The following is a 114,176-nucleotide window of genomic DNA, read 5'->3' as shown; positions in this document are numbered from 1 at the left end:
TGGCCCTGATGCTGTTCGCTTCCTCGGCGCCGTCGCCGCTGTATCCCGTCTATCAGCAGCAGTGGCATTACTCCTCGCTGGTATCGACGGGCGTGTACGCGATCAATGTCCTTGCCCTGCTCGCCACTCTGCTGGTGGCCGGATCGCTGTCCGACCACATCGGACGCCGGCCCGTGCTGTTCGCCGCCGCGGTGACGGCGCTGGCCGGGACGCTGATCTTCGCCGAGGCGCAGTCGGTGGCATGGCTTTTCGTGGCGCGCGGGGTTCAGGGCATCGCGGCCGGGCTGTCCACCGGAGCGATCAGCGCGGCATTGATCGATCTGCAACCGCCGGGTTCACGGCTGGGTGTCCTGATGTCCAGTGTGGCCGCCGGAGCGGGATCGGCCTCGGGCGCGATGGCCTGCGGACTGCTGGTGACCTACGCGCCGGCACCCACCCACTTGGTGTTCTGGCTACTGGCGGCTGCCTATCTGGTGCTGATCGCGGGCGTCACGATGATGCCCGAGACGGCCGCGCCGGACGGTCGTGCGCTGGACTCGCTGATTCCGAAAGTCTCGGTGCCGCAATCGGTCCGGTCGGTCTTCCGGACGCTGCTGCCGTCCATCGTCGCCACCTGGGCGCTGGGCGGGCTGTATCTGTCGCTCGGTGGGGCGCTCATGCGCGCACAGTTCCATCTGAACAGCCCGCTGGCCGGGGGGCTGGTGATCGTCGCGCTGCAAGGCGCGTCGCTCACCGCCGCCGTCTCTACTCGCAACTGGACCATCGAGCGGGCACTGGGCCGAGGCCCGGCCTTTCTGGTCACGGGTGTTGTGATCGCCTTGACCGGCGTCGCGACGCATGAGGTGTGGCTGTTCCTCGTCGGCAGCAGTGTCGCCGGACTCGGTACCGGACCGACCTTCACCGGCATCCTGCGGATGCTCACCGGGCTGACCGAGGCCGATCGGCGAGCCGAGGTGATCACGGCGACCTATGTGGCGGCGTACCTCGCGTTCAGCCTGCCCGCCGTCCTCGCCGGACTCTGCCTGAGCCGATTCGACCTGTCCGCCACGGCCTTCGGCTACGGCGTGATCGTGCTCGCCCTCGAACTCATCGCCGTGCTCAGCAGCGCCCGGCACCGGGGCGTACTGAGCACCCTCACCGGCGCCCCGCCCTGTCCCGCGCCGTGCCCCGGCACCGTCGCGGCGAACCCGCGCGTCGTCGCCGCGCACGCCTGACCACGACCCATTACGAAAGGAACCTCGATGACCATGGCACAGCGATTCCTGCAGGCCGATCCCGCCCGGCGTGAACCGGTCCGATTCGCCAGTGGGACTGCGACCCTGGCCGGCCACCTGTACCGGCCGCCCGCCGCCGCGCCCGGCGAGCGCACGCCGGGTGTGGTGATGTGCGGGCCGATCAGCAGCGTCAAGGAACAGACGCTGCCGCACTACGCCGAGCGATTCAGCGACGCCGGATACACGGTGCTGACCTTCGATCCCCGCAATTTCGGTGAGAGCGAAGGGGAACCACGCCATCGCTACGACCCCAATCTGGTCATCGCCGACTACGCGAACGCCATCAGCTATCTCCTGACGCGGCCGGATATCGATCCGGAACGGATTGCGGCCGTGGGTGTCTGCATGGGCGGCGGCTATGCCGTCTCCGTCGGAGCCCGGGACAAGCGGCTGAGGGCCGTGGTGAGCATCGCCGGCGGGTACAACATCGGCGGGACCTTTCAGCAGGGCCTCGGCATCGAAGGCTTCGCGGCCTACTTCCGGCGGGTCAACGATCTGGTCCAGCACCAGTACGAGACCGGCGAAATCGCTTACATACCGACAATTGCCGAGGAGCTGACCGAGCAGATTCCGGTGGCGGTCATGCCGAACCCGGAGGCGTACGGCTACTACGACCGCACCAGCAGAACCGAAGCACCCAATTGGCCGCGCATGCTGACCGCGGATTCGCTCGAACCGTATTTCATCTACAACTCGATCGTGCACGCCCCGCTGGTCGCGCCCACCCCGCTGCAGATCATCCACGGCACCGGGGATACCGCACTGCTGCCGGAATATGCCCGCCAGGTCCACGATGCCGCCCGCGGGGTGAAGGAGCTGGTCTGGATCGAGACCAGCAACCACATCGAACTCTACGACCAGGACCCTTACGTTTCCGAGGCCGTCGGCCACGCCCTGCGGTGGCTCGACCGCCATCTGGCCTGAGACGAATCATCCACCACGACAGGAGAACTCGACATCATGAATGCTGTGCAGGATCGGCTCGACATCATCGGGACCTGCTCCCTCATGGCCTGGCTCGCCGATCACCGGGACTGGGACCGGCTGGGCGAGGTCTTCACCCAGGAGGCCGTCCTGGACTACACCAGCCTCAACGGCGGCGAGCCGGTGACGCTGACACCCACGCAGATCGGCGCCGCGTGGTCGCAGGTGCTGGGCAAGTTCGACGCGACCCAGCACGTGATCACCAACCATCTGGTGACCGTGGACGGTGACACCGCGGTCTGCACCGCCTACTTCCAGGCCACGCACATCCTCGCCGATCGATTCGGCGCGCCGACATGGACATTGGGCGGAACCTATCGCTTCGATCTGACGCGCGCGGCGGGCGACTGGCGGATCCGCGCGGTCGTGATGACCGCGACCTGGGGCCGGGGCAACCGGGGGCTCATCTCGTAGCTCCTCGAGCAGTCAGCGCGACATGTTCGACCTCGACGAGTAGAGCTTCCAGCGCGGTGTCGTCGGATTCCCCCGCGAGCGCCTCGAAAGCCGTGTCGCCGAGTGCGTTCCGGGCCAGCGCCAGCGCTCGCTCGCCGTCCGGTCCGAGCACCGTGCGGCCCTCGCGCCGGTACTCCCGTCGCAGGATGCCGATGATCCGCGCGGCCAGTTCGGGCAGGCCCGAGGCGAGAGCCGCCAGCGCATGCCCAAAAGCCATGTCCAACAGCATCAACGGAGACACGGAGATCGCATACTCGCGACAGATCCGCAGATGGTGCACGGCCGACTCCGTCCGGCCCGCCTCGAGCAATACGTTCGCGTACGTGACACGCCAGTAGACCGGCGCATACATGCGCACGACGTTGCGGTGGGCGGTGATCAGCGGTGTGACCGCGAATGCCTGCCCGAAGAGTTCCAGTGCGCGGTCGGTCCGCCCCTCCCGCCATGCCAGGTGGGCCAGGATCAGGCTGCGGTCGAACGCCAGGCGGTCGGTCAGCTCCGCGGGGTCGATGCGCTCGGCGCGGGCGAGATAGCCGGCGGCGCCCGCGACATCGCCGTCGGCGAGATGCAGGTTCGCGGCGCCGGCCAATGTCCGGTACAGGACGTCGGCACTGAGTTCGGCGGTCAGCAGTTCCGTCGCACGGCTGATCAACGGTGCGGCGCAGCCGACTCCGTGCCAGATGGCGCGCATTTGGGCCAGTGTGAGCAGCGCCGTGCTCAGCGTGCGCGGATCACCGGATTCGGTCAAGCAGTCCACGGCCGCTTCGAGATCCGTGAAGATGTGCGCGATCGGCTTGGCGTCGACATCCTCGAACGCCCGCAGTACCAGCGCATGGCCGCGTAGTCCGGCATCCTCGTCGGTCGCGCAGCGGTCGAGCAGGCTCGGATCGCCACGGTGATGCTCCCGCAAGGCCAGGATCAGCACGAAGAGCGGATGCACACCGCGTGGTTCGGTTATCGCCAAACGGATCAGTTGTTCGAATTCGACGGAGGTGTCGGCGATCGACTCGGATACGACAGTCGCTGTCGGTTCCGGGAATTCTTCGGCGTATCGGCACATCAGAAACGATCCCGTGCAGCCGGGCGGTATCCGCGCGCCCGCGACGCCGAGCACCTCGGATCGCCAGGCCGACACCTGGGTTCGCTGTCCGCGCAGCAACCAGTACAAGGCCAGATCACCGAACAGCCGCACCGCGAATTCCGGTGCCTGATGCCGCACCGCCCAGCCCAGAGCCGCTTCACAGTTGCCGGCTTCGGCGGCGAATCGGTGCAGCCATTCGTGCTGGGCGGGCCCACGCAATTCCCGCGCGCCGGCCTCGCTGAAGTCGACGAACCACGCGGCATGCGCGCGTTCCCACCGCTCGGTCTCGCCCACACGGGTCAGTTCCTCCGCCGCGTAGGCGCGAATGGTGTCGAGCATCCGATAACGCCGGCCGTCGAATTCCACCAGTGACATCGCGACCAGTCCGGCCAGCCGATCGGCGACGGCCTCGGCATCGTCGAAGTCTGTTCCGCACACCCCCACGACAGCCTCCAAGGTCGCGCCGCCGGCGAAAACCGAAACGCGGCGGGCCAACTCGGCATCGGCGGCGGGCAGCAGCTCCCAGCTCCAGGCGACCATTGCCCGCAGCGAGCGATGCCGAGGCGCCGCCCCGCGGGATCCGTTGGCCAGCAGGCCGAAACGATCGTCGAGCCGGTCGGCGAGCGCCTGTGGTGACAGGCCATGCAGCCGAGCGGCGGCGAGCTCGAGCGCCAGCGGCACCCCGTCGAGCCTGCGCACGACGGCCGCGACAGCACGGCAATTGTCCTCGGACAGTTCGAAATCAGGCCGCACCGCGATCGCGCGATCCAGGAACAGCCGGACGGCGGTACAGGTGGCGACCTCCTCGACGGTCGCTGCCACCGCGGGTACGGGCAGGGCCCGCACCGGGTACAGCTGTTCACAATCCACCGACAGCAGCCGACGACTGGTCGCGAGAACCGTCAGCAGCGGAAGCCGATCCAGCAGATCGGCCACCAGGTCGGCCGCCGCGGCGATCAGGTGCTCGCAATTGTCCAGAATGAGCAGCATCCGCCGTTGCCCCAGCGTACGGACCAGCAGATCGATCCAGTCCTGGCCGGGCTCATCGGTAATCACGCCCGGTGCGGCGGCGGCGAAAACCGCTGCCGCAACCGCATTCCGGACTCTGGCGCCCGGGCGTTCCGGCGTGACCGCCGACAGTTCGGCGAAAGCGACTCCGTCCGGCCACTGTTCGGGACGTGCGAGTACCAATTCGGTGGCCAGCCTGGTCTTGCCGATACCGCCGGGGCCGACCAGCGTCACCAGCCGGTGCCGCTCGAGCATCCCGGCAATCTCGGGGACCTCCGTGACGCGTCCGACGAAGCTGGTGAGCCGTCGAGGCGACACCGGCACGTCGCGGGCGAGGCGGGGCGGTTCGGGTGGCAGATCGAGGTCAGCTACCGCGCGGCACAGCACCGCCGACGGTTCGACGCCGCGTTCGGTGCGCAGCAACCGCTCGATGCGACGAAACTCCTGCAGCGCATCGGATGTGCGCCCGGCGGCGGCCAGCGCTGTCACCAGGCGAGCCGCCAGCGACTCCCGGAACGGGTGCGCGGCCGACTCGGCGGCCAGCCCGCGCACGACCTCCGCGGCCCGTCCGAGCGCGAGGAAGGCGTCGGCGTGCAATTCGATCGCCGTCAGCCGCCGTTCGGCGAGCACGTCGGCCGCAGCGCGCAGTGCCGCGGTCTCGACGATATCGCCGAGCGCCGGTCCGCGGCACAATCCCAGCGCCCGGTCCAACGCCACCACGGCATCGTCCGGCCTGCCCTCCGACAGCGCACCGCGCCCGGCGTCGAGCAATCGCGCGAACCGAATCGCGTCCACCGCTTCGGGTTCGACCGCCAGCATGTATCCCGGTTCCACCCACACCACGGCATCCTGCCCGGTGATCGCCCGCAGCCGTTTCACCAAGGTTTGCAGCGAATTCTCGGGGGAAGCAGGCATCTGCTCACCCCACACCGCATCGATCAGTCTCGATACCGGGACCACATTCCCGGCCTCGAGCGCCAGCATGGCCAGCAGCGCCGACAGCCGCGTCCCGCGCACCTCGGCAATCACCCCATCGCCGGAGATCACCTCCACCGCCCCCAGCAGCCTGATCCGAATCAACCTGTGCCACCTTCTGTTCCTGTTCGCCCGCCGTCCGCGTACAGGATGCGCTCCCCCGCTGGCAATCAGCCGTCAGCGCCGTATCAGCCGCAGATCGCAGCGATACACCGATGACATCCCTACAATCCGGTCGTTCGCTGGGAGCGCGACTTCCAGACCAGCAGTGCGGCTTGGGCTATGAAGAAGATGCCGCCGCCGGTGGCGTAGACGGACAGGACATCTAGGGTTGGGGAGGGGGCGGTGGCCTGGGCGACGTAGACGGCGCCGACCAGGAAGGACAGGCCGCCGGAGATGAGGGTGGGCCACTGCTTGCCCAGGGTGGGGCCGCGGCGGTAGAGGCCGACCGCGAGTTGAGCCGCGCCGGATATCGTTGCCCAGATACCGAATACGGCCAGGACGGCGGCCACGCCGCCGGCGGTTCCGGCGATGCCCAGGGCGATGGCGGCCAAGGTGCTCAGGGTGCCGTTGAGGGCGGTCACGCGGCGTTCGGAGCCCTCCGGTACCGCGAGCCAGTCGATGGCGGAGGACACCGCGTCGATGAGGGGGTAGGCGATCAGCAGGGTGAGCGCGACGGCGTTCAGGGGGTCGTGGGCCGCGGCGAAGGCGAGGGCCCACGCGATGGCCAGGAGGCCGCGGACCAGGGACAGGCGGATCAGCGACGAGCGCCCGGACATCGAAACAGGCTGTACCACAGTGGTGTTCATGGAAACTCTTCCATTCGATCGGGGTGAAGCAGGAAAGGCAGTGGGATCGCTAGCCGATGAGATCCCGTGCGGTGGGTCCCCGCCCGTGCAGTACCGCGAGCTCGGCCCAGCTCCAGAGCGTCGCCGGACCAGCGAAAACCATTGCCGCACTGACCTGCTCGCCCCAGCGGAACGCACGAAACGGGGACATATCGATCACTCCTTGGGTGAGAAGACGAATTCCCGGACCGCGTGGTCGAAGCGCTGGGGTTCTTCCAGATGCCCCAGGTGCCCGCTGTGTTCCAGGACGACCAGTCGCGAATTGGGGATCAGTTCGTGCAGTTCCAGTCCCCAGCGCGGTCCGCAGATGACATCGTGGCGGCCCACGATGACCAGGGCGGGAACGGTCAGGTTCGGCAGATCGGCGCGGTCGTCGACGAGATCGGGAGTCAGGTCCGCGTCCAGTCCCGAGATGTAGGTGGCCCGCAGCCCCTTCCGGAAGGCGGCCCACCGTTGTTCGTCGCCCCAGTAGTCGGCGAAATAGGACGGCAGGATGCCGCGCGCGACCGCGAGGGTCTGTTCGTCGCTCGAAATGGCCTGCATCGCTTCGAAGGCCGCGAGCACCTCGTGCAATTCGGGCCGGTCCGCGTGCGCGGCGGCGAACTCCTGGAGGCGGCGTCCGGCCTCGGCCCCGTGTTCGGGACCGGTGACCGGTGCGCCCTCGTACAGGACGACACCCGCGACCCCGTCCGGCCGGTGCAGCGCGTGATACGCGGCGACGAACGCCCCGTGCGAATGCCCGAGCAGATACACCTCGGGCACATCCAGGTGGTCGATCAGCCGTTGCAGCGCAAGGCTGTACCGCTCGCGGGTGTAGCCGTGCGGATGGGCGGGCAGGCGGCCGGATGCGCCGGTGCCGAGCGCCTCGACGTACACCATGGTCAGGTGTTCCTCGAGCGCGGGCATACGCAGGTACTCCCAGAAGATCCCGGGGCCGCCGGGGTGGGCGATGCAGACAGGCCCACTCCCGTAGACGTGATACCGCTGGAGAATGCCGTCGGAATCGACGGTGTGGACGCCCGGCGCGAGCCGCCCGGTGCCGCGGATCGAGTGCGGCGCGGACATCACACTGCCCGCAGCGGGCCGGCGAACGACTTGCGCAGCGAGGACGGTCCGACCAGGGGCAGCAGTGCCGCCAGCAGCTTGCCCTTGAAGTCCTGCGGAGTCCGGGTCAGTTCGACATCGACCCGGGTACCGCCCGCTTCCGGCGTGGCCCGGAAGACCCAGCCGCCGCCCGCGCCGAAGAGCTTGGAATCCAGGGTGGTGACGGTGACGGTGTCGCCGTCCGGATCCCACTGGTAGCGGGCGCGTTCCCAGGCGGCGGCCGTACCTTCGGTGACCTCGGCCCAGGTCTCGCCGCGGTCGTGGACGACGAAATGCTCGGCGTCGATGCTCGGCCACGCCTCGGTGCGGGTGGGGCCGAAGTCGGTGAGTACCCGCACGACCTCGGCGGGAGTCAGGGTGGACAGGAGATGAAAACGTACCGTAGCCATGGAAATACCTTCGCCGCCGCGGGTAGGCGGCCGAATCTGTCAGTTGACGTTGAGGTGACGTAATCCTGTTTCGGTAAGGTCGCCACCGGTCCCGTACGTCGTCACGGGTCCAGGAGGAGAGCACCACCCATGCCGATGGTCGGACGAGACACCGAGCTGAAAGTCCTGGCCGCACTCGTGGACGGCCCGGGCGACCGGAGCGGCATCCTGATCGAGGGGGAACCCGGAATCGGCAAGTCGTCACTCGTCGAGGTGACGGTCGCCATCGCGGCCGCCACGGGGCTGCGGGTGCTGCGGACCGCGGGTGCGGAAGCCGAACACGGCCTCGACTACGCCGGGCTGCAGCGGCTGCTGTACCCGCTGCGCCGCGCGTTCGATGCCCTGCCGGCGCGCCAGTTCGAGTCGCTGACAACCGCCCTGGGCATGTCGGACGCCGTCGGCGAGCCCAGCCCGCACCTGGTGGGGCTCGCCGCCCTGACGCTGCTGGCCGATCTGGCGGCCGAACAGCCCCTGCTGGTCGTCGCCGAGGATGTGCACTGGCTCGATCCCGCCAGCGCCGAGGTGCTCGCCTTCGTCGCGCGCCGCATCGACTCCGAACCCGTCGCCATGGTCGCTACCGTGCGCGACGGCACGAACTCGCCGCTGCGCGAGGCCGAGCTGACCGCCATGCGGCTCGGCCCACTGTCCGATGAGGACGCGAACGCCGTGCTCGACAGCACCGCACCGGAGCTGTCCGCCCAGGTCCGCCGCCGAGTGCTCGCCGAGGCGCACGGCAACCCGCTCGCCCTGACCGAACTGCCCACGGCCGTGGGGGATCTCGCCGAACCGGCGCCGACCCTCCCGTTGACCGAACGCCTCGAACGAGCGTTCTCGGCGCGCAGTGCTGCGTTGCCCGAGCGCACCCGGTCGGCATTGCTGGTCGCGGCGCTCGACGACGGCGATTCGGTCGCCGAAACACTCGCCGCCGCAGGGATTCTCCTGGGGTCCGAGGTGGGGACCGACATTCTCGCCCCCGCGGTGGCGGCCCGGTTGATCGATATCGGTTCCGGCACAGTGACTTTCCGCCATCCGCTGGTCCGCTCGGCCCTCGTGGCGGCGGCGACGGACGAGGAGCGCCGCCGCGCGCATCTGGCGCTCGCCGACCTGCTCACCGAGTCTCCGGATCGCCAGGTGTGGCATCGGGCGGCGGGTACCGCCGGAGCCGATGAGGAGGTGGCCGCGTCGCTCGAGGATGTCGCCGAACGGTCCCGGCACCGCGGCGGTGCGGTCGCGGCGCTGGAGCGGGCCGCCGCGCTCAGCGCTACCCCCGGCCGACGCGCGGATCGCCTGCTGCGTGCGGCCGAACTGGCCGTCGACTCCGGTCACCGCGACACGGCCGACCGACTGGTCGACACCGCGCGCACCCTCCCCCTCACCCCCGCGCAGGAGGCCACCGCGAAGTGGCTGCTCAGCGGATTCGAGGACGGCATGCGCGAAAGTCCGTCGCGCATCGGCGAACTGGCCGCGCTCGCGGCCTCCGTCGCCGCCGACGGGTATCCGGATCCCGCGCTGCGGATCATGTGGGGCGCGGCCATGCGGTGCTTCTGGTCCGAACCCGGGCCCGAGACCCGGCGCGCGGTCCTCGCGGTCGCCGACACCTTCGGCATTCCCGACGGTGACCCGCGCAAGCTGGCGATCGACTCGATCGTGGCCCCGTTCGAACGCGGCGAACAGGTGCTGCGCCACCTGCGGGCGCTGGCCGCGACCACGGGCCGCGATCCGGAGGTCGATCACTTTCTCAGCAGCGCGGCATACCAGGTCGGCGCCTTCGACCTCGCGGCGCAGTTCGCCGGCGCCGCCGCACCCGGATTCCGTTCCGCCGGACGGCTGGGGCTGCTGACCCGGGCCCTCGCGATCGAGGCCTGGAGCCTGGCCCGGCTCGGTGACCTCGCCGCCGCCGCGCCCATCGCGGCCGAGGCCGCGGCCTTCGCCCGCGAGACCGGGGCGCCGTTCATGCATGCAGTAGTCATCGCGGTTCAGGCCGAAATCGCTGCTCTGCGTGGGGATTACTTGCAGGCCGCCGAGCTCACGGCGGACGTCGAACGGACCGGACTGGCCGCCGGTGCGCGGCCCGTGCTGGCCACCGTGCAGCTCACCCGGGGGCTGATCGCGCTCGGTGAGGGCCGATTCGACGACGCCTTCACCGATCTGGCCCGCATCCACGATCCGCGCGACCCGTCGTATTCGCCGGCGCTGCGCGCGTGTTTCCTCACCGAACTCGCCGAGGCCGCGGTCCGCGCCGGGCAGACCGACGCCGCGGCGGAGCTGCTGCGCGGCCTGGAACCGGTGGCGGAGTCCACGTCGTCGCCCGCCCTGCACATCGGAATGCGGTATGCCCGAGCGGTGCTCGCCGGTGACTCGGCCGGCAAGCTGTTCACCGCCGCGCTGGAGGCGGATCTCACCGGGTGGCCCGCCGAACGCGGCCGCCTGCATCTCGCCTATGGCGAGTGGCTGCGGCGGCAGCGCCGGGTGGTGGAGTCCCGCACCCATTTGCGCACGGCCCGAGAGACTTTCGATGCCCTGGGCTTCACGGCGTGGAGCGAGCGGGCCCGCCTGGAACTGCGCAGTGCGGGCGAATCGAGCCCGAACCGCGATCCGGATGCCCGCGAGCGGCTCACCCCGCACGAGCTGAGCATCGCGCAGCTGGCGGCGCAGGGGCTGACCAATCGGGAGATCGGGCAGCGGCTGTACCTGTCGCACCGGACCGTCAGCACGCACCTGCACCGCATCTTCCCCAAGCTCGGGATCAGTTCGCGCGGTGACCTCGCGGCGCTGCTGCCGACCGAGGACGAGCCGGCGCGGTAGCCAAACCGACACCGAGTACGTCATCCGACGCTCGCGACACCGGTCGCCCGGTTCCTAGCGTCTGATGACATGAACATCAGCAGACGATTTTTCGGTGGTGCGCTCGCAGCGGGCGCGGCGAGCCTGGCCGCGGCCTCGCTGAGCGCCTGCGCCACGGATTCCGCGACCGCGCCGGCGACCACGACTCCGGTCGGCGCGGACCTGCGGAAGGGCTCGGGCGCGAATACGACACTGGGACCGATCAAGCAGATCGACGCCGGTGTCCTCAGCGTCGGCTACGCGGAATTCGGGCCCAGCACAGGGCAACCCGTGATCCTGCTGCACGGCTGGCCCTACGACGCCTACAGCTACGCCGATGTCGGGCCGCTGCTGGCGGCGGCCGGGTACCGGGTCCTCGTCCCGTTCCTGCGCGGCTACGGCCCGACCACCTTCCTGTCCGCGCAGACCGTCCGCAACGGCCAGCAGTCGGCGATCGCGCGCGACATCGTCGACTTCATGGACGCGCTGCACATCGACAAGGCCGTGCTCGGTGGATTCGATTGGGGCGCACGCACGGTCGACATCATCGCCGCGCTGTGGCCGCAGCGCGTCAAGGCGATGGTCGCGGTGAGCGGGTACATCGTCACGCAGCAGGCGGCCCAGCAGCAGCCACTGCCGCCGGAGGCCGAACTCGGCTGGTGGTACCAGTACTACTTCGCCACCGAACGCGGTCGCCTCGGCTACACCCGCAATCGGCACGACTTCAACAAGCTGATCTGGAAGCGCGCGTCCCCGGCATGGAATTTCGACGACGCGACCTATGACCGCACCGCAGCCGCCTTCGACAATCCCGACCACGTCGACATCGTCATCACCAATTATCGGTGGCGTTTGAGCCTGGCCCCGGGCGAGCCGCAATACGACGTCTACGAACAGCAGCTCGCCACCGGTCCGGCCATCACCGTGCCCGCGATCACCATCGGCAGCGACTTCGACGGCACGGCAAAGGATGGAAAGCCGTACGCCGCCAAGTACACCGGCAAGCATGAGCACCGCGTCCTCGACGGCATCGGGCACAACGTCCCGCAGGAGGCGCCGGGCCCGTTCGCGCAGGCGATCATCGACGCCGACCACCTCTGACATTCCGTGAACCGCCGGGCCCGGCAGCTGCCGCTGGGCCCGGCGGTTCGCCGTCCGGTCTCGCCGGACTCGATCGCCCGCACCGCCTTACAAGGGGCGTCAGACGGTGATCGTCTGATACTCGGTGTACTGGCCCAAACCGACCGCGCCGTACTCGCGGCCGATGCCGCTGGTCTTGAATCCGCCGAAAGGGCCGTCGAATCCGATCGGCGCACCGTTGATGGTGACCGTGCCGGTCCGGATGCGGCGGGCAACGGCCAGCGCCGCGGCCTCGTCCGCCGACCAGACGCCACCGGAGAGTCCGTAGTCGGAGTCATTGGCGATGCGCACCGCGTCGTCGATGTCGTCATAGGCGAGCACGACCAGGACCGGGCCGAAGATTTCCTCACGGGCGATGCGCATGTCCGGTGTGACGTCGGCGAAAACAGTTGGGGTGACATAGAAGCCGTCCCGCAGCCCGGGTGGGACCTGCGGACCGCCGCACACCAGCCGCGCGCCTTCGGCAATACCGGCCTCGATGTAGTCGCGGACCCGCTGTTGCTGATCGCCGCGCACCATGGGCCCGATGAAGGTTTCCGGGTCGCGCGGATCACCGACCGGCAAGGACTCGACCAGCGCCGCCAGCGCCGCGACCACCTCCTCGTAGCGGGAGCGCGGGGCGAGGATCCGTGTCTGGGCGATACAGGACTCCCCATTGTTCAAGAGCGAGCCGAATTTCAGGCCGTTCATCACCGCCGTCAGATCCGCATCGGGCAGGATCACCGCCGGCGATTTGCCGCCCAGTTCGAGACTCACCCGTTTGAGCTGGGCGCCGGCGATGGACGCGATCCGGCGACCGGCGCCGGTCGAGCCGGTGAACGCGATCTTGTCCACGCGCGGATGGGAGATCAGGTACTCGCTCGTTTCCCGATCCGCGGGCAGCACGCTGATCACGCCCTGCGGCAGGCCGATTCGATCCACCAGCTCCGCCAGCAGGCCCATGCTCAGCGAATTCTCCGGAGACACCTTCAGCACCACCGAATTTCCGGAGAGCAGGGCGGGCAGGATCTTCGACGTCGCCGAGGAGAAGGGCGAATTCCACGGGATCACCGCCGCCACCACGCCGACCGGTTCGCGCCGGACCACGCTGCGCACACCGGTATCCGGGTCCGACGGGGTGAGCGTGTACTCCCAGTCGCAATTCTCGGCGGCCGCGAGGTAGGCATTCGCCTGCCGGGTCAGACCGGCCTGGCCGGCCTTGGTGAACCATGCGGCGGAACCGTTTTCGTCGGTGATGAGCTCGGCGATCCGGTCGGCCTCCTCCTCGCGCAGCCTGTTGAACCGTCGCAGCGCCGCGATTCGCTCGGCGGGCGGGGTGTCACGCCAGACGCGGCCCTCGAAGGCCGCGTGCGCCGCCGCCACCGCGCGGTCCACATCGGCGGGTTGCGCCTGCGCCGCCCAACCGATGACCGATCGATCGTGCGGCGAGAGGATCTCCAGCAGTGCCGGTTCGCTGGGTTCGGTCCACGAACCACCGACGTAGAGCCGATCGTAGGTGATCATCTGGTTTCTCCTGCGGTCGGCGAATTCTGTTGGTCGCGATAGGTTTCCAGCAGCCGGAGCCAGACTTCGCTGATGGTGGGGAAGGACGGCACCGCATGCCAGAGCCGGTCGAGGGGGACCTCGCCGGCGATGGCGATGGTGGCCGAGTGCAGCAGTTCGGCGACGCCCGGTCCGGCGAAGGTCGCGCCGACGATGACCCGGCGGTCCGGGTCGATCAGGACTCTGGCCCGTCCCCGATAGCCGGGATCGTGCTGGATCGCGCCGGCGACCCGGCCGATGTCGTAGTCGACGACGTCCACGTCGCGCCCGGCCCGCGCGGCGTCGTCGGTGGTGAGACCCACCGCCGCGATCTCCGGGTCGGTGAACACGACCTGCGGCACTGCTTCGAGGTCGGCGGTCCCCGAGTGGCGGCCCCAGCGTCCGGTGTCCAGCGCCAGCCCGCGTGCGCGGGCGGCGATGACCGTCCCGGCGATGCGGGCCTGGTACTTGCCCTGATGGGTCAGCAGCGCACGGTGATTCACGTCCCCGACCGCGTACAACCACTCCCCGTCGACCGCGGTCACGGTGAACGTGTCGTCGGTGGTGAGCCACTCGCCGGGTGTCAGGCCGACCGTGTCGAGGCCGAGGTCGTCGGTCCGGGGTGCGCGTCCGGTCGCGAGCAAGAGTTCATCGGCGACCAGCCGGGTGCCGTCGGCGAGGGTGAGGTGGATGCTGTCGTCGGGTCCGCCCGCGCGTTCGGCGGCGGTGATGGTGGTACCGAACCGCAGGTCCACTCCGGCGTCCCGGAGCCGCTCGGCGACCAGGTCCGCGGCGAAGGCTTCGACACGGCCCAGCAGCCGGGATTCGCGGGCGATGAGGGTGACCCGCGCGCCCAATGCCTGCCAGGCGGCGGCCATCTCGGTGGCGACGACTCCGGCTCCCAGAATCGCGAGCCGGGCCGGTACCTCCCGGGCGCTGGTGGCTTCGCGACTCGTCCACGGCCGCACGGCATCCAGGCCCGGCAGCGGCGGCGGGGCGGCCGACGTGCCGGTGCATACGGCCACCGCGTACCGGGCGGCAAGCCGCACGGTCTCGCCTTCGGGCGTCTCGACCGTCACCCGCCGGGGTCCCGCGAGCCGGCCGTGGCCGCGAATGAGTTCGACATCGACCGAGGCGAGCCAGTCGAGCTGGTCCCGGTCGTCCCAGTCGGCCACCATCCGGTCGCGATGCTTCAGCACCGCGGCCGCGTCGAGGGGTCCGGTGACCGCCTCCCCGACACCGGGGAAGCGGGCGGCCTCGCGGTAGAGCAGCGCGGGGCGCAGCAGCGCCTTGCTGGGTTCGCATGCCCAGTACGAGCATTCGCCGCCCACCAGTTCGGATTCGACGATCACGGTGCTCAACCCGGCGGCGCGGGTGCGGTCGGCGACATTCTCACCGACCGGCCCGGCCCCGACGACCACGACGTCGTAGGTACGAACTTCCTTGTCGAACATGGGGTTCCCTTCGATGGCCGGGTCAGCGGCCGGGTGCGCGCTGCGTGATTTCCTGCAGGAACCAGTCGTTGCCGTCCGGATCGGTGAACGCGGCGAACGATCCGTAGCTGCGGCGCTGCGGATCCACTCCGGGGACGCGGCTTTCGGTTCCGGCGTGGTGGAACACGCCGGTGGCATCGCGGAACGGTCCGTCCACCGCGATTCCGCGTTCGGTCAACTCCGCGACGGCCTTCTCGATATCGGTGACGATCAGATGCAGGCCCCGCAGGGATCCGGGCTCGCCTGCGGTGACGCCGGTGCCGAAGATGATCGAGCACTCCGAGCCGGGCGGGGTGACCTGCACGACGCGATAACCGTCGTCCACGGGGAAATCGGCGTCGAGACGGAAGCCGAGGCACTCGGTGTAGAAGGCCTTGGCGCGGTCGACGTCGGCGACGGGCAGGACGACGACTTCCAGTTTCATATCCATGATTCGTGTTCTCCTCGAACGTCTTTCGCGATTGTCAGTGGGCGGAATTCTTGGCGGCCTGTTCGATCACCTCGGCCACCCGATCGGGGTGCGAGACGGCCACCGAGTGCGAGGCCGCGATCTCGGTGACCTGCGCGTGCGCCCGCTCGGCCATGAACCGTTGTGCCGCAACGGGGATGTTGAGGTCCTGGGTGGTGATCACGTCCCAGCTGGGCTTGTCGGTCCAGGCGGCGACGGTGGCCTTCTCCTCGAGCGCGGCCTGCAGGATCGGGCGCTGGGCGGCGGCGGCCAGGGCGGCGCGGTCGGCGGGGACGTCGGCGGCGAACTGGTCGTGGAACTTGGCCTGCTGGATGTACAGGTCGGTGCCGGTGCTGCCGTCGGGATTGGTGAACGGGACCGCGTCGAGCGTGCCCGGCAGGGTGGACCCGGGGAACTTGTTGGTCAGCTCCAGCGCGGTCTCGCCGGGTGCGGGCAGGAACGCCGCCACGTACACCAGGGCCTTGACCTGATCGCTGCCGGCCGCGGCGGCGCTGATGACCGATCCGCCGTAGGAGTGCCCGACCAGCACGACGGGTCCGTTGATGTGGCTGATCAGCCCCCGCAGGGTGGTGGCGTCGGCGGCGGGCCCGCGCAGCGGATCGGCTGCCGCGACAACCGGATAGTGGTCCTTGCGGAGTTGGTCGATGACATCGTTCCAGCTCGATCCGTCCGCGAACGCGCCGTGCACCAGCACGACGGTCGGCTTCGGCGCGTCCTCGGTCGGCCCGGCATGGGTGGTGGTGCTCGCGGTGCAGGCGACGGCGAGGCTACCGGCCGCGACGGCCGCCGTGAACGCCGCGATCGCCCGGCCCGCGCGCCGCATCCGGGGGTGTCGAATGTCGACCATGTCATTGTCCTTTCGAGGTGAAGCACGTTGTGCGGCTTCCACTCTGGTTTCCGCTCCCCCACCGCCACATCTGTCGGCTGACGCCGACCATGACGTACTCGTCACCCGGCGGTCGATGCAGCAGCCAGGCCAGCGAGACCTGTACGGGTGTGACGCCGACCTCGGCCGCCACCTGGGCCACGGGGCCGTCGGCGACGGCGTGCTGGAATGTGGCTGTCATCAGTGGATCTCTTCCTCTTCACGAGCCGTGAATCGCGGGCGCGAGCGTCCACGTCGAGGAAGATAGGTTTCGCGGGAAGGCTGCGGCGAGCGTCGGATGACGTAATTACTGTCGGTCGGGCCGAGTTCGGGTGACGTAGTCCGACGCCGTCCGACCCGGATGATCAGCCGATGGCGGTTCGGGTTCCGAGGGTGGTGAGCAGGGAAAGGCGTTCGGCGTCTGCGCTGCCTGGCTCGGCGGTGTCGATCATGATTCGCAGGTCGCAGCCCGCCACCGTGAGGACTGCGCAGTCCAGGGTCAGGGCGCCTGCTGTCGGGTGGTCGATGGTCTTGACCGTGATGTCGTAGCCGGCGACGGCGCCGGACTCCCAGAGTGCGGCGAAGCGGGGGCTGTGGGTGCGCAGGTCGGCGATGAGGTGGCGGAGGCGCTGGTCGGCGGGGTAGCGGGCCTCGGCGGCGCGCAGGTCGGATACCAGTGCGGTTTCGAGGGATTCGAGGGTGTCCGGTGCGTAGCGGCCGACGGAGCCGGGGCCGATGAAATGCCGCCACACCCGATTGCGTTCGTTGCCCTGCCAGGTCGTGGAATCGCCCAGCAGCGCCGTGCATGCCGGATTCGCTTGCAACAGTGTCCAGGACGCGTCGAAGACGGCGACCGGGATGCCGACCAGCCGATCCAGCATGCGTTGTACCGCGGGCGGGATGGCGGTCGGGACGGTTCCGGGCTCGGGCAGTACCAGTCCGGCCAGCCGATACAGGTGCGCGCGCTCGTCGGCCGACAAGCGCAAGGCCCGCGCCAGCGCCTCGACCACCTGGGGCGAGGGGTTGGATGCCCGGCCCTGTTCGAGCCGGGTGACGTAGTCGGCGGAAATACCGGCCAGCAGCGCCAGTTCCTCACGGCGCAGGCCCGGCGCACGGCGCGCGCCATTCGCCGACAGCCCTACGGCGTCGGGCGATACCTGATCGCGCCAGCGCCGCACCGCTACTCCGAATTCCGCTGTGGCCATGGGGTTCATTCTGCCCGTTCGCCGATCCGCTCACCGTCGGCGTATCGCGCGATATCGACCGTCCCAGGCTGGTATCGACAGTCCCAGGAAGATCAGGCGACTGGCTGATGCCGCCGGGCGGCGCGAATCTGAGGACATGACAACAACGCTCATTACCGGCGCCAACAAGGGGCTGGGTTTCGAAACCGCCCGTCAGCTCGTCGCGGCGGGGAACACGGTGTATGTCGGCAGCCGCGACGCCGAGCGTGGCCGGCTCGCCGCGGCGGAAATCGGGGCACGCTCCGTCCAGCTGGATGTCACCGACGACGCGTCCGTCGCCGCGGCCGCGAAGATCATCGAGGCGGACGGCGGACTCGACGTCCTGGTCAACAACGCGGGCATCGATATCGAGGGCAATGGCGCGGTCGACCTGGCTGAGGTCACAGCCGACATGATGCGAACGGTATTCGACACCAATGTTTTCGGCGTCGTGCGGGTCGTGCACGCGTTCCTGCCGCTGCTACGGCAATCCACCGCACCGGTCATCGTCAATGTCAGCAGTTCCCTGGCCTCGATGGCACGCGGCACCACCCCGGGCACCCAAACCTACGCCTATCCCGGACTGTCCTATCCCGCATCGAAAACCGCGCTGAACAGAATCACCGTGCAATACGCGAAGGCGTTCCCGGATATTCGAATCAACGCGGTGGAGCCCGGATACACCGCGACCGACCTCAACGAACACGCCGGCAGGCAGACCGTCGAGGAGGGTGCCGAGATCATCGTACGGATGGCCCGGATTCCCCAAAACGGGCCCACCGGAGGCTATTTCGAAGCCTCCGGAACACTGCCCTGGTAGCGACCGAGGACCAGCCATCACCGCCATCGAACTCAGAAGCAGTAGGGGAACTTGCACTTGGTTGGATCATCGGGCCCGAAGATGGCTGCGATCAGCCCATTGAGCACAGCGTCCGTGACTCCCGACCCCGTGCTGAACGCCACGTCCTGCGCCCCGCCGACAACCACGGGCTGCGGCACCTCGGCCGACGCCGTCGCCGGCGCGCCGATCAGCACCCCTGCCGCGGCCACCAGAATTGTCTTTCGAATCATCTTTCAACCCTTCGATTTACGCATCCAGCACCAACAGCTCGGTTTGACTCCGGCAACTCCAGCCATGCTGCCAGGCAACGCCTCACGGCACTATCGAACAGCTGCCCCCATTTTCTTGGTGATCGCCAGATCAACTACCTCGCGTGGGAGCCGGGACCGATCAGCGTGCGCCTCCACGGTGCCACTGCCTGGCTCCGCTACGAAGCCGACCTCGAAGTGGTGTTCGGCGGACACCCGCTACCGCGGGCACGCCACTGGCACACCGATAAACCACGAATTCCTCGACGGCCGGTGGCAGGTGGTGTGGTCACAAGCCGCACAGATCCGCTGAATTCGACACGGGCTCAGGCCAGGATGATCGAGGCGGCGTGTTCGCCGATCATCATGGTGGCCGCGTTGGTGTTGCCGCCGACGATGCTCGGCATGATCGACGCGTCGGCGACGCGTAGTCCGTCCACTCCGCGCACCCGGAGCGTCGGGTCTACGACTGCGCGGTCGTCTACACCCATGCGGCAGGTTCCGACGGGGTGATAGACGGTGGTTGCGCGGTTGGGGACTTCGGCGGCCAGCTCCGGGCGGGCGGGGTATTGCAGGCCCGGAGAGATCTCGGTGTCCACCGCGCTATTGATCGACTTCGCGGCCATGACCTCTCGGGTCAGCTCCATGCCGTACACGAGCGTGTCCACATCGCGCTGCTCGGCGAGATAGTTGGGGTCGATGGCGGGCGCCGCGGTGGGGTCGGCCGACGTCAGGCGCAGCGTGCCCCGGCTCTGCGGGTAGATCATCGTCACCAGGACGGTCAGTGACCGGCGCGGATCGGGGGTGTGGCGGATCGGGGCATCCTGATTGGGGCCGGGATAGCTCCACGGCAGCACGTGCAGTTGCAGATCGGGCGCCCCGGCCGCATGCGGGGTGCGCAGGAACGCTACGACTTCGAACACGCTGCGCGCCAGCCAGGTGCTGTTGTTGCGCAACGACTCCCGCAGAAACGCCCGGGCGAAATAACCCGCGGACGAACGGCGCACGGCGGTCGGCATGGCGAAGGTCATCGGCACGAACAGGTGGTCGTGCAGGTTGTCGCCCACCGGGAGGTCCGCGACGACGTCGATGCCGAAGGCGCGGAGATGGTCGGCCGGTCCGATGCCCGAGAGCATGAGCAGCTGCGGGGAGCCGAATGTGCCTGCGCTGACGATGATCTCGCGCTCGGCCCGCAGAACTTCGTTGCCCTGCTCGGTCCGGTATTCCACACCGGTGGCCCGGCCGTTCTCGATCACAATGCGCGTCACGTGCGTATTCGGTAGCACGGTGAGGTTTTTCGGGCGATCGTCGAGATAACCGACCGAGGTGCTGTAGCGCAACCCGTTGCTGTTGCTCTGTTGGAAGATCGAAACGCCTTCCTGCTCGGCGCCGTTGTAGTCGGGGTTGCGCGGCAGATCGGCGGTTTCGGCCAGCGCCGCCATGAACGACTCCGACGCGGGCGTCAGGTCGCGCGCCCGGATCACCTTGATCGGACCTGCGCCACCGCGGAACTCGCTCGCGCCGTCCTCGAACGACTCGAATTTCTTGAAGCTCGGCAGCACGTCCTCATACGACCAGCCGTTATTGCCCTCGCCGGCCCAGTCGTCGAAGTTCCGCCGGTTGCCGCGCACGAACACCATGCCGTTGACCGAGCTCGAACCGCCGACCACCTTGCCGTGCGTCTGCGGGATGGTTCGGCCCAGGGCATGCTTCTGTTCGACGGTGTAGTGGCCCCAGTCGATCCGCTTCTTCAGCTGCGGCACGCTGTGCATCGGGCCGATCATGCCGGGTTTGCGCACCAGCCGGCTGTTGTCACGACCGCCCGCCTCGAGCAGCGTGACAGCGGCGCCGGTATCGGCCAGCCTGCGAGCAATAATGGCCCCGGCGCTCCCGGAACCGATGATGATGTAGTCCGTCGCCGCCATGACCAGCCCTTCTGTCCGCACAGGTCTCGCCGCGAGTCACCGACGAAACTGGAACATGTTGCGAAAGTACTCGAAAGCGGCCGCCCAGGAACCCGTTTCAGAGCACGGATAGGCGGAGTTCGTTCGGTTGGTGTCCGGGCATCACCGCGAGTGCACGGCGCTCAGCACGAATTCGTTCACGCACCTGACGAACGCCTGGCAGGCGGCCGAGACCGGAGCTCGGGGCGCCACCAGGTTGACCTGCCGCCGCAGTGCGGCGTCGGATACTTGCCGCAGCACCAGGCTCGCGTCCCGGTCGGCATGCGACCGGGCGACGGACTCCGGCAGCAACGCCACACCCAGACCCTGACGGACGAACTGGGCCACCTGCTCGACTCGGGTCACCTCGAACGCGACATGCCTTGTCACACTGGTGAATCCGCGGTCGCTCTCATGGCGCAGGCCGTAGCCGGGCGGGAAGTCGATGAACGGGCAGGCCGCCAGGTCGTGCACGGAGACCGACGCACCCGCCGATGCCGGATGATCGACCGGCAGCACGGCGACCAACGGCTCGCTCAGCAGCGGGGTGAATTCCACGTGCGCCATGACCGATTCGACGGCCAGTCCCACGATCGCGACATCGAGTTTCCGGTCGCGCACCGCACCGACCAGCAGGTCACTGCCGCCGCTCCGCAGTGTCACGTTCACCTCCGGATAGCGGGCGTGGAAGGCCGCCATGAGCGCGGCGACATCCAGCAGCTCCGGCGGCACCTCCATCAGCCCCACGGTCAACCGGCCGCGCACGGCGCCGTGCAGCGCTTGCGCGTCGATGACGAGCCGATCCACTCCGGCGAGCACCTGCCGGATCTGCGGCAGCAGCGCCTCCCCCTCCGGGGTCGGAACGACCGACCGGGTGGTGCGCGCGAACAGCCGCACCCCGAGCTCGTCCTCGAGTTTGCGCACCTGCTGGCTCAGCGCCGACTGCACGACGAACAGCTCGGCGGCCGCCTTGGTGAAACTGCCGAGCTCGGCCACCGCGACCACATAGCGCAACTGCTGAAGGTTCATCCGATCAATCACTCTCGATGATGAATACGATCATATTTATACCTTGGACTGGATAGTTCCGGCGGCCCAGAATCATCGGCATGCCCGCGCACCCCGATCTCTACCCCTCCCCCACGGCCCCGGTGCCGCTGCGCCCGCACGGCGGCCCGCGAGTCAACGATTGCTCGGATCCCGCTGTGCGCGAGCGCATTACCGGCGAGATCACGGCCCTGCCGTTCCTGGGCACACTGACCTGCTCGACCCGCACCCTGACCGCGGGCGCGACGGAGGAACTGGTGCTGACCTACACCGTCGGCAGCTCCGGGATCGCCGACAGCGGATGGCTCAAGCTCTGCTTCCGGTACTACTCGGACTGGGACCTACAGGTCGTCGACCCCGCCGGACGCGACTACGCGACCGCGCGGCTGATACACCGCTCGCTGGTCGGCGGCGCGTCACCGGACAGCGCTGCCACCGCACAGCGCCTGGACGTGCGCTACGACGTGAAGGGCGGCGAGCGCCCCTTCCAGAAATCCGTCCTCGTCCATGTGGTGGACGGGTATCTGCGGCCCGGTGACGTGATCGAAATCCGGCTCGGAGACCGGCGTTTCGGTGGTCCCGGTACACGGGTGCAGACCTTCGTGGAGGATGCCTTCGCCTTCCATCTGTTCGTGGATCCGCTCGGCACCTCCCGCATGGCACACGCCGGGGCCTGCCATCTCGCTATCGTGCCCGGCCCGCCCGAACGCCTGGTCGTGCACGGCCCCCGGCTGGTGCGCGCCGATGCCGGGGCGGTCGACCTGCACGCGCATCTGCAGGACCGCTGGGGCAACGCCTGCCGCGACCTGCCCGTCCGGCTGCGCGCCACCCGCGCGGACCGCACCGTCGCCACCGCGACCACGCCTGCGACGGGCTGGGCACGCGCCACCCTCACCGTGCCGCCGGTCGGCGACACCGACGAGATCCTGGTGGCGGCCGAATTCGAGGGCGGCGCAGTCGCATCCGCGCGCTGCCACCTCGATACCATCGCCGACCTGCCGGCACCGCGCGCGTTCTTCGCCGACCTGCACGTGCACTCCGACGACACCGTCGGAACCCAGGACACGGCATGGAATCTCGCCTACGGACGCGAGATCGGCGCGCTGGATGTGCTCGGCTACACCGCCAACGACTTCCAGATCACCGACGAAACCTGGGACGAGGTGGTCGCCGCCTGCCGCCGGGCCGGGGAGGACGGCCGGTTCGTCTGCTATCCGGGTGTGGAATGGTGCGGCACCGCGGGCGTCGGCGGCGACCACAATGTCGTATTCCTCGGCGAGGACACCACTCTCGCCCGCTCGCTCAGCTGGCACGCGAACATGTCGAGCACCACCCCCGTACCCGAAACCTGGCCCATCACCGAGCTGTACGCGGCCTACGACAGGGACCCCGACTCCTACCTGCTCATCCCGCACGTCGGCGGCCGGCGCGCCGTCCTCGACTGGCATCACCCGGAATTGGAGCGGCTGATCGAGGTCCACTCCACCTGGGCCTCGAGCCCCTGGTTCCTCGAGGACGCCCTCGCCCGCGGGCTGCGCCTGGGCGCCAGCGCCGCCAGCGACGAGCACCGCGGACGGCCCGGCAGCGGTGCGCCCGGCGCCAATATCTTCGGGGCGGCCGGCGGCCTGACCGGCGTGCTCGCACCCGAGCTGACCGCCGCCGAGGTCGGCCGGACCCTGCGCGCCCGGCGCACCTGGGCCACCACCGGCGCCCGCGCCGTCGCCCTGCTGCGCTCGGGCGACCGGTGGATGGGTGACGATATCGTCCCCGCCGCAACCGAACTCGATGCCGAGTACGCCGTGTACGGCACCACCGGATGGGAGGAGATGCGGCTCTTCGACGCCGCCGGTGAGGTCTGGCGGCGCGACCTGCACGCCGAAACCGGCTTGTCGGACACGCTCGTTCGCGTGCGCTGGGGCGGGGCCCGCCATCGCGATCGGTATCGCTGGGCGAGCTGGACCGGACGAATGCGGATCACCGGCACCGACGTCACGGCCGCCGAGCCCTGGGCGGCCCTGCATCCCGAACAGCAGATCGCTGCTACCGGCAACGAGATTGCCTGGCGCACAACAACCTACGGCGCGGATATCGGAGTGGTTCTGACACTCGGAGCGCTTGCGGACGCCCGCTTCGAGCTGGAGACGACCGTGCGCGAGGACGATCGGCGCGGCACGCTCGAGGTGACCGGTGCCGAGCTGATCCGGTCGGGCCACCGGGAACTTGCCATGGGCGGGCTCGATCTCCGGCTCCGGATCGAACGCATCGCCGACCCGGCCGGGCTCCCGGTCAGCGTGCGCGGCGCCGTGAATCTCGCGGTACCACCGTGTGACAGTGCCGTCTACCTTCGCGCCCGCCAATTCGACGGCCACCAGGCGTGGACCAGTCCCCTGTTCCTCACGCGTACCGAAAACCACTGAACCCCATGACCATTCCCGCCCGCATCAGGCTGATCCGCCGCCTGCACATCGACCTGATGCGCATCACCACCGCATCGTGTGAGCCCTCCGGCATTCCTCCCCGATTCTCCGCACCGCGCGCCGAGACCGGCCGCGCGTCATCCTCAGAAGGCACACACACATGCATTCCCCCACCCTGGCCGCCGTCGGGCTCGTCATCGGGTTCTTCGTCGGCCTCACCGGCATGGGCGGCGGCGCCCTGCTGACCTCGGTGCTGGTCCTCGGCTTCGGCATCCCACCCCTGGCCGCCATCTCCAACGACCTGTTCGCCTCGCTCATCATGAAACCGTTCGCGGTCCCGGTTCACCTGCGCCGCAGAACAGTTCACTGGCGGCTGGCCGGACTGCTCGCCCTCGGATCGGTCCCTTCGGCCTTCCTCGGCGCGGTCCTGGTCGGAGTGCTCGGCCACGCCGCGGCCGTCCAGAGCAATCTCAAATTCGCCATCGGGGTCGGACTGACCCTGTCCGTCGTCTTCACCCTCGCGCGCCAAGCGATCGAACGCCGACGCCGAAGCCCGCTCGCCACCGACGACCTGCCGCTGACGATCCGTCCCGTCCCGACCGTCCTGATCGGAGTCCTCGGCGGCCTGCTCGTCGGACTCACCTCCGTCGGTGCGGGCGCGGTCATGATGGCCGCACTGGTGATCGTCTACCCCACCCTGCGCCCCAACCAGCTGGTGGGCACCGACATCGTGCAGGCCATCCCCCTCGTCGCCGCCGCCACCCTCGGGCACCTGCTGTTCGGCGATGTCCGCCTCGCCCTCACCGGATCCGTTGTCCTGGGCGCGATCCCGGGCGTGATACTCGGCGCCTTCCTCTCCTCCCGGTCCCCCGCCGCGATCATCCGCCCCGCCTTCACCGCCGTCCTCACCGCTTCGGCCCTGGCCCTCCTCCACGCGACCATCACCGTCATCTCCCTCGCCGCAGCCTTCGCGCTCACAGCGAGCGTCCTCCTCACCACCGCCAAGCCTCGAACAGCGGTGACGGCGTAGAGCATTCCGTCTCCGACTCAGGGTGTCGCGAGCGTCTTCCCGCCGCGGCAGTGCGGTGCGCAGCCACATCGATGTCAGCTGATGGAAAGTCCCGTGGTGGCATGTGTTCGGTGGCGTCGGAGGTGGTCGAGCAGGAAAGCGACCAGATAGCAGCAGGCCGCGACGGTCATGATGGTGAAACTGGCGGGTGCGGATGGTATTTCGTAGGAGAGCGTGATGCCCGCCCACACGGACAGGACGGCAAGAGCTGCGGACGACCAGAAGGCCGTCCACGGCCGATCGGCGAGCCGGGCGGCAGCGGCCGCCGGGCCGGCGAGCAGCCCGAGGACGACAACGGAACCGACCAGCGGGGTGGCCTCGGCGACAGTTGTGCCGACGACAGCCAGGAAAACAGCGCCCAGCAGGCGCGTGGGTACACCTGCTGCCCGGGCGACGGCGGGATCTATGGTGGCGAACAACAGTGGGCGCGAGACGATCAGCAGCAGCGCGATCGCGACCGCGCCGACGAGTGCGGCGGTCCCGGCCGCCGCGGCATTGATCCCGAAGATGCTGCCGAACAGCACGTTCACGTTCGCATTGCCGTTTCCGCCGCTGCGGTGAGTGGTGTAGTAGGTCAGGAGGGCAATCGAGACCCACAGCAGGGGCCTGCCGAGCACCGCCAGCAGCAGCAGGCACGGCACCGCGGCGACCAGCAACAGCACGACCTGCCCATCGGTGACGCCCGCGATCGTGCCGAACAGCAGGTTCGTCAGCCCGGACAGAAAGCCCTTGTACAGGCTGACGAACAGCATTCCGGTGGCCAAGGCGAACGCCTGCACGATGCCGATCACAGCCGACTGCTCACCGCCACCACGGGCCCGGACCGAGCGGGGCAAGGCGGCGATCACGATCGCCGCGCCGACGCAGGCTCCGAAATATCCATAACCGGAAGCGATTCCCAGCCACGCGGCCGCGGCTGCGCCCGGGAATCCGACCAGTGCCAGAGTATGGCCGGCGAAGCTCTCCCGGCGCAACACCATCACCCAGCCGGCCGCGCCCGCCACCACTGCGACGATGGTGCCCGCACGGACGGCGTTCACCATGAACGGATACGCGAGCATCTCACGCAGATCCTGCACCAGATTCCAGGACGCCGCCGGGTTCATCGGGATTGCCCCGCATCCGGATTCGTCACCGTGTGCCCGGCCGCGACATCGGGCTGCCCCACGACCACGAGCCGCCCGGTGCTGTCGCGCAGCACCTCGATCCGGATGCCGTAGAGCGCCGACAACCGCTCACCGGTGATCACTTCCTCGGGTGTACCCGTCAGAGCCGTACCGTGCGCTAGATAGATCAGCCGATCCAGGTACGGCAGAATCGGATTCACGTCGTGGGCGACCATCATGACCGCGACTCCCTCCTGCCGGCAGACGCCGCGGATGAGTGCGCTGATCCCGGCCTGACTCGGCACGTCGAGACTGTCGAGCGGCTCGTCGAGCAGCAGCAGTCGCGGGCGGCGGATCAGCGCCTGCGCGATCAGCAGTCGCTGCTGCTCGCCGCCCGAGCACTGCCCGATCGGCCGATGCGCGTACGCGCTCGCGCCGACCAGCTCGATCACCTCCCGCAATCGCCGTTGTGTCGTCTGGAACCGCTGCGGCGTGACGATTCTCGAGAGGAACGGGATGGGCGTACCCCAGCGTGCGCCGTCGAGGCCGAGCCGGACGATATCGACGCCGCGGATGCGCACACTCGCGTCGAACGCCCGACGCTGCGGCAAATACCCGATCCCGGCATTGTGCCGCCCCGGTCGGCTACCGAGCACTTCGAGTGTGCCCGTACCGGTCGGCACCAGGCCGAGAATCGCCTTCAGCAGTGTCGACTTCCCTGCGCCGTTCGGGCCGAGCACGGCGACGAAATTCCCCGGTTCCACATCGAGCGAAACCTCGGACCAAATCCGCTTACCGCCAACCGCCGCCGCGATCCCCCTCATATGGACCACGGCTTCCGCAGTGGACGGCAGCAGGTCCGCGACTGGGTCCGTCGCGGCCCGGGCCTTCACGGCGGTCATTTACTTGCCTGTCGCCTTGTGCAGTGCGTCTTCCAACGTCCGCAGCTGAGCGGACTGCCAGTCCTGGAAGGTCGCATCGGCCGGGGCGAGCGTCTCGGTGACGGCGCTGACCTCGATACCCTGCTTCTTCACCGCGTCCACCTGTGCCTGCACGTCCGGAGTGCTGTTCTGGCTGTTGTAGACATAGACCTTCACCGCCCTGGTGGTGATCTGCTGATCGATGGCCGCCTTGTCCGCGGGCGCGGGATCCGTGCCCTCACTGATCGCCTTCAGGAACGCGGCGGGCGTAATGAGATTGAGCCCCAACGCATCCGAGAGCGGCGAGAAGATCGATTCGCTGGCCCCGACCGAGGTGCCCGCGTACTTGGCCTTGATGTCGGCGATCAGGCCGTTGTACTTGGCCAGCGCGGTGCCGACGAACTTTGTGCGCAGATCGTCGAAGTACGCGGCGTCAGCCGGATCGGCCTTCTTGTAGTCGGCGGTGATCGCGTCCACGATCTTGGTGACCGACGCCGGCGAGTACCACTGGTGCGGGTTCCCGTCCTCGGCCACCCCGAGCTCCTTGCCCACGCTCAGCTCGACGCGGTCCTTGCCCGGGTTGGCCGCCAGCAGCTTGTCCGCCCAGGCGTCGTAGCCGATTCCATTGGAAATGAACACCTTCGCGCCCGCGACCGTGCGCGCGTCCGCAGGCGACGGCTCGTAGTCGTGCGGGTCGGTGTCGGGATTGCTGATGATGCTCGTCTCGTGCACCTTGTCACCGCCGAGCTGTGCCGCGATGCTCCCCCAGGCATTGATCGTCGCCACCACCTCGAGCTTGCCGCTCGACGACTCCGACGACTCCGACGACGTGCCGCACGCCGCCGTTACCCCCAACAGCGCCACCGCGCATGCGGCCGCCGCCATCGCGCGTTTGCTGAAAACCAGACCAGCCATCTTACAACCTTCACCAGATCTTGAAATCGAAAATCATTACCAACAACGTAACAGCGCTTCCACGCCTTTTCCAAGCCGAATCCGAACCGGGCATCCATGCAAATCAGCAAGCCGCCGGGCACATCGGACCGTCTGAGAAATAGCTACCTATCAGCACATACGCAAAAGGATGCGCACATTATGATGTGAAAATGACAGCGGAGGGGAAGCGCACGAAGAGAGGCACGAGAAAGGAACGAGGATCATGACCACACCCGAGCATGCAGCGCACACCGAGCACGACCACCATCACGGCGAAGGTTGCGGACATGTAGCTGTTCCACACAACGGCCACACCGACTACGTGCACGACGGTCACCTGCACCGCGCACACGGCGATCACTACGACGAGTGCGAACCGACCGCGCACACCGCGCACGAAAGCCACGATCACGTCCACGGCGAGGGCTGCGGCCACACCGCCGTGCCCCATGGCGACCACGTCGACTACATCCACGATGGGCACCGGCACGCACCTCACAACGGGCACTACGACGAACACTGATGATCGCGCTCGGCGGATGCGGTTCGAATGTCCGGACATCGACAGCCATAAGCGTTCGGCGGAAGTTCAGCCCTGAAAGCTGTTGTCGCGCAGGGGTGGCGGTGAGAGGCCGGATGCTGCGTGGCTTCAACACCCTGCCTCACGAACGCCAGCCCTGCGGGTAAAGCAGTGGCAACCACGGTGTGCACGGCCATACTCTGCGTTCGTTATGAACCAGTACGAGATCCGCGCAGACTTCGACCGCGACACGATCGTCGTCTACCAGGCCTTCAACGAGGCCATCGCCTCCGCCGCTGTCGCAGCGCAACGCTTGGTCGAGCCCTTCTCACTCAACCGCATGACGTGGATCAAGCCGTCTTTCCGATGGCTCATGCAACGCAGCAACTGGGCCCGCAAGCCCGGTCAGGAACGCATTCTCGCCGTCCGGATCACCCGGACGGGATGGGAGGAGGCCCTCACTCGCGCAGTCCTCACCAGTCCCGAGCGGCGTGTCTACGCTGATGCCACAGAGTGGCGGGCGATGTTCGAGCACGCGCTCGTCCATGTCCAATGGGATCCGGAATACTCGATCCAGGGGGCGAAGCTCGACCACCGCAGCATTCAGGTCGGCTTGTCTCGAAACATCGTCGAACGCTACGTCAGCGACTGGACCGTAGAGATACGCGATTGCACTCCTCTCGTGCACCGGATCTCCGCACATCTGCGCGAGGGGCGGGCCGACCGCGCCAAGCGCCTCATCCCTCCGGAGAAGCTCTATCCACTCGGCGAAGAACTAGCGAGAAGTCTTGGGGCCCTGTGACTTACATCCGAGCACAGGTGGGCGAACCCGGCGGCACCGCGACCGAGCTGATACAGCGACGATACGAGACCAGCGTTTGACAAGGAATTCAAGCGACTGCTTGACTTTCTTTATGCCGGAGCAGAAGACGGATTTGCGGCGGGAGGCCGGGCAACGGACGCGGGAGCGGTTGCTGGCGGCCGCGCTGGAGTTGCTCGCGCAGCGGGGGCAGGAGGGCGTGACACTGCGGGAGATCACCGACAATGCCGGGGCCAATGTGGCGGCGGTGAGTTATCACTTCGGGTCGCTGAAGGCGCTGTGCGATGCGGCCATCGAGCAGGCGTTGGAGCGGTATCTGGACGCACAGATTCAGGAGCTCGGCGCGGTGGAATCCACTGCGACGCTTCAGGACCTGGCCGCGGCGTTCGCGCGGCCGATGGTTCGCGCACTGGCCGCCGGTGGGCAGGATCTGGCGGTGATGCGAACGGTGGCGCGGATCGGCATCGACCCGCCGGAGGGGTGGGATCGATTGAACGAGAAGTTCGATCGGACCCGCGCCGAGAGCCTGCGGGTGCTGACCAACCATCTACCCGGGATCGACGAGCAGGAACTGACCTTCCGGACCCGTTGTGCGGCCGGGCTTTTGAACTGGCTCGCGCTGGCGCCCATCGGCGCGGAGCTCGCCGCGAAACCCACGGATGAGATCGAGCGGTTGCTCGTGCCCGTGGTGGCCGGAGCCTTCCACGGCCACGAGCACACCGCCTGATCCGGCCGAACAAGCCTCTCCACCAAACAATTCAAACGATCGCTTGACAAGACCCTCAGTGCGGCAGAATATTTAATCAAGCGTTTGATTTTACTGAGGAGAAGGCCATGACCACCACCGCCGAAGCCGTCGTCCGCGCCGCCTACCACGCGGCCGAGGGCAGTGTCATGGACGTGCAGGGATTCAAGGACCTGTTCACCGAGGACGGCGTGTTCAACAACATCGTCGCCGGGGAGACCTACCGCGGTGAACACCTCGGAGACCTGGTCGTATTCATGGGCCGGCTCGCACCCGACATCCACCGCAACCTGCACCGGGTCCACGTCATGGGCAATGTCGTCGCCGTCGAACTGACCATCGAGGGCACCTTCACCGGCCCGTTCGAGACGCCCGCCGGGACGATCCAGCCCACCGGCGCCAAACTGGCCATCCCCACCGCCGACTTCTGGTACATCGAGGACGGCAAGATCAAGGAATTCAACTGCTACGTAGGCGTGAGCGTCATGCTCGCCCAACTCGGCATCCGACCCGACTTCGCCGGTGCCGTCGCCGCCTCCGCCGCGGCGGTCGGCTGACCGCACCTGCCGTCGACACCAGGTGCGCGCCTTCCCCGAAGGCGCGCACCTGTCTGTCTGCCTCGAATGTTCCGATGGCGCGGCCAGTTCCGATCAGGACAGTTCAGCGAACGCGCCGGCGATAACGGCTACCCTGCAACTGCCCGACGCTCTCCCCCTCCTCGATCGCGTAGCCGGAGTCGTAGACCAGACCGATCACGGTGTCGACCACACCGGCGACGGTGATCACCACGCCGCCGTAGGAGTGACCGGCGTGAACCACCTCGGTAGCGACCCGCGTCAGGCATCGATCGCCGCGATTCTCGGCGCACAGGCCAAGCTCATTGCCGAGTCCAGGGGCAGGCTGAAACTGATCCCTGCCTCGGGTCACATGACGGTGCCCAGCGTCGGCGTCATGCCCACCCAGGCGCAGTCGAACGCCGAGATCGACTCCCGTGCACAGGATCTGGACGTGATCATCGGCACCACAGCGCAGGAGATGACCGCCTTCCATCGGCAGGTCCCATGGATGCAGCGACTGCGTGCGATTCCCGGCATCGGCCCGGCACTGGCCAACGCGATCGAACAGACGATCGGCGCCCTGATGTTCGGAATCCCGAGCTTCGTGAAATCGTCATGCAGATGTGGTGGTGCTTCGTATGTTCGTTCACCTGATGGTGGCCGCGGCGCGGCACGCTGGTGTCGGGTGCGCGGGCCCGCTGGCGGTGCCGTGCGCGGCCCCAGGCCGAATTCGGAATCCCGTGCGGCGGCGGGCGCTCGCGGAGCGATCGCTGGACACCACGACAGCAGGATGTGCAGAACCCTTGGTAATCGAGACGGTACGACACCGGCCGGCGGTGCAGGAGATCCCGCCACCGGTGATGGCCGAATCCGCGCCGACGCGTGGTAGTGAGTACGCGGCCTTGTTGCGGCAGGTACGGCAGGCGGGTCTGCTCGACCGGCGAATACGGTATTACGGGTGGAAAACCGCGTTCACCGCAACGGCTTTCGCGGCCGGATGGGCGGCACTGTGGGTGATCGGCGACTCGTGGTGGCAACTGGGCACCGCGGTCTTCCTGGCCGCTGTATTCGCGCAGCTCGCGTTCCTCGGACATGATGCCGGGCACAAACAGATCTTCCGAACCCGTCGGGCCAACCATCTGTACGGGCTCATCGTCGGCAATCTCGCCACCGGGGTGAGCATCGGCTGGTGGACCAGCAATCACAACCGCCATCATGCGCACCCCAACACCGAGGGCGCGGACCCCGACGTCGCGGGAATCCTGGCCCACTCCGGCGAACGAGCGCTCACCGGAAAAGGCTGGCGGCGCTTCGTCTTCCGCTACCAGGCCTGGCTCTTCTTCCCGATGCTGTTCCTCGAGGCGGGCAGTCTGCACAACTCGAGCGTGCGCGCCGTGTTGAAATGGCCCATCCCACACCGTATCCGGGAGGGAGCGTTGCTCTCCGCACACGCGATCGCCTACCCGACCGCGGTCTTCCTGGCGCTGTCACCGGTCAAGGCGCTGGCCTTCATCGCTGTCCAGCAGGGCCTGTTCGGCTTCTACATGGGCTGCACCTTCGCGCCCAATCACAAAGGCATGACCGTTCTCCCCGCCGACGACAACACCGACTTCCTCCGCCGGCAAGTCCTGACCTCCCGGAACGTACGCGGCGGGCCCCTGATCGACCTCGCGCTGGGTGGACTCAACTACCAGATCGAACACCACCTCTTCCCCTCCATGCCCCGACCCGCCCTCCGCAGCGCCCAACCCCTGGTCCGAGCCTTCTGCGCCGAACTCGCCATCCCCTATGCCGAGACCTCCCTCCTCACCTCCTACAGCCAAGCCCTCCGCCACCTGAACGCCGTCGCCCGCCACACCCGCTCCGAATAGCGCGGACCGATCTATATAGCGCGGACCGATCTATCCGGCCGCTTTTCGGACGAGGCCCTGGCACGGCGGCAGGTTCGCGACTGCCGGCGGACACCGCGGGGTGACCGTGGCAGCCAGCGCGCCTATCTCAGTGGTCGTGGTCGTCCTCGCCGTGCGGGTGGCCGTGGGCGAGTTCGTCCTCGCTGGCGTCGCGGATGTCGACGACCTTGACGGTGAAGTGCAAGCGCTGACCGGCGAGCGGATGGTTGGCGTCGATGGTCACCTCGTCGCCGTCGACCTGGCGGACGATGACGATCTGCGAATCGCCGTCCGGCGCCTCCGCGTGGAACTCCATTCCGGGCTCGAGCTCGTCCACGCCCTCGAACATGTCGCGGGGCACGGCGCTGACCAGTTCGGCCAGGTACTCACCGTAGGCGTCCTCGGGCTCCACCACGACGACCAGCTCGTCGCCGGTGCTCTTGCCCTCGAGGGCCTGCTCCAGGCCCGGCACGATGTTGTCCGCGCCGTGCAGGTACACCAGCGGCGCCTCGCCGACGGAAGTGTCCAGCACCTCGCCGTCATCGGCCTTCAGCGTGTATTCGATGGAGACAACCTTGTCAGCGGCGATCGACATGGCGGTAACCCTTTCACAGAGGAATCCGGACCGCGCAAATGTATCCCGTCAACTTTCCGGCGCCTGCTCGGCGTGTCCGCCGGGCGCTCGCGGGCCGCCACTGCTAAGAACCCCATCGTGCCCGATGCATTTTGGCATTTCGTTGCCGCACTGTCCGTTTCCGCCACCGCAGTGGTCGCGCCCGCGACCGCACTCGCCGCACCACCATCCACACCGGAATGCGCGACCACCCTGTCCGCCGCCGAGAACGACGAGATCGCCCGGCTCGCCGATACCGGCACGCTCGCCGGCGACGACGAACTCGCACGGCTCGAGGACGCCGTGTCCCGCGACCACCTGATCACGCAGATCCTCGAGCAGCACGCGGACCGCCGCGGCGGCTTCGCCACCGGTCTGGACATCGTCGAGCAGCAGGCGGTGCTGCCGCTGCAGCGCGATCCGCAAGCGTTCGCCGACCCGGAGTACGCGCACCGGGTCAGCTTCGATCTACTGCGCCGGTTCCTCGACAATGTGCACGCCGAGTTCGGCGGCGGCACGCCGGAACCGCACTGGGCCAACTACTTCGCGCTCGCCGCGGACTGCGCGGCCTCACCCGGCCGGGTCGCGCTCGCCGGCTACAACGCGCATCTGATCGTCGATCTGCCACGGGCGGTCGCCGAGGCCGAATCGACACCGGCCGACGCCGGGGACTACTTCAAGATCGTGGCCAGCATCGCCCAGACCGGCGATGTCATCACCGAGCGGACCGACCGGATCTACCAGGCGAACATGGGCCCGCTGTGGCGGTTCTACTTCTTCGGCGAAGGACTCGATCAGGTGCTCGGCCAGGGCGTCGCCACCAAGCCGCTGCTGGTCGCCGCCGACCTCGGGGCCAATGTGACGATCTTCGCCAACGGACTCGCCCTCGCGAATCCCGCACTCACGACGGCGACGGCCGCGGAGATCGAGCTGGAGCGACAGACCGCGGAACGCGCGTTCGACATCCTGGCCCGGCTCAACGGAATCTGAGATCGCATCGCGAGGCGAAAGCCACTGCCCGGCAGCGGCTTTCGCCTGGCTCGCGCTATCGGCTCACTTGGCCGAGAGGCTGCTGAGGAGTCCCGCGAGGGGGTTGGACGCGGAGGAGCCGGAGCCGCCACCCGACGGGGTGCAGTCGACGACGTTCACGGTGGTGGTCTTGGTGCTGACCACCTCCTGCGTCGCCTTGAGCGTGTGGGAACCGGTGGTGGTGGGCGTCCAGCTGAAGGTGGCCTGGCTGTTGGACACCTTGGAGTTGCCGACCTGGGTGTCATTGTCGGTCAGCGACACGTCGAACAGGAACGAGGTCGCGGTGACGGCGACGGTGACGGTGGTGGCCTGGTTGACGCAGACCTGACTGCCGCTGACGGTGATTCCGGTGACCAGCGCGCTCGCATCGGGAGCGGTCAGGGCCGCGACGGCGGCCGCGGCGCCGAACGCCGTCGCGCCGATTCCGGCTCGGCGGGAATTCTTCATGATGGTGCTCCTCACGTATCGCTCACGACAGCGTGAGCAATGAGAAACAATAACGCTTCACTGTTGCGATCGGAGTGGATTACCCGAGACCCACTTCGCCGTCGCCACTGCCGATTCGGCGTCGCTGGCAGAATCCGGGGCATGGCCCAATCTTCGGTTTCGACCACGTCGCCGGCGGTCGGTCGGGCGCTCGACATCCTCGTCCGATTGGCCCAGGGTCCGGGCCCGGTCCGAGCCGCGGCGCTCGCCCGCGATCTGGGGCTGCCGCGCTCGTCGGTCTACCACATCCTGTCGGTGCTGGTGGACCGCGGATTCGTGGTGTACGTGCCCGGCGAACAGGCCTACGGACTGGGCGTGACGTCCTTCGAGATCGGTTCGGCCTACCTGCGCCACGAACCGCTGGAACGGCTGGCTCAGCCGATTCTGCACCAGCTGGCCAGACAGCTCGGGCAGGCCGTGCATCTGGGCATCCTGCACGGCAACGAGACCGTCTACCTGCTCAAGGAACGCCCCGGCTCCGGGCCGGCCGCGGAGGTCTCGCTGATCACCGATATCGGGGTTCGGCTGCCGTCGCATCTAACCGCGAACGGGCGGGCGATTCTCGCCTCGCTGCCCGATGCCCAGGTAAAAGCGTTGTACGCCAAGCGTTCCGACTTCATCACCCGCACCGGGCGCGGACCCCGGACCTTGACCGAGCTGCGCCGAGACCTGGACCAGATCCGCGCCCGCGGCTGGGCCGAGGAGGTGGAACTGGTGACGGCGGGCCTGCGGTCGGTCGGCACGGCGGTGTTCGACCACAACAGCCGTCCGGTCGCGGCCCTCAGCACCACGTGGCGCACCCTGTCCTATCCCGAGCCGGAGGTGGTGGGCCAGGCCCTGCGGTGGGGTGCGGAGCGCCTGACCTCGCGAATCGCGGGTCAGGCACCGGCAGCGCGGTGACTCGGCACCCCTGCTTGTGAGGCCCCTCACAGCAGTTGTATGTTGTTGTATATACAACCGCCGCAACGGGGAGATTTCCGACAATGACGCAGGACTGGGACGACGACCTCTACGCACACATGGCAGACCACACCCTGGCGAAGGCGTACTCCCGGTCCCTGCCCGAGTGGTACAAACACGATTTCGACCCCGGCCGGGCCGCCGCCGACATCGCCCGCATCGAAACGCTGCACCCCGACTCGTGCGACGTGGCCCTGTACCCACCCACCGGGCGGGCGCGCGGACGGTTGCGGCTCACGCTCTACATCGCCGGCGCGGCCGTCTCGCTCAGCCGCATCCTGCCGGTCATCCAGTCCCTCGGCGTGGAAGTCCTGGACGAACGCACCTACCCGGTCGACGATTCGGCCGGAAACCAATGCTGGATATACGACTTCGGCCTGGCCTTCGACAGCGAACCGGCACCCGACGACGGCACGCACACCCGCTTCACCGAAGCCTTCGCCGCCGCCTGGCGGGGCGACGCCGAGAGCGACACCTTCAACCGCCTGGTGCTGGGCGCGGGATTGGCCTGGCGTCCGGTGTCGGTACTGCGGGCGTACGCGAAGTACCTGCGGCAGAGCGGATTCCCGTACAGCCCGGAACGGATCGCGGAAGTCCTTGCCGCACATCCCGAATCCGCGCGGCTGCTGACGGACCTGTTCCACGCGCGGTTCGCACCGGACGGGCACTCCGCAGCGGCCGAGGCCGACGTGACCGACCGGCTCAACGACGCCATCGGCCGGGTCGTCGGGCTCGAAGCGGACCGCATTCTGCGCGCCCTCACCACGCTGGTGCGAAACACGCTGCGCACCAACTACTTCGTGCGCGACGGCAAGGCGACGGCGCTGTCGATCAAGCTGGACCCGCAGCGAATCGACGAACTCCCCCATCCCAGGCCACGATTCGAGATCTTCGTCTACTCGCCCCGGGTCGAGGGCGTGCATCTGCGGTTCGGCGCGGTGGCGCGCGGCGGCCTGCGCTGGTCGGACCGCAAGGAGGACCTGCGCACCGAGGTCCTCGGACTGGTCAAGGCGCAGGCGGTGAAGAACGCCGTCATCGTGCCGGTCGGCGCCAAGGGCGGATTCGTCGTCAAACAACCCCCGCGGCCCACCGGCGACGACGCGGCCGACCGCGCCGCCCACCTGGCCGAGGGCATCACCTGCTACCGGCAGTTCATCGCCGGCCTGCTCGACGTCACCGACAATATCGACGCGGCCACGGGAGCCGTGCTCCCGGCCCGCGACGTCGTCCGCCACGACGGCGACGACACCTACCTGGTGGTGGCTGCGGACAAGGGCACCGCGACCTTCTCCGACATCGCCAACGATGTCGCGGCGGGCTACGGCTTCTGGCTCGGCGACGCGTTCGCCTCGGGCGGATCGGTCGGCTACGACCACAAGGCGATGGGCATCACCGCCCGCGGCGCGTGGGAGAGCGTCGAACGCCACTTCCACGAAATGGGCCGCGACACCAGCACCGCCGACTTCACGGTGGCCGGGATCGGCGATATGAGCGGCGACGTCTTCGGCAACGGCATGCTGCTCAGCGAGCACATCAGGCTGGTCGCCGCGTTCGACCACCGGCACATCTTCCTCGACCCGCAGCCGCGGGCAGCGGTCTCCTACGCCGAACGCCGGCGACTGTTCGAACTGCCCCGCTCGTCCTGGGCGGACTACGATCCCACCCTCATCAGCGCCGGCGGCGGGGTGTGGCCGCGATCGGCGAAATCGGTGCCCCTCGGTCCCGAAGTCCGTGCCGCACTCGGGCTTCCGGAGTCGGTCACGGCGGCGCCACCGAACGAGGTCATCCGCGCGATCCTGCGCGCACCCGTCGACCTGCTGTGGAACGGCGGCGTGGGTACCTACGTCAAGGCCGCCACCGAATCACACGCCGACGTCGGCGACAAGGCCAATGACGGCGTGCGGGTGAACGCCGCCGACGTGCGGGCCACCGTGGTCGGCGAGGGCGGCAACCTCGGATTCACCGCCCGCGGCCGCATCGAATACGCCTGCGGCGGAGGCAGAATCAACACCGACGCCCTGGACAACTCGGCCGGGGTCGACTGCTCCGACCATGAGGTGAACATCAAGATTCTGCTGGACGGCATGATGTCGGCGGGCCGGGTGGACCGGACCGAACGCGACGGGCTGCTGGCCGATATGACCGGCGAGGTCGGCCGGATCGTCCTGCGGGACAACCGTTCCCAGAACCGGGTCCTGGGCGTGAGCCGGGCCGACGCGGCCGCCCGCATCGGCGTGCACGCCCGCATGATCGCGCAACTGGAGGCCCGGCGCGGACTGGTCCGGGCCCTGGAGGCGCTGCCCGACGCGAACGAGCTCACCCGCCGCGCCGACAGCGGGCGCGGTCTGACCTCCCCGGAACTGGCGACTCTGCTGGCGCACGCCAAACTCGCGATCAAGGACGAACTGCTCGCCGGCGACCTGCCCGACGACCCCGCGATGCACGATCATCTGCTCGCCTACTTCCCCGCCTCACTGCGAGAACGCTTCGGCGACAGCGTGTCCGAGCACCCGCTGCACCGCGAGATCGTGGCGACGCAGCTCGCCAACGATGTGATCGACCACGGCGGAATCAGTGTCGTCTTCCGGCTGGCCGAGGACTCCGCGGCCGGCGGGCCGGACGTGGTGCGCGCCTATCTCGTCGCCACCCGCGTCTTCGGGCTGCACCGCCTCTGGGACGACATCGCCAGCAGTGGACTGCCCGCGGTGGTGACCAACGGGCTCGTCCGCACCACGCAGCGGGTGCTCGACCGGGCGGTGCGCTGGCTGCTGGCCAACCGCCCGCAGCCGCTCGACATCGCCACCGAGACAGGCAGATTCGCCCCGCGACTGGCGGCACACGCCCATCTGGTCCCGGAATGGCTGCGCGACCGTGAACTGGCGGACCTGCACGGCCGCATCGCCGACTCGATCGACGCCGGGGTGCCGCACGAGCTGGCCGCCCGGGTGCACCTGCTGCTCGACCAGTTCGGGTTGCTCGACATCATCGAAGTCGCCGACGCGGGCGGTCACGAGGTGGCCGACGTGGCCGGGCTGTACTACGCGCTGAGCCAGCATCTGGGCACAGTGCGTCTGCTGCAATCGGTTTCGCGCCTGTCGACCGAGGACCGCTGGGGTTCGATGGCCCGCCTCGCCCTGCGCGACGACGTGTACGGATCCCTGCGTCTGCTGTGCCTGGGGCTGCTGGCGGACCGGCCCGATCCGGCCGAGCCGCCCGCCGACACCATCGCCCGGTGGGCGACCCGCAACGCCACCCGCATCCACCGGACCAGCTCCACCCTCACCGAAATCCTCGAGAGCCCGGCCGCCGATGTGGCCGCCATGTCCGTGGCGGTGCGTCAGATCCGCGGCCTGGTCCGCACCGGGTAACCCCTCAGGAAGTCTGCGCGTCGAAGGTTCCCGCGAGCCGGTAGCGGGAACCGGGATGCAGCAGCCGTGCCGAACTGACCAGCCGGTCCTCCGACCAGGTACGGCGGCGGATCAGCAGACACGGCTCCGACTCGGTGAGCCCGAGCAGGGCGCACTCGTCGGGGGTCGGCAGCACCGCCTCCACCACATGCTCGCCACGACCGAGCGGAGCCACCGACACCAGGTACGTATTGGGTGTCGTGGTCGTGAAGTCCTGTTCCAGATAGCGCGGCGCGAGCTCGGGATTCACGAAGCGATCCTCCAGCTGGATCGGCAGTCCATTCTCGAAATGCACCAGCTTCGAATGGAATACGGGGCTGCCCTCGGCGACGCCGAGATCCTGCGCGATCACCGAATCCGCCGGGCGCTGCTCCAGCGACACCACCTCGGCCCGATGCCGGTGGCCCCGGTCCCCGATCTCGTCGGCGATATTGCGCACCTCGACCAGCGCCGAACTGACCTTCCGCTCGGCCACGAATGTGCCGACACCGGTCAGCCGGACCACCAGACCGTCCGCGCTCAGCTCCCGCAGCGCGCGATTGATCGTCATGCGCGACAGTCCCAGTGCACCGACCAGCTGATTCTCCGACGGCAGCAGCTCGCCCTCCCGCCAGCGCCCCGAGACGATCTGCTCGGTGATCAGATCCTTGACGCGCTGATACGCCGGGGCTGCTCCATGGCCGCGAGCCCGATACAGCGACGCTATATCCACCTCGTCCATCGCCACATTCGTCACCTGTTCCACATCCTGCCCATCGGTGGACACCCGCCCGTTCGGGCCCAAGTGTATCGGCGCTCCGGCGGCGCCCCGCAGCGGTCAGGTGTCTCGGATCCGAGAATCTCTCGCGCCGACGCTGTTCCAGGCGTCGAATCCGGGGTGTTATGGGCGTCACGATCAGCCCATACACAGGAGTCCCGATGACCACCAACCCCACGTCCGGCCCCCGCCCGGTCCGTGCGCCGCGCGGCACCGAACTGAACTGCCTCGGCTGGCAGCAGGAGGGCGCCCTGCGCATGCTGATGAACAACCTCGACCCCGAGGTCGCCGAGCGTCCCGACGATCTGGTCGTCTACGGCGGCACCGGCCGCGCCGCCCGCAGCTGGGATGCCTACGACGCCATCGTGCGCACGCTGACCACCCTGAAAGACGATGAGACGCTGCTGGTTCAGTCCGGCAAGCCGGTCGGCGTGATGCGCACCAGCGAATGGGCGCCGCGCGTCCTGCTGGCCAACTCCAACCTCGTCGGCGACTGGGCCAACTGGGAGCAGTTCCGCAAGCTCGAGGCCGAGGGCCTCATGATGTACGGCCAGATGACCGCGGGCTCGTGGATCTACATCGGCAGCCAGGGCATCCTCCAGGGCACCTACGAGACCTTCGGCGCGGTGGCGCGCAAGCGTTTCGGCGGCACCCTCGCCGGCACCATCACCCTGACCGCCGGCGTCGGCGGCATGGGCGGCGCGCAGCCGCTCGCGGTGACCATGAACGACGGTGTGGCGCTGTGCGTCGACGTCGACGTCACCCGCATCGATCGCCGCATCGCGCACGGCTACCTCGACACCAAGGCCGAAAGCCTCGACGCCGCACTGGAACTGGCCGTCCAGAAGCGCGACGCGCGGGAACCGCTGTCCATCGGCGTGGTCGGCAATGCCGCGGAGATCTTCCCGCGCCTGCTCGCCATGGGCGCGCCGATCGACATCGTGACCGACCAGACCTCGGCCCACGACCCGCTGTCCTACCTGCCGATCGGCGTCGACGTGGCCGACTGGCACCGCCGCGCCGCCGAGGATCCCGCCTGGTTCACCACCGAGGCCCGCAAGTCCATGGCCGCCCACGTCGAGGCCATGGTCGGCTTCCAGGACGCCGGCGCCGAGGTGTTCGACTACGGCAACTCCATCCGCGACGAGGCCCGCAAGGGCGGCTACGAGCGGGCCTTCGAATTCCCGGGATTCGTGCCCGCCTACATCCGGCCGCTATTCGAAGAGGGCCTGGGCCCGTTCCGCTGGGCCGCCCTGTCCGGTGACCCGAAGGACATCGCCGCCACCGACCAGGCCATCCTCGAGCTGTTCCCGGAGAACGAGCACCTCAAGCGGTGGATCACCATGGCCGGGGAGAAGGTCCACTTCGAGGGCCTGCCCGCCCGCATCTGCTGGCTGGGTTACGGCGAACGCCACCGGGCGGGACTGAAGTTCAACGAGATGGTCGCCTCCGGGGAGCTGTCGGCGCCGGTCGCCATCGGCCGTGACCACCTGGACTCCGGTTCGGTCGCCTCCCCCTACCGCGAGACCGAGGCCATGGCCGACGGCTCCGACGCCATCGCCGACTGGCCGCTGCTCAATGCCCTGGTCAACACCGCGTCCGGGGCATCATGGGTGTCGATCCACCACGGCGGCGGAGTGGGTATGGGCCGTTCCATCCACGCCGGGCAGGTGTGCATCGCCGACGGCACCGAACTGGCCGCCCGCAAGCTCGAGCGGGTGCTGTCCAACGATCCCGCCATGGGCGTGATCCGCCACGTCGACGCCGGCTACCAGCACGCGGCCGATGTCGCCGCCACGCGCGGCGTACGAATCCCGATGCAGGAGAACTGAACTCATATGCACAACGAATCCGCGCAGTGGACGGTCATCGACAATATCGGCGCCCTGGTGACCAATGATCCCGGGATCGGCGCGGGCCCGCTCGGCGTGATCCGGGATGCGGCGGTGGTGCTCGGCGACGGCCTGATCCAGTGGGTCGGCCCGCGGACGCGCCTGCCCGAGGGCAGCGCCGGCACCCGGGTGGACCTGGAAGGCCGCGCCGCCCTGCCCGGATTCGTCGACAGCCATGCGCATCTGGTGTTCGGCGGTGAGCGGTCGGAGGAATTCGCGGCCCGCATGACGGGCGCGCCCTACAGCGCGGGCGGCATCCGGACGACCATCGCCGCGACCCGGGCGGCCACCGACACGGCGCTGAGCGCCAATGTCGCCCGGCTGGTCGCCGAGGCCCTGCGGACCGGAACCACCACGATCGAAACGAAGTCGGGCTACGGGCAGACCGTTGCCGACGAGTTGCGGAGCCTCGAGATCGCCGGCCGGCACACGTCGGAGACGACCCTGCTGGCGGCGCATGTCACGCCACCGGAATTCGCCGGGCGCACCGACGATTATGTGCGGCTGGTCATCGACGAGATGATTCCCGCGTGCGCCTCGCACGCGAGCTGGATCGACGTCTTCTGCGAGGAGGGCGCCTTCGACGCCGACCAGTCGCGTGCCGTGCTCGAGGCCGGTATCGCGGCCGGGCTCACGCCGCGGGTGCACGGCAACCAGCTCAGCTACGGCGCCGGCGTCCAGCTGGCGGCGGAGCTGGGCGCGGCCTCGGTCGATCACGTCACCTACACCACCGGCGAGGACATCGAGGCGCTGGCGGCGAGCAGCACGGTCGCCACCCTGCTGCCGGGAGCCGACTTCTCCACGCGCAACAAATATCCCGACGCGCGAGCCCTGCTCGACGCGGGCGTGACCGTCGCCCTGGCCGCCGACTGCAATCCGGGCACCTGCTACACCACGAGCATTCCGTTCTGCATCGCACTGGCCGTGCGCGAAATGCACATGAGCCCCGACGAAGCCGTGTGGGCAGCGACCGCGGGCGGCGCGGCGGCCTTGCGGCGCAACGACATCGGGCACATCCGGGTCGGCGCACGCGCCGATCTGATCGCACTGGACGCACCCTCGCACCTGTACCTGGCATACCGGCCGGGAGTGGCGCTGGTGCGCGAGATCTGGAAGGACGGGCACCGGCTGTGACCGCTGTCGATCATCCGCCCGCCCCCTGGTCCGGTCGCGACGACGGCCCGGGCCCGGCACATCTGCGCTGGCACAGCGCGATATCCCCGTTCACCCCCGAAACCCCGCCCGGGGCAAGCGTTCTGGTCGGATTCCGCAGCGATGAGGGGGTCCGTCGCAACAAGGGGCGGACCGGAGCTGCCGCCGGCCCGGCCGCCCTGCGGCAGGCACTGTCGTCCATGGCGCTACCCGGCCCGGCACGCGTCATGGACGCCGGTGACGTGGCGGTCGAGGACGGGGATCTCGAATCCGGGCAGCGGCGACTGGGCGCAGTGGTGACCGAATTGCTCGATGGCGGGCATTTCGTGACGGTGCTCGGCGGTGGGCACGAGGTGGCCTACGCCAGCTATCTCGGCATCGCCGCCGGGGCCGCGGTCGCGGCCGGGGGGCGACTGGGCGTGCTCAACCTCGATGCCCATTTCGATCTGCGTGCCGACCCGACGCCCAGTTCCGGGACACCCTTCCGGCAGATGGCCGAGGGCGAGGCGGCGGCCGGGCGGGTGCTCAACTATGCGGTGCTCGGCATCTCGCAGCCGAGCAACACCGTGGCACTGTTCGACACGGCCGCGGCGCTTGGAGTGCACTATCGGCTCGACGAGGACTGCACCGTCACGGATATGCCCGGGGTGCGGGGTTTCGTCGAGCAGTTCCTGGCCACCGTCGATGTCGTGTATCTGACCATTGACCTGGATGTGCTCCCTGCACCGGTCGCACCCGGCGTCAGCGCTCCGGCCGCGTACGGCGTGCCGCTCGAGGTGATCGAGCGGGTGTGTGACCTGGTCGCGGGCAGCGGCAAGCTGGCGCTGCTGGATGTGGCGGAGCTGAATCCGGAGCTCGATATCGACCACCGGACCGCGCGCACCGCCGCTCGGCTGATCCACCGGATCGCGACTCGGCGCGACGGCCAACTAGATTAGTTGCCGTTGTGTAACTACCCACTCTTGACACAGTTGTATAGACAGCCCTATACATATGTGAACGCACTCACAATCCCTGTCGGGCTGCGTTATGAACAACACCAGGGAGTCCGATCCGTGAAAGACATCTCCTCGACCCTGACCCGGGGTCTCACCGCCCGCCACATCCGATTCATCGCACTCGGTTCGGCCATCGGCACCGGCCTCTTCTACGGGTCGGCCGAGGCGATCAAACAGGCCGGCCCTTCGGTGCTGCTGGCCTACCTGATCGGCGGCGCCGTGATCTTCATCGTGCTGCGGGCGCTGGGCGAAATGGCGGTCCGCAACCCGGTGTCCGGGTCGTTCGGTGAGTACGCCAGCCAGCACATCGGCCCACTGGCCGGGTTCATGACCGGCTGGACCTACATCTTCGAGATGGTCATCGTGCTGCTGGCCGACACCACCGCCTTCGGTGTCTACATGGGGTTCTGGTTCCCGGATGTCCCCCGGTGGATCTGGGTGCTGGCGATCGTCTTCTTCATCGGCGCGATCAACCTGCTCAACGTCAAGGTGTTCGGCGAGCTCGAGTTCTGGTTCAGCCTGATCAAGGTGGTCGCGATCATCGCCATGATCGCGGGCGGAACCGCCGTGCTGATCTGGGGATTCGGCATCCACGACACCAGCACCGGCCTGTCCAACCTGCATGCCGGCGGCGGATTCTTCGCCAACGGCGTGGGCGGCTTCCTCGGGTGCTTCGCGATCGTCATGTTCGCGTTCGGCGGTTCGGAGATCATCGGCGTCACCGCGGGCGAGGCGGAGAATCCCGAGCGGACGATTCCGCGGGCGATCAACACCGTCCCCGCGCGGATCATGCTTTTCTACGTTCTGACCCTGACCGTGATCATGGCCGTCACGCCGTGGAACCAGATCGGCGACGAGGGCAGCCCGTTCGTGCAGATCTTCAAGAGCCTGGGCCTGGGGTCCGCGGCGACCGTGCTGAACGTCGTGGTGATCACGGCCGCGCTGTCGGCCATCAACAGCAATATCTTCGGCGCGGGCCGGATGATGTACGGCATGGCCCTGCGCGGGCAGGCCCCGGCCGTGATGCGGCGGGTCTCCCGCAACGGTGTGCCGTGGATGACGGTCGTGATCATGGTGTCGGCCCTGCTGGTCGGCGTGATGCTCAACTACCTGATCCCGGACCGGGTCTTCGTGGTCATCGCCTCCATCGCCACCTTCGCCACGGTCTTCGTCTGGCTGATGATCCTGGTGTCCCACTTCCGCTCGCGCCGGCAGATGAGCGCGGAAGAGGCTGCCGCGCTGAAGTTCCCGGTACCGCTGTGGCCCTACCTGCCGATCTTCGCCATCGCGGGCCTGGCCTTCGTGATCGTCCTGCTCGCCTTCGACGCCGACACCCGGGTGGCGCTCGTCGTCGGAGCCGTCTGGCTGGTCCTGCTCACCGCCGCCTATCGGCTGTGGGTTCGGCCCGCAACGCAACCCGCACCGGTAGCCCTCACGGACCCGGCGCCCGAAATCGCTCTTCCCTGACCGCACAGCTCTTCCTGAGCGCAGAGCTCTTCCCTAACCGCAGATTGGATTGGACAACAACACGATGAACGCGAACACCCTCCGACTTTCCGAGCAGCACGCCGCGGCGGCATCCGACACCGAAGTCGTCGTCGGCGTCGGCGCCCTCACCCCCGAGGACGTGGTCCGGGTCGCCCGTGGCAATGCCACCGTGCGGCTGTCGGAGGACGCGCTCACCGTGATCGCCGCGAGCCGCACCCGGATCGAGTCGCTGGCGGCCGACCCGAAGCCGGTCTATGGCGTATCGACCGGTTTCGGCGCCCTGGCCACCCGGCACATTCCGCTGGAACTGCGAACTCAGTTGCAGCGCAGCCTGGTTCGCTCGCATGCGGCCGGTTCGGGGCCCGAGGTCGAGCGTGAGGTGATCCGTGCCCTCATGCTGCTGCGGCTGTCCACGCTGGCGACCGGCCGGACCGGCGTGCGCGTGGAGGTCGCCCAGGCGTACGCCGCGCTGCTGTCGGCGGGGATCACGCCGGTCGTGCACGAGTACGGCAGCCTCGGCTGTTCCGGCGACCTGGCTCCCCTGTCGCACGTCGCCCTCGCGGTGATGGGTGAGGGCATGGTCCGCGATGCGGACGGCACGCTCATGCCGGCCGCGCAGGCGCTTGCCGCGGCCGGCCTCGAGCCGGTGGTGTTCGCGGAGAAGGAGGGCCTGGCGCTGATCAACGGCACCGACGGCATGCTCGGCATGCTCGTACTGGCCTGCCACGACCTGCGCCGGCTCTTCCGCCTGGCCGACGTGACCGCGTCGATGAGCGTCGAGGGCCTGCTCGGCACCGACAAGGTGTTCGCCGCCGACCTGCAGGCCCTGCGCCCACAGCCGGGTCAGGCGCTCGCCGCCTCGAATATGGTTCGGCTGCTGCAGGGTTCGGGCATCGTGGCCAGCCACGCGACCCCCGACTGCACGGTGGTGCAGGACGCCTACTCGCTGCGCTGTGCCCCGCAGGTCGCGGGCGGCGCGCGCGACACCCTCGCGCACGCCGAACGGATCGCGTCCTACGAATTGTCCAGCGCCGTGGACAATCCGGTGGTCACCCTCGACGGCCGGGTGGAGTCCAACGGCAACTTCCACGGTGCGCCTGTGGCCTACGTGCTGGACTTCCTGGCCATCGTCGTCGCCGATGTGGCCAGTATCAGCGAGCGGCGCACCGACCGCTTCCTGGACCGGGCCCGCAACCACGGCCTGCCGCCGTTCCTGGCCGACGATCCCGGCGTCGACAGCGGCCACATGATCGCCCAGTACACCCAGGCCGCGATCGTCTCCGAGCTCAAGCGCCTGGCCGCGCCCGCGAGCGTGGACTCGATCCCCTCCTCGGCGATGCAGGAGGACCACGTGTCGATGGGCTGGTCCGCGGCTCGCAAGCTGCGTCGCGCCATCGACGGCCTGACCCGGGTGCTGGCCATCGAGGCCCTCACCGCGGCCCGCGCCCTGGATCTGCGGGCTCCGCTGGAACCGTCCCCCGCGACCGCCGCGGTCCGCGACCGGATTCGCGAGGTGGTCGAGGGACCGGGCGCCGACCGCTACCTGGCACCGGAGATCGAAGCGGTCGTGCAGCTGGCGGCCTCGGGCGAGTTGCTGGCCGGCGCCGAATCCGTGGTGGGCCCGCTGTCCTGAGTGCGGGGTTACCCGCCGAGCAGGCCCTTGGCGATGTGGGTGACCTGAATTTCGTTGCTGCCCGCGTAGATCATGAGCGACTTGGCGTCGCGGGCGAGCTGCTCCACCTTGTACTCGGCCATGTAGCCGTTGCCGCCGAAGAGCTGCACGGCCTCCATGGCGACCTCGGTGGCCGCGCGCGAGGAGTACAGCTTCATGGCCGAGGCCTCGGCGAGGGAGACCTTCTCGCCCGCGGCGGTGCGCTCGATGGCGTTGAACACCATGTTCTGCACATTGATTCGCGCGATCTCCATCTCGGCCAGCTTGAGCTGGATGAGCTGGAACTGGGCGATCTCCTTGCCCCACAGCTTGCGTGACTTGGCGTAATCGACGCTGAGCCGGTGGCATTCGTTGATAATGCCCAACGCCAGCGAGGCGATGCCGATGCGCTCGGCGGCGAAAGATTCCTTGGCACTGTCCTTTCCGTCGCCCTTGGCCGGATTCTCGGTTTCGCCGAGCAGCCGGTCGGGGGTGATGCGGACATTGTCGAAGAACAGTTCGCCGGTGGGCGAGGAGTTCATGCCCATCTTCTTGAAGGCGGCGCTCTGGGTGAAGCCGGGCATGCCCTTGTCGAGCACGAAGGTGAGCACCTTGCGGTCGCGGCGGTCGGTGCCGTCCTCCTCGTCGAGCTTGGCGTAGACGACGGTGACGTCCGCGTACGGGCCGTTGGTGATGAAGGTCTTCCGGCCGTTGAGGATGTAGTCCTCGCCGTCGCGGCGGACGTAGGACTTCATGCCGCCGAAAGCGTCCGAGCCCGAATCGGGTTCGGTGATGGCCCAGGCGCCGACCTTCTCGAAGGTGACCAGCTCGGGCAGCCAACGCTTCTTCTGTGCCAGGGTGCCGCGGCTGCGAATGGTGCCGACGGTGAGGCCGAGGCTCACGCCCATCGAGGCCACCAGGCCCAGGCTGATGCCGGCGAGCTCACTGTTCAGGATCACGCCCATGCTGCCCGATCCACTGAACCCGCCACCGGACTTGCCCGGCTTGTTCTCTGCGCCACCCTCTTCCCGCGCAAAGGCCTTCTCCAGCCCTTCGCGAGCCAACTCGTCCAGGCCGAAGGTCGCGTACAGCTTGCGGATGGTGTCGAAGGGCGGCAGCGCACCACTTTCCAGCTGCTCGACGTTGGGCTTGATCTCCTTGTCGATGAATCCGCGCAGGGCATCGCGGAACATCAGGTCTTCGTCGGACCACTGGTACATGTAGTGAACTCCCGAGGGCTCGCCGGAACGGTTACCCCGAATATAGAACACGTTCTACTTCGGCCGCCGGTGAGATCAGCCCGGCAGCTCGGCGGGCGGGTTGGGTGTGGTGATGGCCGCGGCCGTAGCCGCCGCGAGAGTGACATCACCCGATTCGAGATAGCGCACGACCGCCTCGTCGACGGGCGAGTTGCCGCGGCCGAACGAGCCGTGGTCGGTGCCGTCCACCCAGACCAGGGTGCCGTTCAGGGCGGTGGCCATGGCGGGACCACCCGCGGCGGGGGTGGCGGTGTCGCGGGTGCTCTGCAGCACCAGCGGACGGGTCGCGAGGCGGGTGCCGTCGACACGGACGCGGTCGGACGAGGCGGGCCAGGCTCCGCAGAACGCGCCGGAAGCCTGCAGGCGGGAGAAGAAGGCGAAAATGCTCGCGCCGGAGACGAAGTCACCGATCGCGGCGGGGACGGCGGCCGGGTCCGGGGTTCCGGTGTCCTCGTTGCAGGTGATCGCGTCGTACATCCACTGGCCGGTCGGATCCAAGGCGGTCCTCTTGGTCAGATAGGTGAGGAATTCGGTGTGCTGCGGGTCGGCGCGGTACCGGCGCATCCCCTCGGCGAAATCCGGCCACAGGTTGCGTGAGTACACCGCGGTCGAGGCGGCGGCATAGGTCGGACTGGTCGTGCCACTCGGATGCCGCACGGTCTGCACCAGATTCGCGATGCGCCCGGAGAGCTCGTCCGCAGCGGGCGTCCGGCCCGGCACGGTGAGCACACCGCCCGCACCGCCGAGCGCCGGATCGAGGCGGGCCAGCCAACCGCCGCCCTGCGCATCAACCTGCCGAACCCATTCGGCGGCAACAGCATTGCGCGTATCACCCAACCCGTAGACGGCGTCATTGCCGGCGATCCAATCGAGCAGTTCGGTGAACCCCGCCTCCCGCGCCTGCCAACCCTGCGCGAACTGCTCCCGCCAATCCCACTGCGGATTCACATTCCCGTCCAGCACCATGTGATCGACATGCGGACCGAACAGAGTCGCGTAGGCGGCCCCCAGGAACGTGCCGTACGAACCGCCGTAGAAATCGATCCGATCGACACCGAGCGCCTGCCGCGCCTGGTCCAGGTCCCCCGCCAGGGTCGCGGTAGTGATAGTGCGCGGATAACCGGGATCAGCACTCTCACATGCAGATCGATCGGTCACCGGGATGATCACCGCCGTGGTCGTCCTACACCGCAGCGGCGTCGCCCACCGCAACCCACGCGGCTGCACCGCAATCTCATCGAACTCCCGATGCAACTCGGGCACCGTCACATTTCGTGACCCCCAAAACCCGAGAGCATCCGCCCCCGGCCCACCCTGCCCCGCAAACAACACCCCACGCTTGTGCACCGAATCGCCGGCCGGAATCCGACTCACCGTAATGTCGATACGCCGCCCATCCGGCACCGCATAATCCATCGGCACCGACAAACTCGCACACTCGGCCTCCCCCGCCTCAGCCTCGACCGGGCAAGGCCCCCATCGCAATTCACCCCCCGAATCAGCACCCGCCACCGGCGCGACCACACCGGCCACCACCCCACACACCACCACAGCAGCAGCCCGCAACCACCTCGCCGAAAACGCTCCACCCATCACTACCCCTCCCCAAGGCGCGACCGAATCCGCCGCCACCCTACCCCGCGGCGAACCATCATGTCCGGCACGGTGATTCCGCGATTCCGCACGGATCGCCGGCGAGCCCCCGGCGAGATGGCTCACTCCGAGAATCGGAGCAGGGTGAGTGAGGGCCGCAGCGCGCGCACGACCGGAGCACTCGCGACCCGACGCAGCAGCGGGGAGGCCCATCGGCCCCGCCCGATCGGCGGGACAAGGTCCTCGGACGCAACGACTCCCGGGACTCGAGTGGGCAGCCGGCGCGCCTGACGGAGGGACTGGCTGGTCGGCATCGGCGGAGCGATGTACCGATTGCTGAGCCGCACCCTGCCCTTCATCGTCAGCGCGCTGAATACGCGCGGGATGGAGTCGTAGAGGAGGATGCCGCCGGGAAAATGTCCGGCCAGGTCCGCGATCAGCAGGTGGACCTCGGCGGGCGGAAGGTACATGAACAGGCCTTCGGCGGTGACCACCGCGGGGCCGGATGGCACTTCGTCGAGCCAGGACCGGTCGAGCACCGAGCGGGCCAGGCGGGTGATCGCCGGGGCCGGAGGTAGCAGTCGCTGCTGGGCGGCAACCATTTCCGGCAGGTCGAGGGAGAACCAGGCGGCCGCGGGTTCGCCCAGACGCCAGTACGTCGTCTGCAACCCCTCCCCGAGCGCGACCACCGGCCCAGCGGGGTGGGCGGCGAGAAAATCCGCGATGATCTCGTCGATCACCATCGCCCGCATCGGGTGGACCTGGCTGGGCGGCCCGAACCGCTCGAAGTCCTCCCCGGCCAGCGCCCGGTAGAGCCGGACCGCCTCCTCGTCGGCGTAGCCGGAATCCGAGCGCTGCGCCTCCTCGGCCCGGTTGCGCAGCGTCCACAACGCCGTCTCGGGCACGCCCGTCAGTGCTGCGCGTAAGTTGTTGCCGGAAAAAGTCATACGTGCACTATCCCGGCCGAGGTGTGTCGGTGGATTGGACAAATGTTCCCGGAGGACGCAGGGCCGCCTCATCATCCGCCACGCCCTCGGGCTCGAGGACTGAGCGGCTAAAGGTCCTCGGGCTCAGCGTCATCCGAGGTGGGTGGCGCGCCGTCGCCGCCTCGGATGGTCCAGAGGAGGCCGTCGAGTTCGTCGGGTTTGATGAGGACGTCTCGGGCCTTGGAGCCTTCGGAGGGGCCGACGACTCCTCTGGTTTCCATCAGGTCCATGAGGCGGCCGGCCTTGGCGAAGCCGACCCGGAGTTTGCGTTGCAGCATGGAGGTGGAACCGAATTGGGAGGTGACCACCAGTTCGATGGCCTGCAGGAGGAGGTCGAGGTCGTCGCCGATGTCGGGGTCGACGTCCTTCTTCTCGCCGGCCTTGGCGGCGGTGACGCCCTCCTGGTAGTCGGGTTCGGCCTGGGTCTTGGCGAAGTCGACGACGGCGGCGATCTCCTCGTCGGAGATGAATGCGCCCTGTAGACGGGTCGGTTTGCTTGCGCCCATGGGCAGGAACAGGCCGTCACCCATACCGATGAGCTTCTCCGCGCCCGGCTGGTCCAGGATGACGCGCGAGTCGGTCAGCGAGGAGGTCGCGAAGGCCAGGCGGGACGGAACATTCGTCTTGATCAGACCGGTGACCACGTCCACCGAGGGCCGCTGGGTGGCCAGCACCAGGTGAATGCCTGCGGCACGGGCCTTCTGGGTGATGCGGACGATGGCGTCCTCGACGTCACGCGGCGCGGTCATCATGAGGTCGGCGAGCTCGTCCACGATGGCAAGGATGTACGGGTAAGGGCGGTAGACCCTTTCGCTGCCCAGCGGCGCGGTGATCTGGCCGGACTTCACCTTCCGGTTGAAGTCGTCGATATGGCGGACCTTGTTGGCCTGCATGTCCTGATACCGCTGCTCCATCTCCTCCACCAGCCAGGCCAGCGCCGCCGCGGCCTTCTTGGGCTGGGTGATGATGGGGGTGATCAGGTGCGGAATGCCCTCGTAGGGCGTCAGTTCCACCATCTTGGGGTCGATGAGGATCATGCGGACCTCATCGGGGGTGGCCCGGCACAGCAGCGAGACCAGCATGGAGTTGACGAAGCTGGACTTACCCGAACCGGTCGAACCGGCCACCAGCAGGTGCGGCATCTTGGCCAGGTTGGCCGCCACGAACTCGCCCTCGATGTTCTTGCCCAGACCGATCACCAGCGGATGATGGTCGTTGCGGGTGCTCGAGGCCTTCAGCACGTCGGCCAGGCGCACCAGTTCGCGGTCCGCGTTCGGCACCTCGATGCCGACAGCCGACTTACCCGGAATCGGCGCCAGCAGACGGACATTCTCGGTCGCCACCGCGTAGGCGATATTGCGGGCCAGGGCGGTGATCTTCTCGACCTTCACGCCGGGGCCCAGCTCCACCTCGTAGCGGGTGACCGTCGGGCCGCGCACGAAACCGGTGACCGCGGCATCGATCTTGAACTGCACCAGCACCTCGGTGATGGCCTCGATCATGGATTCGTTGGCCGCACTGCGCTTCTTCGGCGGATCGCCGTCGGTGAGCAGCGACAGCGACGGCAGCGTGTAATCGCCGTCCACCTCGCGGTCGGTGACGAACTCCAGCTGCTGCGGCTCCGGCGGCGGCGGAGTCTGATCGACGACCTTCGCGACGGCCTTGCGCGGCTTGGGCTTCGGCTTCTCCTCCGGCGCGGCGATGTCCTTGGCGTCCTGCAGCGGCGGCTCGCCGATGATCTCGGTGACCGCATCGGAACCCGCGAACTCGTCGGTCGGATAGTTCTCCGACGGCGTGCGGCCGCGGCGCTTGCGCACCTCGGGCCGGTGCATCGGGAAGCCGTCGGCGTCATAGCTGTCGGGGTCGTAGAGGCCGCGCTCCTCGGAGTAGCTCTCGTATTCGTCGCCGCCGGCGCCGGTGCCGAAGATCTCCCGCAGCCGGGCGGGCACATCCCGCACCTGGGTGCCGGTGATCAGCAGCAGCCCGAAACCGATGGCCAGCATGAGCAATGGCACCGCCAGGAAGGCGCTCAGCCCCTCACCCAGCGGACCACCCACCACATAGCCGACGAATCCGGCGGCATGCGCGCGACCGTGCGCGTCGGACGGCGAACCCGCCGCCAGATGCCACAGACCCAGCACCGGCAGCCCGGCCAGCAGACCGCCCAGCACCAGCCGGGGCCGGATCTCCGGCTGCGGCTCGGTCCGCATCAGAATCACCGCGATGGCCACCGCCACGAACGGCAGTGCCGCCGAGGCGGATCCGGCCACCGCGCGCACCACGGCATCCACCCAGTGCCCGACCGGACCGCCCGCCGACATCCACACGGCCGCCGCGATCACGAAGGCGAAAGCCACCAGCCCCAACGCGATCCCATCGCGCCGATGCCCGTGCTCGATCTCCCCGGCCCGGCTGACCGCCCGCGTCGTCGCGCCCAGCCCCCGCGCCATCATGGTCCAGCCGCTGGTGACGCCCCGCCGAACCACCGCCAGCGGTGCGGTATTCGACCCGCGCCGCGGAGCGGGCCGCCGCGCCGGCGCCTTCCGTCCCGCTCCCCCGCGCCCCTGTGCGGGGGTGCGTGGGCTGCGAGCGCGGGCCTGTGCAGGAGCCTGCCCCCGCGTAGCCGCCGCTCGCGAACGTGACGTTCCGGTGCGGGCCTTACCTGCCATGCGTCCCAGGCTAGCCGCAACAGCACCACCCGGACCATCCGCAACACCCGGCCCACCCGAATCAGAAACTGTGGCGCTCACAACCAAAAACCAGCACCGACGGCGGGATCACCCGCCTCGAAGCGGCCCGAAACCACCCCGTCACATTACGTCGTGCCCGGGCTGTACCGGCCCATTCGCGCGCCGGAAAACCGCCACAGCCTGCAGCGTGGCTGGATCAGCGAGTCGCGGGGAGGGCGCTCCAGGTGGTGAGGGCGGTGTCGAAGTCGGGGATCTGAATGCTCGCGGTGCGGTAGCACTCGGCGGCGTCGAGGGTGCGGCCCAGGCGGCGCAGGGCCGTGTAGCGGACCAGGAGATTGTGGGTGTGGGCGGCACCGCCGGCCGAGATCCGGGTGGCCTCGGCGCGTTCGGCGTGGTCGGCGGCCTGGGCGTAGCGGCCGGCGGCCAGGTCGGCGCGGGCGGCGCGGGCGTGGATCACCGATTCGAAGCGGGTGTTGCCGAAGCGGCGGGCGGTGACCAGGGCGGCATCGAAAAGGCGGGCGCCGCGGTCGGCGTCGCCCTCGCTGCTGAGAATCCAGGCGGCCTCGGTCAGGCCCCACACCACATTGCGGCGCACCCCGGACTCGTTGTCGCCGACCACCGCCCGGGCCGCGGCGGCCAGGGAGTCACGGTTGCGGCCGGCCGCCGAATAGGCCCGGGCGAGCAGCGAATACGCGACGCGGACGCACTCGGAGCTGTCGGCGCGTCGGTAGTAGGTGAGGGCCGTCGCGAAATGCGTTGTGGCGCGGGCCGGGTCGCCGTCGTGCAGGGCGAGCACGCCCGCGAAGCCCTGAATCGCGCCGGAGGTCCAGGGATCGATATCCGGATCGTCGTCGGCGAGCAGTCCACGCACGTGCACGGCCGCCCCGTGCGGCTCTTCCAGTTCCGCGGCCAGTGCGAAGACCAGCGCCAGCCGGGCCCGGCGGGCGGCCACGATGTCACCGTCGGAGGTGATGGCCTGCACCAGCTCTTCGAGGACCTTGACCAGGTCGACGGTGGCGTCACAGGCCAGCCCCGTCTCGGCGACGGTCAGCGCCAGATCCGCCGCCAGCACCCGATGCCGGGGTGTCCCCGCGACCGCCAGCCGGTAGACGGCGGCCAGATTGCGGCGCTCGATGGTGAGGAAGTCGCGGGTCGAGTCCAGATCGTCGAGGCGGGTGCCAGGGTGCCCGGTGGGCGCGAGACGCAGCCGCAGACCCGGATGCCGCACGCGCAGCACGGTTTTCATGGTGGCCAGGTAGTAATCGAGCAGGCGGGCGGTGACATCGAGTTCGCGCTCGCGGTCGGGCCGGCCGAGCGCGAACAGGCGCATCAGATCGTGATAGTGGTAGCGGCCCCGGCCGACCGATTCCAGCATGCCGCGGTCCACCAGCTCCTCGCACAGGTCCTCGGCCACCGATTCGACGGTGTCGAGGACCGCGGCGGTGGCGGCCAGCGAGAGCTCGGGCAGATCCGCGACGGCGAGCAGCCGGAAAGCGCGCGCCGTGTCCGGCGGCAGTTGCTCGTAGCCCGCGCGGAAGGCGGCCGTCAGCGCCAGATCCCCGGCTCGGAAGCGGTCCAGGTCATGGCGTTCGGCCGCGAGCCGGTCCGCCTCCGAGACCACCGTCCACTGCGGCCGGGCCGCCACCCGCGCGGCGACGATGCGCACCGCCATGGGCAGCAGGCCGCACAGTTCCACGATGCGGCGCACCGCGTCGGGTTCGGCCGCCACTCGCACCGCGCCAACGATGCGGGTGAACAGGGTGACGGCCTCCTCGGGTTCGAGCACCGTCAGCGCCGCGGACCGCACACCGGGGAGGGCGGTGAGCGGGCGGCGCGCCGTCACCAGCACCGCGCAGCCGGAGTCCCCCGGCAGCAGCGGCGCGACTTGCGCTGCGTCGCAGGCATTGTCGAGCACGATCAGCAGGCGGTGGCCGCTACTGGCGGACCGGAACAGCGCGGCCCGCTCGGCGACGCCGACCGGAATCTCCTTCTGCGCCACGCCCAGTGCGCGCAGGAACGCGCCCAGCACGTGCTCGGGTTCGGCGGGCGTCGCGCCCGCGCCGAACAGATCCACGTACAGCTGGCCGCCGGGGTACAGGTCCCGGATCCGGTGTGCCACATGCAGAGCCAGCGCCGTCTTCCCGACCCCGCCCATCCCGGATATGGCCACGATCGGCCGGGTCGCGCCGAGCACGGCGCACAACTCCCGCACCAGATCATGACGGCCGGTGAAATCGGCTGTGTCGGGCGGCAATTGGGCCGGCCTGGGCGCGACGACGGCGATCGGCGCGGTCTCCGCTGCCACGGTGGGCAGCTCGTCGGCCAGGATCTGACGGTGCAGCTCCGCCAGCGCCGGACCCGGCTCGATGCCCTGCTCGGCCACCAGCAGCCTGCGAATACGCTGGTATTCCTCGAGCGCCTCGGTGCGGCGGCCCGCCCGGTAGAGGGCCGTCATCATGAGCCCGCGCAGCCGCTCGCTGTGCGGATCACCGGTGATGAGCGCGGCCAATTCGGCCATGGCGTGCGAGAAGTCGCCGCGTTGCACGGTGAGCTCGAGGAGATCCTCGGTGAGGACGCGGTGCAGCCGCCGCAGCCGCGCACGTTCGGCCGCGGCCCACGGCCCGGGCACGCCGGTCAGCGGATCACCGCGCCACGCGCCCAGCGCGTCACGCAGCGCGACGTCGGCGGTCTCCAGGCAGCCGGCGGCGCGCGCCTCGGCCGCCTCGCCACGCAACCGGTCGATGCGGTCGACATCCAGGTGCAGCGGCCCGTCCAGGCGATAGCCGCGCGCTTCCGACGACAGCAACACGGACTGCTGCACGGCCAGATGCTTACGCAGCGCCCACGCGTAATTCCGGAGCGCGCCCACCGCCGAGCTCGGCCGTTCGGCACCCCAGATGCCGTCCACCAGTTCCTCGACCGACACCGTGCGCCCGCGCGCACACGCCAGCATGGCCAGCGCCGCCTGCTGTTTGGGCGGCATGGGCGGAATCGGCACGCCATCGGCCGTCAACTCGACCGGTCCGAGAACCGCCAGTTGCCAAGACATTGCCTACCACCTCATCACACACGGGCCACTGCCGAGGACGCAAGCTACCGCTCGACGCGTGATCGTTTCATGACCGGTGGGCGCGCTGCCACTCCCGCCGGGCGGGCGGTCGCGACGGCGGACGGGTCAGACGCTGCGGTCGAGGGCATGCACCAGTGCCACGTCGTCCGGGGCGCCGGTGGCCTCGAGCCGAACGGCATTGCGGCCGAAGGCATGCAGCAGCAGCTCCGAGGGCGGCCCGGCCAGCACCACGGTGCGGTCACCGGCCTGGCGGGCGACGGTCCGGCGGCCGTCGGGCGTGGAGAGCGCGACAGTAACCGGCGATTTGCGATATGCCATGCGCGCCAAGCCCGTCAGCACTTTCCAGAGCTGGTTCTGATCGGCGGCGGACAGCGTGCGCGGCTCCCAGCCGGGCGCGGCGCGGCGGATGTCCTCGTGGTGAACGAACATCTCGGTGGTGTTCATCAGCGAGTCGACCGGGCGCAGGAGCAACGGCGGGCCGCTGCGCACCTCGTCGAGCAGGTCGGCGAACGGGCGCTGGGTGACCTTGCGCTGCACGCTGTCCAGATAGGAGGCGAAGGGCTTCAGCAGGATGCCGGGGGCGGCGTCGGGGCGGCGTTCCCGGACGACCAAGTGCGCGGCCAGGTCTCGGGCCGTCCAGTCACCGCACAGGGTGGGCGCGTCCGGGCCGGCTTCGGCCATCGCCTGAACCAGGGCCTGGCGCTCCCGTTGGGCCAAAGTCATAAGGGGAACCTTAGTCGGGGATGTCCGAATGCGCACGGCCGCGTTAAGGGAACCACCCGGTCCTTCATAAGGACGGGAGTTGATCGTGATCACGGCTTCCGGTTGTGCCAGTGCGGCCGGCCGCGACGCTCCGCTCGGGGACACCGCACAAAACACAGATCCGGGTTGGCGTCAACCTTTCCGTATCGGTAGCTTGATCCCTCGGTCCATAGGGTCGTGGATCCGAAAGCACAAGAAGGGCAACACTTTGAAGAAGATTGTCAGCGGCGCAGCCGTGATGGTCGCGGCCGCCGGCTCCCTGCTGGCCGCGACCGCGGCTCCGGCCAATGCCTACCAGGACTACTACTACGGCGCCATCGCGCTGTCGCCGTCCACGGGTCATATCGGCTACTCCTACGACTATTCCGACAGCCCCTCGGCACAGAACGCCGCCATGAGCTCGTGCCCCCAGGCCGACTGCCACATCGTGGCGCGCTTCGCGAACGGCTGCGGCGCGATCGCCTACTCGTCGCGCGACGGCTACTACACCTTCGGCGCGGCCTCCTCGCGCAGCGCGGCCAAGAGCCAGGCGCTGGGCCGGAACTCCGGCGACGCCACCATCATTCACTGGAACTGCACCACGGGCTACGAGCTCTAATCCGACGGCGCCATTCCAAGACAACGGGGAGAATTTCGTTGAAGCACACCATCTTTCGTGCGACCGCCGCGCTGATGCTGGCCACCTCGGCCTTCGGCCTGGTCGCCTGCAGCAAGTCCGATGACAGCACCAAGGCCGCGTCCACCACCTCCGCGGCTGCCCCCGCCGGCAAGTTCGACGGCAGCACCGAGGGCGACGGCAAGATCACCGGCGCGGCCCCCGCCCCCACCACGGTCGCGGATCTGCCCAAGCCGAGCGTGCAGGAACTGAACGACAAGGTCACCAAGGCGTTCGACCCGTCCATCGACTCCAAGACCAAGACCGACTGGATCGAGGACGCCGCCCTCGACCCGCAGCTGGCCCAGAAGCTGGTCGACGCCGCCAAGGCCAACAACGTCACCATCAAGATCACCAACGTCGGCGACCCGGCGAACGGCAAGCTCAAGGCCGATGCCGACGTCACCATCGACGGCAAGCCGGTCCAGAACGCCACGGTCTCCTTCGTCGCCGACGGCAGCGACTGGAAGATCGACCACAACTACGCCTGCAGCATCGTCAAGGCCGCGAAGCTCGATTCGGCCGCCTGCCAGGATAAGTAGTAACTCTTGTAGTTCCCGCCCCAGGCGGAGTGCCGCCTCCGGCGGAGGACCCCCGGCGGAGCGCCGCCTCGGCGGAGGAACGCCCTGGCGGGGAGACCCGCCCAGTTTTGCCGCCCCCGACAGCAGAACCGTCGGGGGCGGAGCTGTGTTCGCAGCGGATTCGGCTGTGCGACAAGCGAAACCGCCCGAGCAGCGGAATGCTGCTCGGGCGGTTGGGTTTTCGGCCGTACCCCGGGTCAGACGCCGATGACCGTGGGGACGATCATGGGGCGGCGGCGGTAGGTCTCGGCCACCCAGCGGCCCACCACGCGGCGGACGGACTGGGCGATGCGGTGGGTGTCGGTGACACCCTCGACCGCCAGGCGGTGCAGTTCGTTCTCGACGAGCTCCTGAGCGCCGGCGAGGGCCTCGGGGTCGTCGGAGAAGCCGCGGCCGCTGACCTCCGGTGTGCTGACGGCCTTTCCGGTGGCCGAGTCGACGGCGACATTGATGGAGACGAAGCCGCCCTCGCCCAGGACCAGGCGGTCGGAGAGGGTGGACTCGCCGACGTCGCCGACCGAGAGGCCGTCCACGTAGACCTGGCCGACCGGGACGCGGCCGGAGATGGTGGCGATGCCGTCCACCAGGTCCACCACCACGCCGTTCTCGGCCAGGATGACCCGCTCCTCGGGGACACCGGTGGCCACCGCGAGCGCGCCATTGGCGCGCAGGTGCCGCCACTCGCCGTGCACGGGCATGGCGTTGGTGGGTCGGACCGCGTTGTAGAGGTAGAGCAGCTCGCCCGCCGAAGCGTGGCCGGAGACATGGACTTTCGCGTTCTGCTGGGTGACGACCGTGGCGCCCAGGCGAGCCAGGCCGTTCACGACCGCGAAGACCGCGTTCTCGTTGCCGGGGATCAGCGAGGAGGCCAGCACCACCAGATCGTCCGGGCGGATATTGATCTGGCGGTGGTCGCCGCGCGCCATGCGCGACAGCGCCGACAGCGGCTCGCCCTGCGAGCCGGTGGAGATCAGCACCAGCTTGTGCACCGGCAGATTGGCCGCCTGATCCAGGTCGACCACCAGGCCGTCCGGGATGTCCAGGTAGCCGAGGTCCTGCGCGATCTGCATATTGCGGACCATGGACCGGCCCACGAAGCACACCCGGCGGTCGTAGCGCTGCGCCACATCCACCACCTGCTGGATGCGGTGCACGTGAGAAGCGAAGGAGGCCACGATGACCCGGCCCTTGGCCTTGCCGATCACATTGTCGAGCACCGGGCCGATCTCGCGCTCGGGCGTGACGAAGCCTGGCACCTCGGCATTGGTGGAGTCGACCAGGAACAGGTCGACGCCCTCGTCGCCGAGGCGGGAGAAACCGGCCAGGTCGGTGAGGCGGCCGTCGAGCGGCAGCTGATCCAGCTTGATGTCGCCGGTGTGCAGCACGATGCCCGCGGGCGTGCGGATGGCCACCGCGATGGCGTCCGGGATCGAGTGGTTGACCGCGAAGTACTCGCAGTCGAACGCGCCGTGCTGGGTGCGCTCGCCCTCGGTGACCTCGATGAGGTTGGGCTGCAACCGATGTTCGCGGCACTTGGCCGCCACCAACGCGAGGGTGAACTTCGCGCCGATGACCGGAATATCGCGCCGCAGGCGCAGCAGGAACGGCACCGCGCCGATGTGATCCTCGTGACCGTGGGTGAGGATGACCGCGGCGATATCGTCCATGCGGTTCTCGATCGGACCGAAGTCGGGCAGGATCAGGTCGACGCCGGGCTGCTGATCCTCCGGGAACAGCACACCGCAGTCGACAATCAGCAGCTTGCCGTCGTACTCGAAAACGGTCATGTTGCGGCCGATTTCACCGATGCCGCCGAGCGCGAACACCCGCAGGCCGCCCTTGGGCGCCTTGGGCGGGGTGCCCATCGCGTGCGGGTCGCGCGGGGCCGGGGCCGGCTCGCGATCGCGGCCGCCCTGCCGGGACCGGCTGCCGCCGCGGCGGGTGCGGTCACCGCCGCGGCTACCACGGCCGCCACGCTCCCGAGCCGGTTCGGCCGCAGCCGATTCCGTGCGCGGGGCGGCGGCTTTCACCGATTCCTGCGGCGCGGCAGCGGCGCTCGCCTGGGCGGCGGGTTCGGCCTGGGCCGGAGCCGGCGCGGGCTGCACGGGAGTCTCCGCCGCCGGGGCGGGCGCACCGGCGGCGCGGCTGGCGGTACGGCGGGGGCGACGAGCGGGGCCGGTCATGCAAGCACCCCGGCCGCGCGCAGGTCCACCGCGAGTTCGTCGAGTTGATCCTGGGACGGCATGAGTTGCGGCAGCCGTGGTTCCCCGGTCTCGACGCCGAGCAGGCGCAGCGAACCCTTGGTCATGGCGACGCCGCCGAGGCGGGCCATCGCCCGGTTCAGCGGGGCCATGCTCACATTGATCTCTCGGGCCCGCTGCACGTCGCCGGCCCGGTAGGCGTCGATCAACGCGCGCAGGCGGTCCGGCACGAGATGGCCGATGACGCTGATGAATCCGGTCGCGCCGACCGACAGCCACGGCAGGTTGAGCACATCGTCGCCGGAGTAGAAGGAGAGCCCGGTCTCCGCGATCAGCTCGGCGCCGGCGCCCAGGTCGCCCTTGGCGTCCTTGACCGCGACGATGCGCGGGTGCTCGGCGAGCCGGCGAATGGTGTCGGTGGCAATGGGAACCACTGAGCGCGGCGGAATGTCGTAGAGGGTGACCGGCAGGTCGGTCGCGTCCGCGACGGCGGTGAAGTGAGCGAACAGGCCGTCCTGGCTGGGACGCGAGTAGTACGGGGTGACGACCAGCAGGCCCTGCGCGCCCGCGCGCTGCGCGTTGCGGGACAGTTCGATGCTGTGCGCGGTGTCGTAGGTGCCGGCGCCCGCGATGACGGTGGCACGGTCGCCCACGGCGTCCACGACGGCGCGCAGCAGATCGAACTTCTCGGACTCGGTGGTGGTCGGCGATTCCCCGGTGGTGCCGGAGATGGCGAGCAGATCGACGCCACGGTCGATCAGGCGGGCGGCCAGCGCGACACCGGCATCGACGTCGAGCTTGCCTTCGGCGGTAAAGGGGGTCACCATCGCGACACCTACTGTGCCGGACGCGTGCAGCTCGGTTCGCGTCGATTCACCGTTCGTCATAGTCAGAAGGCTACAGCCTCGCCGGAACGGGATTTGCATCGTTATACCCGAACCGTGCCCGGCGCGATGGTGATTCGCGTCAAGCGACCGCTTCTGGCGTCAGAAGTTTCCTTGAATGACGTCAGTGACGGCGTCACACTGGTGTCATGGATCTCAACAAATACACCGCCCAGCTGCGCGAGAACCTGATTGCCGCCGCGGCACTCGGCGATGAGAAAACCCAGGCTACGGCCGCCGCCCTGGCCGCCGCCACCGAGAACTCCGCCCGGCTGGTCCTGCTGGCCGCGCTCTCGGAACTGGCCGCCGAGGTGAGCACGACTCTCCCCGACCGCACGGTGCACGTGTCGGTCGACGGGACCGACGCCCACATCGACGTGCGCAAGACCGCGGGCGAGGAGGAACACCCCACCTTCGACGAGGTCACCGGTGACATCAGCCGGGTGACACTGCGGCTGGTGGAACAGATCAAGGCCCGTGCCGAGGAGGCGGCCGCACAGAGCGGGCAGTCGCTGAACTCGTGGCTGTCGACCACCGTTCAGTCCGCGCTGCGCGACCAGATGAAGCGGGGTGGTCCGGGCCGCTGCGACGCCCCGTGACCGATCAATCGGTGATGGTCGTGACCTTGCCGTCGGTGTCGATCTCGGTGCGGCGATCCTCCTCGGGGGCCGTCGCCAGCACCGTGGCCAGTACGTGACGGCCCAGCGGCAGCACCCGGACCGTGATGCGGCCGGCGTTGATGGCGTCGAGTTCCCTTGTGGCGGCATCGATCACGCGCTTGCGCACCCATTCGGGGACGCCCGCGAAACCGCCGTCGTCGAGGAGCACGACCTCCACGCCGCGCGCCCGCGCACCTCGGGCCGCGCCGCTGAGCTCGTCGGTGACCAGCTGCGGTGCGCGCAGGCCGTCGCGGAGTTCGGCTTCCAGCAGCCGGCATTCCTCACGTTCGGCGGCGGTCAGCTCCGCGCCGTCGGCGATGCGTTCCAGGATCGGCCGGGCCACCCGGTCCAGGCGGGCGAGCTGACGCGTGCGCTCACTGTCCGCGGCGGCCATGGTGGCCTCGGCCGCGGCCCGCATCATGGCGTCCTCGCGCAGGATGCGCAGTGACTGCTGCATGGGGCGCATGACCGCGGTGAACACCGAGATGGCGGTGACGGTGCCGACCGGGACGAGCGAGCCGACCAGGGTGCCGGGTTGCAGATGCGAGCCCAGGCCGAGGGCAACCAGCACCGTCGCGACGGCAATGACGCCGAGCCACGCGGTGCGAATCCGCCCGCGCAGCACCAGGACCGCGAGGACATAGGACGAGGCGAAGGCCGACCACACCGACTCGTTCGGCAGGTCGTGGGTGGGGGTCATGACCGTCAGGGCGGTGGCGACCGGCGGTGCGGCGGCCGCGTACAACGCGACCGGAATCGGCAGCGGGTCCACCGGAATCGCGGTGACCAGCGCGCCCGCGCTGAGCATGAGCACCAAACTCGCGAAGGCCGCCCACGGCGGTGACTGGCCGAAATTGCGCATCATGTACAGCGCGATGACGGCCTCGAGGATGAGCAGGAACAGCCAGGCGGTGCTGCCGCGCAACCCGAGCAGATCGCGCAGCCCGAACCGGGGTTCCAGGTCGATACCGGAGCTGTCAGCGTGAGCCATCGCCACCCCATACCAGTGTCACGGTGGTGCCCTCGCCCGGCTGGGATTCCACGAACGCCGAGCCGCCGGCCAGCTGGCGCATGCGGCCCAGGATGCTCATGGAGATGCCGAGGCGGTCGGCGGAGACGGCGGCCAGGTCGAAACCCGCGCCGTCATCGCTGAAGACGATGCGAATGCTGCCCGCACTGACCGTGGCGGTGACGGTGCGGCGCACCTCCCGGCCCGGAACGGCGGCGTGGCGCAGGCTGTTTCGCACCGCCTCGGTGAGCGCGGCGGCAATGGTGCTGGCCGAGTGCACGGGCATGCGCAGGTCGTCGTAGCCGGGCCAGGTGCGGGTGGCGAAGCGGATGCTCGGGTTTATCTCCTGCACCGCGGCCCGCAGGAACAGCACCGCGGAGCGGGCGTCGAGCAGGTCGGGATCGCGCTGGGCGCCGCGGCATTCGTCGAGCTGCTCCAGGGTGCGTTCGGCCTGACGTTGCAGTACATCGGATTTGGTGCCGGCCCGGGACGCCTCGAGCAGGGTGGAGAGCACGGCGTCGTGGATGAGGGCGGCGAAGCGGGCGCGCTCCCGGTCGCGGGACTGGGCGGCGGCCTGGGCGGCGGCGCGGCGGCTGGTGATGGCGGATTCGCGGTCGACCCGGGCCGCGGCGCCGGTGGCGGCGGTGCCGCACCAGACGAACAGGGCCGCCAAACCCGCTGAGCGCAGGAAGTTCTCCGTCACATGCTGCGGGGTTACCGAGCTGAGCGTGTACACGGTGGCCAGCGCCGCCGAGGTCGCGGCGGTCAGCAGGTAGATCACGGTCACGCGGCTGGACCAGGCCAGCACCGCCGCGGTGACCGCCAGCGCGGTCACCCGGTACGGCCACACCGTGGTGGCGTCCACAGTGTGAATTTCCAGCCCGAACGGGATGGAGGCCAGGGCGCCCAGGAAACTCAGTGCCGCACAGCCGCAGACGAAGCGGATGGCCCGCGGACCCGATACCGCCGACACCACGGCGATGATCGGATACCAGCCGAAGGCCAGCACCACCGCTGTCACCGTCCACCAGTCCGGCGCGTAGCGGCCCTGTTCGGCCACCTCCGGCAGTTCGACGCCGCCGACGATGATGCCGGCGATGCCGATGGAGATGCCCAGCCGCCGCATGATGCGGTCGTAGGCGGCGGTGGCCGGGTCCTCCCGCATGCTGAGGCGGGCGCGCAGGCGCTGGGTGAATGCCGCGAGGGACGGCATCGGCCGGGGTGCGGCCGGGGATTCCAGGGTGCCCGAGGCCGTCATGTCCGCGGATTCCGCTCGGGAACGGGCAGCCACCCGTCCTCGACGGCCCGCTTGTACAGATCGGTCTTGGTGGGGGCCGGGCGGCCGGCGTCGGCGTACTTCTGCCGGATGCGGCCCAGATAGTCGTTGACGGTCTGCTCGGACAGGCCGGTCATGCGGGCGACCCGCGAGGCCTTCTCCCCCGACGCGTACAGCTGCAGCACCTGCTGCTGGCGCGGGCTCAACCCGACATCGGACAGCTGCGGGTCGCCGTCGATGGCGGCGGCCCAGTCGGTGGTCACCACCTGTTCGCCGTGCGCGGCCCGGCGTACCGCCGCGACCACCGTCGGCATGTCCTCGGACTTGCGCACCACACCCAGCACGCCCGCCCGGGCGGCCGACCGCACCAGGAACGGATTGTCCGCCCCGGTGAACACCAGCACCTCGATCCCCCGCGCCCGCAGCGCCCGCACATTGTCATCGGGCGAGGACCCGTCCGCGAGCCGCAGATCCAGCACCACCAGATCCAATCGCGGCCCCGCCGACAGCAATTCCGCCACGGTCCCCGCCGTGATCACCAACTCCAGATCGGCTTCCGGGGCCAGCATGGCCGACAACCCGATTGCCACCGACTCATGGTCCTCGACCAGCCCGATGCGGCGTATCCCCGACTCTTGCGCCTCCACGGCGGCCGTCACCTCTTCCCACACTCCCAAGTGGCGTTCCCGGAGAACGCCCCCTCGAGTATGACGGGCGAGCCGCCGGATGTGTCAGCCACCAGAAATCGGGGGCTCAGCCCATCAGCTGTGCGGCGATGGTGGCCCCCAATTCCCAGCAGCGCTCGATCTCCGCCTTCTCCGGCTTCCCCAACACGATCACCGGCGCGGCCGCTTTCTCCCAGCCGAGTCCGGTCGTCGCGCTCTCGACACTCCGCTCGGCCCCCTCGGTCCCTTGATTCCCGTGGATGTACAGCCCGTAGGGCCGGCCCCGGGTCGAATCCAGGCACGGGTAATAGAAGGTGTCGAATGCGTGCTTGAGCGCTCCGCTCATATAGCCGAGATTCGCGGGCGTCCCCAGCAGGTACCCGTCCGCCGCGAGCACATCACTCGCCGTCACGCCCAGGGCGGCCCGCCGGACGACGTCGACCCCTTCGATCTCGGGATCCGTGGCGCCCGCCACCACCGCCTCGAACATCTCCTGCATGAACGGCGACGGCGTGTGATGAATGATCAACAGAGTCGGCACGTCCCGAGCCTAACCCTCCTTTGCCGCCCAGCCCGGCCCCTCGGTCGTCTGGCGACGGCCACGATCCGCGCGTCTGTCGAGGCCGCGGGAGTTTGTAGTTCACACAGTGGTGAACGTGCTGCAACATCGGTCTGAACGCCTAAGCCGTTGCGGCCGAACCAGTGTCGGACCCAATGTTCCTGCGCCTCGGCAATTGGCCACGGCAGCGGCCGTGACCGGGGGCGATGGCGGACGCAACCCTCCACCTCAGAGTTCGCTGCGACTTCATCGAGGTTTGCGGTAAGATTCCCGCATCACCGAAACACGTTCCAGCGAAACATATCTCGCGGATAGACGTGTCCGGGGAGTGAACGCTGATCATTGACTCGAAACTGGAGTACTGCTGGCGAACTGAAGACGGCATCGAAGTATCCGATTGCCCGGCAAGTGGATACGCGTCACCAGCATTCCAGCAGCAATACCGACCGTTCTCGATCCTGTGTGATCGTTGCACCGAGGGTTGTGGAACTGGTCGCACCATCCGTCCATGGGAGCTACACCTTGGTAACTGACGTGTTCGAGGCCGCATGAAGCTGTATTCGCCCGAATTCACCGCCGACCCCCGCACCGCGTACGACCGGATGCGGCGCGAGCACGGCCACCTCGCCCCGGTCGAAGTGGCGGCGGGAGTTTCGGCGACGCTGGTGATCGGATACCGTGCGGCACTGCGTATTTTGAGTGATCCGGACCGTTTTCCCGCCGATCCGAGAGCGTGGGAGTCGAGCCTCCCCGAGAACTGTCCCGTCCTGCCGATCATGGAGTGGGGGACGATCGGTTCCGGCGCGGAGGAGGAGCACCGCACGCGCTATCGGCCCGCGTATCTCGAGACGCTGCGCGCCGTCGATCTCTTCACCTTGCGGCGTGAGGTCGAGGCCGCCGCGGTGCCGCTGATCAACGAATTCTGCAGTGCGGGAAAGGCCGACCTGCTCGACCAGTTCGCGGTGCCGCTGACCGTCCGGGTGGTCAACAATCTGCTCGGCCTGTCCCCGGAGGTCGGCGAGCGGGTGTTCGACGCGATGGCCGTCCTGCGCGACGCCCCCGACGAGGAAACCTCGGACCGGTACAACCAACGCCTGACCGGAGACCTGCTGGAGGCGGTCTCGGCCAAGCGGCGCGAACCCGGCACAGACGTGATCTCGCAGCTCATCTCGCACCCGGCCGGGCTCGACGACGCCGAGATCGTGGCGCAGCTCGCGGTCCTCTATGCCCGCGGCAGCGAGCCCACCTGGAATCTGATCGTCAACACGGTGCTGTTGATGTTGACGGACAAGCAGTTCCACGATGATCTGCTCGCCGGTGCGTTGACCGTGCGGGACGCGATCGACGAGGTGCTGTTCGTCAACCCCCCGCTGGCCAACTCGTGCGCCCGCTATCCCCGTCAGCCGCAGCTGGTCGAGAATGTGTGGCTGCCGGCCGACCACCCGGTCATCATCAGCTCGACCGGATGCAATTCCGATCCTGCGGTGGCGGGCGACCGCATCGGCAACCGCTCGCATCTGGCGTGGGGCGCTGGATCACGGTCGTGCCCAGCGCAATCCGTGACACTGGTCATCGTGCAGGAGGCACTGGACCAACTGCTGGACGCGCTACCCGAGATCGAATTGGCCATGCCCGCAGACCAACTCGAATGGCGGCCGAGCGCATTCCATCGCGCACCCGCCGCGGTCCCGGTGATCTTCCCGCCCGCCCTACCGCTGGCCGTCCCGACCCGGTGAGCACCCCTATCGCCACAGGCGGCTGCGACGGTAAAGGGGTTGGAACGCCACGCGATTCAGGACGCCGACCGGGGCGGGCATGGCGGCCAGGAACGCGCGGCGCTCCTCGGGGGTGACGCCGTCGAGGATCCACGGGATGTAGACGGCCGCGCCGGAGGGGCCCTGACGCCGGGCCATCGCGGAGCGGAAGGCCGTCCAGTCCGCGGCCGTCAGTTCCTGCTGGATGAGTGGCAGCGCCGCAATCTCCTCGTGCCGCATGTGATTACCTAGGCCTTCGGTCAGCTCCCGGACGCGTGTACCGAGATTCGGGTCTTGGCGCGCGATGGCCTCGTCCACGCTCGCCAGCAGCGGATCCAGGTGCGCGTGCTCGGCCTCCATATCGGCGATGAGCGCGAGCTCGACGGGACGGCTGGTCACCGCGCGAAGCAGCGCGGGCCACAGCACCGCGTCCTCGACCGAATGGTGCACGTCGAGTTGGCGTTTGAAGTTAGCCCAGCCGGCCCGCACGCCGGGAGCGTCCATCCGACCGGCGTCGGCGGCCTCGCGCAAACGCCCCAGATCGCGGCGAAAAGCATTGTGGGTGGCATACATCGGCGTGAAGTCGATGAGTTCGGAATTCGACGGGGAGTCGACGGACATCGGTGGATCCCTTCAGTTCTGGAATGCGGAGGTGTTCTCGTCGGCCCACTGCGCGAAGGTGAGCGCGGGCCGGCCCAGCAATTCGGCGACGATGCCGGTGGTGGGGCCGGGGGTGCGGGCATAGTCGGCGAGCGAGCCGAGCAGCCGGTCCGGAACCTCGTCGGGCAGGCCCTGGGCCAGCAGCGCGGCCCGCACCTGGTCCGGCGCGACTTCGGCGAACGACAGATCGGTGCCGAGGGCCTTGCCCAGGATGCGCACCTTGTCGCGTTGGTCGAGTGACTCCGGGCCGGTGAGGACGTAAGACCGTCCGCCATGGCCGGATTCGGTGAGCGCGCGAACCGCGACGGCGGCGATATCGCGCTGATGGATCGGTGAGGTGGCCGCAGCGGCGTACGCACCGCGGACGGTTCCGGTCGCGCGAATCTGCGGGGCCCAGGCCAGCGTATTGGCGTCGAAGTCCGCGCAGCGCAAGGCCGTCCACTCCAGGCCGGAGTCCCGCGCGGCCTGTTCGGCGGCCCGGAATCCGTCGGCGAAGCGCGGTTCTCCCGCCGGGTACTGCACCGTCAGCGCGGAGATGACCACGGCGCGGCGCACGCCCGCCGCAGCGGCCGCGGTCAGCAGGTCACCGGCCGCCGCTCCGACCGCACGCGGGCTGATCAGCACCGCTTCCGCGCCGTCCCACACCCGACCCAGCGAGCGCGGGTCCGAGGGATCCCCGCCGACCACAGGCACACCTGCGGGCAGCGCCGCCCGCTGCGGGTTCCGGCTGACGGCGGTCACCTGCCGGCCGGATTCCAGTAGGAGCTGGATGGTTTCGCGGCCGACGACTCCCGTCGCACCGGTGATGACGATCATCGTGAACTCCGATCTTTTGTACGGATTTCATATAATTCAAATGGTAGATGCTATGAGTTTCGTACTACAAGGTGAGCTGGATCACTCACTTGTCGGCACAATCGCAGGTCGAGGCCCATCCAGCGCCAACTACGGGTGACGTAAAGTACGAAGCTCATACGAGCCGATGGGAGGCGTGGTGAGTACGGCGGCGGATCGCGAAGAAGCCCGACTGCGGCGGCGCGCTGCAGGCGACATCAAGGGCGCGATGCGCGGGCTGCGCAGCAACCTGGCCATGCTCAACCGTCAGGTCGGGGTGCACCTGGAACTGCGCGACGTCGACGTCGACTGCCTCGACGTGATCAACAGCCAGGGCCCCATCAGCCCCACCGCCCTGGCCCGCGCCGCAGGACTGCACCCCGCCACCCTCACCGGCATCCTCGACCGGCTGGAGCGCGGCGGCTGGATCGTCCGCGAACGCGCCGCCACCGACCGGCGCTCGGTCGTGGTCCGCACCCTCCCCGACCGCCTCGGCGAGCTCTACCACCTACTGTCGGGCATGAACAGCTCACTGGACGAGATCTGCGCCGACTACACCACCGAACAACTCCAGCTCATCGCGGAATTCCTCCGCCGCAGCGCCATCGCAGGCCACGACTCCGGCCGCGAACTCCAATAACGGCCGCCCACCTTCGCTCATGAGCGGAATCCCAACGGCGGCAACGGCGTTCGATGCCGGCACGGGCAAACGTCAGGTCGCAGGGTTTGAACCACCAGGAGCCGATGACGACGGCGGCCGGGGATGCCTTGACCAGGGACCAGATGGCGCCCATGGCGATGCTGCCGAGCTCTGGTGGGGTGGAATGGTTTCCGAGGGATGAGGCCAAGGCTTCCTTGATGGCGTCCTTGGACAGGAACCAGGCGTCGAGGGATCGGGCAAGGGCGGTGCCCAGGGTGGTCTTGCCTGCGCCCGGGAGGCCGTTCACCAGGACCAGCAGTCCGTCCACGAAGGCTCAGGTTCTGAAAAGCCGTCGCCACCATGGCCGTTCGGTCGCGGCGGGTGGAGAGTGGGCTGGGGTGCGGAGTGGGCGGGCGGATTTGCGTTCGGCGCGCCAGGTTTCGACGACGTCGTCGACCTTCAGGGGGCCGATCGGGACGTGGGGGCCGGTTGGCATGCGGAGGTAGTGGACTATGCGGTCGTTGAGGGAGGCCACTGTTGCGCGAACATCCCTCTCGGAGAACATGTCCCGGACGGTTTCGTGGATTCGTTCGCGTTCCCGGCGGAGGATGATCGATTCGGGGAGGAGGGCGTCTCCGCCCAGGCCCTCGCGCTTCAGATAGTTGCGGAGCCACCAGTCTTCGTCGGCGGCGCCGGGCGGGATGGGCCGGCCCGCGCCCTTCAGGTTGTCGAATTCGCCCCGCTCCGTTGCCTCGCGGACCTGTTTGTCGATCCACGATTCGAAGGAGAGCCCGGGCGGTTTGCGCTCGGTCATGACCCGATCCTACCGATCACCGCGGAACAGCCGGGCGAGCGCGCAATAGCGAGATCCCTTCCGGCGCCGGGTCAGTTGCCGGCGCGGTAGGGGTCGAACACGGTGGCGACCAAGCGGTGGGCGGTGGCGACGGCGTGGTCGGCGTCGCCCTCGGCGAGGCCGAGCAGCGGGTCCAGGCCGGGGACGTGGGGGGCGAGGGCCAGGTGGGGCAGCATGAGGAGCAGCAGGGAGAGCAGGGCCTGGGTGTCGGTGCCGGGGCGGAGGGCGCCCTGCGCGGTCGCCACGTCGAAGAGGGGTTGCAGCACTGCCACGTAATGGCGGTTGACGGCTTCCCGGACGGCGGTGCGGGCCACGGGGTCGGGTTCGAGGTTGGCGGCGGCGGTCATCGCGCGCTCGAGCGGGTGGTCGTAGAAGTAGCGGATCCAGGCTTCGAGGAGGACGTCGAGGGAGCCGAAGAAGTCACTCTCCCAGTCGAGTTTGTCCGCAGTCGCCTCCATGGCCGAGCGGATCCGCTCGCTGGACAGTTCCGCCAGGTAGACGTACATGTCGGCCTTGTCGGCGAAGTACTGGAACAGGCTGCCCTTGGAGACGCCGGCCTCCCGGCAGACGGTGTTGAGGCTGCCGCCACTGAACCCGCGGGCGGCGAATTCGGCCTCGGCGGCGGCCACCACGGCGGCCCGGCGCGGCGCGGGAAGCCGGTCCCAGGTTCCTGTCGGCATCACCGATCTCCTCTGCCCGCGGGCTATTGACTGTGCGACGGTTTCGATCCTACAGTGACCGGCGGTCATATGACCGCTGGTCATAAAGGAGTCCGAATCATGTCCACCAAGTCCAACGAGCCGGGAACTCGCACCGACGAGCCGCGGGTCTGCGTAATCGGCGCGGGCTCCGCGGGTATCGCGGCGGTGAAGGTGCTGGCCGAACGCGGCATCGACGTGCACTGCTACGAGCTGTCCGACCGGGTCGGCGGCAACTGGGTGTGGGGCAACAGCAACGGGGTGTCGGCGGCGTATCGGTCGCTGCACATCAACACCTCGCGTCAGCGCATGGAGTTCAGCGACTTCCCCATGCCCGCGCACCTGCCCGACTTCGCCCGCCACGATCAGATCGCCGACTACTTCGATGCGTACGTGCGGCATTTCGGGTTCGGCGACCGCATCCGGTTCCGCACCGGGGTCGACCACGTGCAGCCGCTGCCCGACGGCACCTTCCGCGTGACGCTGTCGAACGGCGAGACCGTCGGCTACGACGCGGTGCTGGTCGCCAACGGCCACCATTGGGATCCCCGCCTGCCCGAGCCGATGTTCCCCGGCGCCGGCGAATTCCGCGGCACGATCATGCATTCGCACGCCTACACCGAGGAAGCGCAGCTGACCGCCAAGCGGGTCGTGGTGCTGGGCATGGGCAACTCCGCGATGGACATCGCCGTCGACGCCTCGTATCACGCTGCGGAGAACTATCTTTCGGCTCGCAGCGGGGTGCACGTGATCCCGAAGTACGTGTGGGGCCGCCCCTATGACCGGATCGGAGCGGCCGAATGGTTCCCGTCGTTCCTGCGCTGGCCGCTGGCCCGCAAGCTGATGGCCGCGGCGACCGGGCCGATGACCCGCTACGGGCTGCCCGCGCCGAATCACAAGTTCGCTCAGGCGCATCCGACCATGTCCAGCCGGATCCTGGATCGGCTCGCGCACGGGGCGATCACGCCGATGCCGACCATCGATCGCTTCGACGGCGACGAGGTGGTGTTCGCCGACGGCCGCCGGGTTGCCGCGGATCTGGTGGTTTTCTGCACCGGGTACAAGATCAGCTTCCCGTTCTTCGACCCCGGCTTCCTGGACCCGTCCGGTGACAATCGGATACGCCTGTACCGCCGGGTCTTCCATCCGGAGGTGCCGGGTCTGTACTTCGTGGGGCTGGTTCAGCCGCTGGGTGCGATCATGCCGATCGCCGAACGCCAGGCCCACCTCATCGCCGACCACCTGCAGGGCCGCTATCACCTGCCCGGACCGGCCGAGATGGAGCGGGAGATCACCGCACACCGGCGCGGCATCCAGCGTCGCTACGTGACCTCCAAGCGCCACACCATCCAGGTCGACTTCGACGACTACATGCGCGATCTGCGGCTGGAACGCCGCCGTGGCGCGCAACGCCCGGGTGGGCTCTCCCGGGTCGATCGCCCGACCGCGAGCGTCGCCGCCCGCCGCGCCCGCGACGGCGAGGCGGTGGCGTGATGCGCGAGAACACCACGGGCGCGAGCGAACACGAGGTGTGGTTCCCGTCCGAGGACGGGAACCAGTGCGCAGCGACCCTCTATCTGCCGGAACAGCGGCCCGGGAGCCGTCCGCCGGTGATCGTCATGGCGCACGGGCTCGGCGCGATCCGCGCCATGGGCCTGGCCGCCTACGCCGAACGTTTCACCGCCGCCGGATACGCCTGCCTGGTCTTCGACTACCGCCACTTCGGCGACAGCGAGGGCATGCCACGGTATCTGCTGTCGACCCGCCGGCAGCGCGCCGACTGGGCGGCCGCGATCGCCTTCGCCCGGCAGCTGCCGCAGGCCGACGGCACGCGAATCGTGGCCTGGGGCACCTCTTTCGGCGGCGGGCACGCCATCTATACCGCGGCCCGGCGCCCGGCCGGACTGGTCGCGGCCATCGCCCAGTGCCCGTTCACCGACGGGATCGCCTCCACCCTGGCCATTCCGCCGGTCAACTCGGTCAAGGCCACCCTCGCCGGTGTCCGTGACGTCGCCGGTGCGCTGTTCGGCCGCGCACCGCACATGATCACGACCGCCGGGCCTGTGGACGGCACCGCCCTGATGACCGCGCCCGACGCCGAATCCGGTTATCTCGCACTGGTTCCGCCGGGTACGGACTTCCGCAATGAGGCCGCGGCCCGCGTCGTCTTCGACATCCTGACCGATCGGCCCGGCCGGTTCACCGACCGCATCGAGGTGCCGATCCTCTTCGCGGTGTGCGAAACCGATTCCGTCGCACCGGCCAAGGCCACGCTGCGCTTCGCGGCGCGGGCGCCGCGCGGTGAGGTCCGCACCTACGCCGACGGGCATTTCGACATCTACCGCGGCGCGGCCTTCGATCGCGTGGTCGCCGATCAGCTCGGCTTCCTGCACCGTCACGTCCCCGTCGACGGAGAACCTCGGGCGTGATCGACCGTGGTCAGCGAGTCTCGTGGATCATCGCCACCGCCGGCCCGCTCGGCCAGGCCGACACCTACAACCTCATGGTCCGCACCCTCGGTATGGATCCGGACGGTTACGAGCGGTGGCTGTCCGGCACCTGGCTGCGCCTGACGACCACACCCTCTACGCTTCCGGAAGCCTGATCCACGCGCTGCGGAACGCAGTGTCCATGCTCGAGGAATGCCATGCGGCCCACCCGGCGCTCACTCAGAATCGCCCACATCATCGGAATCACCGTCGGCCTGGCGCTGCTGATCGCCGGCATCGTCCGGCTGTTCCTGCCCCTGGAATGCTCCGGCCACACCCTCGAACCTGGGCAGGAGTGTCACGACACCGCCAAAGGCCGGCCGGTGGTCAGGACCTTCAACGAGCAACGGTCCCTGCGCGATTCGACGGACGGATTCCTCATCGCCGGAGGTCTGGTGGTCGCGGCGGGTTCAGCCGTACTGCTGCGCCGCACCACACGCCCGTAACCGCGACCACTTCGCCGGGTTCCGCGGGCACACTGAAGGGCATGGATCCTGTCGTCGCGTTGCGGATGATCGCGTTCTTCAAGGACCGGGCCCGGGAGGATTCCCGGCGGGTGATGGCCTATCGGAATGCCGCCGACATCATGGAGGGGCTCGACGATGCCGAACGGGCACGGCTGGGGCGGACCGGCGACTGGCAGTCGCTGCCGGGGATCGGGCCGAAGACGGCGGCGGTGATCGCGCAGGCGTGGGCCGGACGGGAGCCGGACACGCTGATCCAATTGCGTACCGCCGCAAAGGATCTCGGGGGCGGCGAGTTGCGGGCCGCATTGAAGGGCGACCTGCACGTGCATTCGAACTGGTCGGACGGATCGGCGTCCATCACGGAGATGATGGCCACCGCGCAGGCGCTGGGGCACGAATACTGCGCACTCACCGACCACTCCCCCCGCCTGACCGTCGCCAACGGGCTCTCACCGGATCGGCTACGGCAGCAACTGGATGTCATCGACGAACTCCGCGACCGGTTCCCGCCCATGCGCATTCTCACCGGCATCGAGGTCGACATCCTCGACGACGGCGCACTCGACCAGGAACCCGAACTGCTCGACCGCCTCGACATCGTGGTCGCCAGCGTCCATTCCAAGCTGAAGATGGACGCCGCCGCCATGACCCGCCGCATGGTGCGCGCCGTATCCGGCGGCCGGGCCACGGTCCTCGGCCACTGCACCGGCCGCCTCGTCGAAGGCAACCGCGGCACCCGCCCGGAATCGAAATTCGATGCCGAACAAGTCTTTTCCGCCTGCCGCGACCACGGCGTGGCCGTCGAGATCAACTCCCGCCCCGAACGCCGCGACCCACCCACCCGCCTCCTGAACCTGGCCCTCGACCTGGGCTGCCACTTCTCCATCGACACCGACGCCCACGCCCCCGGCCAACTCGACTTCCTCGGCTACGGTGCCCAGCGCGCCCTCGACAACGGCGTCCCCGCCGACCTCATCATCAACACCTGGCCACTCGACAAGCTGTTGAGCTGGGCCGGTTCCTGACTGCGAGGAACATCGGCCGTCACCGAGCGGTATCGCCCCGATCCCCCACCCCGACAATCGAATCCGCCGGCTCGCATCACCTCACGATCGAGATCGGGGCGCTCCGAGCGCGGGAATTCGGCCGAATCCCCGCGGTGAGAGCTCCCTGTTCCTGTCGCCCGCCTGCTGGTTCCGGGGCGAACTCGCTGGGTCAGTGCGGGCAGGTGGACTGAAAGGGCTTGTTCGCCAACAGGTCGTCGATCCAGGACGACCACTGGGGTATGACGGTGGCGGGGGCGTCGTGGCCGCCGGGGACGGTGAGGTCGTGGACCGGGGTGCCCAGGGTGCACATTGTGGAGATCGCGGCGGTGGACCAGGTGGTGTCGACCAGTTTGTCGGCGTCGCCGCGGGCTATATAGATGGGCAGCGGGGTGGCGGATCGGGGGAGGTTCGTTCGGGATTGGAAGTCGGCGAACGGGCGGGCTGCGGCGTCGTCGGTGAAGGATGCCTCGGCGGGGGTGGCGGCCTGGCCGAGGGCGATGTCGGCGGGGGTGAGGGTGCCGCTGCAGGCGGATTCGAGATGCGGTGCGGCGGTGAGCAGATCGCCGTGGAGGATCTGGTCGTAGCGGTAGTCGGGGGTGGTGTCGCGAACTGCGGCAACGAGATACGGGATGATCAGGTATTGGTCGGGGGCGTTGAGGGTGCCGGTGCGGACGGTGTCGACGAGCTGGAGTTCCAGGGCGGGCGACAGGAGGACGACGCCGTGGAGGTTCAGGTCCGGCGCATAGGATTTCGCGGTTTCGGCGGCCGATTCGGCGGCGCGGCCGCCCTGCGAGACGCCGAGGAGCACGGTGTCGGAGGACAGCGGGAGGCCGGTGGAGTGGGCGGCGCGGATCGAGTCGAGGACGTCGTAGCCGGAGGATCGGGAGTCCAGGTACGGGGCATTGCCCGGGCTGTCGAGGCCCTGATAGTTGGTCATCACCACGGCGCGGTGCCCGGCCAGGAGTCCGGCCACCGTGGCGGCGGAGCCGAAGAGGCTGGGCGAATTGGTGGGGGCGCAGGCGCTGACGACTCCGGAGGTGCCGTGGGCGAAGGCGATGACGGGCCAGCCGCCGGCGGGGGCGTCGCCGGTGGGGAGGAAGACCGCGCCCGATACCTCGATCGGTTTCCCTGTCCGGGAGGTGGATTGGTAGCGGATGTAGGTGGCCGAGGACATCGCGGCCGTCAGGGCGGGATCGAGATTGCCCAGTGATCGCTGTGAGACCAGCGTTCCAGCAGATTCCACCTTCGGTGCGGTCGTGTCGGAGGTGGCGCCGCAGGCGGTCAGAAACAGGGCAGCCAGTACCGGGAAGACAATCGCTGCTCGCATGCCGCTCCTTCGGATCGGGGTTCGATGACAGCCGCCTCGATTAACTAGAATCTAGCTGGCGCGACCACCCGGGCCAGAGAAGGGCGCCAGCTGACCTTCGCAGGCGGACCAGGCGGACGGCGAGAGGTGGGAGCGGACGCGCGCGAAGAGCTCGTAGAGCCCCGAGCTGTATTTCGCTGCCAGTTCGGCATTTTGCGCCAGCACGTCCAGCTCGTTGGCGACCGTCAGCTCCAGAAAGGCCCGGAAATCGGGCTCGGAGGGCTCGAATTCGCCGCCGGTGAAGCGGTCCCGGAACCGCACCGGATCCGCGTCGATACGGGGATAGACCGTTCCGCGATCACAGGCGGCGTACTGATAGATCCACCCCTCGGCCCGAGCGCCGACCAACTCGACAACCGTTGCGCGATCGGACAATTCGACGAGCGAGACACCGAATCCGTCGGTGCCGTACACGGCGTGTGCCAGGCCGGCGAGCTGAAGGTCGCCGTCATGTCCCCACGCCGTGAGCGTGTCGGCGACCCGGCCCAGGTGGGCGAGCAGCGTCCCGCCGGGATGGTCGATGGTCTCCGTGCCGCGATCCCGCAGGAACCGCTCGACGCGGTTCCTGCGGGATGCGAGGGATTCCGGCTCGTTCACCTGTTCATTGTCGCGCGGGAACCGGTTCGGCGGCAGCCGCTTTCACCCGCCGCTGCAGCCGGTACAGGACGAGAGAGGCCGCAGAGGCCGCCACCGAGAGGGCGGCGAGGACCCCGAAGGCGAGGTGGTAGCCGGACACCGGCGTCCAGCCGGATGACGTTGCCCGGGAGAGGATTACCGCCACCAGCGCCACCGCGACGGCGCCGCCCACCCGCTGCAGGATGTTCACGAAGGCCGTGGCGTCGGGCAGCTGCTCGTGCCGGACGGCAGCGTACGCCGCCGAGACCAGCGGCATGGCACCGACACCGGTGGCCATACCCGCCGCGAACAGCAGGAATTGGATGAGGATTCCGTTCGCGCCGACCGGCAGGAACGCGAGCGGCAGTACGGCGCAGGCGATGGCGAGGTTGCCGAGCACCGCGACCCGGCCGCCACCGAACCGGTCGGTCAGCCGTCCGCCCAGCGGCAGCATGATGATGCCGCCCAGGCCGTAGCTGAGCAGATCGACGCCGGTGCGAATGAGTCCGGTGCCGTGCAGCACCTGGAAGTACAAGGGCAGCAACACCATCACGCCGAACATGGCGCCGCCCGCGAAGAAGCTGGCGCTGGTGGCGGCCCGGAAGGCGTGGTTGCCGAACATCCGGATGTCCAGCAGCGGCCGTTCACCGCGCAGCGCACGGGTGATGAATCCGGCCAGGCCCGCGAGCCCGAGCACGACGGGCAGCCACACCGACGGCGAGGTCACCGACCCCGTGGTCCCGACCTCGGACAACCCGTACACCACCGCGGATACGCCGCCACCCGCGAGCACCAGTCCGATCACGTCGAGCGGCTGTGTCGCCACCCCGCTGGTCCGTGGCAGATACCGCAGCCCCAGCGCCAATCCGGCCAGTCCGAACGGAATGTTGATGAGGAACAACCACTCCCAGCTCCAGTGCGCCAGCATGAGCCCGCCGATGGTCGGCCCGATGGCGGGCGCGCCCACCACCGCGATGCCGACCACACCCATGACCCGGCCCATGCGCTGCGGCCCGGCCGCCTGACCCAGGATGGTCTGCCCGGCCGGGATCATGAGTCCCGCCGCAAGTCCTTGCAGGACGCGCATTCCGATCAGCCACCCCGCGGTCGGCGCGAAGGCGCACGCCGCCGAGGTCAAGGTGAAGGCGACCAGCGCCCCCATCCACAGCCGGGTCACGCCGACCCGCCGCGCCAGCCAGCCGCACACGGTGAGCGAAACACCGAGGGCCAGCAGGTATCCGCTCGCCACCCATTGAATCGTGGCCAGCGACGCACCCAGATCCGCACCGATGGTGTGCAGCCCGATATTGACCAGCGAGGTGTCCAGCATGCCCATGACCGCGCCGAACACCACCACGCCGGCGGTGCGCCAGACATGCGCGGGGATCTTGTCGGAATCGGCGGGCACGGGAGCCCGGGCGGGCGCTCCCCCGGCACCGGATGTCCTGGTGTCCGAACGCATTTGCGTCATCGGACCCCTCCTTCAATAGTTGATGAGCAACTCAATTGCAGAGAGTATCAATGATTGAGGAACTCAACAATAGATATAATCAGCGGGTGCCCGAAGAACCTTCCGTCCCGGCCGAGGCCCACCCCCCGAGCCTGCTGCGCCACCCGACCTACGCACTGGGCAAGCTGCACAAGGCGATGCACTCCCACCTCGGGACACCCCTGCGCGAGCACTGGGTGCTCACCTACCTCGCCGAGAGCAGTGAGATCTCCCAGCAGGAGATGGCCAACGTCCTGGAGATCGACCGCAGCGAAGTGGTGCGACTGATCGACAGCCTCGAGAAGGCCGGTCTGGTCACCCGCACTCGCGATCCGCACGACCGCCGGAAATACCGGCTGGCTATCACCGCCGCCGGCAATCGGGTCCGCGCGGAGACCGATGCGAAGATCGCCGCCGCCACCAATGTGCTGCTCGCCCGCCTGACCCCAGCGGAAAGGGATACCCTGCACCGGCTTTCGCTCAAGGCCCTGGGCTACGACACCGACGAGAGCTGACCCACACGCGGCCGGGCAACCGCCGCGAAATGGCTCACAACCGGTGACGGCTGTGAACCCGGTTACGCGTAGGGCTAGGGTTGGGTCCGTGCCTTCCCGCCCCCGCCTACCCCGTTTGCCCCAGCTCAACCCGCCGCTGGATGCCCGCCGCGGCTACTCCCAGCAGGAGATTCTCGGCGAAATGCGCCGGCTGATCCTGGAGGGAAACCTGCCGCCCGGTACCGGTTTGCCCCTGGGCGAGATCGCACGCGAATTCACCGTGAGCGCCATTCCGGTGCGCGAGTCGCTGCAGACCCTGATCGGCGAGGGCCTGGTCGAGCATCGGCCCAACTTCGGCTACCAGGTGACCATGCTGACCGCCGACGAGCTGCGCGAGCTGTACATCGTGCGCGAGCGCCTGGAGTCCGCCGCGCTGGCGGCGGCCGTGCACAACGCCACCGAGGCCGATCATCAACTGGCCCGCGAGATCCACGCCCGCCTCGAGCAGGCGGTGCTCACCGAGAACGCGGTCGCCTATCACCGCGAGACCCGCAACTTCCACCTGGCCCTGGTGCGCCCGTCGGGCATGCCGCGCGTGGTGCACATGCTCGAATACGCCTGGAACATCACCGAACCCGTGCAGCCCATGGTGCATGTGTCGACCATGGATCGCGTGGTGCTGCACGCCGACCACAGCAAGCAGCTGCAAGCCTTCCTCGCGAGGGATGCTGAAGCATTGCTGACGGCCACTGAGGGGCACCACGCACGCTTGAACGGCGTCCTCTCGCACCTGCCCACCGACACCGGTTTGTTCGCCGAACCCGCAGGTGAAGAAGATATATAACCCCTGAGCCTGGGGCTTTCGAACATATACGGTTCAAGCAACGCCGGAGCCATTTCTGTTCGATAGCGTGGATCCATGCGGATCCGGGTCATCAATCCCAACACCACCGCCGCGATGACGGCGCTCATCGGGGACAGCGCGCGCCTGGTCGCCGCGCCCGGCACGGTGGTCGACGCCGTCAACCCCGACATGGGCCCGGCCTCCATCGAGAGCCACTACGACGAGGCGCTGGCCGTGCCCGGACTGCTGGCCGAGATCGCGCGCGGCGAGGCCGAGGGCGTGGACGGCTATGTCATCGCCTGTTTCGGCGATCCCGGACTGGACGCCGCGCGCGAGCTGGCGCGCGGCCCGGTGATCGGCATCGCCGAGGCGGCCATGCAGGCGGCCAGCCATCTGGGCCGGAAATTCAGCGTCGTCACCACCCTCGGCCGCACCGCCGGCCGGGCCTGGGAGCTGGCGGAACGCTATGGGATGGAACGGTTCTGCGCGAACGTGCACGCCTGCGAGATCCCGGTGCTCGAACTCGAGGATCCCGAGGCGCGCAAGATCATCGCCGACGCCTGCCGGGAGGCCGTGCTGGCCGACAACTCGGACGCCATCGTGCTCGGCTGCGCGGGGATGGCTGATCTGTGCGAGTACCTGACCGAGGAGGTCGGGGTGCCCGTGGTGGACGGCGTCGCTGCCGCCACGCTGACCGTGCAGTCGCTGGTCACCATGAAGTTGCGTAAGTCCGGCCGCGGGGAATTCGCGGCCCCACTACCGAAGACGTATGTGGGATTGCTCGCCGATTTCGGCATCGAAGAACAGGAGGCTCAGGCGTGACGCTGCCACCGGAGACATGGAACGGGATCGAATCCCGTTTGCAGGCTGTGGATTCGGAGCTGCTGCGGCTCTATCCGGGCGACCGCCCGGGCCAGCCGGTGCACACCGCGTACGCCTCCGGCGCGGACGCCTCGATCGACCTGCCCGCCCAATGGGGCACGGCCGCACTGGAACTCGCCGAGAGCCAGCGGGAGCTGCTGGTCGAGCTGGCCGGTGCGGACGTCGTCGCACGGGTTTTCCGAACCCTGAGCGAGCGCCCCATCCAGGACCTGCGGCTGGACTTCGAGGACGGCTACGGCACCCGTGGCGACGAGGTCGAGGACCGCGACGCCCTGCACGCCGGCGCGGTGCTGAAAGCCCTTCCGGCCGAAGTGTCCTCGCGCGGCATCCGTATGAAGGGCCTCACCACGCTGGAGTGGGCGCGCGCCGTGCGCACCCTGGAGAAGGTCCTCGAGGGCGCGGGCGGCGTGCCCGAGGGCTTCGTGTTCACCGTGCCCAAGATCCGCCATGTCGAGCAGGCCGATCTCACCGTGCAACTGTGCGACGCCATCGAATCGGCTCACGGGCTGGCCGCCGGATCGCTGCGGTTCGAGCTGCAGATCGAGAGCCCGCAGGCCATCATCGCCGCCGACGGCACCGCCCCGGTCGCCCGGCTGATCCAGCGCTCGGCCGGACGCTGCACCGGATTGCACTACGGCACTTACGATTACAGCGCCGCCTGCGGTATCGCCCCGAAGTTCCAGTCGCTGGAGCACCCGGTCGCCGACCACGCCAAGGCGGTCATGCAGGCCGCGGCCGCCACCACGGGGGTGTGGGTGTGTGACGGCTCCACCCAGGTGCTGCCGATCGGCACCGACGCGGAGGTGCGCGCGGCGGTGTCGCGGCACTTCCGCCTGGTCACCCGCTCGCTCGAGCGCGGCTACTACCAGGGCTGGGACATGGGCGCGGGCCACCTGGTCACCCGCTGGCTGGCCACCTTCGCGTTCTTCCGCGAGGGCCTGGGCATCGCCGCCCCGCGCATCGGCCGCTACCTGGATCGCCAGGGCGGCGCGGTGATGGACGAACCGGCCACTGCGCAGGCACTGGCGACCGTGGTGCTGCGCGGCCTGGAGTGCGGCGCCTTCGAACCCGCCGAGGTCACCGCGATCGCCCCCAAAGCCACTGTCGAGGTATTGCATCAATTGCGAGAGAGGAAGATTCCGGCGCTATGAGCGACGTTGATTTCACGCTGCTTCCCGATCTGGCCGTGCGCACCCTGGGTGGCGCCGTGCTGTGGGCGAACGACGAGTCCTTCGCCGAGAAGGAGAACCTGATCCGGCCCGAGCAGGCCACCTACTCCCCCGCCACCTTCGGCCACAAGGGCCAGGTGTACGACGGCTGGGAGACCCGCCGCCGTCGCAGCGCCGAGGGCGACCACCCGGCCGGCGACGACTGCGACACCGCGATCGTCCGACTGGGCGTGCCCGGCGTGATCAAGGGCGTCGTGGTGGACACCGCCTGGTTCAAGGGCAACTACCCGCCCGAGGTGTCGGTGGAAGCCATTGCGGTGGAAGGCAATCCGTCGGTCGACGAGCTGGTCGCCGCCGAGGGCTGGACCACGATCGTCGAGCGCGCCAAGGTGTCCGGCGATTCGCAGAACCCGTTCGCCGTGGACTCCCCCAAGCGCTGGACCCACGTGCGGCTGCGCATGTTCCCCGACGGCGGCATCGCCCGCCTGCGCGTGCACGGCATCGCCAAGCCGGACCTGGCCTGGCTGGAGTCCGGCCCGTTCGACCTGGCCGCGGTGGAGAACGGCGGCCTGGTCGCCGACTGCTCCAACCGCTTCTTCTCGCACCCGCAGAACGTGCTCATGCCGGGCCGAGCCCGCAGCATGGGCGACGGCTGGGAGACCGCGCGCCGCCGCGACAAGAACACCAACGACTGGGTGCTGGTGCAGCTGGCCGCCGAGGGCGTGATCACCGCCGCCGAGATCGACACCTCGTACTTCCTGTTCAACAGCCCGGGCGCGGGCGCCCTCACCGGCATTCGCGCCGACGGCACCGAGGTCGAACTGCTGGGCCGCACCCGCCTGCAGCCCGACACCCGCCACCGCTTCCTGATCGACGCGGACGCGGCGGTCGTCCAGGTGCGCCTGGACGCCTTCCCCGACGGCGGCCTGGCCCGGCTGCGGCTCTTCGGCACCCTGACCGACGAAGCCCGGGCGCGACTGCGTGCCGAGCTGGAAAATGAACTGGCATGAGCGATTTCGATCTGAACTATCAGCGGGACATGGTGGGCTACGGCCCCAACCCGCCGCACCCGCAGTGGCCGGGTGAGGCGAACATCGCGGTCAACTTCGTCCTCAACTACGAGGAGGGCGGCGAGAACAATGTCCTCGACGGCGACGAGGCCTCGGAGACGTTCCTGTCGGATATCGTTCCGGCAGCGGCGTTTCCGAACCGGCACATGTCGATGGAGACCATCTACGAGTACGGCTCCCGCGCCGGACTCTGGCGGGTGCTGCGGCTGTTCGAATCCCGCGATATTCCGCTGACCATCTTCGGGGTGGCGCGGGCGCTGGAGCGCAATCCGGAGGCCGTAGCGGCGTTCAAGCGCAATGGCTACGACATCTGCTCGCACGGTCTGCGCTGGATCTCCTACCAGATGGTGGATGCCGAGACCGAGCGCGCGCACCTGGAAGAGGCGGTGCGTATCATCACCAAGCTCTTCGGTGAGGCGCCCAAGGGCTGGTACACCGGCCGCGATTCGCCGCAGACCCGCGAGCTGGTGGTGGAGCACGGCGGCTTCGTCTACGACTCCGATTCCTACGCCGACGATCTGCCCTACTGGGTGAAGGTCGCCGGCCAGGATCACCTCGTGCTGCCGTACACGCTCGAATCCAATGACATGCGCTTCTCCTCCCCCGCCGGATTCGCCAACGGCGAGGAGTTCTTCACCTACCTGAAGGACGCCTTCGACGTGCTCTACGCCGAGGGCGCGGCGGGTGCGCCGAAGATGCTGTCGGTCGGCCTGCACTGCCGCATCATCGGCAAGCCGGCGCGGGCCAAGGCGCTGGAGCGCTTCCTGGATTACGTGCAGTCACACGAGAAGGTGTGGCTGGCGCGGCGCATCGACATCGCCGAGCACTGGCGCACGGTGCATCCCGCGTCCTGACGGCCGGGGGAACCCGAAAACCACTGTGGCCCGGGGTGATTGCGCGATCACCCCGGTACCGGGAACGCCGGTGCGGCCGGAACCGCACACCGACTCTCCACCGGGACCCGCCCGTCACGGGTGCCCGGATCTCCCTTCGGTGTGGGGTACCGCTGGACGCATCGGCGGCACCACGAATACGGCCCGGAACCAACAGGTTCCGGGCCGTATTTGCGTGTCGGGCGATTCCGTCGTTCGCTGTCGTCGGGCGAAAACGCCTCAGAGCGCGCCGCTTTCGATATCGCGCTTGATGCCCTCCTGCGTCGCCTGGTGCGCGGCCACCCCGTTGCCGGCGGTGAAGTCGATCAGGGCCGCATCAGCGACGAAGGTCAGATGCTCGTTGACGGTGGTCGTGCCGTCACCGTTGTCGGTGAAGGTGATCAGCTGGTGGGTGGTCACATTCGGGACGTCCCAGCTGTCGGTCGTGTAGTAGTGCTCGTCCGGGTGCAGGCGCTGCTCGGCCTGGGTGTGCCCGGGGAAGGTGACCGGGCCCATCGGAATGTCCTCGAGCGCGGTGAAATCCGCGATCTGCGTGTCACCGTCATCGCAGGTGCGGTGGACGATGATGTCCTTCAGGAACGAGTGGCGGCCGATACCATTGCGGACATCGGTGTACACGTCCCACACCTTGTCCAGCGGCGCCGCGATGGTGACCGGCAGATTCACCTCGGTCACCGATCGGCCGTCGGCCGGATTCTGCTGCTCGGCCTCGTAGATCGACCAGCTGACCTGCCATTCCAGTTTGTAGTCGTTCTCCGACTCGATGCAGGACGGCGCGTCGTCCGCGCGTGCCATCGCCGACCCCACCGCAGGCGACCCCATCGTCGCGCAGGCTATCGCCAGCGCATAACCCACCTTGAACCTCACCGGGCGGACTTTACCCCGGTCGCAACCTACCGGCAGGTTTCCTGCGAAGTCGCGGCTACCGTGTCCCGGGCCGGTCCCCGCGCTCCAATTCCACTGCGCGCTTCATCATTTCGCGTGCGCGGGTGCGGTCGCCGGCGTAGTCGTAGGCGCGGGCGGCGCGGTAGTTGGTGCGCCAGTTCTGCGGGTCCGCCTCGAATTCCTGCTTCACCTGCTCGAAAAGCGCGTCGGCAGCAGCCTTCTCGATACGTCCGGACGGGCGGCGCGGCAGATCGGAGACATCCAGCTCGCCGCCCTCGTCGTGCATACGGCGGGCCAGGTGCTGGTGGGCGAAGGCGGCGCGGACACTGGTCGCCACGATCCACACGCCCAGCACCGGCAGGATGAACACGCCGATGCCCAGGCCCACCGCGGCCGGCTTACCGGTGGCGATCAGGTCGATCCCGATCCGGCCCAGCAGCACGAAGTAGAACCCGAGCACCACCACCAGGGCCGCGATGAAACCGACCCGCTTGAAGACCTCGCGGCCGTTGCCGTCGGCAGGATTCGCGGTGGGCGTGCTCACAGGTCGAGCAGCGGGTCGATGCCCACGGTGAGACCGGGGCGCAGCGGCGTCTTGCGCACGCCCAGCAGCACACCGGGCACGAAGGAGGTGCGGTCGAGCGAGTCGTGGCGGATGGTCAGCGTCTCCCCCTGCGTGCCGAACAGCACCTCCTGGTGCGCGACCAGTCCGGCCAGCCGCACCGAGTGCACCCGCACGCCGTCCACGTCCGCGCCACGCGCACCCTCCAGCTCCTGGCTGGTGGCGTCGGGGCTGCGGCCCACACCCGCTTTCTCCCGGGCCGCGGCGATGAGCGCGGCGGTCCGGAAGGCGGTGCCCGACGGCGCGTCCGCCTTGTTCGGGTGGTGCAGCTCGATGACCTCGACCGAGTCGAAGAAGCGCGCGGCCTGCTCGGCGAACCGCATGCTCAGCACGGCGCCGATGGCGAAGTTCGGCGCGATCAGCACCCCGACCTCCGGCTTGGCCGCCAGCCAGCCCTTCACCTGCTCCAGCCGCTCGGCGTCGAAGCCGGTGGTGCCGACCACGGCGTGAATCCCGTTCTCCACCAGCCACTTCAGATTGGGCATCACCACATCCGGGTGCGTGAAGTCGACCACGACCTCTGTTCCGGCGGCCGTGAACGCCTCCAGCGAATCGCCCTTGTCGACCTCCGCCACCAGCTCCAGATCCGCGGCCGCCTCGACCCCGGCACAAATGGCCTGCCCGACCTTGCCGCGCGCCCCGAGCACACCCACCCGGATCCGGTTCGTGGTCACCTGGTCTCCTTCGCTATGACCGATCAAGGAACGGGTCGAGCCTATCGGGTCGGCGAAACGCCACGCGCGCGGCCGTTTCGGACGAGTCGGCCGCCAGCTTCGAGGCACAGGTGCGGCCGACCTTCTCCGGGTCGGCGGTCACAGCTGGTCGTAGACCCCGACGAGCCGGTCGAGGACCTCGGTGGCGGACCTCAGCACGGCGATGTCCTGATCGGCCAGTTCGTCTCGCAGGGCGTCGGTCATGGCCGTCATGCGCTCGCGGCACCGGATGCGCCCGGCCTCGGTCAGCGTGACCAGAACCGAGCGTTTGTCGCCGGGCGGGCGTTCCCTGGTGACGTATCCCGCCGCGGCCAGGCCGTTGACCAGCTGAGTGGTTGCGGCGCCGGTTGTTTCGGCCATGGCGGCGAGTTGGCCGATCGTGAGCGGCCCGCGGTCGGCCAGCGCACGCAGGGCGCGCGCATGGGTGAGCGACAGCGCCTTGGGGGATCGGGTCGCGCGCCCCCGGAGCCGGGAGTCCGCCGCGCTGAGCCGGTAGGCGGCCCGGGCCAGCAGGTCGAGGGCTGTCGCGCGGTCCGCATCGAGGTCTTCGGTCACGGTGGGTCTCCTGTCGGCGGATCGTGCGGGGTTGACAGCAGCTTAGTCTAAGTACTTAATAGATAAGTACTTATCTTATTGAAGGAGCACCCACCATGACCACTCGATCCCTGGGCCAGAGCTGGGCCCTCGACATCGCCCTCGCCCAGGGCGGATTCGACGCCCTGCATCCGCAGGCGAAGGGCACCATGGAGCAACTCGGTCACGACCACACCGACTTCGACAAGGTCTTCGAACTCGTGCAGAGCGGGGCGATGCTGCCCAAGGCGTGGGTGACCATCGCCGCCCAGGCCGAGGAGCGCGCCGCCCACCATGAGCGAAACGGGTTCGCGCGCACCGCCGCCGACCTCTACACCCGGGCGGCCGTGATGTGGGGCCGGGCCCAGTACTCGATCTTCGAGGCGGCCGATCCACGCAAACTCGCGTTCCGCGACCGCGCCAACCATTGCGTCGAACGGCTCGGAGAACTGCGCGGCGGACTGGTCCGGAGGGTGGCGCTGGACTTCGAGGGCAAGCAGATCTTCGCACTGCTGCATCTGCCGGCGGGGCCGGTGCATCGGGCCCCGGCGGTGATTCTCGGCCCCGGCATGGACATGATCAAGGAGGACTACATCGCCGCAGCCGAGCGGTACTACACCTCGCGGGGCATGGTCGCGCTGTCCATCGAGGGCCCTGGGCAGGGCGAGAGCCGGGCGCACGGCCTGACCGTCGACCTCACCAACTACGAACGCGCCGTGCGGCATTACATCGACTATCTGAGCGAACTGCCGGAAGTGGATCCGCTCCGCATCGGCATGTTCGGCATCAGCATGAGTGGGTATTGGGGATCGCGTGCGGCCGCGACGGAGCCGAGGCTGGCGGCGTTGGCGGCCTTCGAGGCGCCGACCGGCGATTTCCGGACCATCTTCGAGCAAGCGCAGCCGACCTTCAAGAACAACTACATGTACATGGCGGGCTGCGACGACGAAGCGGCCTTCGACCGGGATCTGAGGGACCGGATGCCGCTGAATGATCTGGTCGGTGACATCGCGTGCCCGGTGCTGTACGGCATCGGCGAGTTCGACGAGCTGACCCCACTCGAACAGGCGCTCGCCAATTACGAACTCGTTCGCGCGCCCAAGGAGATTCGCGTCTACGAGGGCGAATTCCATCCGCTGGGAGGCGTGGCGGCCGAAGTCTTCCGATTCGGCGCCGAATGGCTGGAACGAGCCCTGGCCGGCGAGTTCACGACGCCGGGACGCGATGTGCGGCACTACGTCCACCGCGACGGACGCACCACCGACGGCACCGCCGATCCGCAATGGTGGTCGGGCGCAGTGCCGTTGGCCATCCAGCGGCTGCGCTCGGCGTGAGCACCGATCCCGAAGTCGCCCGCCGCTCAGCGCAATTGCGCGCTGACGCCCGGTCCGCGGGCGGCACACCGCGAGCCGTTCGACATCCCGGCCGACCGGGACTCGAAAGGCCGGGTGCGCAATGGATTCCCTTGCGCGCCGGGCCTTTCGGGTCGGTGGGCTAGCCGGTGTAGCCGGTCAGCTTGTAGACCGTGGTGTTGCCGATCTGCTGGGGTGTGAAGGTCGCGGTCACCCAGTCCGTGATGTCGGTGTGCTGGTTGCGACCGAAGCCACCCTGGTTGCCCGGGCCGCCCTGCGCGCCCTGCTCGGGCTGGGCGCCTTGGCGGGCCGGCTGATCGGCGGGGTTCTGGCCGCCGCCCTGCTGCCGGTTGCGCTCACCTCCGGCGGCGGGGGCGCCGGGCTCACGGTTGCCGTTCCCGTTGCCGCCGTTGCCGTTCCCGTTGTCGCCGTCGCCGTTGCCGTTTCCGCCACGGTCATTGTTGTTCTGCACGATGTAGTAGCCGATCTTGCCGGTCTTCACATCGGCTTGGAACTCCGCCAGGGTCGGGGTCGGGTCGCTGCCGGAGAAGCCGCCGATGGCCATGACCGCCTTGTCGGTCTGCAACTCCAGGCCCGCCGCGGCGGAGGAGCCGTTGATCGCGGCTGCCCATGTCGAGTCGGACGTCTTCAGCAGGGCCGCCAGCTGCTGGTTGGGCTGGGACTGACCGAAGCCGCCGCCACGGCCGCCCACGGCACTCGCCGGCCCGACGGTCGGGCCGCCGCCACCGTGCGGGGTGGCGATGGTGGCGATCGAGTAGGCGGTCGCGCCGGACAGGCTCGCGAACAGGCCGAGCGCCAGTGCCGCGGCGGCGAGACGGCGGTTGTCCCGGGCCCACGGCAGCACGAGCAGCACGGTCGCCACGACGGTCAGTGCCAGAACCGCCCAGCGCAGTTCGGGGTACCAGCCGCTGTTGCGGTGCAGCAGTACGAAACTCCACACGCCGGTGGTCGCCACCAGCGCGGCCAGGCCGAAACGGCCGAGGATGGTGTCATGCCTGGTCCACATCTCGTGGATGCCGACCGCGAACATGCCGGCCACGGCCGGTGCGATCGACAGGCAGTAGTACGGGTGCACGGTGCCGCTCATGTAGCTGAGCACGCCGCCGTCGATGAGGATCCACAGCCCGAACAGGATCGCGGCCGCCCGCACCAGGTCGGTGCGCGGCGCCCGGCCCCGCGAGACCAGCACCAGCACCATGGCCACCAGCGCGGCCGGCAGCAGCCAGCCGATCTCGAAGCCGAATTCACCGGTGAACAGCCGTCCCACGCCGCGGACCTGCCCGCCGAAGCCGCCGAATCCACCGCCGCCGTGTCCGCCCGGACCGGCCTGCGCGGCCGTGTCCGCCGCGGCGGCCGGATCGGGTGCCGCGGTGGTCGGGTCGTGCGGCGCGCCACCGCCCGGAGCACCACGGTGGTTGCGGCCGAGCACGCGGGCGAAGCCGTTGTAGCCCAGCACCAGATTCATGAAGTTGTTGTCGGTCGAGCCGGCCAGATACGGGTGGCTCGACGCCGGCCACAGCAGCGTGACCAGCACGTACCATCCGCTCGACACCACCAGCGCGACGAGCGCCCCGACCAGCTGCACGAGGCGGGCGCGGATCGAATTCGGCGCGGCGATGAGATAGACCAGCCCCAGCGCGGGCAGCACCATCAGGCCCTCGAGCATCTTGGCCAGGAACGCGAACCCCAGCGCCACACCGGCCAGCAGAATCCACTTGGTCGAGGCGCGTTCGAGAGCGCGAACCGTGGCGTACGCACCGGCCATCATGAGCAGCACCATGACCGCGTCCGGGTTGTTGAACCGGAACATCAACGCCGCGACCGGCGTCAACGCCAGCGCGGCTCCGGCGAGCAGGCCGGTGTAATGGCTACCCGTCAGCCGCCGCACCGCGCCGTACAGCAGCCCCACCGCGGCCACCGCCATCAGGGCTTGCGGAATCAGCATGCTGGCAGTGGAGAATCCGAAGATCTGCCCCGACAGCCCCATCACCCACTGCGACACCGGCGGTTTGTCGACGGTGATGAAGTTCGCGGGATCCAGTGAACCGAACAGGAGCGCTTCCCAGTTCTTCGACCCGGCCCACGCGGCCCCGGCGTAGAACTGGTTGCCCATCCCATTGATGGTGATGTTCCACAGATACATCACCGCCGTCGCGACTAGGAGCGCGGCCAGACCGGCACGTTCGGCGGTCTTACCGCTGAACCGTCCGGCCTCCTGTGCAGCCGCCGCGGGCGGCGGCGGAACCACTGGCGGGTTGTCCTGGAGTGATGTGGTCACGCTGACCATTCAGCGCCCCGGAGTCCAATGAACCCTGTGAGCCCGCAGGGAGCTTCCGGTGAGCCGCGCCCACCAGCCCTGCCCTGGCCACGGCCCTCGTCGTCGGTCTCTTCGCGGTCCGCGGCGGTCGAGTGGGCTGCTGGAACCTTCCGGCCGGCGCCTGTGGGCCCTTAGGCTGCGGCCGCGCAGACGTTCCGGATTCGGCTGAAAGTGGTTGCCACACTTCTCTTTCCGTGGCTAAACACCGTCGGCAGCAGACGGTGCTGCGCTGTGCCGGAGTTGTGGCGTGCGGAGGTGGGTGGGGCTGTGGCCGGTGTGGTGGCGGAACCATCGGGAGAAGGCGCTGAGTTCGGAGAAGCCGAGTTCGGTGGCGATGGCGGTGAGGGTGCGGTCGTGGTGGGTGAGGTAGCGGTGGGCGAGATCGAGGCGGGTGGTGTTGAGGAGGGTGGTGAAGGTTTCTCCGCTGCGGGCCAGGTATCGGTGCAGAGTTCGACGGTCGATGCCGAGGCGGGCGGCGACGGTGGCGGCCGAGCACTGATGGGTGGGCAGCAGTGTTTCGATGATGGCGCGCGCTTGCTCGGCGGTGGATTCGCCGACCGGGGTCAGGGATCGCAGGTATTCACGGGCATAGGGACGGAGCAGGGGGTCGGCGAGCGGGTTGGCGGTGTCGAGGTCGTGGGTGTAACACACGATGCCGTTGAAACTCTGCTCGAATTCGATTGTGGGCCCGAGGATCCGGTGGGAATCGCCGCGCTGTTCGGGTGCGCCGTGGGTGAAGCAGACCGACAGCGGATGCCAGGACTGACCGAGGAGCTCTCGCAGGATGCGGCAGGTGGCACCGACGGTGAGCTCGGTGGCCTGCCGACCGAGCGAGGCTCCGGGTGCGGCCTGGACGTGAATGGTGGTCAGACTGTCGGCCTGGGTGAGCCGGGTGCGCAGCGCCTCATTGTGCAGGGAGATATAGCGGAGCACGATCTGCAGGGCACTGCGAATATCGGGTTCCTCGCGGGCGACCAGCGCGACCGGCCCGAGGTTGGCCAAGCTGCGACGCTCGGCCAGGTGTAGGCCGAATTCCTCGCAGTTCGCTTCGCGCGCAGTGCGTTCCAACAGCAGATCCACCGCGGCGGCGGGCAGCCAGGAATCGCTGGCGCTGACCGCTGCGGCGCCGATGCCCACCGATCGCAACATCAGCATCGGGTCGATTCCCAATGACAGGGTCAAATCGACATAGCCGGACAGGACGGCGCTTCGGACCATCGGAGCCATCGGCACCCCTCCTTCGAGATGTCCCAGATTGTCAATCTTTCGGTCCCGTTCAGTCAAACATGATGACTCGGCCACGCATACCGTGACGGCTATCACGTTCACCGCATCACAGGAGCTGCCCGTGACCACCGAGTCCACGTCCGTGCCCACGCCCGCCGTCGACGCCATGCGCGCACAAGGAGCATGGAATCCGTTGTGGGACAAGCTGTTCGACTGGGACCCGGAGTGGACCGAGCAATTCATGTCCATGGGTACGCTGCCGATCCGCCGTGGCGTGCTGTCCCCACAGTTCGTCGAGTTGCTGAGCATCGCGGTCGACGCCGCGTGCACCCACATGTACTCGCCGGGCGTGCGCCGCCACATTCGCGCCGCCCTGGAGCTCGGCGTGTCCCGCGAGGAGATCCTCGCCGTCCTCGAGCTGACCAGTGTGCTGGGCATTCACGCGTGCAACATCGGGGTCCCCGTGCTCGCCGAAGAACTCGACGCCTTCGAGCGTCGCCGCGCGCAACAGCGGTGAATCCGCTGCCGCAACGCGCAACTCACCAGAATCAGGAAGGACGATAATGCACTATCTCGACGATTCGCTGCTGCCGGAGAACCAGGAGAAACTGGTCATCCAGGTAGCGCCTTACGGCCCGGAATTCCTGCCAGGAGATTCCGACGACATTCCGGTGACGATGGACGAGCAGGTCCAGAAGGCGGTGGACTGCTACAACGCGGGCGCACAGGTGCTGCACGTCCACGTGCGGGAAGCCGATGGACACGGGTCGAAGCGGCTCGAGCTGTTCAACGAGATGCTCGGCCGCCTGCGCGAAGCGGTACCCGAGATGATTCTCCAGGTCGGCGGTTCGATTTCGTTCGCGCCACCGGAAGGCGGCGACCAGGCGAAGTGGCTGGATTACGACACCCGCCACCTGCTGGCCGAGCTGGATCCGAAACCGGATCAGGTCACCATTGCCATCAACACCAGCCAGATGAACGTCATGGAGTTGCTGAGCGACGACGATATCGCGGGCACCTCGCTGCAGAACCCGGTGCTGGCCAGGGCGTATCGCGACATGGTGGTCGAGGCTGGGCCGGAGTTCCATCTCGAGCATCTGCGGCGGCTGACCGCGGCGGGTATCCAGCCACACTTCATGCTCGGCTCGGTGCATCAACTCGAGACCGTCGAGCGGTTGATCCGCCGCGGCCTCTACACCGGCCCGCTGGTGCTGAATTACGTGGCGATCGGCGGCGGCGCGGCGGGCCTGCATCCGGCGGACCTGCTCGAGTTCATCCGCCGCACTCCGGACGGCGCGGTGCTGACCATCGAAACGATCATGCGCAATGTCACCCCGATGTGCACGATCGCGATCGCGCTGGGCCAGCACGTCCGAGTCGGCATCGAGGACAACCTGTGGGGCCGCAAGGGCGAACGACGCACCTCGGTCGAACAGGTCGAGCAGATGGTCCGCATTGCCGACGAGCTCGGCCGCGGCGTGGCCTCCTGCAAGGAGGCGCGCGACATCTACCTGTTCGACCAGGTCTACGCCGACACCGACGACGCGCTGGCCAAGATCGGGTACCCGCCCAACCGGCAGCCCGGCCAGGTCGGATTCCTGCACCACGCTTGATCTTTCGCAGGTGAGTGCGCCGGTCGCACCCGGTGCGGCCGGCGCACCACGCAAATGTGTTCGTCGACAGGATCCGGCCTCGCCGGTCCGTCGGTTCCACCAGGCTCGAGGAAGCGCCATGGACATCTCCACCACCCCCACCGACTTGTCGGCGACGGCCGCAGGACCGTCGCGAGCCCGCTCACGGAGCTTCCCGTGGGTCGTGTTCGGACTGACCTTCGGATTGATGCTGTCGGACTACATGTCCCGTCAGGTGCTATCGGCGGTGTTCCCGCTACTGAAAAACGAATGGGGACTGTCGGATTCACGGCTGGGCTCATTGAGCAGCATCGTGGCCCTGATGGTGGGGCTGCTGGCGTTCCCCCTGTCCCTGGTGGCGGATCGCTGGGGACGCGTGCGCAGCATGCTGATCATGGCGACGGTCTGGAGTCTGGCCACTCTGCTGTGCGCGCTCGCCACCGGATACGGGCAGATGCTGAGCGCGCGTTTCCTGGTCGGAGTCGGTGAAGCCGCCTATGGCAGCGTTGGCGCCGCGGTGATGCTGGCGGTGTTCGCCCCGCACCTGCGCGCCTCCCTGAGCGGTGCGTTCCTGGCGGGCGGCTCGTTCGGGTCGGTCCTGGGTGTCGCGCTGGGCGGTGTCGTCGCCGCGCACATCGGCTGGCGCTGGACCTTCTCCCTGATGGCCGGGCTCGGGCTGCTCCTGGTCGGCACGTTCCGCATGGTGGTCACCGAATCCGCTTTGGGCCGACACACTTTCGCCGAATCAGCGGCGACCGACGAAGCGGCTGCCACGCCGACCGGCGCCGCCGTGCGGGCACCGCTCTCGAGCCTGTTCTCATCGGTGTCGGTGTGGTGCGCCTACGTCGGCGGCGGTCTGCAACTGTTCGTCGCAGCCGTGCTGATGGCCTGGCTGCCGAGCTTCTTCAACCGCTCCTATTCCATGCCAACCGACCGCGCCGGGCTTGTGGCCTCGGGATATGTACTGCTTATCGGGACCGGAATGATTGTGTGCGGCATCATCACCGACCGCGTCGGCCGACGGCACCCGATACGTCAATGGAGCACTGCACTGGTCTACTGCGCGGTCTCGCTGGTCCTGCTCACCATCGCGTTCAGCCTCGGCACCGGTGCCGCCCAGCTGACCATCCTGGCGCTGGGAGCGGTGACCGCCGCCGGATCGGCGGGAGCGACGACCTCGATGGTCGCCAGCCTCACCCACGCCAGCCTGCGGGCGACCGCTCTCGCCACGGTGACCTTGGCCAACAACATCTTCGGGCTCGCCCTGGGGCCGCTGGTCGTGGGCCTCCTCGCCGACCGTTACGGGCTCGCCGCCGCGCTGCGCCTGGTTCCGCTCGCGTATATCGGCGCCATAGCCGCCCTGGCGGTGGGCAAATACGCCTACCCGGCCGGGCTGCGCTGCCTCGCCCGATTGGAAACGAGCCGCCCGGCCGCCTGACCACGTTCGACGCCGCCGCGAACCAGATCGCGCATCTGCTCGCCGCACACGGCATCGAACCAGCTGACAAGGTCGCGCTGTCGTGCCCCAACCCGGCGGGAACTGAAAACACTTGCGCCGCAAACTCATCACCGCTCATGTGCGGTCGAAACCGGGCAGATCATCAGCCCCAACGGCGGAGCCGTGATCTGACCTCGAGCTCGCGAACACCTGAAAGTCCTACCGGAGCATCGATTTGAGCTTCTCCACCGAGCCCGCCGTCGTCATCGTCCCGGGGCTCAACGCGCGCGGTCGCCTGCCGTTCCAAACCACTCTCGCGGCCAGGACCAACGACCCGTTCGCCAACGTCCGGCGAGTGACCGGGATGGCCGAAGCCTGGGGAAGCAGGCCGGTCGATCTCGGTCCGGTCGGGCACCTCGACTCCGCCGCCGGCTACGGGCCGTGGCCGCGGGCCACCTCGCTGCTGACCGAACTGGTCTCGCGCACAAAGCCTTCCACCATGGAAGTACACCGATGAACCGAGGAAACACCCGATGAGGAAAACCACCACCGCCGTGCTCGCCGCGACCGCCCTCGCGCTGACCGCCGCGACCGCCAACGCCGCCCCGCAACCCGGCCACGCCGAAAATGCCGACGTCCACTACGAAGTCACGCGTCAAGGCGATGCCGTGCTGCTGACCATCAGCGGCGGAGCCGTGAAACTCGCCGGAGACCAACTCGTTCTCGAGGATGCCACCGACCGGCCGATCGCCGCGATCCCGCTCACCTACCGCATCGACAACACCGCCTACCCGATCGCCGCCCGAATCGACGGTGGCACAGCAACACTCACCCCCGACAAGACCGCCGGACAACCCGTGCCGGCCGCGCAGGCCGTCACCCCCGACCAGACCATCACCACCGATCGGGCCGCCACCCAGGTCACCGAATCCTTCACTCCCCGTGACAACCAAGCCCTCGGCGTGTTCGCCCAGCGCGCAGCCATCGGAGCCGCCGTCAGCGCGGTCCTCGGCGCTGTACTCGGCGCGGGCGTCGGGTGTCTGGTCGGTGCGGCCGCCGGTGCCGTGCTCACCAGTCCCGTCATGGCACTGCTCGTCCCCTTCGTCGGTGCCACCATCGCGGGCTGTGTCCTGGGCGCCGCCACCCTCGGTGCCGTCGGAACGATGGCCGGACTCGTCGTGGCCGGCGGGCCCATCACGCTGTTCTCCGCGATCCAATACTTCTCCACGATCCTTGCTCCCTGCCCGCCCGACCTCGCCTACTGCAAAGACCCCGCACAGGCCACCAACCCCAGCAAGTAACAACCCACGACGGTCCCCGAAACCGTCGGCCGCCACACCGGTACGGCCGACGGTGGGAAGACCGCCTCCGCCAGACGGCGAACGGCGTGCGGCGAACGGACCAGTCGGGATATTGTGGCTGGTGCCCGGTGGGGAGATCACGAGTGGCCGATGGTCGAGAGAGATCTGTTCATGACGCAGCGTGATGTCGATGTCGTCACGGAGTTGCGTGCTGCGGGTTTCGAGGAGGCCGTGGAGATCGGGCGGGGCGGTTTCGGGGAGGTGTTCCGCTGTAGCCAGCCGGCCGCGGGTCGCACGGTCGCGGTGAAGGTGCTGACCGGCGAGCTGGACGAGAATCGGGAGCGTTTCTTTCGCGAGCAGCGTGCGATGGGGCGGCTGACCGGGCACCCGAACATCGTCGACATGCTCGAGGTCGGTGAGACCGCAGGTGGTCACCCGTACCTGGTCATGCCCTATCACGCTCGCGGGTCCCTGGATGCGCGCCTGCGCCGCGACGGTCCGTTGTCGCTGGCAGAGGTGCTGCACCTGGGGGTGAAGATCGCCGGGGCGCTGGAAACCGCGCATCGAGCCGAGGTGCTGCACCGCGATATCAAGCCGGGAAACATCCTGCTCACCGACTACGGTGAGCCCGCCCTGACCGATTTCGGGATCGCCCACATCACCGGTGGATTCGAAACCGCGACCGGCACGATCACCGGATCACCGGCGTTCACCGCACCGGAGGTCCTCGGTGGTGACCCCCCGAGCCGGGCCTCGGATGTGTACGGGCTGGGCGCCACACTGTTCTGCGCGCTGACCGGGCATGCGGCCTACGAACGCCGCAGCGGCGAGGAGGTCGTCGCGCAATTTCTGCGAATCACCCAGCAACCGGTACCGGATCTGCGGGAGCAAGGAATTCCCGACGATGTCTCCGCGGTGATCGCGGCGGCCATGTCCCGCGAACCACGCGGCCGCCCCACCGCCGCGGAGTTGGGCGAGCAACTGCGTCAGGTAGAGCGCGATCACGGTTTCCGGGTCGATGCGATGACGCTGCCGCCCGAACCAGCGGCCGAGCACGCATCTGTTGTCACGCCGGTGCCCGCGGCGGAGAGTCGTACCGCGAACCTGCCGCTCGAGCTGAGCAGCTTTGTCGATCGGCGGATCCAGCTGACCGACATCAAGAACCTGCTGGCGGGGTCACGTCTGGTGACGCTGACCGGTATCGGCGGGGTCGGCAAGTCACGGCTCGCGCTGCACGTCGCCGACAAGGTGCAGCGAAATTTCACCGCCGGTGTGCAATTGGTCGAGTTGAGTGATCTGCACGATGAAACACTTTTGGTCGACGTCGTGGCCACCGCTCTCGGTCTGCGAAACCAGAGTGCCCGGCCGACGCTCGAGGTGCTTTTGGAGTTCTTGTCCGAGCGCAATCTGCTGCTGGTGCTGGACAACTGCGAGCACATGATCGAAGCGGTCGCAGCGCTGACCGAATCGCTGCTACGGACCTGCCCGCAAGTGCGGATTCTGGCGACCAGTCGAGAGGCACTCGGCGTCGGCGGGGAATCGGTGTTCGTGGTGCCGCCATTGGGGATTCCCGATATGGCGAGCAAACCCGGGCTGCGCGTGGTGACCCGCCACGACGCGGTGACATTGTTCGCCGAGCGAGCCGCCGCGGCCGTGCCGGGCTTCGAGGTAACCGATGACTCCATGCTCAGCGTGGCCGGGATCTGCACTCGACTCGACGGGCTGCCGTTGGCGATCGAGCTGGCCGCGGCCCGGCTCCGCACGATGTCGCCCGAGCAGATCCTGACCCGGCTCGACGACCGCTATGCGCTGTTGACTCGCGGGAGTCGTGGTGCCCCAATGCGGCAGCAGACCCTGCGGTGGTGCATCGACTGGAGCTATGACCTGTGCACACCGGCCGAGCAGCGGTTGTGGGACCAGCTGTCGGTGTTCGCAGGCACTTTCGAGCTCGATGCGGTCGAGCAGGTGTGCGGCACCGACCTGACCGAGACGCAATTGCTCGACACCTTGTCCGCGCTGGTGGACAAGTCGATCCTGATCCGCGAGGAAACCGAGGGCACGGTCCGCTTCCGGATGCTCGAGACCGTTCAGGAATACGGCAGAGAGCAGGCCGAGGACAGCGGGAGATACCCGGAATACGTTCGGCGGCATCGGGATTGGTGCGAGCGGTTGGCACTCCAGGTGGAAGCGGAATGGATCGGCCCGCACCAGCTGCAGTGGATTGCCCGGTTGGAGCGGGAGCTGCCGAATCTGCGAAAAGCGCTGGAATTCAGCCTGTCCGAGTCGGGCGAAACCGCGTTGCGGATCGTCACCGCCCTGTACATGTTCTGGACATTGCGCGGGCGGCTCAGCGAGGGACGTCGCTGGTACGAGCGCGTGCTGGCCCAATCGACCGATGCACAGCCGCTGGGTCGGGCCAAGGCTCGCTGTGGGGCCGCCACGATGGCCGTCCTGCAGGGTGACCTACCGGCCGCCGCCGAGCATGTGGCGCAGCTCGAGGCACTGGCCGAGCAGACGGCGGACCCACTGGTCGCAGCCCTGCTCGCCCACGCCAAGGGAAACTACTTTCTCACGGGCGGAGCCGACAATCCGGCTGGTGCGGGTACCGCCCTGCTGGCCGATGCCATCGATACCTACGAGGCATCCGGTGACCTCAAATCACAGCTGGACGCCCGGATTTCGCTCGGCTGGGCCTACGCGCAACAGGGCGACATCCCGCGGGCTCTCGCAGGGCTCGAGAAGGCGCTCGCGATTACCGAATCCGCCGGTGAGACGGTGTATCGGTCGTGGGTGCTGTGGGCAATGGGATTCGCCGTGTGGCGAACGGGTGAGCCCGATCGCGCCACATCTCTGTTGCAGGAGGGAATTCGAGCGGCGCGACTGGTGTCCGATCCGGTCGTCGCCACCATCTGTCTCGAGGCGCTGGCTTGGATCGCGACCGAGCAGCGCGATGCCCGCCGCGCCGCTACCCTGCTGGGCGCCGCCGATACGCTCAGCCGCATCGGCGGCAGCTCCATCTCGATATTGCCCAATATGCTCGTCTACCACGAGGAATTCACCCGCCGCAGTCGCGAGATGCTCGGCGCGCGTGCCTTCGAGGCGGCCCATCAGGAAGGCGCCGCAATGGGTTTCGATGCCGCAGCGGGCTTCGCGCTCGGCGAGCAAGCCGAACCGGCCGCGCCGCCCCTGCGTTCCGGAGGAAAACTGACCAAGCGTGAGCGCCAGGTCGCCGATCTCGTTGCGGAAGGCCTGACCAACCGGGCGATCGCCGCCCGACTGGTGATTTCACCACGCACCGCCAATGCACACGTGGAACATATCCTGACCAAACTGGGGTTCACCTCGCGCACACAGATTGCGGCATGGGCCGCCGAACAGGCCGAACTCTGAACTGCGCCGGAATCAGGCGGGTCAGTCGAAGAGGATCACCTGTCGGAGGGCGTGGCCGGCGGCCAGTTCGTCCATGGCGGCGTTGATGTCTTCGAGGCGGATATGGGAGGAGACGAGGCGTTCGACGGGGAGGTTGCCCGCGCGCCACATGCGGACGAATTCGGGGATGTCGCGGGCGGGGACGGCGGAGCCGAGGTAGCTGCCGATGATCGCGCGGCCCTGGGCTACCAGGGCGAGGGGGGAGATGGAGGCGCGGGCGTCGGGAGCGGGGAGGCCTACGGTGACGGTGACGCCGCCGGGAGCCGTTGCGGCTACGGCGGTTTCGAAGGCTCGGATGTTGCCCGCGGCTTCGATGACCGCCTCGGCCTGGATATTGCCGGCGGCGATTTCCTGAGGGGTGTAGGCGGCAGTGGCGCCGAGTTCCAGGGCGGTCTTCAGTTTGTCGGGGACGGTGTCGACTGCGATGACCTCGCGGTCGGTGCCGGCGCGGAGGGCGGCGGCGACCAGGACGGCAGCCATACCGACGCCGCCGAGGCCGACGACCATGATGCGGTCCGCGGGACCGGGTTTGGCCGAATTCAGCAGGGCGCCACCGCCGGTGAGGACGGCGCAGCCGAGGACGGCGGCCACCTCGGGTGGGACATCGTCGTCGACCGGGACCACCGAGCGGCGGTCCACGACGGCATGCGTGGCGAAGGCCGAAACACCCAGGTGGTGATGGACTTCCGCGCCGTCGCGCAGCAACCGCCTTCCGCCGGCGAGCAATTCGCCCGCGTTGTTGGCGAGGCTGCCGGGTTCGCAGGGGGTGCGGCCGTCGGTGGCGCAGCCGGCGCACTCGCCGCAGCGGGGCAGGAAGGTCATGACGACCCGCTGGCCGACGCGCAGGTCGCTCTCGCCGGGGCCGACCGCCTCGATGCGGCCGGATGCCTCGTGGCCCAGCAGCATCGGCACCGGCCGCACCCGGTTGCCGTCGACCACGGACAGATCCGAGTGGCACAGCCCGGCCGCCTCGATCTTGACGAGCAGTTCGCCGGGTCCGGGTTCGCCCAGCTCCAGCTCGCTGATGGTGATCGGCTTCGAGTCGGCGAAGGGCGTCTGGGCCCCGATGCGTTCCAGGACGGCACCACGAATCCTCATGCGCCCGACGCTACTCCATCGCACCTTCCCAGACAGTGCGAAATCTGCTTCCATGGAGGCCGGACAGGAGCATCCATGAGCACATCGCTGACCACCGGCAATCGAGCCTGCAATCATGTGGTGACGCAGTTCTTCGGCAACGTCGCCCGCGCCTACGACACCGCCGCCCTGCAGCAGGTCGTCTACCGCCCGCCGCAGGATCAGGTCCTCGCCGAACTCCGCACCGCCGGATCGCGCCGCATCGCCGACATCGGCTGCGGCACCGGCATTCTCACCGCCCGCATCCAGCGCGAACTGCGCCCCGAGGCCGTCTACGGCGTGGACGCCTCGCCGGGCATGCTGGCCCAGGCCCGCGCCCGCTCCGCCGCCGTGCAGTGGCGGCAGGCCGCCGCGGAGCATCTGCCCTTCGCCGCGGGCGAACTGGACGCGGTCGTGAGCACCAGCGCCTTCCACTTCTTCGATCATCCGGTCGCGCTGCGCGAATTCCATCGGGTGCTGGCCCCCGGCGGGCTCGTCGCCATCGCGACCATGCATCCCTCCGGCCCGACCTCCCGGCCCATTCAGCGGCTCACCCGCAGCCCGCGCTTCCCGGCCCACGCGCCCTCACCGCGCGAAACCCGGAAACTGCTGCAGGACGCCGGATTCGAGGTCGTCGATCAGCGCAAGATCACCCGGCCGCTGCCGTCGTGGCTGATCCCCGACATCATCACCGTCGGACGGCGCGGGCGGTAATCGCGGTCACTTCCCCGGGTCGTCGCCGCCGCGAAAGCACACGGTGAGCTCGAGTTTGTTCCAGACCACCCAGACAGCGCCACGGCCGTCGCGCGGACAGCCCGCACCCGAGGTGGTGCCCTCGAGCACCGCGGTCGCCTGCACGATGTGGTCACCCGGAGTCCCGCAGGCGACCTTGGACGGGACGTCCATATCGGCGGTGTCGTAGCAGACCCCGGTCCGCCAGTCGAAGGTCAGGCACAGGTGATAACGGGCCTTGCCGGTCTTGTCCTTGGGTGCGGATTCCAGCGTGTACAGCGGGCCCGAGCACGGGTCCGGGCCGATCTGCACCACCCGGTAGTTCGCGTCCACCGAGTTGCAGTCCGACGGCTCCGGCGAGCCGGCCTTCCAACTCGGAGCGCCGGTGGCGTCCTTGGCCTGCTGGATGGGCACCTCGACGCAGTCCCCCGCCTTCAGAGCGGCCATCGGATCGGGGGCGTCGGGCTTGGCGGAGGTGGTCGGCAGCCCGGCCTGTACGAGTTCCGGTGGCGCGGCAATCGCCTTGCCCGCGACAGTGTCCCGGGGCAGCGGCGAGATCATGGCGGTCATCGCGCCGAACACCAGCACCCAGCCGACCAGGGCCGAGCCCGCGGCCACCGCGCGCGTCGCGCGGCTCGCCCGATACGGTGTCCGTCGCGCCCGGCTCGCGACCATCGCCGCGAGGCAGAGCAGCAGCATCGCCACACCGGCAACCCAACCGACGCCGTGGCTCCCCACCACACAATCCCCTGTCTCAACTCAACTCGTCTGCAAGCTATCCCACCGGTGAGCTTCGGGCAAAACCGGCGACCAGCCCGCGACGGGCTCAGGAGGCGAGTTCGGTGGTGGACTCGGCGAGCGCGGGCGGCCAGGGCGTCGGGGTGATATTGGCCGGTTTGGTGGCGGGGCTGGCGTCCCAGTCGAAGTGGACGCCGACCCATGCCCGGGGCTGTTCGAAGCTGATGGCGCGGGCGTCGAAGGAGACGCGGCGGAAGGAGATGTCGCCGAAGAAGTCGCCACCCGCGAAGACCACCGACCGCCCCGCGAACACGGCATCGGCGAAGGAGACCTTCCCGTGGTACTCGGCCCGGGCGAAGGACACCTCCTGGGTGCGGCCGGTGCGCCACCGCACCTGCGCGCCCAGCCGGGTGCCGTCGAAGGAACAGGACTCGGAGTAGAAGCGGGAACCGGCGAAAGTAACCCGCGCGCCGGTGAATTCGGCACCGGCGAAGCTGACCCGATCACCGTCGAACACGGCGCGTTCGAAGGTGGTCAGGGCCGCGCCGAAGCCGGCCTCGGCGAAGACGGCGGGCTCGCCCGCGAAGGTAGCGCGGTCGAATGCCGTTCGCGCACCGCGGAATTGCGCGCCCTCGAAACTCACGCCGCCACCGAAAGTGGCCTCGGTGAAGGTGGCTCCGGCATTCTCGCGATCGGTCCGGCCGACCTCGGTGTGCGCGAAGACCGCCCGGTCGAAGACGGCCATACTGCGGAAGATGGCCCCGCGGAAGGTGACCCGCTCCCCCAGGAACCGCGTCTGCTCGAAGGACACGGTGCGGCCGCTGAGGAACATGGCGTTGGTGAAGCGGGTGTTGCGGCCCGCGAACACTGCGTGCCGGAAGTCGGCGTCTTCGAACACGGCGTCGGAGAAGTCGAAATCACAGCCACACCATGGTGTTTCGGCCGTCGGCCGCAGATGCTCCGCGATCACCCGCACGATCGTGTCGCGGACCTGCCGGTCGTTCTGGCGATACGTGTACACCCGTTCCACGGCCGTGCCGTGATCCTCGATGCGCTGCGATTTGGAGACCAGGTGGCTGGCCCCCTCCTCCGGTTGATACGGCAGCCGCAGGTACCCGCACAGCACATCCACGCACTGCTGCCGCCGCCAGCGGGCGGAGAATTCGTCGGCCACCCCGGCCATGGCGTAGACCCCGGCGATGCGCACCGCCACATCGGGATCCCCGAGCTGACGGGCCGCGGCCCCGAAGACATCGGCGAAGCGCCCGCGCTCGGCATCACGCTGCCGCCGGTAGGCGACCACCAGGGCGACCGCTCCGAAGACACCCGCCGTCACGGCGAGCGAAATCTTGCTCAGATCCAGCTGATTCGGCGTCTCGGCCCGCGCGCCCAGGAAGTGCCACAGCACCCACCAGGTGACGCCCGCGACGGCGAGCCCGCCGAGCACGGCCACCACAGCCGACACCATCAGACCCGACCGGTGTACCGTCCGGCTCACCATCCCACCGAACCTCCACCGCCGCATAGCCGAAGAATAGCGACCCCGGCCCGGTCACGCATCGGATGCGACAATTCCACCGCGACTTCGCGCACCCGAAAATCGCGATACACCAAACCGTTTCACCGAGAATGTGGTGTATCTGCGCGGCAGCAGCACAGAGTCTACGCGGCGGCAGCACCGCATCCGACCGGCAGCAGCGCCGTATCCGCCTGGTGCCGAATACGGCGTCCGCCCGGCGACACACGGTCACCGGGCGGACGCAGGCATGGCCATTCGGGAAGTCAGGCGGCCGTCGCCGCCTCCACGGGCTCCTCCGCCTCCGCGGCCTCCGCATTGCGGCGCAGCCCGATACCGGCGGCACCCAGGCACGCCAGCGCCACCACGACCACGAACCACGGGAACACCGTGCTCAGCCCCCAGGTGGTGGCCGCCCAGCCCGCCACCACGGTCGGCACCGCCATGGCCGAGTAGGCCAGCAGGTAGTAGGCCGACATGGTCTCGCCCCGCTTGTGCTGCGGGACAACGTTGGACAGGTGCCGCAGCGATCCACCGAAGCCGAGCCCGAAGGTGCCGCCGAGGGCGAATCCGGCCAGCAGCACCAGCACCCAGTTGTGGGTGTTCAGCGCCGGAATCGTGATCACCAGCGCGATCGCCATGCCGATATCGCCGGCAATGGCCGCGCGCCGGGCCGGAATCCCGCCCGCGATGGCCTGCGCGATCGCACCCGCGGTCGCTGTCGAGGCCACCACCGCGCCGCCGAAGACCAGATTGTGGATGCCCGTCTTGGCCGAGGCCAGCGACGGATACAGCGACAGCAGCACGCCCAGCACCGACCAGGCCGCCATCACGCCCAGCGCCGAGAACCAGAAGTCACCGCGGATCTCCTGCGGCACAGCCGGTTTGGCAATGGTGATGCGCTGCTTCTGCCGCGCCCCGTGCGGCTCCCGCAGCGCCAGCACACCCGCCGCGATGAGCACGCACACCAGCGTGATCACCACATACGGCGTGCGCAGCGGATGCGGCGCGTACTGGGCCAGCACCGCCGAACCCAGAATCGCCACGGCCATACCGACATTGAAGGCCACCCCGGACAGCTGCCCGGACCGCGCGCCCTGCTGCGGCCGCAGATCCAGCAGTGCCGCCGCGCCCGCCACCACGGTCGCGCCGACCGCGGCCCCGTGCACCGCCCGGGCCAGCAGCAGCATGGCCACATTGTCGGCGAGCAGGAACACGACCAGGCCCACGATCATGAGCGCGAACGCACCCAGCAGGACCGGCTTGCGGCCCACCACGTCCGAGATCCGCCCCGACACCAGTACCGCGCCCAGCGCCGCGACCGCGTAGGCGGCGAAGACGAAGGTCGTGGTGAGCGGGGAGAAATGCCAGCTCTGCTGATAGATCCCGTACAGCGGGGCCGGTGCGCCCGAAACGCCCAGTGCCACACCGCTGGCCGCGAGGACGAGCGCGTAGGCCCAGGTCTGGCTGCCCTGTTCGGCTCGAGTCGTAACCACCGTTGCCGATGCCATCGAACCCTCCATCAGGTAAGTTTGATTGTGATCGAACCAAACCCTACGCGGGGTTCGACGATTATCAAACTAGTTATCCGAGTGAGGTAGCTCATGCCCGACACCGAAGCGCTGCCCGCGGTGGCCCCGCTGCCCGCGGTGCTCGGCGCACTACAGGACCCGATCCGCCTGGAGATCGTCCGACGCCTGGCCAATGCCGGCACCCCGCTGCGCTGCAGCCTGACCTACGACGGCGTCAGCAAATCGACCGCCGCCCACCACTTCAAGATCCTGCGCGAGGCCGGCGTCACCGCCCGCGTCACCATCGACGGCAACACCCACCTGCGCCTGCGCTCCACCGACCTGGACACCGCCCTCCCCGGCCTGCTCGCCGCAGTACTGGCCGCCGCGAACGACGAGGCCGCGCAGTAGAAGCCCCCTGACTGATCGCCAGCGACCCCGCCGATCGAAACGACCGGGCCCGCTCAACGACAACGACGGTTCTTCGCCATGTAGCACGCGGTAGCACCGAGTGCTACATGGCGGTATCCTCGGAGCTATGTCCGCTCAACCTGAGATCAATCAGCGCGACCTACGCAACAGGTCGAAGGAGATTATGGACGCGGTCCAAGACGGCCAATCGTTCACTGTCGTACGCGATGGCCACCGAATCGCGGAGCTGATCCCACTTCGCCGTCGGCGCCGATTCGTCAGCCGGGACCAGTTCGCAGCGATGTCTCGAAACGCTCCCAGCATTGACCTCGACGCTTTCCGGGCCGATCAGGACGCAGCCCTCGACACCGAGATGAGCAGCCCATATGACCAGTGACCCCTTCGAAGCTGGGTTGCTCGACACCAACATATTGATTCTGCGCAGTCATATCGACCCTTCGGAGCTCCCCGCCCAGATGGCGATCAGCGCGGTCACTCTGGCCGAGTTGTCATCCGGACCGCATGAGGTACGTGGCAACGACGAACAAAACGTGTACGACGAACACGAAGAGCGGGCACGTCGGCTCGAGGTTCTCCAGCGAGCAGAAGCCGAGTTCGATCCGATCCCGTTCGACGCCGAAGCCGCTCGGATTTACGGCCGGGTGGCAGCCGCTGTCATCTCCGTCGGCCGTAAGCCGCGCCGACGATTCGCGGACTTGATGATCGCGGCCATTGCGATTGCCGAGGGTCTCCCCCTGTTCACCACCAATCCAGACGACTACATCGGTCTCGAAAGGCTGCTGACTGTCGTTCCGGTCCGTCGGCCCACGCTCTGACAGTCGCATAGCGGCCGCAGCGATCAGGATCGGGTGAGCGGCAGGGACTTCCACCAGTCGACCACACCGCTCGGGGTGGCCGGATTGCCCCGGGTGTACAGCAGGAACTTCTCCCGCGCGGGATCGTCGAAGAAGGTGGTGGCGAAGGCGGTGGAGGGCACGTCCGGAACGGAATCGAAGCGCAGATTGGTGTATTGCTTTGCGCCGCAGTACTCCTTGAAGGAGAGGTTTTCGAAGGTGCTGCCCGCCGGGCGGATTCGATTCGCCACCGCGCGGGCCGCCGCGCCCGAGCCGTATGCGAACAGGACGTACTCGCGGACATCGTGGTCGGCCGAGTACTGGCAGTCCCAGGCCGCCGACCACCCTTCGAAGGCCCACGGCGGCAGGAAATCCTTGGTGTCGTGATCCACCACCCGGCAACTCGCGGCGCGATAACCCGCACCGAGCTCGGGCGTCCGGGGAACCAGTCCCGGGAATTGCGCACTGATCTCGCCGATCTCGGCGACGGGCTCCTTCGGCTTCTCCGACTTGCCCAACGGTGTGAACAGGAAGACCGCCAGTCCCAGCGCGGCCGTCAGGCAGGTGCCGAGCAGCGCCACCGTCCGCACCCCGACGGGCCAGCGGCGCACCGACCGCGGCGAAGTCGCCTCCGCCGGTGGCGCTTTCAGATGCCGGCCGGTGGGCGGCTCGAACAGGTCCGGGATGTCGACCAGCCGTCCCGAGCGCAATGCGACCGAGGACTGTGACACCCGCCGCTGCCCCGAGGTCTCCGCCGGCGCCGCCCGGCGCGCGACCGGCGCCGATCGAACCGCGCCCGGATTCCCGCGGCGGACGGCCGGTGAATTCGCACGGCGGACAGGGGTTTCCGGGCCCCGCGCCCGCGTGGGCGCTTGCCCCGAGCCCGCCGCGACCCCGGCCGCCAGCGCCCGCTGCGCCGCCGCCGCGAATTCCGAACACGACGGGTATCGCTCTTCCGGATTCTTCGCCAGCGCCCGCGCCAGCACCGGATCCAGCGCCGTGGGCAGCCCGGGCCGCAGGCTCGCGACCGACGGCGGCCTGTCGTACAGGTGCGACTTGACGATGGCCCCGAGATCGGCGGCCGGGAACAACGGCACCCCGGTCAGCAGCCGAAACAGCGTGCAGGCCAACGAGTATTGGTCCGACCGGTGGTCGACCGGGTGATTCTGCAGCTGCTCCGGTGCGGCGTAGGCCAGCGTCGCCATCACCGAGCCGGAACCGGTGAGGCGTCCGGTGTCCTCCTGCAGGCGCGCGATCCCGAAGTCGGTGAGCAGCACCCCCGCCTGCTGTTCCCGGGTCTCGCGGGCCAGCAGGATATTGGCGGGCTTCACATCTCGGTGCAGCACGCCCACCCGGTGCGCGTAGTCGAGGGCGTCGGCGGTGGCGGTGACGATCTCCACCGCCCGCTCGGGCGGCATATCGGTCACCGCCTCGGCCTCGGTGCCGTCGACGTACTGCATGGCGATCCACAGCCGCCCGTGCTCGACACCCCGGTCGTACACCGTGACCACGCCGGGGTGATTGAGCCGCGCGGCGAGGTCGGCCTCGCGTTCGAAGCGGGTGTGAGTCGCGGTGTCGCCGTGGTACTCCGAGTTCAGCACCTTCAGCGCGATCCACCGGGGCAGCCGCGGATGCCGGGCCAGGTACACGGCCCCCATGCCGCCGCGCCCCAGCTCTCGCTCGATCACGTACCCGGCGAAGTTCTCACCTGGAGAAAGCACAACCCCTCCCATTCCGGCGAGGTGATCATAGCCACTAACGGACATACCTCACCGGCCAGGCGGGACTACTGCCGAGTAGCGATCTCAGTCCACGAGATGACGCACGGCGGCGGGCAGGTCGCGGGTGCGGCGGTAGGGTCCGGCCACCGCGACGCCGAAGGGGCGGGCGAGCAGGGCGGCAGCGATCCGGGAGACCTCGTCGGTGGTGACTTCGTCTATGCGAGCGAGGGTTTCGGACACGCTGCGGTGGTTGCCGTAGCTGAGTTCCGAGCGGCCGATCCGGTTCATGCGCGAGCCGGAATCCTCCAGCCCCAGCACCAGACCGCCCCGCAGCGAACCCTTGGCGCGAGCGCATTCGGCGTCGGTGATGCCGTCGGCGGCCACCTCCTCGAGCACCCCGCGCGCCAAACTCGCGACACGGCCGAGGTTTTCGGGCTGGCAGCCGAGGTAGACCGAGAACGCGCCGGTGTCGGCGAAGGTGTCGACGCTGGAGTACACCGAGTACGCCAGGCCGCGCTCCTCCCGAATGCGCTGGAACAGACGCGAACTCAGCCCGCCGCCCAGCACCGTGTTGAGCACCGACAGCGGCCAGCGCTTCTCGCCCTCGTGCCGGCCGAAGGCGCGGGTGCCGAACACCAGATGCGCCTGCTCGCTGTCGCGCTGGATGCGCAGCAGCTCCGGATTGCCGCGCGGCCGGAACCGGCCCTCGCGCCGCGGCGCGGGTTCCATCCCGGATTCGAGCCGATTCCCGAAGGCGCGGTACACCAGTTCGACGGTGTGCTCGTGCTCGATATTGCCGGCCACCGCCACCACCATGCGGTCGGGCCGGTAGCGGCGCTGGTGGAACGAGCGCAGCTGCTGGGCCTGCATGGCCTCGATGGTCTCGACACTGCCGATCACCGGGCGGCCGATCGGATGATCACCGAACAGCGCGGTGAGGAAGGTGTCGCCGACGATGTCCTCGGGATCGTCGTCGCGCATGGAGATCTCCTCCAGCACGACCTGCCGTTCCACCGACACGTCCTCGGCGCGGCACAGCCCGTTCATCACCACGTCGGTGACCAGGTCCACCGCGAGCGGCAGATCCTCGTCCAGCACGTGCGCGTAGTAGCAGGTCTGCTCCTTGGCGGTGAAGGCGTTCAGCTCACCGCCGACCGCGTCCATGGCCTGCGCGATATCCAGCGCCGAGCGCGAGGGCGTCGCCTTGAACAGCAGATGCTCGAGGAAGTGCGCGGCGCCGGCCACGGTCGGGCCCTCGTCGCGCGAGCCGACCCCGACCCACACGCCGATCGACGCCGAGCGCACGCCCGGCACATGCTCGGTGACCACCCGTAGACCGCCGGGCAGCACGGTGCGGCGCACGCCGATATCCGTTGCGGGCGCTTGATTCTGGGCAACCACCAGTGAAGAGCCCCCCTGCTCCAGATTCCGGAGCAAGGGGGCCGTGTCTGTCGCGGCGCGCGCGGAACCCGCGCGCACCGCGGACTGCTTCTTCGTCACAGAGAAATAATTACTCTGCGTTCGCGTCGGCCGCAGCAGAGGCTTCGGAGTTGTCCGAATCCTCGTCGATCGGCACCAGCGAGATCTTGCCGCGGTTGTCGATGTCGGCGATCTCCACGCGGATCTTGTCACCCACGTTGACCACGTCCTCGACCTTGGCGACGCGCTTGCCGTTGCCCAGCTTCGAGATGTGGACCAGACCGTCGCGGCCCGGCAGCAGCGAGACGAACGCGCCGAAGGCAGTGGTCTTGACGACCGTGCCCAGGAAGCGCTCGCCGACCTTCGGCAGCTGCGGGTTGGCGATGGCGTTGATCGCGTCGATCGCGGCCTGCGCCGACGGGCCGTCGGTCGCGCCGACGAACACGGTGCCGTCGTCCTCGATGGAGATGTTGGCGCCGGTGTCCTCGGTGATCTGGTTGATGACCTTGCCCTTGGGTCCGATCACCTCGCCGATCTTGTCCACCGGGATCTTGATGGCGGTGACGCGCGGAGCGTAGGGGCTCATCTCGTCCGGGGTGGCGATGGCCTCGGCCATCACGTCCAGGATGGTGTGGCGCGCGTCCTTGGCCTGGTTCAGCGCACCGGCCAGCACCTTGGACGGGATGCCGTCGAGCTTGGTGTCCAGCTGTAGGGCGGTGACGAACTCGCGGGTACCGGCGACCTTGAAGTCCATGTCGCCGAAGGCATCCTCGGCGCCCAGGATGTCGGTGAGGGCCACATAGCGGACCTCGTCCTCACCCTTGTCGTTCTTCACGGTGTCCGACACCAGGCCCATGGCGATACCGGCGACCGGGGCCTTCAGCGGCACACCGGCGTTCAGCAGCGACAGGGTCGAGGCGCAGACCGAGCCCATCGAGGTGGAACCGTTGGAGCCCAGCGCCTCCGACACCTGACGGATGGCGTAGGGGAACTCCTCCTGCGACGGCAGCACCGGCACCAGCGCGCGCTCGGCGAGCGCGCCGTGGCCGATCTCGCGGCGCTTGGGCGAGCCCACGCGACCGGTCTCACCGGTGGAGAACGGCGGGAAGTTGTAGTGGTGCATGTAGCGCTTGGAGGTCTCCGGGCCGAGCGAGTCGACCTGCTGCGCCATCTTCACCATGTCCAGGGTGGTGACACCCAGGATCTGGGTCTCGCCACGCTCGAACAGCGCCGAACCGTGGGCGCGCGGCACCACGGCGACCTCGGCGGACAGCGCGCGGATGTCGGCCAGGCCGCGGCCGTCGATGCGGAAGCTGTCGGTCAGGATGCGCTGGCGCACAAGCTTCTTGGTGACCGAGCGGAAGGCGGCGCCCAGTTCCTTCTCGCGGCTCTCGAAGGACTCGGCCAGCTCGGAGAGCACGGAGAGCTTGATCTCGTCGATCTTCTCCTCGCGCTCCTGCTTGCCCGCGATGGACAGCGCCTCGTTCAGCTCGCGCTTGGCGGTGCCCTCGACGGCCTCGTAGGCGTCGGGCTGGTACGGCAGGAAGATCGGGAACTCTTCGGTCGGCTTGGCCGCCAGGGCAGCCAGGTCCGACTGCGCCTTGCACAGGCGCGCGATGAACGGCTTGGCGGCCTCGAGTCCCTCGGCCACAACGGTTTCCGTCGGCGCGGAGGCGCCGTCGGCGATCAGCGCGAGCACATTGTCGGTGGCCTCGGCCTCGACCATCATGATGGCGACGTCACCGTCGACCACGCGGCCCGCGACGACCATGTCGAACACGGCGCCCTCGAGCTGCTCCACGGTCGGGAAGGCGACCCACTGGCCCTCGATCAGCGCGACGCGCACGCCGCCGACCGGGCCGGAGAACGGCAGGCCCGCGATCTGGGTGGACGCCGAGGCGGCGTTGATCGCGACCACGTCGTACAGATCCTTCGGATCCAGCGACATGACGGTGACGACGACCTGGATCTCGTTGCGCAGGCCGTCGACGAAGGACGGACGCAGCGGCCGGTCGATCAGGCGGCAGGTCAGGATGGCGTCGGTCGAGGGGCGACCCTCACGACGGAAGAACGAGCCGGGGATGCGGCCCGCGGCGTACATGCGCTCCTCGACGTCCACCGTCAGCGGGAAGAAGTCGAACTGGTCCTTGGGCTGCTTGGAGGCCGTGGTGGCCGACAGCAGCATGGTCTCGTCGTCGAGGTAGGCGACGACGGAACCGGCGGCCTGCTTGGCCAGGCGGCCGGTCTCGAAACGAATGGTGCGAGTGCCGTAGCTGCCGTTGTCGATCAGGGCGACGGACTCGAAAACGCCGGGCTCGACCTCGGCGGCGGAACTGGTCTGGGTGTCGGACATCTTTGTTATCTCAACCTCTCGTCTTCGCCGGGTCCAGCACGCATCGATCACGTGCGACCCGGCTCATGAGCCGTACCCGGCATGGGCGCGCGGCAGCCCTCCTGGCCACAGCGCGCACACCCGGCCCTATCCCCTTGGATACGGCGACGCGGAGGCGGTCATCGATCGAAGCCCTCCGGGCGCGCATGGTTCATCTCACTTCGCGCCCCGAAAAGCCACTACCGAAGACCGACGCCACGCGACGGGTGCATACGGCTCGTGTTGGCGTATACCCGGCCGATCCTCCCCCTCGTGGGGATCCACGGCCACATATACGAAAGGCCAACGAGGAGATTCTATGCCTCCTCGTTGGCCGGTTCGTCAACTACCTCTGCCGGCGAGGTGTGTCACCTCGCCACGCCGAGGGTCCGCGGCTTGGGTCAGCGACGCAGGCCGAGACGCTCGATCAGCGAACGGTAACGCTCGATGTCCTTGTCCTGCAGGTACTTCGAGAGCCGCTTGCGACGACCGATCAGCGCCATCAGGCCGTGGCGGGTGTGGTGGTCGTGCTTGTGCTTCTTGAGGTGCTCGGTGATGTCGGCGATCCGCTTGGACAGCAGCGCGATCTGCGCCTCCGGGGAACCGGTGTCCTTCTCGTGCACGCCGTACTCGGCGAGGATCGCCGACTTCTGCTCAGTGGTGAGAGCCACAGATACTCCTTGTTTCAGTCCGCGCTCGAGGGACCGGACGAAGCCGGTTGGGCGCCGCCGCGGACCGCAGCAAACCCGACGTGACAGCTTACCGGAGCGCCCGTGGTAGCGGAAATCGGCCCCGGGGAGCCCTATTCGCCGGTCTCGTCGTCGAGGACCTTGCGGGCCTGGTCGACGTCCTTGCCGATGGCCTCGACCAGCTCCTCGATGGACCCGAACTTCCGCATGCCGCGCAGCTGCTCGACGAAGTCCACGGCCACGTGCTTGCCGTAGAGGTCGGCGTCGAAGTCGAGGATATGGGGCTCGACGGTGCGGTTGCGGCCGTCGAAGGTCGGGTTGGTGCCGACCGAGATGGCGGCCATGTGGCGCTCGCCGGCCAGCGGGTCGCCGGGTTCGAGGGCGGTGAACCAGCCCGCGTACACCCCGTCGGCGGGGATGGCGGCGTGCATGGTCGGGGCCACATTGGCGGTCGGGAAACCCAGGCCCTTGCCGCGGCCGTCGCCGTGCACGACGACGCCCTCGACGCGATGCGGGCGGCCCAGCGCCTCGGCGGCCGCGCCCACATTGCCCTCGGCCAGGCAGCCGCGAATGTAGGTGGAGGAGAAGGTGACGGCGTGCTCGCCGAGCAGCTGCACGCCGTCGACGTCGAAGCCGTAGCGGCTGCCGAGCTCGCGCATGGTGTCGACGGTGCCGGCGGCCTGCTTGCCGAAGGTGAAGTTGTCGCCCACCACGACCTCGGCCACGTGCAGCCGGTCCACGAGCAGTTCCTCGACGTACTCCTCGGGGGTGAGCTTCATGAAGTCACGGGTGAAGGGCATCACCACGAACACGTCGATGCCGAGTTCCTCGACCAGTTCCGCGCGCCGGTCCAGGGTGGACAGCTGCGCCGGATGCGCACCGGGCCGCACCACGTCGACCGGGTGCGGGTCGAACGTCATGAGCACCGACGGAACGCCCCGCACCGCAGCGGATTTCACCGCACGGCTGATGAGCTGGGCGTGACCGCGATGCACGCCGTCGAACACCCCGATGGTGAGGACACACCGGCCCCAGTCCGCGGGCATCTCCTCGAGACTTCGCCATCTCTGCACACGGGAAGCCTACGCAAAGCGCGTCACAGACAATATTCGGCGGTGCGGATCTTCACGGCCGGAAGCATGTCCGTCACCCTGCGTTCACCACTCCGGCCCGCCCGCCGGTCCGCCGGCCGGCGTGGCCCACCCGGAGATGAACCAGTGCTGGAGTCGTCGGCGTAGCGTCGGTAGGCGCGACGACAGGAGACGATCGTGGCGCCGTTTGTTTCCAGAAGAGAGAT

At 68.7% G+C, this 114,176-nt stretch carries 104 protein-coding genes and 1 pseudogene (1 of these 105 cut by a window edge); 49 read left to right on the top strand and 56 right to left on the bottom strand.

The window, feature by feature from the left end; translation table 11 throughout:
- The 3 genes in view from ACFXHE_RS16500 to ACFXHE_RS16490 are tightly spaced (at most 36 nt apart) and all read left to right on the top strand, a layout consistent with a single transcriptional unit that may run on beyond the window.
- On the top strand, window positions 1-1,214 hold the 3' portion of the coding sequence (locus tag ACFXHE_RS16500) for an MFS transporter (RefSeq protein WP_379383822.1). It extends 100 nt beyond the left edge of the window; 1,214 of the gene's 1,314 nt are visible here — the last part of the coding sequence; the start codon falls outside the window, past its left edge; its stop codon occupies window positions 1,212-1,214.
- Window positions 1,215-1,241: 27 nt separating this feature from the next.
- The gene (locus ACFXHE_RS16495) at window positions 1,242-2,198 is read left to right on the top strand and encodes an alpha/beta hydrolase (protein WP_379383820.1); all 957 of its coding nucleotides are present in this window, start codon (window positions 1,242-1,244) and stop codon (window positions 2,196-2,198) included.
- A 36-nt stretch (window positions 2,199-2,234) separates the two neighbouring features.
- A complete protein-coding gene (locus ACFXHE_RS16490; protein ID WP_379383818.1) occupies window positions 2,235-2,672 on the top strand; it encodes a nuclear transport factor 2 family protein in 438 nt (145 codons plus the stop codon).
- Here the strand turns inward: ACFXHE_RS16490 and ACFXHE_RS16485 are convergent.
- The 5 genes from ACFXHE_RS16485 to ACFXHE_RS16465 form a co-directional block, all read right to left on the bottom strand.
- A complete protein-coding gene (locus tag ACFXHE_RS16485; protein ID WP_379383816.1) occupies window positions 2,662-5,880 on the bottom strand; it encodes an ATP-binding protein in 3,219 nt (1,072 codons plus the stop codon). The two genes, ACFXHE_RS16490 and ACFXHE_RS16485, sit on opposite strands and share 11 nt — an antisense overlap.
- 119 nt (window positions 5,881-5,999) lie before the next feature.
- Window positions 6,000-6,584: a DUF308 domain-containing protein gene (locus ACFXHE_RS16480; protein ID WP_379383814.1), complete on the bottom strand. Its 585-nt coding sequence runs from the start codon at window positions 6,582-6,584 to the stop codon at window positions 6,000-6,002.
- A gap of 49 nt (window positions 6,585-6,633) precedes the next feature.
- On the bottom strand, window positions 6,634-6,774 hold the full coding sequence (locus tag ACFXHE_RS16475; protein WP_379383812.1) for a hypothetical protein: 141 nt from the start codon (window positions 6,772-6,774) through the stop codon (window positions 6,634-6,636).
- A gap of 5 nt (window positions 6,775-6,779) precedes the next feature.
- Complete coding sequence (locus ACFXHE_RS16470) at window positions 6,780-7,688, bottom strand: alpha/beta fold hydrolase (protein WP_379383810.1); 909 nt, start codon at window positions 7,686-7,688, stop codon at window positions 6,780-6,782.
- Window positions 7,688-8,116, bottom strand: a complete 429-nt coding sequence (locus tag ACFXHE_RS16465) for a hypothetical protein (protein WP_379383808.1) — start codon at window positions 8,114-8,116, stop codon at window positions 7,688-7,690. The genes ACFXHE_RS16470 and ACFXHE_RS16465 overlap by 1 nt, the downstream gene beginning before the upstream one ends.
- Window positions 8,117-8,245: 129 nt before the next feature.
- Between ACFXHE_RS16465 and ACFXHE_RS16460 the strand changes: the two genes are divergently transcribed.
- Together ACFXHE_RS16460 and ACFXHE_RS16455 are read left to right on the top strand one after the other, a co-directional pair.
- Entirely contained in the window at window positions 8,246-10,960 is a 2,715-nt protein-coding gene (locus tag ACFXHE_RS16460; RefSeq protein WP_379383806.1) for an ATP-binding protein, read from the top strand.
- A 69-nt stretch (window positions 10,961-11,029) separates the two neighbouring features.
- Entirely contained in the window at window positions 11,030-12,079 is a 1,050-nt protein-coding gene (locus ACFXHE_RS16455) for an alpha/beta fold hydrolase (protein WP_379383804.1), read from the top strand.
- 99 nt (window positions 12,080-12,178) lie between these two features.
- On the opposite strand, the gene ACFXHE_RS16450 is transcribed toward ACFXHE_RS16455, so the two are convergent.
- From ACFXHE_RS16450 to ACFXHE_RS16425, 6 genes are all read right to left on the bottom strand, one after another.
- Complete coding sequence (locus ACFXHE_RS16450; RefSeq protein WP_379383802.1) at window positions 12,179-13,621, bottom strand: aldehyde dehydrogenase; 1,443 nt, start codon at window positions 13,619-13,621, stop codon at window positions 12,179-12,181.
- Entirely contained in the window at window positions 13,618-15,093 is a 1,476-nt protein-coding gene (locus ACFXHE_RS16445; protein ID WP_379383800.1) for a dihydrolipoyl dehydrogenase family protein, read from the bottom strand. The genes ACFXHE_RS16450 and ACFXHE_RS16445 overlap by 4 nt, the downstream gene beginning before the upstream one ends.
- 22 nt (window positions 15,094-15,115) lie before the next feature.
- On the bottom strand, window positions 15,116-15,562 hold the full coding sequence (locus tag ACFXHE_RS16440; RefSeq protein WP_379383798.1) for a VOC family protein: 447 nt from the start codon (window positions 15,560-15,562) through the stop codon (window positions 15,116-15,118).
- A 34-nt stretch (window positions 15,563-15,596) separates the two neighbouring features.
- Window positions 15,597-16,448, bottom strand: a complete 852-nt coding sequence (locus tag ACFXHE_RS16435; protein WP_379383796.1) for an alpha/beta fold hydrolase — start codon at window positions 16,446-16,448, stop codon at window positions 15,597-15,599.
- Between the two features lies 1 nt (window position 16,449).
- Complete coding sequence (locus ACFXHE_RS16430; RefSeq protein ID WP_379383794.1) at window positions 16,450-16,668, bottom strand: hypothetical protein; 219 nt, start codon at window positions 16,666-16,668, stop codon at window positions 16,450-16,452.
- A 163-nt stretch (window positions 16,669-16,831) separates the two neighbouring features.
- A complete protein-coding gene (locus tag ACFXHE_RS16425) occupies window positions 16,832-17,671 on the bottom strand; it encodes a helix-turn-helix transcriptional regulator (protein ID WP_379383792.1) in 840 nt (279 codons plus the stop codon).
- 136 nt (window positions 17,672-17,807) lie between these two features.
- Here ACFXHE_RS16425 and ACFXHE_RS16420 point away from each other — a divergent pair, with 136 nt between their 5' ends.
- Window positions 17,808-18,509 carry an SDR family NAD(P)-dependent oxidoreductase gene (locus ACFXHE_RS16420; RefSeq protein WP_379383791.1) on the top strand — a complete coding sequence of 234 codons (702 nt, stop codon included), beginning with the start codon at window positions 17,808-17,810 and terminating at the stop codon, window positions 18,507-18,509.
- A gap of 32 nt (window positions 18,510-18,541) precedes the next feature.
- Here the strand turns inward: ACFXHE_RS16420 and ACFXHE_RS16415 are convergent, their stop codons facing one another.
- From ACFXHE_RS16415 to ACFXHE_RS16405, 3 genes are all read right to left on the bottom strand, one after another.
- Window positions 18,542-18,760: a hypothetical protein gene (locus ACFXHE_RS16415; RefSeq protein WP_379383789.1), complete on the bottom strand. Its 219-nt coding sequence runs from the start codon at window positions 18,758-18,760 to the stop codon at window positions 18,542-18,544.
- Between the two features lie 344 nt (window positions 18,761-19,104).
- The gene (locus tag ACFXHE_RS16410; RefSeq protein ID WP_379383788.1) at window positions 19,105-20,703 is read right to left on the bottom strand and encodes a GMC family oxidoreductase; all 1,599 of its coding nucleotides are present in this window, start codon (window positions 20,701-20,703) and stop codon (window positions 19,105-19,107) included.
- Window positions 20,704-20,844: 141 nt separating this feature from the next.
- The gene (locus ACFXHE_RS16405) at window positions 20,845-21,750 is read right to left on the bottom strand and encodes a LysR family transcriptional regulator (protein ID WP_379383786.1); all 906 of its coding nucleotides are present in this window, start codon (window positions 21,748-21,750) and stop codon (window positions 20,845-20,847) included.
- 80 nt (window positions 21,751-21,830) lie between these two features.
- Here ACFXHE_RS16405 and ACFXHE_RS16400 point away from each other — a divergent pair, with 80 nt between their 5' ends.
- Together ACFXHE_RS16400 and ACFXHE_RS16395 are read left to right on the top strand one after the other, a co-directional pair.
- Window positions 21,831-24,185: a hypothetical protein gene (locus ACFXHE_RS16400; RefSeq protein ID WP_379383784.1), complete on the top strand. Its 2,355-nt coding sequence runs from the start codon at window positions 21,831-21,833 to the stop codon at window positions 24,183-24,185.
- 160 nt (window positions 24,186-24,345) lie between these two features.
- On the top strand, window positions 24,346-25,215 hold the full coding sequence (locus ACFXHE_RS16395; RefSeq protein ID WP_379383782.1) for a sulfite exporter TauE/SafE family protein: 870 nt from the start codon (window positions 24,346-24,348) through the stop codon (window positions 25,213-25,215).
- 74 nt (window positions 25,216-25,289) lie between these two features.
- On the opposite strand, the gene ACFXHE_RS16390 is transcribed toward ACFXHE_RS16395, so the two are convergent.
- Genes ACFXHE_RS16390 through ACFXHE_RS16380 form a run of 3 tightly spaced genes read right to left on the bottom strand, consistent with a single transcriptional unit; the run spans window position 25,290 to window position 28,195 of the window.
- The gene (locus tag ACFXHE_RS16390) at window positions 25,290-26,360 is read right to left on the bottom strand and encodes a metal ABC transporter permease (RefSeq protein WP_379383780.1); all 1,071 of its coding nucleotides are present in this window, start codon (window positions 26,358-26,360) and stop codon (window positions 25,290-25,292) included.
- Window positions 26,357-27,262: a metal ABC transporter ATP-binding protein gene (locus ACFXHE_RS16385; protein ID WP_379383778.1), complete on the bottom strand. Its 906-nt coding sequence runs from the start codon at window positions 27,260-27,262 to the stop codon at window positions 26,357-26,359. Before ACFXHE_RS16385 ends, ACFXHE_RS16390 begins: the two co-directional genes overlap by 4 nt.
- Entirely contained in the window at window positions 27,263-28,195 is a 933-nt protein-coding gene (locus ACFXHE_RS16380) for a metal ABC transporter solute-binding protein, Zn/Mn family (RefSeq protein WP_379383776.1), read from the bottom strand.
- Window positions 28,196-28,439: 244 nt separating this feature from the next.
- Between ACFXHE_RS16380 and ACFXHE_RS16375 the strand changes: the two genes are divergently transcribed.
- From ACFXHE_RS16375 to ACFXHE_RS16360, 4 genes are all read left to right on the top strand, one after another.
- Complete coding sequence (locus ACFXHE_RS16375; protein ID WP_379383774.1) at window positions 28,440-28,739, top strand: hypothetical protein; 300 nt, start codon at window positions 28,440-28,442, stop codon at window positions 28,737-28,739.
- Between the two features lie 208 nt (window positions 28,740-28,947).
- Window positions 28,948-29,538 carry a DUF4291 domain-containing protein gene (locus ACFXHE_RS16370; RefSeq protein WP_379383772.1) on the top strand — a complete coding sequence of 197 codons (591 nt, stop codon included), beginning with the start codon at window positions 28,948-28,950 and terminating at the stop codon, window positions 29,536-29,538.
- A 112-nt stretch (window positions 29,539-29,650) separates the two neighbouring features.
- The gene (locus ACFXHE_RS16365) at window positions 29,651-30,283 is read left to right on the top strand and encodes a TetR/AcrR family transcriptional regulator (RefSeq protein WP_379383770.1); all 633 of its coding nucleotides are present in this window, start codon (window positions 29,651-29,653) and stop codon (window positions 30,281-30,283) included.
- 107 nt (window positions 30,284-30,390) lie between these two features.
- Complete coding sequence (locus ACFXHE_RS16360; RefSeq protein ID WP_379383768.1) at window positions 30,391-30,858, top strand: ester cyclase; 468 nt, start codon at window positions 30,391-30,393, stop codon at window positions 30,856-30,858.
- Window positions 30,859-30,961: 103 nt separating this feature from the next.
- Here the strand turns inward: ACFXHE_RS16360 and ACFXHE_RS16355 are convergent, their stop codons facing one another.
- Window positions 30,962-31,120: a hypothetical protein gene (locus tag ACFXHE_RS16355; RefSeq protein WP_379383766.1), complete on the bottom strand. Its 159-nt coding sequence runs from the start codon at window positions 31,118-31,120 to the stop codon at window positions 30,962-30,964.
- Here ACFXHE_RS16355 and ACFXHE_RS16350 point away from each other — a divergent pair.
- Together ACFXHE_RS16350 and ACFXHE_RS16345 are read left to right on the top strand one after the other, a co-directional pair.
- Entirely contained in the window at window positions 31,112-31,747 is a 636-nt protein-coding gene (locus ACFXHE_RS16350) for a hypothetical protein (RefSeq protein ID WP_379383764.1), read from the top strand. The two genes, ACFXHE_RS16355 and ACFXHE_RS16350, sit on opposite strands and share 9 nt — an antisense overlap.
- The gene (locus ACFXHE_RS16345; protein ID WP_379384180.1) at window positions 31,719-32,729 is read left to right on the top strand and encodes a fatty acid desaturase family protein; all 1,011 of its coding nucleotides are present in this window, start codon (window positions 31,719-31,721) and stop codon (window positions 32,727-32,729) included. Before ACFXHE_RS16350 ends, ACFXHE_RS16345 begins: the two co-directional genes overlap by 29 nt.
- A gap of 127 nt (window positions 32,730-32,856) precedes the next feature.
- Here the strand turns inward: ACFXHE_RS16345 and ACFXHE_RS16340 are convergent, their stop codons facing one another.
- Window positions 32,857-33,342, bottom strand: coding sequence for a peptidylprolyl isomerase (locus ACFXHE_RS16340; RefSeq protein WP_354839406.1), 486 nt, complete (start codon window positions 33,340-33,342; stop codon window positions 32,857-32,859).
- A gap of 117 nt (window positions 33,343-33,459) precedes the next feature.
- Between ACFXHE_RS16340 and ACFXHE_RS16335 the strand changes: the two genes are divergently transcribed.
- Window positions 33,460-34,350 (top strand): DUF5995 family protein, encoded by an 891-nt coding sequence (locus tag ACFXHE_RS16335; RefSeq protein WP_379383763.1) that lies wholly within the window; start codon window positions 33,460-33,462, stop codon window positions 34,348-34,350.
- A gap of 63 nt (window positions 34,351-34,413) precedes the next feature.
- Here ACFXHE_RS16335 and ACFXHE_RS16330 read toward each other — a convergent pair whose 3' ends face one another.
- Window positions 34,414-34,836, bottom strand: a complete 423-nt coding sequence (locus ACFXHE_RS16330; RefSeq protein ID WP_379383762.1) for a hypothetical protein — start codon at window positions 34,834-34,836, stop codon at window positions 34,414-34,416.
- Window positions 34,837-34,977: 141 nt separating this feature from the next.
- Between ACFXHE_RS16330 and ACFXHE_RS16325 the strand changes: the two genes are divergently transcribed.
- Together ACFXHE_RS16325 and ACFXHE_RS16320 are read left to right on the top strand one after the other, a co-directional pair.
- Entirely contained in the window at window positions 34,978-35,775 is a 798-nt protein-coding gene (locus tag ACFXHE_RS16325; RefSeq protein WP_379383760.1) for an IclR family transcriptional regulator, read from the top strand.
- An 83-nt stretch (window positions 35,776-35,858) separates the two neighbouring features.
- A pseudogene (locus tag ACFXHE_RS16320) lies at window positions 35,859-39,203 on the top strand (NAD-glutamate dehydrogenase); the annotation flags it as partial.
- 4 nt (window positions 39,204-39,207) lie between these two features.
- Here ACFXHE_RS16320 and hutC read toward each other — a convergent pair.
- Window positions 39,208-39,963, bottom strand: a complete 756-nt coding sequence (gene hutC / locus ACFXHE_RS16315; protein ID WP_379384178.1) for a histidine utilization repressor — start codon at window positions 39,961-39,963, stop codon at window positions 39,208-39,210.
- Window positions 39,964-40,160: 197 nt separating this feature from the next.
- Here hutC and hutU point away from each other — a divergent pair, with 197 nt between their 5' ends.
- The 5 genes from hutU to hutH all read left to right on the top strand — a co-directional run bounded on the left by hutU (window position 40,161) and on the right by hutH (window position 47,162).
- Window positions 40,161-41,831: a urocanate hydratase gene (gene hutU, locus ACFXHE_RS16310; protein WP_379383758.1), complete on the top strand. Its 1,671-nt coding sequence runs from the start codon at window positions 40,161-40,163 to the stop codon at window positions 41,829-41,831.
- Between the two features lie 6 nt (window positions 41,832-41,837).
- Window positions 41,838-43,025, top strand: a complete 1,188-nt coding sequence (gene hutI / locus ACFXHE_RS16305) for an imidazolonepropionase (protein ID WP_379383756.1) — start codon at window positions 41,838-41,840, stop codon at window positions 43,023-43,025.
- Window positions 43,022-43,981 (top strand): formimidoylglutamase, encoded by a 960-nt coding sequence (hutG, locus tag ACFXHE_RS16300; RefSeq protein WP_379383754.1) that lies wholly within the window; start codon window positions 43,022-43,024, stop codon window positions 43,979-43,981. Before hutI ends, hutG begins: the two co-directional genes overlap by 4 nt.
- Window positions 43,982-44,098: 117 nt before the next feature.
- Window positions 44,099-45,508, top strand: coding sequence for an amino acid permease (locus ACFXHE_RS16295; protein WP_379383752.1), 1,410 nt, complete (start codon window positions 44,099-44,101; stop codon window positions 45,506-45,508).
- Window positions 45,509-45,572: 64 nt separating this feature from the next.
- The gene (gene hutH / locus ACFXHE_RS16290) at window positions 45,573-47,162 is read left to right on the top strand and encodes a histidine ammonia-lyase (protein ID WP_379383750.1); all 1,590 of its coding nucleotides are present in this window, start codon (window positions 45,573-45,575) and stop codon (window positions 47,160-47,162) included.
- Window positions 47,163-47,170: 8 nt separating this feature from the next.
- On the opposite strand, the gene ACFXHE_RS16285 is transcribed toward hutH, so the two are convergent.
- From ACFXHE_RS16285 to ACFXHE_RS16260, 6 genes are all read right to left on the bottom strand, one after another.
- Window positions 47,171-48,400, bottom strand: a complete 1,230-nt coding sequence (locus tag ACFXHE_RS16285; RefSeq protein ID WP_379383748.1) for an acyl-CoA dehydrogenase family protein — start codon at window positions 48,398-48,400, stop codon at window positions 47,171-47,173.
- A gap of 75 nt (window positions 48,401-48,475) precedes the next feature.
- A complete protein-coding gene (locus ACFXHE_RS16280) occupies window positions 48,476-49,855 on the bottom strand; it encodes an alpha/beta fold hydrolase (RefSeq protein WP_379384176.1) in 1,380 nt (459 codons plus the stop codon).
- Between the two features lie 299 nt (window positions 49,856-50,154).
- The gene (locus tag ACFXHE_RS16275) at window positions 50,155-50,979 is read right to left on the bottom strand and encodes a class I SAM-dependent methyltransferase (RefSeq protein ID WP_379383746.1); all 825 of its coding nucleotides are present in this window, start codon (window positions 50,977-50,979) and stop codon (window positions 50,155-50,157) included.
- 107 nt (window positions 50,980-51,086) lie between these two features.
- A complete protein-coding gene (locus ACFXHE_RS16270; protein WP_379383744.1) occupies window positions 51,087-53,687 on the bottom strand; it encodes a DNA translocase FtsK in 2,601 nt (866 codons plus the stop codon).
- 217 nt (window positions 53,688-53,904) lie between these two features.
- Window positions 53,905-56,757: a BTAD domain-containing putative transcriptional regulator gene (locus ACFXHE_RS16265; protein WP_379383742.1), complete on the bottom strand. Its 2,853-nt coding sequence runs from the start codon at window positions 56,755-56,757 to the stop codon at window positions 53,905-53,907.
- A gap of 126 nt (window positions 56,758-56,883) precedes the next feature.
- On the bottom strand, window positions 56,884-57,501 hold the full coding sequence (locus tag ACFXHE_RS16260) for a TIGR03085 family metal-binding protein (protein ID WP_379383740.1): 618 nt from the start codon (window positions 57,499-57,501) through the stop codon (window positions 56,884-56,886).
- A 247-nt stretch (window positions 57,502-57,748) separates the two neighbouring features.
- On the opposite strand from ACFXHE_RS16260, the gene ACFXHE_RS16255 reads away from it, so the two are divergent.
- Both ACFXHE_RS16255 and ACFXHE_RS16250 read left to right on the top strand, forming a co-directional pair.
- A complete protein-coding gene (locus ACFXHE_RS16255) occupies window positions 57,749-58,138 on the top strand; it encodes a DUF4189 domain-containing protein (RefSeq protein WP_354839364.1) in 390 nt (129 codons plus the stop codon).
- 38 nt (window positions 58,139-58,176) lie between these two features.
- Window positions 58,177-58,737 (top strand): hypothetical protein, encoded by a 561-nt coding sequence (locus ACFXHE_RS16250; RefSeq protein WP_364614829.1) that lies wholly within the window; start codon window positions 58,177-58,179, stop codon window positions 58,735-58,737.
- A 236-nt stretch (window positions 58,738-58,973) separates the two neighbouring features.
- Here ACFXHE_RS16250 and ACFXHE_RS16245 read toward each other — a convergent pair whose 3' ends face one another.
- Both ACFXHE_RS16245 and dapA read right to left on the bottom strand, forming a co-directional pair.
- Window positions 58,974-60,959: a ribonuclease J gene (locus ACFXHE_RS16245; protein ID WP_379383738.1), complete on the bottom strand. Its 1,986-nt coding sequence runs from the start codon at window positions 60,957-60,959 to the stop codon at window positions 58,974-58,976.
- Window positions 60,956-61,864 carry a 4-hydroxy-tetrahydrodipicolinate synthase gene (gene dapA, locus ACFXHE_RS16240; protein ID WP_379383736.1) on the bottom strand — a complete coding sequence of 303 codons (909 nt, stop codon included), beginning with the start codon at window positions 61,862-61,864 and terminating at the stop codon, window positions 60,956-60,958. The genes ACFXHE_RS16245 and dapA overlap by 4 nt, the downstream gene beginning before the upstream one ends.
- 146 nt (window positions 61,865-62,010) lie before the next feature.
- Here dapA and ACFXHE_RS16235 point away from each other — a divergent pair, with 146 nt between their 5' ends.
- Entirely contained in the window at window positions 62,011-62,460 is a 450-nt protein-coding gene (locus ACFXHE_RS16235) for a hypothetical protein (RefSeq protein WP_379383735.1), read from the top strand.
- Window positions 62,461-62,464: 4 nt separating this feature from the next.
- On the opposite strand, the gene ACFXHE_RS16230 is transcribed toward ACFXHE_RS16235, so the two are convergent.
- From ACFXHE_RS16230 to ACFXHE_RS16215, 4 genes are all read right to left on the bottom strand, one after another.
- Window positions 62,465-63,511, bottom strand: coding sequence for a hypothetical protein (locus ACFXHE_RS16230; RefSeq protein WP_379383733.1), 1,047 nt, complete (start codon window positions 63,509-63,511; stop codon window positions 62,465-62,467).
- A complete protein-coding gene (locus ACFXHE_RS16225; protein ID WP_379383731.1) occupies window positions 63,498-64,820 on the bottom strand; it encodes a sensor histidine kinase in 1,323 nt (440 codons plus the stop codon). The genes ACFXHE_RS16230 and ACFXHE_RS16225 overlap by 14 nt, the downstream gene beginning before the upstream one ends.
- Complete coding sequence (locus tag ACFXHE_RS16220) at window positions 64,784-65,482, bottom strand: response regulator transcription factor (protein ID WP_354839345.1); 699 nt, start codon at window positions 65,480-65,482, stop codon at window positions 64,784-64,786. Before ACFXHE_RS16220 ends, ACFXHE_RS16225 begins: the two co-directional genes overlap by 37 nt.
- A 76-nt stretch (window positions 65,483-65,558) precedes the next feature.
- The gene (locus tag ACFXHE_RS16215; protein WP_354839343.1) at window positions 65,559-66,011 is read right to left on the bottom strand and encodes a flavodoxin family protein; all 453 of its coding nucleotides are present in this window, start codon (window positions 66,009-66,011) and stop codon (window positions 65,559-65,561) included.
- 566 nt (window positions 66,012-66,577) lie between these two features.
- On the opposite strand from ACFXHE_RS16215, the gene ACFXHE_RS16210 reads away from it, so the two are divergent.
- Entirely contained in the window at window positions 66,578-67,765 is a 1,188-nt protein-coding gene (locus tag ACFXHE_RS16210) for a cytochrome P450 (RefSeq protein ID WP_379383728.1), read from the top strand.
- A 6-nt stretch (window positions 67,766-67,771) separates the two neighbouring features.
- Here ACFXHE_RS16210 and ACFXHE_RS16205 read toward each other — a convergent pair whose 3' ends face one another.
- Complete coding sequence (locus ACFXHE_RS16205; RefSeq protein ID WP_379383726.1) at window positions 67,772-68,404, bottom strand: hemerythrin domain-containing protein; 633 nt, start codon at window positions 68,402-68,404, stop codon at window positions 67,772-67,774.
- Window positions 68,405-68,416: 12 nt separating this feature from the next.
- The gene (locus ACFXHE_RS16200; protein ID WP_379383724.1) at window positions 68,417-69,259 is read right to left on the bottom strand and encodes an NAD(P)H-binding protein; all 843 of its coding nucleotides are present in this window, start codon (window positions 69,257-69,259) and stop codon (window positions 68,417-68,419) included.
- A 178-nt stretch (window positions 69,260-69,437) separates the two neighbouring features.
- Here ACFXHE_RS16200 and ACFXHE_RS16195 point away from each other — a divergent pair, with 178 nt between their 5' ends.
- The gene (locus tag ACFXHE_RS16195) at window positions 69,438-69,917 is read left to right on the top strand and encodes a MarR family transcriptional regulator (protein ID WP_379383722.1); all 480 of its coding nucleotides are present in this window, start codon (window positions 69,438-69,440) and stop codon (window positions 69,915-69,917) included.
- Here the strand turns inward: ACFXHE_RS16195 and ACFXHE_RS16190 are convergent.
- The 3 genes from ACFXHE_RS16190 to ACFXHE_RS16180 all read right to left on the bottom strand — a co-directional run bounded on the left by ACFXHE_RS16190 (window position 69,853) and on the right by ACFXHE_RS16180 (window position 71,450).
- Window positions 69,853-70,224, bottom strand: a complete 372-nt coding sequence (locus tag ACFXHE_RS16190; protein WP_379384174.1) for an AAA family ATPase — start codon at window positions 70,222-70,224, stop codon at window positions 69,853-69,855. The genes ACFXHE_RS16195 and ACFXHE_RS16190 overlap by 65 nt on opposite strands.
- Window positions 70,225-70,251: 27 nt before the next feature.
- Window positions 70,252-70,731, bottom strand: a complete 480-nt coding sequence (locus ACFXHE_RS16185) for a DUF1992 domain-containing protein (RefSeq protein ID WP_379383720.1) — start codon at window positions 70,729-70,731, stop codon at window positions 70,252-70,254.
- A 71-nt stretch (window positions 70,732-70,802) separates the two neighbouring features.
- Window positions 70,803-71,450 (bottom strand): TetR/AcrR family transcriptional regulator, encoded by a 648-nt coding sequence (locus ACFXHE_RS16180; RefSeq protein WP_379383718.1) that lies wholly within the window; start codon window positions 71,448-71,450, stop codon window positions 70,803-70,805.
- A 99-nt stretch (window positions 71,451-71,549) separates the two neighbouring features.
- On the opposite strand from ACFXHE_RS16180, the gene ACFXHE_RS16175 reads away from it, so the two are divergent.
- Genes ACFXHE_RS16175 through ACFXHE_RS16155 form a run of 5 tightly spaced genes read left to right on the top strand, consistent with a single transcriptional unit; the run spans window position 71,550 to window position 75,449 of the window.
- Window positions 71,550-72,962, top strand: coding sequence for a flavin-containing monooxygenase (locus tag ACFXHE_RS16175; protein WP_379383717.1), 1,413 nt, complete (start codon window positions 71,550-71,552; stop codon window positions 72,960-72,962).
- The gene (locus ACFXHE_RS16170) at window positions 72,962-73,897 is read left to right on the top strand and encodes an alpha/beta hydrolase (protein ID WP_379383715.1); all 936 of its coding nucleotides are present in this window, start codon (window positions 72,962-72,964) and stop codon (window positions 73,895-73,897) included. Before ACFXHE_RS16175 ends, ACFXHE_RS16170 begins: the two co-directional genes overlap by 1 nt.
- Window positions 73,894-74,073 (top strand): hypothetical protein, encoded by a 180-nt coding sequence (locus tag ACFXHE_RS16165; RefSeq protein WP_379383713.1) that lies wholly within the window; start codon window positions 73,894-73,896, stop codon window positions 74,071-74,073. The genes ACFXHE_RS16170 and ACFXHE_RS16165 overlap by 4 nt, the downstream gene beginning before the upstream one ends.
- A gap of 42 nt (window positions 74,074-74,115) precedes the next feature.
- Entirely contained in the window at window positions 74,116-74,403 is a 288-nt protein-coding gene (locus ACFXHE_RS16160; protein WP_379383711.1) for a hypothetical protein, read from the top strand.
- A gap of 41 nt (window positions 74,404-74,444) precedes the next feature.
- Entirely contained in the window at window positions 74,445-75,449 is a 1,005-nt protein-coding gene (locus ACFXHE_RS16155; RefSeq protein ID WP_379383709.1) for a PHP domain-containing protein, read from the top strand.
- Between the two features lie 190 nt (window positions 75,450-75,639).
- Here the strand turns inward: ACFXHE_RS16155 and ACFXHE_RS16150 are convergent, their stop codons facing one another.
- The 3 genes from ACFXHE_RS16150 to ACFXHE_RS16140 are packed head-to-tail and all read right to left on the bottom strand — an operon-like array spanning window position 75,640 to window position 78,922.
- Complete coding sequence (locus ACFXHE_RS16150) at window positions 75,640-76,797, bottom strand: lipase family protein (RefSeq protein WP_379383707.1); 1,158 nt, start codon at window positions 76,795-76,797, stop codon at window positions 75,640-75,642.
- A gap of 51 nt (window positions 76,798-76,848) precedes the next feature.
- Window positions 76,849-77,433: a DUF6817 domain-containing protein gene (locus tag ACFXHE_RS16145; protein WP_379383705.1), complete on the bottom strand. Its 585-nt coding sequence runs from the start codon at window positions 77,431-77,433 to the stop codon at window positions 76,849-76,851.
- 4 nt (window positions 77,434-77,437) lie between these two features.
- Window positions 77,438-78,922, bottom strand: coding sequence for a DHA2 family efflux MFS transporter permease subunit (locus ACFXHE_RS16140; RefSeq protein WP_379383703.1), 1,485 nt, complete (start codon window positions 78,920-78,922; stop codon window positions 77,438-77,440).
- 86 nt (window positions 78,923-79,008) lie between these two features.
- Between ACFXHE_RS16140 and ACFXHE_RS16135 the strand changes: the two genes are divergently transcribed.
- From ACFXHE_RS16135 to puuE, 6 genes are all read left to right on the top strand, one after another.
- A complete protein-coding gene (locus ACFXHE_RS16135) occupies window positions 79,009-79,455 on the top strand; it encodes a MarR family winged helix-turn-helix transcriptional regulator (RefSeq protein WP_379383701.1) in 447 nt (148 codons plus the stop codon).
- An 88-nt stretch (window positions 79,456-79,543) separates the two neighbouring features.
- Entirely contained in the window at window positions 79,544-80,278 is a 735-nt protein-coding gene (locus tag ACFXHE_RS16130; protein WP_379383699.1) for a GntR family transcriptional regulator, read from the top strand.
- Window positions 80,279-80,353: 75 nt separating this feature from the next.
- On the top strand, window positions 80,354-81,100 hold the full coding sequence (locus ACFXHE_RS16125) for an aspartate/glutamate racemase family protein (protein WP_379383697.1): 747 nt from the start codon (window positions 80,354-80,356) through the stop codon (window positions 81,098-81,100).
- A complete protein-coding gene (locus ACFXHE_RS16120) occupies window positions 81,097-82,311 on the top strand; it encodes a DUF6986 family protein (protein ID WP_379383695.1) in 1,215 nt (404 codons plus the stop codon). The genes ACFXHE_RS16125 and ACFXHE_RS16120 overlap by 4 nt, the downstream gene beginning before the upstream one ends.
- Entirely contained in the window at window positions 82,308-83,339 is a 1,032-nt protein-coding gene (gene alc, locus ACFXHE_RS16115) for an allantoicase (protein WP_379383693.1), read from the top strand. The genes ACFXHE_RS16120 and alc overlap by 4 nt, the downstream gene beginning before the upstream one ends.
- On the top strand, window positions 83,336-84,253 hold the full coding sequence (puuE, locus tag ACFXHE_RS16110; protein ID WP_379383691.1) for an allantoinase PuuE: 918 nt from the start codon (window positions 83,336-83,338) through the stop codon (window positions 84,251-84,253). The genes alc and puuE overlap by 4 nt, the downstream gene beginning before the upstream one ends.
- Window positions 84,254-84,511: 258 nt before the next feature.
- On the opposite strand, the gene ACFXHE_RS16105 is transcribed toward puuE, so the two are convergent.
- The 4 genes from ACFXHE_RS16105 to ACFXHE_RS16090 all read right to left on the bottom strand — a co-directional run bounded on the left by ACFXHE_RS16105 (window position 84,512) and on the right by ACFXHE_RS16090 (window position 87,067).
- Entirely contained in the window at window positions 84,512-85,159 is a 648-nt protein-coding gene (locus tag ACFXHE_RS16105) for a hypothetical protein (RefSeq protein ID WP_379383689.1), read from the bottom strand.
- A 55-nt stretch (window positions 85,160-85,214) separates the two neighbouring features.
- The gene (locus ACFXHE_RS16100; protein ID WP_379383688.1) at window positions 85,215-85,721 is read right to left on the bottom strand and encodes a hypothetical protein; all 507 of its coding nucleotides are present in this window, start codon (window positions 85,719-85,721) and stop codon (window positions 85,215-85,217) included.
- Entirely contained in the window at window positions 85,718-86,473 is a 756-nt protein-coding gene (gene dapB / locus ACFXHE_RS16095) for a 4-hydroxy-tetrahydrodipicolinate reductase (RefSeq protein WP_379383686.1), read from the bottom strand. Before dapB ends, ACFXHE_RS16100 begins: the two co-directional genes overlap by 4 nt.
- Before the next feature lie 138 nt (window positions 86,474-86,611).
- The gene (locus ACFXHE_RS16090; RefSeq protein ID WP_379383684.1) at window positions 86,612-87,067 is read right to left on the bottom strand and encodes a MarR family winged helix-turn-helix transcriptional regulator; all 456 of its coding nucleotides are present in this window, start codon (window positions 87,065-87,067) and stop codon (window positions 86,612-86,614) included.
- 95 nt (window positions 87,068-87,162) lie between these two features.
- Here ACFXHE_RS16090 and ACFXHE_RS16085 point away from each other — a divergent pair, with 95 nt between their 5' ends.
- Entirely contained in the window at window positions 87,163-88,419 is a 1,257-nt protein-coding gene (locus ACFXHE_RS16085; protein ID WP_379383683.1) for an alpha/beta hydrolase, read from the top strand.
- 160 nt (window positions 88,420-88,579) lie between these two features.
- On the opposite strand, the gene ACFXHE_RS16080 is transcribed toward ACFXHE_RS16085, so the two are convergent.
- Window positions 88,580-90,745, bottom strand: a complete 2,166-nt coding sequence (locus ACFXHE_RS16080; protein WP_379383681.1) for an ArnT family glycosyltransferase — start codon at window positions 90,743-90,745, stop codon at window positions 88,580-88,582.
- Between the two features lie 228 nt (window positions 90,746-90,973).
- Complete coding sequence (locus tag ACFXHE_RS16075; protein WP_379383679.1) at window positions 90,974-92,002, bottom strand: AraC family transcriptional regulator; 1,029 nt, start codon at window positions 92,000-92,002, stop codon at window positions 90,974-90,976.
- A gap of 166 nt (window positions 92,003-92,168) precedes the next feature.
- Between ACFXHE_RS16075 and ACFXHE_RS16070 the strand changes: the two genes are divergently transcribed.
- The 6 genes from ACFXHE_RS16070 (at window position 92,169) to ACFXHE_RS16045 (ending at window position 99,762) form a co-directional block, all read left to right on the top strand.
- Window positions 92,169-92,519, top strand: coding sequence for a carboxymuconolactone decarboxylase family protein (locus tag ACFXHE_RS16070; protein WP_379384172.1), 351 nt, complete (start codon window positions 92,169-92,171; stop codon window positions 92,517-92,519).
- Between the two features lie 46 nt (window positions 92,520-92,565).
- Window positions 92,566-93,615 carry a 3-keto-5-aminohexanoate cleavage protein gene (locus ACFXHE_RS16065; protein WP_379383677.1) on the top strand — a complete coding sequence of 350 codons (1,050 nt, stop codon included), beginning with the start codon at window positions 92,566-92,568 and terminating at the stop codon, window positions 93,613-93,615.
- A gap of 118 nt (window positions 93,616-93,733) precedes the next feature.
- Entirely contained in the window at window positions 93,734-95,071 is a 1,338-nt protein-coding gene (locus ACFXHE_RS16060) for an MFS transporter (RefSeq protein WP_379383675.1), read from the top strand.
- A 235-nt stretch (window positions 95,072-95,306) separates the two neighbouring features.
- Complete coding sequence (locus tag ACFXHE_RS16055) at window positions 95,307-95,588, top strand: alpha/beta hydrolase (RefSeq protein ID WP_379383673.1); 282 nt, start codon at window positions 95,307-95,309, stop codon at window positions 95,586-95,588.
- Between the two features lie 16 nt (window positions 95,589-95,604).
- The gene (locus ACFXHE_RS16050) at window positions 95,605-96,372 is read left to right on the top strand and encodes a hypothetical protein (protein ID WP_379383671.1); all 768 of its coding nucleotides are present in this window, start codon (window positions 95,605-95,607) and stop codon (window positions 96,370-96,372) included.
- A 150-nt stretch (window positions 96,373-96,522) separates the two neighbouring features.
- Window positions 96,523-99,762, top strand: coding sequence for a protein kinase (locus ACFXHE_RS16045; RefSeq protein WP_379383669.1), 3,240 nt, complete (start codon window positions 96,523-96,525; stop codon window positions 99,760-99,762).
- Between the two features lie 21 nt (window positions 99,763-99,783).
- Here ACFXHE_RS16045 and ACFXHE_RS16040 read toward each other — a convergent pair whose 3' ends face one another.
- Window positions 99,784-100,899, bottom strand: a complete 1,116-nt coding sequence (locus ACFXHE_RS16040; protein ID WP_379383667.1) for an alcohol dehydrogenase catalytic domain-containing protein — start codon at window positions 100,897-100,899, stop codon at window positions 99,784-99,786.
- Between the two features lie 75 nt (window positions 100,900-100,974).
- Between ACFXHE_RS16040 and ACFXHE_RS16035 the strand changes: the two genes are divergently transcribed.
- Window positions 100,975-101,631, top strand: coding sequence for a class I SAM-dependent methyltransferase (locus ACFXHE_RS16035; RefSeq protein ID WP_379383666.1), 657 nt, complete (start codon window positions 100,975-100,977; stop codon window positions 101,629-101,631).
- Window positions 101,632-101,637: 6 nt separating this feature from the next.
- Here the strand turns inward: ACFXHE_RS16035 and ACFXHE_RS16030 are convergent, their stop codons facing one another.
- From ACFXHE_RS16030 to ACFXHE_RS16020, 3 genes are all read right to left on the bottom strand, one after another.
- A complete protein-coding gene (locus ACFXHE_RS16030) occupies window positions 101,638-102,354 on the bottom strand; it encodes a hypothetical protein (RefSeq protein ID WP_379383664.1) in 717 nt (238 codons plus the stop codon).
- A 121-nt stretch (window positions 102,355-102,475) separates the two neighbouring features.
- Entirely contained in the window at window positions 102,476-103,888 is a 1,413-nt protein-coding gene (locus tag ACFXHE_RS16025) for a pentapeptide repeat-containing protein (RefSeq protein WP_379383662.1), read from the bottom strand.
- Window positions 103,889-104,169: 281 nt separating this feature from the next.
- Complete coding sequence (locus ACFXHE_RS16020; RefSeq protein WP_379383660.1) at window positions 104,170-105,414, bottom strand: MFS transporter; 1,245 nt, start codon at window positions 105,412-105,414, stop codon at window positions 104,170-104,172.
- A 93-nt stretch (window positions 105,415-105,507) separates the two neighbouring features.
- Here ACFXHE_RS16020 and ACFXHE_RS16015 point away from each other — a divergent pair, with 93 nt between their 5' ends.
- From ACFXHE_RS16015 to ACFXHE_RS16005, 3 genes are all read left to right on the top strand, one after another.
- A complete protein-coding gene (locus tag ACFXHE_RS16015) occupies window positions 105,508-105,825 on the top strand; it encodes an ArsR/SmtB family transcription factor (protein WP_379383658.1) in 318 nt (105 codons plus the stop codon).
- Window positions 105,826-105,952: 127 nt separating this feature from the next.
- Window positions 105,953-106,222: a type II toxin-antitoxin system Phd/YefM family antitoxin gene (locus ACFXHE_RS16010; protein ID WP_379383656.1), complete on the top strand. Its 270-nt coding sequence runs from the start codon at window positions 105,953-105,955 to the stop codon at window positions 106,220-106,222.
- Window positions 106,212-106,661 carry a type II toxin-antitoxin system VapC family toxin gene (locus tag ACFXHE_RS16005; protein ID WP_379383654.1) on the top strand — a complete coding sequence of 150 codons (450 nt, stop codon included), beginning with the start codon at window positions 106,212-106,214 and terminating at the stop codon, window positions 106,659-106,661. The genes ACFXHE_RS16010 and ACFXHE_RS16005 overlap by 11 nt, the downstream gene beginning before the upstream one ends.
- Before the next feature lie 23 nt (window positions 106,662-106,684).
- Here the strand turns inward: ACFXHE_RS16005 and ACFXHE_RS16000 are convergent, their stop codons facing one another.
- The 5 genes from ACFXHE_RS16000 to ACFXHE_RS15980 all read right to left on the bottom strand — a co-directional run bounded on the left by ACFXHE_RS16000 (window position 106,685) and on the right by ACFXHE_RS15980 (window position 113,952).
- On the bottom strand, window positions 106,685-108,400 hold the full coding sequence (locus ACFXHE_RS16000) for a protein kinase (RefSeq protein WP_379383652.1): 1,716 nt from the start codon (window positions 108,398-108,400) through the stop codon (window positions 106,685-106,687).
- An 84-nt stretch (window positions 108,401-108,484) separates the two neighbouring features.
- Entirely contained in the window at window positions 108,485-109,825 is a 1,341-nt protein-coding gene (locus ACFXHE_RS15995) for a M16 family metallopeptidase (RefSeq protein WP_379384170.1), read from the bottom strand.
- Between the two features lie 85 nt (window positions 109,826-109,910).
- A complete protein-coding gene (locus tag ACFXHE_RS15990) occupies window positions 109,911-112,172 on the bottom strand; it encodes a polyribonucleotide nucleotidyltransferase (RefSeq protein ID WP_379383651.1) in 2,262 nt (753 codons plus the stop codon).
- A gap of 419 nt (window positions 112,173-112,591) precedes the next feature.
- Complete coding sequence (rpsO, locus tag ACFXHE_RS15985) at window positions 112,592-112,861, bottom strand: 30S ribosomal protein S15 (RefSeq protein WP_040859570.1); 270 nt, start codon at window positions 112,859-112,861, stop codon at window positions 112,592-112,594.
- A 131-nt stretch (window positions 112,862-112,992) separates the two neighbouring features.
- Complete coding sequence (locus ACFXHE_RS15980) at window positions 112,993-113,952, bottom strand: bifunctional riboflavin kinase/FAD synthetase (RefSeq protein WP_379383648.1); 960 nt, start codon at window positions 113,950-113,952, stop codon at window positions 112,993-112,995.
- Window positions 113,953-114,176 lie beyond the last annotated feature (224 nt).

This window comes from Nocardia sp. NPDC059229, assembly GCF_042754165.1.
Taxonomy (GTDB): Bacteria; Actinomycetota; Actinomycetes; order Mycobacteriales; family Mycobacteriaceae; genus Nocardia.
The sequence above is the reverse complement of the archived record's forward strand: the minus strand, read 5'-3'. Positions and strand labels throughout refer to the sequence as shown.

Bases quoted from the DNA above. Each gene is read 5' to 3' on its own strand.
- ACFXHE_RS16495 (WP_379383820.1), top strand. From the start codon at position 1,242: ATGACCATGGCACAGCGATTCCTGCAGGCCGATCCCGCCCGGCGTGAA.
- ACFXHE_RS16490 (WP_379383818.1), top strand. From the start codon at position 2,235: ATGAATGCTGTGCAGGATCGGCTCGACATCATCGGGACCTGCTCCCTC.
- ACFXHE_RS16480 (WP_379383814.1), bottom strand. From the start codon at position 6,584: ATGAACACCACTGTGGTACAGCCTGTTTCGATGTCCGGGCGCTCGTCG.
- ACFXHE_RS16475 (WP_379383812.1), bottom strand. From the start codon at position 6,774: ATGTCCCCGTTTCGTGCGTTCCGCTGGGGCGAGCAGGTCAGTGCGGCA.
- ACFXHE_RS16470 (WP_379383810.1), bottom strand. From the start codon at position 7,688: ATGTCCGCGCCGCACTCGATCCGCGGCACCGGGCGGCTCGCGCCGGGC.
- ACFXHE_RS16465 (WP_379383808.1), bottom strand. From the start codon at position 8,116: ATGGCTACGGTACGTTTTCATCTCCTGTCCACCCTGACTCCCGCCGAG.
- ACFXHE_RS16460 (WP_379383806.1), top strand. From the start codon at position 8,246: ATGCCGATGGTCGGACGAGACACCGAGCTGAAAGTCCTGGCCGCACTC.
- ACFXHE_RS16455 (WP_379383804.1), top strand. From the start codon at position 11,030: ATGAACATCAGCAGACGATTTTTCGGTGGTGCGCTCGCAGCGGGCGCG.
- ACFXHE_RS16450 (WP_379383802.1), bottom strand. From the start codon at position 13,621: ATGATCACCTACGATCGGCTCTACGTCGGTGGTTCGTGGACCGAACCC.
- ACFXHE_RS16445 (WP_379383800.1), bottom strand. From the start codon at position 15,093: ATGTTCGACAAGGAAGTTCGTACCTACGACGTCGTGGTCGTCGGGGCC.
- ACFXHE_RS16440 (WP_379383798.1), bottom strand. From the start codon at position 15,562: ATGGATATGAAACTGGAAGTCGTCGTCCTGCCCGTCGCCGACGTCGAC.
- ACFXHE_RS16435 (WP_379383796.1), bottom strand. From the start codon at position 16,448: ATGGTCGACATTCGACACCCCCGGATGCGGCGCGCGGGCCGGGCGATC.
- ACFXHE_RS16430 (WP_379383794.1), bottom strand. From the start codon at position 16,668: ATGACAGCCACATTCCAGCACGCCGTCGCCGACGGCCCCGTGGCCCAG.
- ACFXHE_RS16425 (WP_379383792.1), bottom strand. From the start codon at position 17,671: ATGGCCACAGCGGAATTCGGAGTAGCGGTGCGGCGCTGGCGCGATCAG.
- ACFXHE_RS16420 (WP_379383791.1), top strand. From the start codon at position 17,808: ATGACAACAACGCTCATTACCGGCGCCAACAAGGGGCTGGGTTTCGAA.
- ACFXHE_RS16415 (WP_379383789.1), bottom strand. From the start codon at position 18,760: ATGATTCGAAAGACAATTCTGGTGGCCGCGGCAGGGGTGCTGATCGGC.
- ACFXHE_RS16410 (WP_379383788.1), bottom strand. From the start codon at position 20,703: ATGGCGGCGACGGACTACATCATCATCGGTTCCGGGAGCGCCGGGGCC.
- ACFXHE_RS16405 (WP_379383786.1), bottom strand. From the start codon at position 21,750: ATGAACCTTCAGCAGTTGCGCTATGTGGTCGCGGTGGCCGAGCTCGGC.
- ACFXHE_RS16400 (WP_379383784.1), top strand. From the start codon at position 21,831: ATGCCCGCGCACCCCGATCTCTACCCCTCCCCCACGGCCCCGGTGCCG.
- ACFXHE_RS16395 (WP_379383782.1), top strand. From the start codon at position 24,346: ATGCATTCCCCCACCCTGGCCGCCGTCGGGCTCGTCATCGGGTTCTTC.
- ACFXHE_RS16390 (WP_379383780.1), bottom strand. From the start codon at position 26,360: ATGAACCCGGCGGCGTCCTGGAATCTGGTGCAGGATCTGCGTGAGATG.
- ACFXHE_RS16385 (WP_379383778.1), bottom strand. From the start codon at position 27,262: ATGACCGCCGTGAAGGCCCGGGCCGCGACGGACCCAGTCGCGGACCTG.
- ACFXHE_RS16380 (WP_379383776.1), bottom strand. From the start codon at position 28,195: ATGGCTGGTCTGGTTTTCAGCAAACGCGCGATGGCGGCGGCCGCATGC.
- ACFXHE_RS16375 (WP_379383774.1), top strand. From the start codon at position 28,440: ATGACCACACCCGAGCATGCAGCGCACACCGAGCACGACCACCATCAC.
- ACFXHE_RS16370 (WP_379383772.1), top strand. From the start codon at position 28,948: ATGAACCAGTACGAGATCCGCGCAGACTTCGACCGCGACACGATCGTC.
- ACFXHE_RS16365 (WP_379383770.1), top strand. From the start codon at position 29,651: ATGCCGGAGCAGAAGACGGATTTGCGGCGGGAGGCCGGGCAACGGACG.
- ACFXHE_RS16360 (WP_379383768.1), top strand. From the start codon at position 30,391: ATGACCACCACCGCCGAAGCCGTCGTCCGCGCCGCCTACCACGCGGCC.
- ACFXHE_RS16345 (WP_379384180.1), top strand. From the start codon at position 31,719: ATGGCCGAATCCGCGCCGACGCGTGGTAGTGAGTACGCGGCCTTGTTG.
- ACFXHE_RS16340 (WP_354839406.1), bottom strand. From the start codon at position 33,342: ATGTCGATCGCCGCTGACAAGGTTGTCTCCATCGAATACACGCTGAAG.
- ACFXHE_RS16330 (WP_379383762.1), bottom strand. From the start codon at position 34,836: ATGAAGAATTCCCGCCGAGCCGGAATCGGCGCGACGGCGTTCGGCGCC.
- ACFXHE_RS16325 (WP_379383760.1), top strand. From the start codon at position 34,978: ATGGCCCAATCTTCGGTTTCGACCACGTCGCCGGCGGTCGGTCGGGCG.
- hutC (WP_379384178.1), bottom strand. From the start codon at position 39,963: ATGGACGAGGTGGATATAGCGTCGCTGTATCGGGCTCGCGGCCATGGA.
- hutU (WP_379383758.1), top strand. From the start codon at position 40,161: ATGACCACCAACCCCACGTCCGGCCCCCGCCCGGTCCGTGCGCCGCGC.
- hutI (WP_379383756.1), top strand. From the start codon at position 41,838: ATGCACAACGAATCCGCGCAGTGGACGGTCATCGACAATATCGGCGCC.
- hutH (WP_379383750.1), top strand. From the start codon at position 45,573: ATGAACGCGAACACCCTCCGACTTTCCGAGCAGCACGCCGCGGCGGCA.
- ACFXHE_RS16285 (WP_379383748.1), bottom strand. From the start codon at position 48,400: ATGTACCAGTGGTCCGACGAAGACCTGATGTTCCGCGATGCCCTGCGC.
- ACFXHE_RS16280 (WP_379384176.1), bottom strand. From the start codon at position 49,855: ATGGATTATGCGGTGCCGGATGGGCGGCGTATCGACATTACGGTGAGT.
- ACFXHE_RS16275 (WP_379383746.1), bottom strand. From the start codon at position 50,979: ATGACTTTTTCCGGCAACAACTTACGCGCAGCACTGACGGGCGTGCCC.
- ACFXHE_RS16270 (WP_379383744.1), bottom strand. From the start codon at position 53,687: ATGGCAGGTAAGGCCCGCACCGGAACGTCACGTTCGCGAGCGGCGGCT.
- ACFXHE_RS16265 (WP_379383742.1), bottom strand. From the start codon at position 56,757: ATGTCTTGGCAACTGGCGGTTCTCGGACCGGTCGAGTTGACGGCCGAT.
- ACFXHE_RS16260 (WP_379383740.1), bottom strand. From the start codon at position 57,501: ATGACTTTGGCCCAACGGGAGCGCCAGGCCCTGGTTCAGGCGATGGCC.
- ACFXHE_RS16245 (WP_379383738.1), bottom strand. From the start codon at position 60,959: ATGACCGGCCCCGCTCGTCGCCCCCGCCGTACCGCCAGCCGCGCCGCC.
- dapA (WP_379383736.1), bottom strand. From the start codon at position 61,864: ATGACGAACGGTGAATCGACGCGAACCGAGCTGCACGCGTCCGGCACA.
- ACFXHE_RS16235 (WP_379383735.1), top strand. From the start codon at position 62,011: ATGGATCTCAACAAATACACCGCCCAGCTGCGCGAGAACCTGATTGCC.
- ACFXHE_RS16230 (WP_379383733.1), bottom strand. From the start codon at position 63,511: ATGGCTCACGCTGACAGCTCCGGTATCGACCTGGAACCCCGGTTCGGG.
- ACFXHE_RS16210 (WP_379383728.1), top strand. From the start codon at position 66,578: ATGAAGCTGTATTCGCCCGAATTCACCGCCGACCCCCGCACCGCGTAC.
- ACFXHE_RS16205 (WP_379383726.1), bottom strand. From the start codon at position 68,404: ATGTCCGTCGACTCCCCGTCGAATTCCGAACTCATCGACTTCACGCCG.
- ACFXHE_RS16200 (WP_379383724.1), bottom strand. From the start codon at position 69,259: ATGATCGTCATCACCGGTGCGACGGGAGTCGTCGGCCGCGAAACCATC.
- ACFXHE_RS16185 (WP_379383720.1), bottom strand. From the start codon at position 70,731: ATGACCGAGCGCAAACCGCCCGGGCTCTCCTTCGAATCGTGGATCGAC.
- ACFXHE_RS16180 (WP_379383718.1), bottom strand. From the start codon at position 71,450: ATGCCGACAGGAACCTGGGACCGGCTTCCCGCGCCGCGCCGGGCCGCC.
- ACFXHE_RS16175 (WP_379383717.1), top strand. From the start codon at position 71,550: ATGTCCACCAAGTCCAACGAGCCGGGAACTCGCACCGACGAGCCGCGG.
- ACFXHE_RS16170 (WP_379383715.1), top strand. From the start codon at position 72,962: ATGCGCGAGAACACCACGGGCGCGAGCGAACACGAGGTGTGGTTCCCG.
- ACFXHE_RS16160 (WP_379383711.1), top strand. From the start codon at position 74,116: ATGCGGCCCACCCGGCGCTCACTCAGAATCGCCCACATCATCGGAATC.
- ACFXHE_RS16155 (WP_379383709.1), top strand. From the start codon at position 74,445: ATGGATCCTGTCGTCGCGTTGCGGATGATCGCGTTCTTCAAGGACCGG.
- ACFXHE_RS16150 (WP_379383707.1), bottom strand. From the start codon at position 76,797: ATGCGAGCAGCGATTGTCTTCCCGGTACTGGCTGCCCTGTTTCTGACC.
- ACFXHE_RS16140 (WP_379383703.1), bottom strand. From the start codon at position 78,922: ATGACGCAAATGCGTTCGGACACCAGGACATCCGGTGCCGGGGGAGCG.
- ACFXHE_RS16125 (WP_379383697.1), top strand. From the start codon at position 80,354: ATGCGGATCCGGGTCATCAATCCCAACACCACCGCCGCGATGACGGCG.
- alc (WP_379383693.1), top strand. From the start codon at position 82,308: ATGAGCGACGTTGATTTCACGCTGCTTCCCGATCTGGCCGTGCGCACC.
- puuE (WP_379383691.1), top strand. From the start codon at position 83,336: ATGAGCGATTTCGATCTGAACTATCAGCGGGACATGGTGGGCTACGGC.
- ACFXHE_RS16085 (WP_379383683.1), top strand. From the start codon at position 87,163: ATGACCACTCGATCCCTGGGCCAGAGCTGGGCCCTCGACATCGCCCTC.
- ACFXHE_RS16080 (WP_379383681.1), bottom strand. From the start codon at position 90,745: ATGGTCAGCGTGACCACATCACTCCAGGACAACCCGCCAGTGGTTCCG.
- ACFXHE_RS16075 (WP_379383679.1), bottom strand. From the start codon at position 92,002: ATGGCTCCGATGGTCCGAAGCGCCGTCCTGTCCGGCTATGTCGATTTG.
- ACFXHE_RS16070 (WP_379384172.1), top strand. From the start codon at position 92,169: ATGCGCGCACAAGGAGCATGGAATCCGTTGTGGGACAAGCTGTTCGAC.
- ACFXHE_RS16065 (WP_379383677.1), top strand. From the start codon at position 92,566: ATGCACTATCTCGACGATTCGCTGCTGCCGGAGAACCAGGAGAAACTG.
- ACFXHE_RS16060 (WP_379383675.1), top strand. From the start codon at position 93,734: ATGGACATCTCCACCACCCCCACCGACTTGTCGGCGACGGCCGCAGGA.
- ACFXHE_RS16050 (WP_379383671.1), top strand. From the start codon at position 95,605: ATGAGGAAAACCACCACCGCCGTGCTCGCCGCGACCGCCCTCGCGCTG.
- ACFXHE_RS16045 (WP_379383669.1), top strand. From the start codon at position 96,523: ATGGTCGAGAGAGATCTGTTCATGACGCAGCGTGATGTCGATGTCGTC.
- ACFXHE_RS16040 (WP_379383667.1), bottom strand. From the start codon at position 100,899: ATGAGGATTCGTGGTGCCGTCCTGGAACGCATCGGGGCCCAGACGCCC.
- ACFXHE_RS16035 (WP_379383666.1), top strand. From the start codon at position 100,975: ATGAGCACATCGCTGACCACCGGCAATCGAGCCTGCAATCATGTGGTG.
- ACFXHE_RS16025 (WP_379383662.1), bottom strand. From the start codon at position 103,888: ATGGTGAGCCGGACGGTACACCGGTCGGGTCTGATGGTGTCGGCTGTG.
- ACFXHE_RS16020 (WP_379383660.1), bottom strand. From the start codon at position 105,414: ATGGCATCGGCAACGGTGGTTACGACTCGAGCCGAACAGGGCAGCCAG.
- ACFXHE_RS16015 (WP_379383658.1), top strand. From the start codon at position 105,508: ATGCCCGACACCGAAGCGCTGCCCGCGGTGGCCCCGCTGCCCGCGGTG.
- ACFXHE_RS16010 (WP_379383656.1), top strand. From the start codon at position 105,953: ATGTCCGCTCAACCTGAGATCAATCAGCGCGACCTACGCAACAGGTCG.
- ACFXHE_RS16005 (WP_379383654.1), top strand. From the start codon at position 106,212: ATGACCAGTGACCCCTTCGAAGCTGGGTTGCTCGACACCAACATATTG.
- ACFXHE_RS15990 (WP_379383651.1), bottom strand. From the start codon at position 112,172: ATGTCCGACACCCAGACCAGTTCCGCCGCCGAGGTCGAGCCCGGCGTT.